The organism is Rathayibacter sp. AY1A2 (assembly GCF_002930935.1).
In the GTDB taxonomy this organism is placed as follows: domain Bacteria; phylum Actinomycetota; class Actinomycetes; order Actinomycetales; family Microbacteriaceae; genus Rathayibacter.
Window position 1 is genome coordinate 113,224 of the sequence record NZ_PSTP01000001.1, and the last position, 115,343, is coordinate 228,566.

A 115,343-nucleotide genomic window follows, 5' to 3' on the forward strand; every position below is an offset into this window, starting at 1 on the left:
CCTGTCCAGCTCGACGAGGTGTCGAAGGCGATCATCGAGCAGCTGCAGGCGGACGGTCGGCGCTCGTACGCCGAGATCGGCAAGGCCGTGGGCCTGAGCGAGGCGGCCGTCCGGCAGCGGGTGCAGAAGCTCACGGAGTCGGGCGTCATGCAGATCGTCGCGGTGACGGATCCGATGCAGCTCGGCTTCTACCGCCAGGCGATGATCGGTGTGCGCGTCACCGGCGACACCCGCGACGTCGCGGACCGGCTCGCCTCCATCCCCGCCGTCGACTACGTCGTGCTGACAGCCGGCTCCTTCGACATCCTCGCCGAGGTCGTGTGCGAGAACGACGACGATCTGATCGCCCTGCTCAACCAGGAGATCCGGTCGCTTCCCGGCGTGCTCTCGACCGAGACCTTCGTCTATCTGAAGCTCCACAAGCAGTTCTACAACTGGGGAACGCGGTAAAAGATGACCACCGAGACAGCCTTCTCGACCTCCGGCCTCGAGTCGGGCGATCCCGTCCGCGGGACCGACGCGCCAGGGGGGATCGACGACGCCTCCCTGCAGAAGAAGGCGAAGGACCACCTCTGGATGCACTTCACCCGTCAGTCGACGATGGACTCGGGCGCGGGCGTGCCGATCATCACTCGCGGCGAGGGACACCACATCTGGGACAGCACCGGGCGCAAGTACTTCGACGGCCTGTCCGGCCTCTTCGTCGTCAATGCGGGACACGGGCGGCGCCGACTGGCGGAGGCCGCGGCGAAGCAGGCGTCCGAGCTCTCCTTCTTCCCGCTCTGGTCCTACGCGACCCCCTCGGCGATCGAGCTGGCCGACCGGCTCGCCGACCACGCGCCGGGCGACCTGAACCGGGTCTTCTTCTCGACCGGCGGCGGCGAGGCTGTGGAGACGGCTTTCAAGCTCGCCAAGCACTACTGGAAGCTGCAGGGCAAGCCGGGCAAGCACAAGGTCGTCTCGCGCTCGGTCGCGTATCACGGCACTCCCCAGGGAGCGCTCGCGATCACGGGCATCCCCGGGATGAAGTCGATGTTCGAACCGCTGGTGCCGGGCGGCTTCCGTGTCCCCAACACCAACTTCTACCGGGCTCCCGAGCACGGCGACGACCTGGAGGCGTTCGGCCTGTGGGCGGCGAACCGCATCGAGGAGATGATCGAGTTCGAGGGGCCGGACACGGTGGCCGCCGTGTTCCTGGAGCCCGTGCAGAACTCGGGCGGCTGCTTCCCGCCCCCTCCCGGGTACTTCCAGAGGGTCCGCGAGATCTGCGACAAGCACGACGTGCTGCTGGTGTCCGATGAGGTGATCTGCGCGTTCGGCCGCATCGGGCACATGTTCGCCTGCGACGAGTACGGCTACGTGCCGGACATGATCACCTGCGCGAAGGGGATGACCAGCGGCTACTCCCCCATCGGCGCGACGATCGTCAGCGATCGGATCTACGAGCCCTTCCGCCACGGTCAGGTCGTCTTCCCGCACGGCTACACCTTCGGCGGCCACCCCGTCTCGGCCGCGGTCGCGCTCGAGAACCTCGACATCTTCGAGGAGGAGGGCTTGAACGAGCGCGTGCGAGAGAACTCGCCCGTCTTCCGGTCCACGCTCGAGAAGCTGCTCGACCTGCCGATCGTCGGCGACGTCCGGGGCGACGGCTACTTCTTCGGCATCGAGCTGGTGAAGGACAAGGCGACGAAGGAGACGTTCGACGAGGACGAGTCGGAGCGGCTGCTGCGCGGATTCCTCTCGAAGGGGCTCTTCGACGCGGGGCTGTACTGCCGGGCGGACGACCGCGGCGATCCCGTCGTCCAGCTCGCGCCGCCGCTCACCATCGGCCCGCGCGAGTTCGACGAGATCGAGCAGATCCTCCGGAGCGTGCTCACCGAGGCCTGGTCGCGGCTCTAGCGCCCTCACGCGGCGCGCTCCCGACGATCGGCGGCGAGTGCGGCCGCGACTCGGCGCGCACCTGCGTGGTGCGGATCGAGAGCGACGGCCTCGTCGGCGAGCCGTCCGGCCTCGTCGGCACGGCCCTCACCGGCCAGGATCCGGGCGAGGAGGACGAGCACTCCGGCTCGCTCACTCGCGGGTGCGACGACGGCGGCACGGCGGAGCAGCGGGGCGAGCGCTCCCGACGCGCCGGGGTCACCGCTCCGCGCCGACCGCAGCACGCGGTCCGCACCGCGGCTGCGCTGCACGGCCACGACGAGCGCAGCCAGGCCCGCCGGCCGGACCTCGGGATCGGGACCGGCGAGAGCTCGCCGGACGAGGTCGTCGACACCGTGCAACAGCACGTCGGGCAGTTCGGCCCGCGGGTGGCGGTCGAGGAGACGGTCGACCGCGGCGGCCGCCGCTCGCGGGTCGTCCCGGTCGCCGGCCTCGAGCCCGTCGTCGCGGCCGGACGACGGGAGCACGGCGACGCGGAGGGCGAGGCCGGGGAGCCGGCGCGCACGCTCCTCGAGGGCGGCGACGAGTCCCTCGCACGACTCCGGACCCGCCTCGCCGGGATGCACCAGCGCGAGTGCTCGCTGCACCCGCCCGAACCGGCCGAGCGCACCGAGGCTGGCCCGCGCGATCAGGGACGGATCCGCCCCCGACAGCTCGAAGCGGAGCGAGCCGCTCGGCGCTCCGGCCCGGAACGGGACGAGCACGAGGCTCGCCTCGGCCGCACCCCGCTGGGATCCGTGAGCGGCGTGGAACAGGGCGGCGTCGTCGGGTGAGGCCGGGACACGCGAGGCGGGAGCGGGGTGGAGGAAGATCGCTGAGGAGGTCATGCTGCGATCCTGCCGACCCTCGCACCCGCCGGGAGCGACGGCCCTCGGGATCATCGGAAGGATCTCGAGATCGCCGCCTGTGGAGGGAGAGGTCCCATCGACACCGAATCGCCGGCGCACGGATGGCGCCCTCCGGCCCCCAGGAATCCCTCCACAGGGACCGATCGGCCGAGTTCTGCACCGGTGTCCGATTCCCGCCGGTCGGTGGGGAGTCCCGCGGATACTCTCGACGCATGAGAACGACTCCCCTTCACGTCCGACGGACGACGAGCCCCCTCGGCCGCATCGAGGTGGGCAGCGACGGCGATGCGATCGTCTCGCTCGCCATCGAGCAGGCCGGTCTGCTCCCGCACGAGCACCTCCCGGAGTCGGACCTCCCGGTGCTCCTGCGGGCCGTCGAGCAGCTGGACGAGTACTTCGACGGGACCCGCCGCTCTTTCGATCTGCCGGTCGCTCTGCGCGGCACGCCCTTCCAGCTCGAGATCTGGCAGCGGCTCCAGGCTCTGGGCTTCGGGGAGATCACCTCCTACGGCGCACTGGGCACGGCCGCCGGTCGCCCCCGAGCGGGCCGGCCCATCGGCGGAGCGGTCGGTGCGAACCCGGTGCCGATCATCGTGGGCTGCCACCGCGTCCTCGCGAGCGACGGACGGATCACCGGCTTCAGCGCGGGCGAGGGCGTCGCCACGAAAGCCTGGCTTCTCGATCACGAGGGGATCGCCCACCGATGAGCACGGCCGACGGACTCATCGAGGGAGAGGACGGCCTGGTCCGCTGCGCCTGGAGCGGCACGGATCCGGAGTACCGCCGCTACCACGACGAGGAATGGGGCACCCCGCTGCACGGAGATCGCCCGCTGTTCGAGAAGATCTCCCTCGAGGCGTTCCAGTCCGGCCTCTCCTGGATCACGATCCTCCGCAAGCGGCCGAGGTTCCGCGAGGCCTTCGACGGCTTCGATCCGGCCCGGGTCGCCCGGTACGACGACACCGATGTCGAGCGGCTGATGGAGGACAGCGGCATCATCCGGAACCGCGCGAAGATCATCGCCACCCGGGACAACGCCCGGGCCGTGCTCGCGCTCCTCGAGCAGAGAGGCGAGGGCGCGCTCGACGAGCTCGTGTGGTCCTTCCATGATCCGGACGTCGAGGACCGGGTGGTTCGAGCCGCCGACGTCCCTGCGACGACGCCCGGGTCGACGGCGCTCGCGCGAGCGCTGAAGGCCGCCGGGCTCCGCTTCGTCGGACCGACCACCGCGTACGCGCTGATGCAGTCGGCGGGAGTCGTCGACGACCACCTCACCGGCTGCTGGCGCCGACGCTGACGCCTACGACTCCGGCACGACGAGGTCGAGCTCTCCCGTGTGCCGGTTCTCGGCGAGCAGGAACCCGCGCCCGGCCGCCCACGCCGAGAGCTCGCCGAGCGACTCCGTCGCCACCCGGTCCTCCGCCAGCGCCCTGACGAAGCGCCCCTTGCCCTGCTTGTTGAAGTGGTTCAGCGACCGGAGGGCGCCGTCGGCCCCGCGCGAGCGGACGCGGACGAAGAACCGCCCCTCGCCCGCAGGAACCGGTCCGAGCGCCGCGTACGCCTCGCTCCGCAGATCGAGGACGAGCCCGTCGAGCGCGCTCAGCACCCGCCCGGCCTCCGGCGCCCACCAGCGTTTGAGCGGCCTCCCCGGCACACGGGAGTCGTGGGACAGACGGTATGCAGGGATCAGGTCGAGGGCGCGGATCGGCCCCCAGAGCGCGGACTGCACGATCGCCGTCCGACCGAGCACCTCCCGTGCACCGGGATCGAGGCTGCGCGCGTCGAGCGCATCGAAGAGCACCCCGTCGAAGCGGTCGACCGCGGGGAGGCCTGCCGCGGTCGCGAGCGCCGCGTTGCGATCGATCTCGCCGAGCTGACGCGGACCGAGCTTCAGCGCCCGGGCCGAGAGCTCGCGGTCCCCGGCCAGCGCGATCAGCGCCTCCGCCAGCTCGCGCCGCTTCGCGTGGAGCTCGGGGAAGGCGAGCGACTCGAGCACGAACGGCTCGTCGCCGCCGTCGCGCTTCGTCTCGGACGGTGGCAGCAGGACGTGCACAGGACTCCTTCGGAGAAGAGGGACGGGCGGCACGACGAAGGGGCCGGACGATCGCGATGATCGTCCGGCCCCTCCGTGCCGCGGTGAGCGGCGGTGTACTAGACCAGCGATGCCTGACGGGCGACCACGGTCACCACGTCGTTCTCGACGGACAGGAAGCCGTCGTCGGCCTGCGCGGTGAGACGCGTGCCGTCCAGGGCCGTGACGCGCACCTCGCCGGTGGCGAGGATCGCGAGCATCGGCTCGTGGCCGGCGAGGATGCCGATCTCGCCCTCGACGGTGCGAGCCGTGAGCTGCTTCGCCTCTCCGGACCACACCTCGGCGTTCGCGGACACGACGCTGACCTTCAGGGTCCCGGCCATGATCAGCCGTTCTCCTTCTGGATCTGGGTCCACTTCTCCTCGACGTCCGAGATCGAGCCGACGTTGAAGAACGCCTGCTCGGCCACGTGGTCGAACTCGCCCTTGGTGATCGCGTCGAACGACTCGATCGTGTCCTTCAGCGGGACGGTCGAGCCCTCGACACCCGTGAACTTCTTCGCCATGTAGGTGTTCTGCGAGAGGAACTGCTGGATCCGGCGCGCACGCGACACCGTGATCTTGTCCTCCTCCGACAGCTCGTCGACACCGAGGATCGCGATGATCTCCTGCAGCTCCTTGTTCTTCTGCAGGATCTGCTTCACGTTCGTCGCCACGCGGTAGTGGTCGGCGCCCAGGTAGCGGGGGTCGAGGATGCGCGAGGTGGACGTGAGCGGGTCGACGGCCGGGTAGAGGCCCTTCGACGCGATCTCACGGGAGAGCTCGGTGGTCGCGTCGAGGTGGGCGAAGGTGGTCGCCGGCGCCGGGTCGGTGTAGTCGTCGGCGGGGACGTAGATCGCCTGCAGCGAGGTGATCGAGTGTCCGCGCGTCGAGGTGATGCGCTCCTGGAGCACACCCATCTCGTCGGCGAGGTTCGGCTGGTAGCCCACCGCGGAGGGCATGCGGCCCAGGAGGGTCGACACCTCCGAGCCGGCCTGCGTGAAGCGGAAGATGTTGTCGATGAAGAGCAGCACGTCCTGCTTCTGCACATCGCGGAAGTACTCCGCCATGGTCAGTGCCGACAGGGCGACGCGCAGACGCGTTCCCGGCGGCTCGTCCATCTGGCCGAAGACGAGCGCGGTCTTGTCGAAGACGCCCGCCTCCTCCATCTCGGCGATGAGGTCGTTGCCCTCACGGGTGCGCTCGCCGACGCCGGCGAACACGGACACTCCACCGTGGTCCTGCGCGACGCGCTGGATCATCTCCTGGATGAGGACGGTCTTGCCGACGCCCGCGCCGCCGAACAGGCCGATCTTACCGCCCTGCACGTACGGAGTGAGCAGGTCGATGACCTTGATGCCGGTCTCGAACAGCTCGGTCTTGGACTCGAGCTGGTCGAACTGCGGGGGCTTGCGGTGGATCGGCCAGCGCTCGGTGATCTCGAACGACTCGCCGTTGATCTTCCCGTCGGCGTCGGCGTTGAGCACCTCGCCGATCACGTTGAAGACCTTGCCCTTGGTCACGTCGCCGACCGGGACCGAGATCGGCAGGCCGGTGTCGTGGACCTCCTGGCCGCGGACGAGTCCGTCGGTGGGGTTCAGGGAGATGGCCCGGACGAGGTCGTCGCCCAGGTGCTGCGCGACCTCGAAGGTCAGCTTGCTCGAGACGCCCTCGACCTCGACGTGCGTGTAGAGCGCGTTGTAGACCTCGGGGATCGCGTCGTGGGGGAACTCGATGTCAACGACGGGGCCGGTGACGCGGGCGATGCGGCCGATGGCCCCGCCCGACGTCCCGGTCGCCGCCTCAGGTGCGGTCAGTGTCATTGCTACTTCCTTCTGTGGTCTCACCGCTCCCGGAGGGCGGAGTCGAAACTGTGTGGAGCGGAGCCCTCTTACTTGGAGGAGGACAGGGCGTCGGCGCCGCCGACGATCTCGGCGATCTGCTGCGTGATCTCGGTCTGGCGGGCGTTGTTGGCGAGACGCGTGTAGGTCTTGATCAGCGTGTCCGCGTTGTCGCTCGCCGACTTCATGGCCTTCTGACGTGCCGCGTGCTCCGAGGCCGCCGACTGCAGCATCGCGTTGAAGATGCGGCTCTCGACGTACACGGGCAGGAGGCGGTCGAGGACCGTCTCGGGGTCGGGCTCGAACTCGTAGAGCGGGTACAGCTCGCTGTTCTGCTCCTCGGCGCCCTCGACGACCTCGAGCGGCAGCAGCCGGACGACGGTCGGCTGCTGGGTGACCATGCTGACGAAGCGGTTGTAGACGAGGTGGATCTCGTCCACGCCGCCCTCCTCGTCATCGAGGTTGTACGACTCGACGACCGCGTCCGCGATCTCCTTCGCCGTCTCGAACACGGGCTGGTCGGTGCCGCCCGTCCAGACGCGGACGCTGGCCCGCTTCCGGAACGAGAAGTACGCGTTCGCCTTGCGGCCGACCAGGTAGAAGACGACCTCCTTGCCCTCGCTGCGCAGCAGCGCGGCCAGCTCCTCGGCCTCCTTGAGCACGCTCGAGGAGAACGCGCCGGCGAGGCCGCGGTCGGAGGTGAAGATCACGATCGCGGCCGTGTCCAGCTTCTCGCGCTCGGTCGTGAGCGGGTGCTCCACGTTCGAGTAGGTCGCGACAGCGGACACGGCGCGCGTGATCGCGTTCGAGTACGGCGCCGCGGCAGCGACGCGGTTCTGCGCCTTCTGGATGCGCGAGGCCGAGATCAGCTCCATGGCCCGAGTGATCTTCTTGGTCGTCTGGGCCGAGCGGATCTTCGACCGGTAGACCCGGAGTTGCGCTCCCATGTGTCTCCTGTTGTCCTAAAAGTGGCGAATCGTCGGGGTGCCGCTGGTCAGCGACGGCCCTTGACGATCTTCTCCTGGCCGACCTCGTCGGCCGCGATGGCCTGGTGCTCCTCGCGCCCGACCGAGGCGAGCGGCTTGCCCTCACCGGTCTGGAACTCCAGCTTGAAGCCGTCGACGGCACGGTTGAGCTCGGCGACGGTGTCGTCGGAGAGCACGTTGGTGTCGCGGAGGGTGTTCAGCACCTGGGTGTTGCGGCCCAGGTAGTCCAGGAGCTCGCGCTCGAAGCGCAGCACGTCGGGGACCGGGACCTCGTCGAGCTTGCCGTTCGTTCCGGCCCAGATCGAGACGACCTGCTCCTCGACGGGGTACGGCGAGTACTGCGGCTGCTTGAGCAGCTCGGTGAGGCGGGCGCCGCGGGCGAGCTGACGGCGCGAGGCGGCGTCGAGGTCGGAGGCGAACATCGCGAAGGCCTCGAGCGAGCGGTACTGCGCCAGCTCGAGCTTCAGCGTGCCGGAGACCTTCTTGATCGACTTGACCTGCGCGTCGCCGCCGACCCGCGAGACCGAGATGCCCACGTCGACCGCGGGACGCTGGTTGGCGTTGAAGAGGTCGGACTGGAGGAAGATCTGGCCGTCGGTGATCGAGATCACGTTGGTCGGGATGTAGGCCGAGACATCGTTCGCCTTGGTCTCGATGATCGGGAGACCGGTCATCGAGCCGGCGCCGAGCTCGTCGGACAGCTTCGCGCAGCGCTCCAGCAGACGGGAGTGCAGGTAGAAGACGTCACCCGGGTACGCCTCGCGTCCCGGCGGGCGGCGCAGGAGGAGCGACACGGCGCGGTAGGCCTCGGCCTGCTTCGACAGGTCGTCGAAGATGATCAGGACGTGCTTGCCGCCGTACATCCAGTGCTGGCCGATGGCCGAGCCCGTGTAGGGGGCGAGGTACTTGAAGCCGGCGGGGTCGGAGGCCGGGGACGCGACGATGGTCGTGTACTCCATCGCTCCGGCGTCCTCGAGCGCGCCCTTCACCGAGGCGATGGTCGAGCCCTTCTGGCCGATGGCGACGTAGATGCAGCGGACCTGCTTGTTCGTGTCGCCCGACTCCCAGTTGGCCTTCTGGTTGATGATCGTGTCGATCGCGATGGCCGTCTTGCCGGTCTGGCGGTCCCCGATGATGAGCTGGCGCTGGCCACGGCCGACCGGGATCATCGCGTCGATGGCCTTGATGCCGGTCTGCAGCGGCTCGTGGACCGACTTGCGCGACATGACACCGGGAGCCTGGAGCTCGAGGGCGCGGCGGCCCTCGGAGGCGATCTCGCCGAGTCCGTCGATCGGGTTGCCGAGCGGGTCGACGACGCGGCCGAGGTAGCCGTCGCCGACGGGGACCGAGAGGACCTCGCCGGTGCGGGTGACCTCCATGCCCTCCTCGATGCCGGAGAACTCGCCGAGGACGACGACGCCGATCTCGTTCTCGTCGAGGTTCTGGGCCAGGCCCAGGACGCCGTTGGAGAAGCGGATGAGCTCGTTGGCCATGACGCCGGGGAGGCCCTCGACGTGGGCGATGCCGTCGGCGGCGTCGATGACGTAGCCGACCTCGGTGGTGGAGGCCTTGCCCGGCTCGTACGACGAGACGAAGTCCTTCAGCGCGTCGCGGATCTCATCCGGGCTGATGGTGATATCTGCCATGGGAATTCCTATTCGTTGGGTCCGTGCGAGCCGAAGAGGTCGTCGGGGCCTGACCTGGATGGTGCGGGGGTCGAGGGCAGTGCCCTCTGAGGATACGTGCGCCCGTCAGGACGCGAGCTGGAGCTTCAGGTCGGACAGCCGTGCGGAGACGGTTCCGTCGATGACCTCGTCGCCGACGTGCAGGCGCATCCCGCCCAGGAGGGAGGGATCGACCACGACGTTGACGGAGACCGGTCGGCTGTACTGGCGCGTGAGCGCCGAGCGGAGCCGGTCGAGCTGCTCGGGGGCGATCGGTGCGGCGACCGAGACCGTGGCGAGGATGAACCCGCCCTGGTCGGCGACCACGCCGGCTGCGAAGCGGACGAGCTCCGGGATGCGTCGACCGCGCGGGTGCGCGATCAGCTGTCGGAGGATCGCCAGCGTCTCGGCCGCGGCCTTGCCCTCGAGGAGGCGCTGCACGAGCGCGACCTTCGAGTCGGCGGCGGCGAGCTTGCTGCCGAGCGCGAGCTCGAGCTGGGCGTCGGAGGCGACGACCTCGCCGAAGGAGTGGAGCTCCTTCTCGAGGTTGACGCCCTCCGGAGCGGAGGACGCGATCGCGCGGACCCCGACCTCCTCGACCCCGGCGACCATGTCGCTCGGGCTCGACCAGCGGTGGCCGACGATCACGGTGAGCAGGCGCTTGGCCGGCTCGCCGAAGGGACCGAACACGCGGGCGACGAGAGCCTGCTTGCTGCTCGAGTCGGCGCTCGGGTCGGCGAGGGCCGCGCGCAGCTGCGCCTGGCCGTCGATGACCCGTGCGGCCTCGAAGAGCTGCTGGGCCGTGTCGAGGGACGCCTGACCGGCGAGGGCGGAGAGCTCCGCCTTCGCCGATGCGAGTGCCTGCCTGGACGCGCTGCCCATCAGTTGTTCGCCTTCTCCGAGGCCTCGAGGTCGGCGAGGAAGCGGTCCACGATCGCGGACGCCTTCGCGTCGTCGTTGAGGCTCTCGCCGATCACGCCGGAGGCGAGGTCGATGGCGAGGGTTCCGACTTCGGAGCGGAGCGAGACCACGGCGGCCTGACGGTCCGCCTCGATCTGGGCGTGCGCGTTGTGGAGGATGCGCTCGGCCTCGACCTGCGCCTGCTCCTTCTTCGCCGCCACGATCGCGTTGCCGTCGGCGTTCGCCTTCTCGCGGATCACTCCGGCCTCGGCGCGGGCCTCGGCCAGCTGGGCGGTGTACTTCTCGAGGGCGGCCTCGGCCTGTCGCTGGGCCTCGTCGGCCTTCGCGATGTTCCCCTCGATCGCGGCGGAGCGCGCGTCGAGCATCTTCTGCAGGCGCGGCAGGACCAGCCTCCAGAAGAAGAACAGCAGGATGAGGAAGATCACCCCCGACCAGAAGAAGTCGTAGAACTCCGGGATCAGAATGACCGCGGGGACGTCACCTTCTTCCGCAGCGATGTTCACAGCGGTGCTGAACACGACTACGCCGCGAAGATGAAGTAGGTGGCGAGGCCGATGAGCGCGAGCACCTCGGTGAACGCGATGCCGAGGAACATCGTGGTCTGGAGGCGGCCGGCCATCTCGGGCTGGCGCGCCATGGCCTCGACGGTCTTGCCCGCGACGATGCCGACACCGATGCCGGGGCCGATCGCTGCGAGGCCGTAACCGACCGTCGCGATGTTGCCGGTGAGTTCGGCGAGAACGGTGACTGAGTCCACGAGTGGGTCCTTTCAGTGGGGTGATCGTGAGAACGGGCGGGAGCCCGTGAGTAGTGGGGTCAGTGCTCCTCGGCGACGGCCAACTGGATGTAGACCGCAGCGAGGAGGGTGAAGATGTAGGCCTGCAGCACGGCGACGAGGAGCTCGAAGAGCGTGAACGCACCGCCGAAGGCGAAGGTCACGACGCCGAAGAGCTTGAAGCCCGGGTCGATCTGGGAGCTGAAGAGGAAGAACTGCGTGGCCGAGAAGCACAGCACCAGCAGGAGGTGGCCGACGATCATGTTCATCACGAGCCGCAGTGCGAGCGAGAGCGGACGGATGATGAACGTCTGCAGCAGCTCGATCGGCGTGAGGATGAAGTAGATCAGGAACGGCGCTCCGGGCGGGAACAGGGCGTTCTTGAAGAAGCCCATCCCCCGGTCCTTGATGCCCGCGTAGATGAACGTCACGTAGGCGACCAGGCCGAGGAAGAGCGGCATGCCCACCACGGAGGTCCCCGCGATGTTCAGGAACGGGACGATGCCGGTCAGGTTCATCGAGATGATCGCGAAGAAGATCGTCACGAGGATCGGGAGGAACCGGCGCGCGTCCTTCTCGCCGAGGATGTCCTTGGCGATGGTGACGCGGACGAAGTCGAACGCGAGCTCGACGACGTTCTGGAAGCGGCCGGGGACGAGGCGCAGCTTGCGCGTCCCGAGCCAGAAGAACAGCATCAGTGCGATGACCGCGATGAAGCGGACCAGCATGACGCGGTTGATCTCGAAAGGGGTTCCCTCGAAGAGGAAACCGGGCGGGAAGAACTCGGAGATCGACGGGGTGTGGAAGTCACTCTCACCGGTCGAGGACGAGACCAACAGGGTCACAGCGTTAGCAAACAGCGCTAGCTCCTGGAATTCGGGGCGTGGCACGTTGCAGCCGACCGAATCGAATCATTCGGACGCAACGCTCTCGCGACGACGAAAGGTGGGGTTTTCCGCTCGGACGGCGATCGTGCTCGACGACCGCCATCAACGATGAGACGATCTGAGGACACGTTCGCCTGCGGGATTCGTCCCTACTGTAGCAACAGAACGGCCTGAGAGCCGAATCGTGGTCCTCTCAGGAACCGTTCGGCTCGTCCTCATCGAGCGATGTCGCTGACGTTCGGCATGCGCGAGCGCGAGACGACGAGGACGTCGATCACCAGGGACCCCAGGACGGCGACGATGATCGTGACGAACATCGCGGTGCTGTTCAGCCACGGCTGATCGCGCAGGACCAGGGCGGCGATCACGAACAGCACGAACTTGGCGAGCCACGTGCCGAGGACGACGGCGAAGAACCCGCCGATGTCGAGGCGGTTGGCGACGAGGATGCTCGCGGCGGTGAGGAGCACCATCACGCCGCCGACGATCGCGCCGAGGAGGGCTCCGATCGCGCCCTCTCCCCCGGCGGCGATCCCGCCGACGACGGTGCCGAGAACGGCCAGGGCGAGCACGAAGAGGCCGCCCACGACCAGCGCACGGCGCAGGACGGGGACGGACGCGGGCTGCGGACGGGGGGTGGCCGGGGAGGCTCCGGTCATGATGCTTCCTTCCGCGCCGTGGTCGGCGCTGTCGTGTCCCGGTCGATCGGGAGTCCGGCCGGCGGACGGATCAGCTCCGTCGAGGACGCGCGGTCGAGGGGGTCGAGGACGGGTGAGGCCTCCGCGGACTGCGCCGCCGCCTCGAGCCGCTTGCGGCGGCTGAGCGGGGCGAGCGTGACGACGGTGCAGACCAGCAGACCGACTCCGAGGAAGACGAGCGGGACCCACAGCACGTCGACCACGAACATCAGCAGGCAGCTGACGGCGACGACGGCGGTCCACGCGTAGAAGATCAGCACGGCGTGCAGGTGGGAGTGCCCCATGTCGAGCAGGCGGTGGTGCAGGTGCTTCCGGTCGGCGCTGAACGGCGATTTGCCCGCGCGCAGGCGCCGGATCACGGCGAGGCCGAAGTCCATCAGCGGCACCACGAGGATCGCGAACGGCAGGATGATCGGGATGAACGCGGGCAGGAGCTCCTTCGCCGCGAGCTGGGCCGGGTCGATCTGGCCGGTGACCGCGATCGCGGAGGTGGCCATCAGCATCCCGATCAGCAGTGCGCCGCTGTCGCCCATGAACATCCGCGCCGGACGCCAGTTGATGGGGAGGAATCCGGCGCAGGCGCCGACCAGCAGGACCGCGATGAGCGAGGCCAGGTTGAAGTAGTCGGTGGGCGAGGTCTGCTGCACCAGCAGGTAGCTGTAGAGGAAGAAGACGCCGTTGGCGATCAGGGCGACGCCCGCCACGAGGCCGTCGAGGCCGTCGATGAAGTTGAGAGCGTTGGTGACCAGGACGATCGCGAGCACGGTGATGATCAGCGACATCCACGGCGAGCCGACGGTCAGGCCGCCGATCGGCAGGGAGACGATCTGCACGCCCTTCCAGGCGATCAGGCCCGCGGCGATCAGCTGACCGGCCAGCTTCGTGGTCCAGTCCAGGTCCCAGATGTCGTCGGCGACGCCGATGAGGACGATGAGCAGGCTCGCGCCGAGGATCGCGAGGATCGGCTCGGGATTGGCGAACACCAGCCGGAAGTAGGGCAGCTGGGAGGCGATGCCGAAGCCGACGAGGATCCCGAGGAACATCGCGATGCCGCCCAGGCGGGGGGTCGGCCGCGTGTGCATGTCCCTGACGCGGATCTTCGGGTAGAGCCGGTACTTCAGGCTCAGCTTCCAGATGACCCACGACAGCGCTCCGGTCACGAGCGCAACCGCGAGCGAGACGAGGGCGAAGGTGATCACCGGTTACTCACCCGGAGCGGAGTCGGTGCGGGCGGCGCCGGTGCCGGGCGTCGGCGCGTTCGTGCTCGACGAGCCCGTGTCCGGCGCATCGGCGGAATCGACGGGCGCGGAGTCGCCGGGCGCGGAGTCGTCCTGCAGGCGGGCGCCGGAGGCCCAGTCGGGGCGCGCGGTCGGGGTCCGCTCGAAGGCGTACGGGTCGCTGCCGGTCGCGGTCTCGGCGGGCTCCTGCTGGTACCCGGCCTGCGCCGCGCCGGCCGTGGAGGCGTCGGGCTCCGACGTCTCGGCACGAGGCGCGTCCGGATCCGGCAGCAGGTCTCCGACGACCTCGCGGATCCGCTCGGCCGACACGACGCCCTGGCGCAGGATGCGCAGGGTGCCGCCCTCGAAGCTCAGCGCTGTCGCGTCGACGATCGTCGAGGACTCGCTGGCGCCCGCGGGGCGGTCGCTGTAGCGCGATCCGGCGGCGCCGGCGTCGAGATAGACGTCGACGGAGTCGCCGAGCTGGTCGAACGCCTCCTGTGCGGTCGTGGCCGAGGGCTGCCCCGTGCGATTGGCGGAGGAGACCGCCAGCGGGCCGGTCTCGGCGAGGAGCTCGATCGTCACCGGGTTGTCCGGCATGCGCAGCGCCACGGTCCCGCGCGTCTCGCCCAGGTCCCAGACGAGTGAGGGCTGGGCGTGCAGGACGACGGTGAGCCCGCCGGGCCAGAACTCGCGCGCGAGGTCGCGCACCGCCTCCGGCACGTTCTCGGCGAGGGCGTCGAGGGCGGCCACGTCCCCGATCAGGACGGGCGGCGGCGACTGCCTCGTCCGTCCCTTCGCGTCGAGCAGGCGCTGGACCGCGGCGGCGTCGAACGCGTTGGCCGCGACGCCGTAGACGGTGTCGGTGGGGATCACCACGAGCTCGCCGCGGCCGATGGCCGTCCGCGCGAGACGGGTGCCGGTAAGGAGGTCCGTGTCGACGGAGCAGTCGTAGATGCGTGCCATAACGGGTCGATGATACCGGCGCGGTCCGTGTCCGGACCGGCTGCGGCGCGGCGGTCGCGTCAGCGCCGCCCGAGGCCGGGGCTCGGCGGCCGTCGCAGCGGCGCCCGACCCGCGCCGGCCGAGGCCGCCGGAGCGCTTCCGTGAGGCACTCGGCCCGGCGTGGCGGGCGCCTCCGCCGACAGGACGCCCACGAGCGCCACGGAGACGGCGAGCGTCGCGAGCGAGTGCTGATCGCCGAACCAGGTGGTGTTGTCGGCCATCCCGTGCAGGAACGTCCAGAGGACGGCGACGGCGAGCGCCCCGACGGCGACGGCCTCGTTCCGGGCGACCCGGAGGAGCAGGCGCACGACGGCGACGGTGGCGAGGAGGAGGAACGCGAGGACGGGGAGCGCGATCAGGAGCCCGCCGTTGGTCCACGCGGTGACGAGGAGGTTGTGAGGCGGGCGCGGCTCGCTGTGCTGGGTGAACTGCGACCCGCGCGCCAGCCACAGCTCCTGCCATCCGCCGTACCCCAGCCCCAGCAGCCAGTTGTCGGGGAACGCACTCGCAGCCAGGCGCAGGAAGTCGCCGCGGGCCCCGAGCGTGAGCAGGCCCGCCTCCGCCAGCTGAGGGAAGGACACGGCGACGGCGTACACGGCCGTGATCCCGGAGGGGATGGTGATCATCCAGGCGACCGGACCGAGGCTGCGTCCCTTGAGTCCGCGGATCGCGGCGACCAGCAGGGGCAGGACGATCGCGAGGACGATCGCGGTCTTGGACAGCGTGAAGAGGGCGCCGACCAGCCCGGCGACGGCGACGAGCAGGAGGAGCCTCCCCCGCTGCCGTCTCCAGACGGCGAAGGCCAGCGCGCCGGTCGTGGCCATGTACATCGAGGCGATGTTGCCGTTGAGGAAGAACCCTCCCGACTTCTCCTGCAGGACGTTGTTGAAGGACGTCGTGAAGATGTCCCGCACGTAGATGTCGGAGAACAGCACCGCGTCCGGCCACCGGAGGTAGGCGGTCTCCTGCACGGGATCGAGCTGGAAGAGGATCGTGAGCGTCACCTGGAGGAGGAACACGGGCGCCGCCCAGTTGAGGGCGCGGCCGACGACACGCCAGGCGCCGTCGCCGAGCCCGCGGACGGCCAGGTACGGAGTGAGGAAGGAGACGACGGAGACCACGTCGCGCAGCGCGGCCGCGCGTGCTCCGGAGTAGGTGAGCGCGAAGAGGGTGCCGGCGATCACGAGGAGGACCACGACCACGAACCGGTCGATCCGCCCGCCGCGCAGCCGAGCCACGGAGTACGGGAGGAAGAGCAGGCTCCAGGCGACCGGAGCGGTGACGGGGCCCAGGGTGTAGAGCTGCACGACGCTCAGCGCCAGGAGCACCGCGAGGAAGACGAGGACGATCCGCTCGTGCCGCCGCTGAGCGGGATCCGCCGTCGCGCGCGACGGCCGCCCGCGGGTCTCCGGAGCGTCGGTGACGCGGGTCGCGGCGATGACGGAGGGACGAGAGGCGGTCGGGCGGCGGAGGAGGGCGTCGTCGGCGTGGCGGCCCATGTCAGAGCCGTTCCGCGGAGGTGCCGGTGGCGGCCTCCGTCTGGCGGAGCGGAGGAGCGGCGCGCCGATTCCGGGACGACGGGCCGACCTCTCGCGGCGGGAGGGTCGTCCGCGGGCGCCGGTCCGGGGCGGGAGGCGGATCGAGCAGCACGGGAGAGGCGGTGGCGTCGGCGGACGCGGGCGGGAGAAGGGATGCAGGTGGCATGTCGCGCCGACACTAATCGCGCGGCACGAGCCTCGACGGGCTTGGCGCGGAACGTCGATCCGTGTGCGCGCGGCGGTCCCGCCTCAGTCGCGGGGGTGTGCCAGCAGCTCGTCCGCGCGGCGGGCGATGCCCGGCCAGCCGAAGTCCGCCGCTCGGCGCCGCGACGCCGCAGCGACCTCCGCGCGTCGCCGGGGATCGCGCAGCGAGGCGATGAGGGCGGGGAGCTCCGCGAGGACGGCGTCCGCGACCTCCTCCTCCGTGCCCGGCGGGACGAGGACGGATCCGTCGACCACTCCGTCGGAGGTGCGCAGGATCTCGGGGAGGCCTCCGCGCTCGACCGTCACGACGGGGATCCCCCGCGAGAGCGCCTCCACCACCACCATCCCGAACGGCTCGTCCCAGCGGCAGGGGTAGAGCAGGAGCGCCGAGGAGCCGAACAGCTCCAGCAGGTCCTCGTGCCGGAGGAACGGGAGCCGGCGCACGACGCCGGGCAGGGTGGCGACCGCCTCGTCGAGCGCTCGGACGTACGGGGTGGGCGTCGCGTCGTCCCCGAGGCCCGATGCGCCGGCGATGACCAGCCGCAGATCGGCGCCGTGCTCGGTCCGCATCCGCTTCACGATCTCGACGGCCTCGCGGGCTCCCTTCTCGGCCACCAGCCTCCCGGCGAAGACCGCCTCCGCAGTACCGCCGAGCGGCGCCGGCGGGACCTCGGGCGGAGGGACGACCCCGTTGTACAGGACGGCTGTGGCGATCAGGCCGTACCGGTCGACCGCCCGGGCGCGCAGGAACTCGCTGCAGAAGATCCACTCGTCGACCGCGTCGAGGTAGCGCCGGGACGCGGCGGGATCGGGCGGCAGGTGATCGAGCAGGTCGTTGTGAAGGTGTGCGACGATCCGCCCCCGGTAGCCCAGGCGGCGCAGGCGCACGGCGTAGCGGGGGCGGTTGTGGATCCAGACCGTCGGGACACGGCGCAGCGACGGAGCGAGCACCAGCAGCCAGAAGCGGCCACCGAAGGACAGCCGACGCAGCTCGGCGCCCGGGTCGCTGTCGCGCCGACGCGCCAGGAGGAGTGCCGCGCGCCGCTGGACCGCGTAGATCCGCCGGTACAGGCGGTGCGGCCGGACGTCCACACCCGGTGACGCCGACGACCACGGCGCGTGCACGGCGATCCGGAGCGAGGACCGGGACACCGTCTCGCGGACCCAGGTCGCCACGGCTCCCCCGCTGCCGTCGAAGCGCTCCTCGGCGGCCAGCACCACGGCGACCTCGACCGGGGCGGCGGAGCCGAGCCGGAGCCGGGCGGGCAGTCGCGACAGGACGAGCGATCGCGCCTCGGCGATGTCGCGCCCCGGCGCCAGGAGGGCGGTCGCTCCCAGCACGAGGACCGCGAGCGCCAGCTCCACCGGGAGCAGCCGCAGGGGCGCGCCCTCGGGGAGCAGGCGGAGCAGGAGCAGCACGATCGCCATCGGTGCGGCGAGCAGCGGCCCCGCGGCGCACGCGCGCAGGAACGCGCCGAGGCGCACTCCGAGCACCACCCGCAGCACGGCGCAGGTGACGGCGAAGCCGAGAGCGCTCGAGAGCAGCAGCCCGCCGATCAAGCCGTCGAGTCCGAACAGCACTCCCCCGCCGACGATCATCGGGACCGTGATCGCGGTCTTCACGATGTTCACGACCAGCCCGAACCGCACCCGGTCCATCGCCATCAGGATGAAGCCGACCGGATTGCCGATCGCCCGCACCGCGCCCACCACCGTCAGTGCGCTCGTCATGCCCGCGATCCAGCCCCAGCCGGGTCCGTAGAACAGTCGCACGATCTCCTCGGAGCGCAGCGCCACCAGCATCAGCGGCGGGATGCTCGCCATGCTGAGCACCGCGGTGACGCGGAGGTGGTTCCGCGCGACGCGCTCACGGTCGTGCTGGATCGAGGAGAACACCGGGAACATCACCCGCGTCACGATCGGGTTGACCCTCGCGGGGAGGTTCACGGCGAGGTTGTATCCCAGGGTGTACCCGCCCAGCTGGGCCGGTCCGAGCAGGCGGCCGATCGCGAGCGAGCCGGCGTTCGAGCCCAGGTAGTTGACGATGCCGTCGAGGGTCTGGAAGACGCCGAAGGAGAGGAAGCGGGCGGTCTCGCGGATCCGGAACCGGAACCGCAGTCGGAACCAGCGCCGAGCCTGCAGGAGGGCGAGCACGGAGCGCAGAGCCGCGGTCGCGACGAGCCCCCACGCGTAGGAGAGCGCCCCTGCGCCCGAGACCGCGAGGCAGACCGTCACGGCGAAGCCGCCGACGAGAGCGATCGTCTCGGACACGGCGACCGCTCGGAACCGGATCCCCTTCTCGAGCACCGCTCTCGGCACCTGCCCGGCTGCGCTGCCCACGAACACGAGCGAGGCGACGGTGAGGACCGGCGCCGCGGCGGCGGACCCGAGCAGGGAGGCGATCGGTGCGGCGCCCAGGAGGACGGCGACGGTGACCAGGAGCCCGACGGAGAGGTTGAGCCAGAAGACCGACGAGAGCTCGAAGCTGGTCGCCCGCCGGCGCTGGATGATCGCCTGGGCGACCCCCATGCCGAGGAAGATGTCGACGAACGCGTTGAGCAGGGCGACGATCGCGATGATCCCCATCTCGGAGGGGTCCAGCAGTCTCGCCAGGAGCGCGAACTGCCCGAGCTGCACGACGAGCGCGACGGCGAACGAGACCGCCGTCCAGGCGGTCGCGTCGACGGTGCTCCGGCGCAGGCTCACCTTTCCCGCCCGGCGGAGGCCGGACGGAGGCCAGGTCGCGGATCGTCGGCGCGGTGCTCGGCGCGGCTCATCCGCGATCTCCGTCCGTCGTCGACGCTGACCGCCCGGCCGTCCGGTCGTAGAGGTCCTCTAGGTCGCGGATCCGCTCGGCGAGGTCGAACGAGGCGAGCACGCGCTCCCGCCCGGCCGCGCCCATCCGCGTCGCGCGGTCCGGGTCCCGGAGCAGGGCGGCGAGCGCCCCGGTCAGGCCGGGCACGTCCCCCTCCGGGACGAGCAGCCCGGTGACGCCGTCCTGGACCGCCTCCGGGACGCCGCCGTGGCGGTACGAGACGACGGGGACGCCTGCGAGCGCGGCCTCGAGGAAGACCATGCCGAAGCCCTCGGAGTCGCCTGTCGCCGCGGTCCGCGACGGTGCGCAGAAGACCGCGGCGCCGGCGAGGATGCGGGCGACCTCGGCGGGGGGCAGGGAGCCGGTGAAGGTCACCTGCAGGCCCAGCCGCGCCGCCTGCTCGACGAGCGCCTCCCGCAGGTGGCCGTCGCCGACGACGGTCAGGGGGACGTCCCGGATCGGTCCGGGGAGGGCGGCGACCGCCTCGAGCAGATCCGGAACGCCCTTCTTGTCGGTGAGGCGTCCGACGAAGACGATTCCCGCGCGCTCCGCAGCCGGTGCGGCCTCGGGGCGGGAGGTCGGGACGCCGATGTAGCCCACTCCGGTGCGCCGCGGGTCCGCCCCCAGGCGCAGGAGCCCGTCGGTGATGAAGCGGGACACGCCGATCACCGCGTGCGCGGTACGGAAGACGGTGCGGGCCTCGAGGGCGCGGTGAGCTCGGGCGAGGGGTCGGAGCAGGCGCGGAGCTCCGGTCGCGAGCGGCCAGCTGGTCACGTCGTAGCCGTGCCCCGTCACGACGAGCGGAAGGCGCCTCCTCCGTGCGTACCGGGCGATGGAGACGGCGTCGATGAGGAAGTGTGCATGGATGAGGGCGGGCCGGTGCTCATCGACGATCGCGTCGAGCCGTCGTGACACTCCGAGCCATCGCAGGAGGAGGGACCGCCGCCCGCGAGGGGTGATCGGATCGTGCAGGACGATGTCCGTGCGGTCGTGGAGGACGCCCGAGCCGGTGCGCTCGAGGCCCACTCCGAGGGCGCGCCAGCGCTCGAGTCCGTGCATCTGATTGCGGACGAACGTCTCGGAGTCCTGCAGCCACGCGCGCTTCCAGACCAGGACCAGCGGCCTCTCGCCGGCGACGCCGCCCGCGTGCTCAGCGGACGGCACGGCGCACCCGGTAGCGGAGGGCCGCGACCACGCTCGGCAGCACCCGCACGGCGTCGCCCAGATAGCGCCGCCAGAGCCTGCCGGGCTCCCGGCTGAGCCGGTGCGCCCACTCGAGGCCGAGGCGCTGCACCACGAGCGGCGCCCGCGGGATCTCGCCGGCGAGGAAGTCCACGGCGGCGCCGACGCCGAGGCACACCGCTCCCGTGCCGCCGACGACGAGCAGGCGCTCGCGAACCTCCTCCTGCTTGGGGGAGCCGAGGCAGAGCGCGACGATGCGGACGTCGGCCGTGCGCAGAGTCGAGGAGAGGCGGGCGAGGTAGGCGTCGTCCGCGAGCTCGGCCGGCTCCGGCGAGACGACGACCGGAACCTGGAGCCCGGCGAAGCGCTGCTGCAGCTCGGCGGCTGCGCGATCGCCGACTCCGGGGCGTCCGCCGATGAGAGCGACCGGCGCACCCTCGAGCGCCGCGCGGCGGCAGACCTCGGTGAAGAGGTCGATGCCCGTCACGCGGCTCGCCGTGCGGTGGCCGTACGAGCGGGCCAGCCAGACCAGAGGCGCCCCGTCGAGCACCACGAGGGACGCCCGGCCGTAGTACCGCCGGAACTCGCCGGAGTGCTTCCAGCGCACGAAGTGGTCGGTGTTCGGCGTGACGACCAGCTCGTCGCGGCCGCTCCGGGACAGCTCGAGCACGGCCTCCGCCGCCTCGTCGAGCGTGGTGATGCTGGCCGGCATCCGCTCGATGCGGCCGGTGATGTAGGAGGTCATGCCGGTGCTCCTCGGGGGTCGGTGCGGGAGGGAGGGAACGGAGCTGGTGTGCGGAAGGGGCCGGTCGCGGCCGCCTGCACGGGGACGGTCACGTCGTCCACCGGGTGCTCCTCCGATCGGAGAGCCGGCGGCGGGTGTCGTGCACGGCGTAGAGGATCCGGCTGAGCGCCGTGAAGGCGGCGGGGACGTGCTTGAGCACCAGCCCCAGGACGAGCAGCCGCGGCGACCGCGCGGAGCGGAGCACGCGGACGTCGCGCAGCGCCTCGGACCCGAGCCGGACGCCGGTCTCGACGAGCGCCGCGTCGGAGTTCTGGCGGATCGGGGTGAGTGCGACGGGGACGGCGTAGAACCAGGTCGTGAACCAGTCCGACAGCGGGCGCGGCACCTCCTCGAACGTACGGGCGAGCGCCGCGCGCATCTCCTCGGCGCAGACCAGGAGGTTCCGGAGGTCCGGGTCGCGCCGACGGGTGATCGAGGACGCCGTGTGGATGTAGGAGTAGAGGATCTCCGGCACGAAGAGCACCCGTTCCGACGCCTGGACCGCCCGCAGCACACCGACGAAGTCGGACTGGGAGCTCAAGCGCGGGAAGAGCTCCTCCTGTAGGACGGCGCGGCGGAAGAGCTTGTTCCAGAGGAAGCCGTGCAGGCGCCCGGACGCCATCCGCTCGAGAGCGAGTTCGGACGAGACCAGTTCGCGCCGGTCGAGACCGTCGATCACGCGTCCGGAGGTCGACTGCCGGGTGCGGTAGAGCGCCCGGCAGACGACGACGTCGGCCGCCGTCCGCTCGGCCTCGGCGGTGAGGGTCCGGAGGATCTCCGTGTCCCATTCGTCGTCGACGTCCACGAACCAGACGAACTCGGAGTCGATGCCGTCGAGGGCGCGGTTCCGGGCGGCAGCGACGCCGCCGTTCTGCTCGAGGAGCAGGACCCGGGCGTCCTCGCGTCCCTCGGCCCACTTCTCGAGCACCTCCGCCGTGCCGTCCGAGGACGCGTCGTCGACGAGGACGACCCGCATCCCCGGTCCGAGAGTGAGTGCGAGCCGCGCGAGGAAGCCGTCGAGCCGGGCGATCGCGTTGTAGCAGGGAGCCACGACGGTCACCGAGTGCACGCGCCCGCTCACCGTCGGCCCCCGAGCTCGCGGTAGGCGGCGACGACGGGGCCGAAGACGGAGTCGGGCGAGGCGGCCTCGTCCACCCACGCCTTCGCGCGGTCGGCCTGCATCAGGAGCCCCTCGGGTCGCTCCAGAGCGGCGGCCAGGAGCTCGGCGATCCGCTCCCCGTCGGCGTCGGCGGGGAGCAGGAGGCCCCGGCCGTCGGCGAGCAGCTCGCCCACACCGCCGACGTCGGTCGCCACGACCGGGCGACGGCGGGCCATCGCCTCCAGCATCACGAGCGGAGTCCCCTCCCACCGCGAGGTGGACAGGAGGAGGTGCGCCGCGTCCAGCGCTCCGGTCACGTCCGCCGACGGACCGGCGAAGTCGACCACTCCGGCCCCCCGGGCTCGCTCGCGCAGCACCGGCAGCATCGGACCGTCGCCGAGCCAGGTGCCGGTGACGGGCCGGACCCGGGCGAGGGCCTCGACTGCCGCGAGGAAGCGGATTGGGTCCTTCTGCTCCGCGAGCCGCCCGATGCCGAGGACGCGGACGACCGGCTCGGCGAGTTCCGGCGCGAGCGCGGGCTCCGCGGTGACGTTCGCCGGGGCGTTGCCGGTGACCACGACGCGCTCCTGCGGGCGGCCGTAGCCCTCGACGACCATCCGCCCCACGGAGGCGGAGACGGCGAACACCCGCCGGGAGCGGAAGGAGAGCGCTCGACGATCGATCCCGGGCAGCTCGGTGTGCGCGTGCTCGACCACGGGGACACCGAGCGCGGCGCCGACGAGGAGGGCCAGCAGAGCCTCGCGGCGCTGGTGGGCGTGCAGGACGTGCGGGCGGAACCGGCGGACGGCGAGTGCGATCTCGCGCAGATCGGCCGCGAAGCCCTGTCCGGGTCTCGGCACCACGAAGACGGGCGACTCCTGCGCGGCGCGGTCGCTGAGCGGCCCGGGACGCCCCCAGTAGGCGGTCTCGCAGCCGTGCTCGCGGCTCCACGCACCCAGGGAGAGGGCCACACGCTGCGCGCCCCCGTCCTCGAAGGAGTCGAGGACGTGCAGGATCCGCAGGGATCGGGAACGGGCGGCCCTCATGAGAGTGCCCCGTCGGGAACCGCGCCCGGGAAGCGGACGTCGAGTTCGGCCAGGACGGCGTCGACGTCGCGGCCCATCGTCCCGGGGTCGACGTCGTAGTGATCGGCGAGGAGGTCGACGACCTCGTCCCGGGGCCGGCGCTGCCGGATCGCGGCCTCGAAGACCGAGGCGGCGCTCAGCGAGAGCACGATCGGGGGCACCGACGGGCGGGACAGGTCGAGCACGTAGACCTGACGGTCCGTGCGCTCGACGGCGAAGCGCTGGGCCGGCGGCGCGCTGTCCCCCTGCGCCTCCGCGGAGGCCTCCACCGGATGCACGGTGCTCGCCGCGGGGTCGGACGAGGCCGGGAGGTCGCTCACCGGCGCCGTGGCCTCCGCGATCGCCTCGAACGAGGACGCCGGGCCCTGCTTCTCGCTGCGGCCGCTCAGCGCCACCCGGGCGAAACCGGTGAGGGCGGAGGGGAGGCCTCGGAGCGCCCGCAGGGTCCGCTCCCCCCGGAGCCGGAGCCGACGTCGGACCGTCGTCGCCTCGGGATGGCTCGCCTCGAGATCCGCGCGGGTGGGGAAGGCGGCTCTCAGCAGCAGGCCTCCCTTCAGGCGCCAGGGAGCGGACACCACGGCGTGCAGCCAGTTGAAGGTGTGCCGGTCGGAGCTTCGGCGCACGTCCCAGAGAGTCTGTGCCTGCCGGTAGCGCTCCTCGGGCGCGGCGGGAACTCCCCAGGAGGTGAGGAGCTCCGTCATCGGCGTCTGCGCGCCGAGCTCGACGGCCGCGTCGCGGATCGCCTCGCGCTCCTCGCTCGGAAGGCCGGCGCCGTGCGCCTTCAGAACCGTCAGCGCCGTGGTCGCCGAGGCGGAGCGCGCGCTGCGCAGCTGGTGCAGGGCGTGCAGCACGAGGTGGTGCGCGCGCCCGGGGATCCGCAGGGTCTCGTCGCTCAGCGGCAGATCCTCGGCGGCCGCCCAGAGGCGGTCGAAGACGATCCGCTCCTCCTCGAAGGCACCCGGGAAGGAGCGGTGGACGTCGACGTCGCACGGCCACGAGGGGTGGACGAGCGTGATCGAGTGGTCGACGAAGAGGGTCCAGCTGAGAGCCTCGGCGCGGCGGCGCCAGCCCATCGAGGCGAGCAGCCCGAGAGCCTCGTCGAAGCGCTCGGGGTCGACCCAGATGTCGACGTCGGCCGACGTCATCGGCGCGCGGATCCCCTGGCGGTGCAGACCCTCGCCCTTCACCACGAGGCTGCGGACGCCGTGCGTCCGCAGGGTGTACTGCACCAGCACGGCGGCCAGGCGCAGGGCGACGGCGTTCGGCAGCATCGCGTCGGCGGAGGCGCCGACAGCAGGAACCGGTTCAGGCGACACGGACGCGTCCCTCCGCGAGGGCGAGGATCTCCTCGGCCGCGACGGACCACGGGCGCTCCCGCGCGAGCTCGGCGGCCCCCCGGGAGAGAGCCGTCCACTCGCGCCGGAGCCGATGGAGGGCGTCCTCGTACTCCTCGCGCGTCGCGTCGTCGGAGAGGACCACGCCCGCCCCCGCCGCGCAGAGATCGGCCAGGACGCTCGACTCGATCGCGAGGACCGGCAGCCCGCTCGCCAGCGCGTCGAGTCCGGCGGCCGCGCCGGTCGTCGACGGCGTCAGGTGGGCGTACACGTGGGAGTGGCGGAGCACCTCGACGACGCCGTCGCGGTCCTGCTCGCCGACGGAGCGCAGCCCCGACGCGAGGTCGTCGGCGATGCCGCCGCCGTCGTCGATCACGGTGACGTACTCGGTGCCGTCCAGCCGGGCGAGGAGATCGAGCCGCTCGGCGCCCCGGTCGAGACCGGAGGCTCCCACGGCGGCGAAGCGGAGGGGCCCGTCGGGGGCGGACGGTGTCGGGAACGACGCGTCCGGCAGGCCCAGGGGCACGACCGTTCCCGCGAGGGCTGACGCGAGCCGCTCCGTCGGGGCGACGACGACAGCACCGCGGCGCTCCTCCTCGAACCGGAGGCGCGGGAGTGCCGGGAGGTCGTCGGCCAGGAGGACGGTCATCGGAGCGAGCCCGGCGAGCTCCACGGCCGTCCCCGGGAGAGCCACCACGAGGTCGGGCCGCTCCGGAGCGAGCAGTCGGCGGGCCCGGCGCGTGACGACGGCGAGCCCGACGGACCCGGCGCCCCTCCGGCGGGCGGGCTCGAGGAAGCGGGCGAGCACGCTGGGGCGGAGCTCCGCCCCGCTGAACCCCTCCGGGTCACCGGTCACCACGACCACGCGGTGCCCCTGGCGGCGCCAGGCGCGCTCGAGCGGAGCCGCGTGCCAGGCGTCGAGGGCGACGATCCCGATGGTCAGCACGGGCGGACTCCCCCCGTCAGGGGGGATCGGCGGCAGGGACCGGGAGACGGGAGGAGCGCGGAGTCCCGCTGGTCGATGACCTCGTGCACAGGGCGGTACCTCTCTCCGTCGCGGCAGGCGGAGCCGCGGACGTCGGAGAAGTTATCCCCGTGCCCGGCGGCCTCCGAGTGGGAGGCGCGATACGGACGCGGAGGCGGCGTGCGCGCCGCTCACGGAGTCGGATCGCGTCGGCAGCGATCGCTCGACCGTCAGTCCCCGCCACGGGTTCCGCGCCCGCCGCACCGGCATGCGGAGGCACCGAGGCGCCGCCGATAGAGTCGGCTCCGTGACCCTCTCCCCGCAGATCTTCACGCTCCCCTCGGCGGTGCAGCGGACCCCCGCCGCCACTCCTCACCCGGGGCTGCTCCGATGAGGGGCATCGTCCTCGCGGGTGGTTCGGGGTCGCGGTTGTGGCCGATCACCAAGGGCATCTCGAAGCAGCTGATGCCGATCTACGACAAGCCGATGATCTACTACCCGCTGTCGACGCTGATGATGGCCGGGATCGACGAGGTCCTCGTGATCACGACCCCCGAGTACAACGACCAGTTCCGCGCACTGCTGGGCGACGGGTCGAGCCTGGGCATGCGGATCGAGTACGCCGTGCAGCCCTCCCCCGACGGGCTCGCGCAGGCGTTCCTGATCGGCGAGGAGTTCATCGGCGACGAGTCGGTCGCCCTGGTCCTGGGCGACAACATCTTCCACGGCACCGCCCTGGGCACCGCCCTCGCGGCGAACACCACGATCGAGGGCGCCGTCATCTTCGCCTACCAGGTCGCCGACCCGCGCGCCTACGGAGTCGTCGAGTTCGACGAGCACTTCCGAGCCGTCTCCATCGAGGAGAAGCCCGAGCAGCCGCGGAGCAACTACGCCGTGCCCGGCCTCTACTTCTACGACAACGACGTCGTGGCGATCGCGAAGACGATCACGCCCTCGGCCCGCGGCGAGCTCGAGATCTCGACGATCAACGAGCGCTACCTCGAGGCGGGGCGGCTGAACGTTCAGGTCCTCGACCGGGGAACGGCCTGGCTCGACACCGGGACCTTCGATTCCATGATCGAGGCGACCGAGTTCGTGCGCGTGATCGAGCAGAGGCAGGGATTCAAGATCGGCTGCATCGAGGAGATCGCCTGGCGCAACTCCTGGATCGACGACGCCCGCCTCGCCGAGCTCGCCGCACCGCTGGTCAAGAGCGGATACGGCGCCTACCTCCACCGCCTGCTCAGCCTCGAAGGCGTGAACGCGGGCCGCTGAGCCCGGCCTCCCCCGACCTTCCCGACCTCCAGGAGAACCCGTGCGGATCCTCGTCACCGGCGGTGCCGGCTTCATCGGCAGCAACTTCGTCCACCTCACCCTGCGCGAGCGTCCCGACGCGCGGATCACCGTGCTCGACAAGCTCACCTACGCGGGCAGCCGCGACTCCCTCGCCCCCGTCGCCGACCGAGTGCGGCTGGTCGAGGGCGACGTCGCCGACGCCGAGCTGGTGGACCGGCTGGTCGCCGACGCGGATCTGGTGGTCCATTTCGCCGCGGAGTCGCACAACGACAACTCCCTGCACGACCCGACGCCCTTCCTCGCGACGAACGTCATCGGCACCTTCGCGCTCCTGCAGGCGGTGCGCGCTCACGACGTGCGGTACCACCACATCTCGACGGACGAGGTGTACGGCGACCTCGAGCTCGAGGACCTCGCGCGCTTCACCGAGCACACCCCCTACAACCCCTCCAGCCCCTACTCCTCGACCAAGGCCGCCAGCGACCTCCTCGTGCGCGCCTGGGTGCGCTCCTTCGGCGTGCGCGCCACGATCTCCAACTGCTCCAACAACTACGGCCCCTACCAGCACGTCGAGAAGTTCATCCCCCGCCAGATCACCAACGCCATCGACGGCATCCGCCCCAAGCTCTACGGCACCGGCGCCAACGTCCGCGACTGGATCCACGTCGACGACCACAACACCGGCGTCTGGGCCATCATCGACCGCGGCGAGATCGGCGAGACCTACCTCATCGGCGCCGACGGCGAGAAGAGCAACCTCGACGTCGTCACCCGCATCCTCACCGCCTTCGGACAACCCGAGGACGCCTTCGACCACGTCACCGACCGCGCCGGACACGACCTCCGCTACGCCATCGACTCCACCCGCCTGCGCACCGAGCTCGACTGGCGCCCCCGCTACACCGACTTCGACGCCGGACTCGCCGCCACCATCGACTGGTACCGCGCCAACGAGGACTGGTGGCGCCCCGCAAAGGCCGCCACCGAGGAGAAGTACGCGGTGCGGACAGCGTGACCGGACCGTACTCGAGGTCGGCCGCTGCGCGGAACCGGGGACCAGTGGCCTCGGCCGGATCGCCCTGCCTCCGTCACCGGAATCCGCGCGCCGCCGGACTCCGGGGGACGGGGCGTGCCGCATGCTGATCGTCGCCGCCGCCCTCGCTCTGCTGTTCCTGGTCGTCACCTTCCCGCGGCGCGCCGTCGGCCTCCGCGGCTACGCCGTCGGCCTCTCGATCTTCGTCCTCGGCATCGGCGCGAGCACCTCCGCTCCGGACGCCGTCCGCTACGCCTCGACGGGCGTCGCTGCGGTGTTCCTGATCCTGGCCTGGGCGTTCGGCGAGCGGACGCGGCCGAGGAAGCGCACGCGGCTCCTCCTGCTCGCCTGGTTCGTCTGGACGACCGGGGTGAGCCTCCTGATCTCCTCGAGCTCCCCGGCGACCGTCCTCGCCCTCATCGCGGTGCCGCTGCTGCTGTTCCCCGTCGTGTCCCGCCTCGGCGAGCAGGACCTGGTGCCGCTGCTGCGCTGGACGGCGCTCACCGTCCTCGTGCAGGTCGCCGTCGGCATCGCCGAGCTCACCGTCCTGCCCGAGCCGGTCTGGGGCTACCGCAACCTCACCACGGCGGGTCTTCCCGTCATCCGGTACAACCCGTTCCTCCCCGGCCTGATCCGGATCCAGGGCACGACCGGCCACCCGATCATCTTCTCGCTCATCGTGATGTTCGGCTTCTTCCTGATCCTCGCTCTCGGGTCGAAGCTGTCCCGAACGGTCCGGCTCGTCTCGCTCGCTGCTGCGGTCGCCGGCCTCGTCCTCTCGGGGACGCGCAGTGCGTTCGTCGCAGCGGCCATCGGCTTCGTCGTCTACCTCTTCTTCGCTCCCAACACCCGGACGCGGGTGAAGAACGTCCTGATCGTCATCGGGGCGGGAGTCGCGATCTTCCTCGGCGACTTCGGGCTCTCGGCCGTCGCGACTCAGGCGGCCACCTCGGACTCCTTCGGCCACCGCCTCGAAGGATGGGCGAGCGCGGATCAGCTCCTGCACCGCGGCTCTCCCACCGGAGCGATCGGCAGCGGCTTCTTCTCGGAGCTGAGCATCTTCGCGCAGGGCCTGCTGCAGCAGGACGGCTTCCTGGTCATCGACAACCACTTCATCTGGACGCTCGCGATCAGCGGTGGCATCGGGCTCGCCCTCATGGTGCTGGCGATGGGGGGCGCGTGGATCGGCTCCGACCGCCTCGGCCGGGCCCAGGTCGCCGTGATGCTCGCGATGGCCTTCTCCTTCGACCTGATGACGTGGGTCGTCTCAGTGAGCGTCTTCGTGATCTCGCTGACGCTGCCGCCGGACCTGATCGCGCTCGCCCGCCCGGCTCCGCCCCGCGAAGCGGAACCGCCTCCGACGCGGCGGGGGACGCCGAGTCCTCAGCGCGGAGGGGACCGCACCCGCGTGAGGACCTTCCCCCGCTCCTCGCGGTGACAGCACGCTCCCCCTTGCCCGACCAGACCGCACCAGACCAGCCGATCGGAGCTCACATGCCTGAGATCATCGACACCGAGACCTTCGTCATCGGCGATTCGACGAAGACGAACTCCCTGGGCCGTGCGCTGAGCATGGCGCTCACCGCGGCTGAGCTCGGACGCGTGCGGGTTCTCGCCTTCGAGGACGGGGAGCTCTGGGCCGGAGCGAGACAGTTCCCTGCGGAGGTCGTTCCTTTCGGTCGGAGGGATCTGGCGCGCATCGAGCGGGACGTCCGCGCGTCAGCGTCGGAGCGGAGGACCATCGTCTGGTTCTCGAAGGGGACGGACCCCCTGCCGCGTCTGGCTCGGCGCCTCTCCCGCATCCCGAACACAGTCGTGGTCGCGGATTTCGACGACGACGACGTCTCGATCATGGAGGCCTTCCGATCCGAGTCCCTCCTCAACCGGGCGAAGGCGAATCCGCTGCGCCGGAAGGCTCCGTCCCGGCTCCGCCGGAGCCAGGCCAGGATCGCGCGCGACGCCGGCCTCGTCACCTTCTCGAGCGCGGGACTCCGCGGGGTGTACGCCGAGCGCTTCGATCTCGGTGACGCGTCCGCGGTCATCCCCCACACCCGGGTGTCGACGACGCGTGATCGGCCGCGCGGGCCCTCCACCGACGGCCGTCTGACTCTGGGCTTCATCGGGACCGTCCGCAGCTACAAGGGCGCGGACACTCTGAACGCCCTGCTGCGGGCCGATCCGGACGTCGGCATCGTCACCTTCGCCCAGTCATGGACGCCGCCCTCCGATGTGGCGGCGCAGTGGGTCATGCGGCCTCCAACGACACCGCTGTCCGAGATCTACGCGGACGTGGACGTGCTCGTCCTCCCCATGGACGACCGCAGCCCGGCAGCGCTCTACCAGCTCCCCGCGAAGCTCGTGGACGCGGCCGTGTTCGGGACTGCCGTGGCGGCGACGCCGACCCCGCCGATCGAGGAGTTCGCGGCCGGAGCCTTCCTGCCGGTCACCGACTGGTCGGATCCCGTCGGCGTCCTCGCAGCGATCAGAACCGCCGACAAGGAGCAGCTGGGAGCAGCGCTCCAGGCGAGGTTCACCACTCTTCTCTCCCCCGAAGCAACAGCCGACACTCTCGACACCGCTGTCCAGAAGGCACTGATCAGAAAGAGCACCCACCGTGCATGAACGACCGGCAGCCGTCCAGGTCCCCCTTCTCTCCGTGAAGGTCACTCCGATGACCGCTGCGGGAGTCGCCGACCTCGTGTCGAGCGAGCCCTCCGGGCCGACGCTGATCCTCAACCACAATCTGCACAGCAGCTACCTCCACCTCAAGCACGCCTGGTTCCGCAGGTTCTACGAGCGCAGCGACATCGCGGTGATCGACGGGTGGCCCGTCCTGGCCCTGGCCTCCCTGAAGCGCCGGGTCACGACCGAGGAGCGCATCGGGTCGACCGATTGGATCCACGCGCTCTGGTCCGACACGCGCTCGCCCGGCCGCCGGGTCTTCATCCTCGGCGGCACCGAGGAGATCAACGCCGCGGCCGTCAGCGCCTGGAGCAGGGCGCGTGCCGTCGACGACGTCGCCGGGATGTCCGGGTACTTCGCACGGGAGGACGAGGAGTCGGTGGTCGACGCGATCCGCAGCCACGCGCCGACCCTCCTCATCGTCGGCCTCGGGATGCCGAAGCAGGAGCGATTCCTGGACGAGCACTGGGACGACCTCCCCGACGCGTACATCGCCACCGTGGGCGGGGCCGTCGACTACATCGCAGGCGCTGTCGAGCTGAGTCCGCGCTGGCTCGGCTCGGTCGGCCTGGAGTGGGCGTGGAGGTTCCTGCACGATCCGCGGCGCCTCTGCACCCGGTACTTCGTGGAGCCGTTCGCGCTGGCCGGACTGATCCTCCGCAACACGCTCCGCGGAGCGGGGACCCGATGAGCCTCACCACCCGCGACGTGACCACCGTCGTCCCGACCCTCGGCAGGCCTGCGCTCGCCCGCGCTCTGCAGTCGGTGCGCGGACAGACGGGCGCTGGAGGCCGGACGGTCGTCGTCCTCGACGACCCCTCCCGCGAGAACCACGTACGGAGTCTTCTCGAGGACGAGGTCCTCCTGGTGACGGCGGGCAGAACCGGCGGGGCGAACGCCCGCAGCACCGGAGCCCGAGCGGCCGAGACCTCGCACGTCGCGTTCCTCGACGACGACGACTGGTGGGAGCCGGAGAAGCTCGCTCGCCAGGTGAAGGCGCTCTCCGAGTCCTCGGCCGATCTCTGCTACACCGCCACCTACTTCCACGAGTCGGGCGACGGCGTGCGCCGACTGCCGACGCGCGAGCTCGCGGCGGGTCAGTCCGTCGCGTCCTATCTCGTCGCCCGTCCGAGCCTCAAGCACGGCACGGGGTACATCCAGACGAGCTCCCTGCTCGCGAGCAGGCGCCTCCTGGACGAGCACCCGTGGGACCCCTCGATGAAGAAGCACCAGGACTGGGACCTCGTCGCGCGGTGGGCTGCGGCCGACGCGCGGATGACCTACGTCCCCCTCGCTCTCGTGCACGTCCAGCAGGGTTCCGCCGCCTCGATCTCGAAGACGGCGGACTGGCGCGCGAGTGCCGCCTGGCTCGCCCGCCACGGCGACGCCCTGGACTCCCGCGCCTACGGAGACTTCGTCGCCACGCAGATGCTGCGGGGCGCCCTCAGCGCCCGCGATCCGCGCGGAGTCGCCGCCTCGGTCGCGGAGCTGTCCCGCCGCCGACCCCACGTCGCCGCGATGATCGTGGGTCTCCACGGTCTCGTGGAGAAGTAGATGCGGGGAGCCGCTCCGAACGGTCCGCGGCGCTCGAAGCCGATCCTTCGCCTCCTCGGTTTCGTCCTGATCCCTCTGATCAGCGCCCTGAGCCCGCTGATCGTCATCCCCTCCATCACCAGCTCCTTCGGAGCGACGGCGTGGGCGTCCGTCGCCGTCGCCCAGTCCATCGGGTCCGCCGCAGCGGTCGTCGTCGAACTCGGCTGGGGCCTGAACGGCCCCCAGCGGATCGCCCGGATGGGGCGGCGGGCTCGATCGCAGACCTATGCTCTGGCCACGGCGACGAAAGTCCTCGTCTTCCTGCCGCTGGTCGTCCCCGTAGTGATCGTCACCGGCCTGCTCGCGCCGGCGGATCCGGTCGCGGCCGCGTGGATCGCCGTCGCAATCGCACTGAGCACGCTGTCGCCGGCGTGGTTCTTCATCGGCGCAGGCCAGCCGCGGAACATCCTGCTTTTCGACGCTCTGCCCAGACTGGCCGCCAACGGGCTCACCGTGCTCCTGATCAGTGCCGCGGGAGCGCCGCTGGCGGTCTACCCGCTGCTACTCGCCGTCGGTACGATCGTGCCTCCGGTCCTCGGCTGGTCCGCTGCAGGGAGCCGACTCGGGTTCCTGCGCTCTCTGGGCCCGCGCCGGATCCTCCGTGCTGTCCGCGCGCAGAACGTCGCCCTCCAGGGACGACTGGCCAGCGCGGCCTACATCGCCCTGCCGGTGGCGATCGTCGGAGCGGCCTCGCCGGGAGCTCTCGTCGTCTTCTCCGCCGCGGAGCGGCTCCAGCGCCTGGTGCTGGCGCTGCTCGCCGCCTTTCCCAACGCGCTGCAGGCATGGGTCGGGGCGCCCGGATCCGATGCCGACCGCTTCCGCCGCATCGCGCGCGCCGTCGGCGCCAACGCCGTCCTCGGGCTCGTCGCCGGAACCGGCTTCGCCTTCTTCGGGGGCTTCGCGGCTCAGATCCTGTTCAGCGGGGAGATCACCCTCCCGCTCCCCATCACCGCTCTCTGCGGAGGGGTCATCGCCATCACCTGCGTGTCGCGGGCTACCGGCGGTCTCGGCCTGGTCGCTCTCCGTCGCCTGAAGGCGCTGCGCAACAGCGCGCTCGTCGGAGCGGCGACGGGGCCGGTGCTCATCTGGCTGCTGTCCCGGACCTTCGGCGCGCCCGGAGGTCTGGCCGCCGAGGTCGTCACCGAGCTCACCGTCCTCATCGTCCAGATCGTCTTCCTGCTCCGCGCTCGGAAGCGCTGAGCCCGTACCCGGAGCGGACGACCCGCGTCTCCTCCTACCCTTTCGAGGGTCACCGGCCTCGAGGCTTCGTCAGTCCGGCCCGATCGCTCCTCACCGTGGATACCGTCGCAAGCGCACCGCATCGGCAATCCCGGGAGGACGCGCCATCATGCTCGACGCCCCTGAAGCGACTCCCCTGCACGACCGCTCTCACCGACGGCCGGACCGGTCCTCCTCCTCGCGCCGGCGGTTCCTCCGCTTCGGCAAGGCGTTCGCGGTGTCCTCGGTCATCGCTCTGCTGGCCGTTCTCGGCGCGGTGTCACCGGCCGGCAGCGCAGCCGCAGCGGGCACGGGCCCCACGGCCGCCGACGTCACGACGGCGCACCCGAGGCTCGAGCTCGACCAGCAGTCGGTCGTCGATCTGCGAGCGTCGGTGTCGTCCGATCCCGCCGTCACCGCCGTATGGAACCGCGTCCGCGCGGAGGCCGACCGGATGCTCACTGAACCGGTTCTGAAGCGGAGCTCTCCGGACGGCATCCGCATCCTGGAGACGTCGCAGACCCTCGTCCAGCGCGCCCGGACTCTGGGCATCAGCTATTTGGTGACCGGGTCCCCCGCCTACGCGGACCGGCTCTGGCTCGATCTCGACGCGGCATCGAAGTTCGCCGATTGGAATCCGGATCACTTCCTCGACACCGCCGAGATGACGCAGGGGATGGCCATCGGCTACGACTGGCTCTACGCCCGCTGGACACCCTCCCAGCGGAGCACACTGAGCTCCGCCATCCAACGGCTCGGCCTCCAGCCGTCCGTGCCCGTCTATTCCGCGCCGGCGAACACCTCCGGCCCCTATGCGCACGGCGGCAATTGGGCCGTCGTCACCAACAACTGGAACATCGTGGCGAACGGAGGGATGATCGCCGGTGCAGTCGCGACGGCGCAGGACAATGCGGGCCTCTCCGATCGGATCCTCGGCTACGCGACCCCCAGTCTCCGCCGGGGCCTCGCGCAGTTCGGGCCCGACGGCGGGTACGCCGAGGGGCCGACGTACTGGGAGTACGCGACGCGGTATCTCGCCTCTGCGTTGAGCACACTCGATGTCGCAACCGGGACGGACTGGGGCCTGGCAGCCTCGCCCGGCGTCAGCACGACGGGCTACTTCCCCGTGCAGATGCTCGGGGCGTCGAAGGAGATGTACGACTTCGGCGACAGCGACTCGACGCAGCTCAACCCGCCGTCGCAGCTGTACCTGGCGAAGAAGTTCGACAACGCCGACTTCCTCTCCGTCGGCGGCAAGCAGACCGGCAGCGATGCGCAGCGGCTCATCTGGTACCAAGCCGCCACGACCGCCGCGGCCGGCCCCGGGGCGTCGAGGGACTCCTTCTCCGCAGCCGCCGGCGTGAGCACGATGAGATCGTCCTGGGACGCGGACGGCACCTCCGTCGGCTTCCGCTCGGCCAGCAGCCCCACGAGCGGGCACCAGCACCAGGACTCCGGCTCCTTCATCCTCGACGCTCTGGGCGAGAGGTGGTCCTCCGACCTCGGACGGGACGACTACAGCCTCGCCGGCTACTTCGAGGGCGAGTCCCGGTGGACCTACTACCGGAACAGGCAGGAGGCGCACAGCACCCTCCTCGTCGACCCCTTCAGAAGCTCGACCGCCTACGCGACCGGGCGGTCGACGATGGTCCGCTCGGACGCCAACGCCTCCTCGTCGCTGGCGGTCAGCGACCTGTCCGCCCTTCTCCCGGGCGGCACCACCTGGCAGCGGGGCGTGAAGCTCTTCGACGGACGCGACCAGTTCCTCGTTCAGGACGAGGTCGAGCGGTACGGCCCCGTCGAGGCGCTCTGGTCCATGAACACCGAGGCCCTGATCGACGTCTCGGACGACGGCCGCAGCGCCACCCTCTACCGCGACGGCCAACGGATGCTGGCCCGCATCGTCACCGACGACTCCTTCCGGTTCTCCGTCATGGACGCCGCTCCCCTGGCCACCTCACCGCGACCGGCCGGTCAGAGCTCGAACCTCGCCGACAGAAAGCTGACCATCGCGGCCTCCGGGACCGACAGCGTCCAGATCGCCGTGCAGTTCTCCCCGCTCCACGGCGACGCCCCCGTGGCAGCGGCAGCCCCGGTCGTCGGCCTGTCATCGTGGTCACTGGATGCGGTCGGGACGAGCCGGGCCACCGGCGTGACGGTGGGCGGCACCCCCCTCCCGTCCTTCGCGGGCGACGACGTCGCCTACACAGCAGCAGTCGACCCGACCGGCCCGGTGCCCGTGGTCGCCGCGCAGGCCGCGGCCGGATCGGTCGTCACCTCGACCTCGCCCGCCGCCGTTCCCGGCTGGGCCTCGACCACCATCACAGAGCCCGGCAGGACTCCGACCACCTACCGCGTCCTCCTCACACCGGGGCCGATCCGGATCGAGAGCGCGGTCGCCTCCCGGACGACGGCGGGGTCACCGGAGGTGACTTTCGACGGGACCGAGGGAACGTACTGGTCCACGTGGGGCGACAACTCGATCACGTGGCAGCTCGCGCGCGCCACGGCGGTCGAGCGCCTCGATCTCTCCTGGGTCGCCAACTCCAGTCGACTGTCGAAGTTCGATCTCCTCAGCTCCCCCGACGGCCGGACGTGGACCGCTCGTACCTCCGGGTCCTACCTCGGGACCGGCGGATGGGCCTCCGTCGCTGCGGCGATGCCCTCCGATTCCCGGTTCGTCCGCCTGGTCGGTCACGGGGACGGCACGAAGGACGTCTGGACGGCGCTGCGGGAGGTCAGGATCTACAGTTTCACCGAGGACGCGCACGTGCACGTGCCGGACAAGAGCCTCTCGTTCGCGACGGCCGCGATCTCCGCGTCCGAGGTGCAGGCCGGCGCAACGGCCGCGGCCTCGGCGACGGGTACCGGGCCGGACGGGCGGACGCTCCCCGCGTCCTCGGTGAGGCTCACGTGGGGCTCCTCCGATCCCGCCGTCGCCTCGGTCGACCGGTCGGGTTCGGTCACCGGGCGCACCGCGGGGACCGCCATGATCGGCGTGCTCGTCGAATCGGGCGGCGTCATCCGCTCGGCGAGCGTTCCGGTGACGGTGGTCGACAGGACGAAGGTCCGTCTCTACCCGACCGCCGACTCCTACGTCCAGGGCGGAGCATCAGCGGGCACCAACTACGGCGCCATCACCGGAATGCTCGTCAAGACCAGCGCCTCCACCACCACCGACCAGAGCTACACCCGCGTCGGCTACCTCCGCTTCGACCTCAGCGCCCTCCAGGGCCGCACCGTCACCGGCGCCACCCTCACCACCACCGCCGCCATCACCGACAACGGATCCCCCGTCCTCCTCGACTTCCACGACACCCCCACCACCTGGACCGAGAAGGGACTCACCTTCACCAACCGCCCCGCCCTCGGCCCCATCCTCGGCAGCACCCTCGTCGACACCACCAAGACCACCCGCACCACCGACCTCACCGACGCCCTCGCCGCCAAAGCCGCAGCCTCCACCCCCACCCTCTCCCTCGGCATCGACCAAGCCCACCTCCCCCCGGGAACAGCAGGCAGCGTCGTCCGAATCGAGACCCGCGAATCCACCACCACCCCCTACCTCGACATCACCTTCGACGACTGAGATCGGACGGCTCGGGCGGCCAGGCCGGAGCTCCGCGACGCGTCAGCGCACCGCCACCGTCGCGCGGTCGCGGCCGGTGAGGTCGCGCTGCGTGGTCGCTCCGCGCCAGCCGTCGGCGGTGAGCAGGGCGCGGATCTCGGCGCCCTGCAGCTCGCCGTGCTCCATCACCAGCACTCCCCCGGAGCGGAGCAGGCGGAGGGCGGTCGCCGAGAGCGAGCGGACGACGTCCAGGCCGTCCTCGCCGCCGTAGAGCGCCGAGGGCGGGTCGAACAGGCGCACCTCCGGGTCGCGCGGGACGGCGGCGGCCGGGATGTAGGGCGGGTTGGAGACGACGACGGAGACGGTGCCGTCCAGCTCGGGAAGCGCCCGGGCGAGGTCGTCGAAGACGATGCGGGCGTTCTCGAGCCCGAGCCGCTCGCGGTTGCCGCGGGCCCAGATGAACGCCTCGGGAGCGTTCTCCACGCCGATCACTCGCGCGTGCGGCACCTCGTGCGCGAGCGCGAGCGCCAGGGCTCCGCTGCCCGTGCCGAGGTCGACGGCGATCGGCTCCGGGTCGACGACCGCACGGAGCGCGTCGATCGCGATCTGCGCGACGCCCTCGGTCTCGGGTCGCGGGACGAACACGCCGGGTCCGACCGCGAGCTCGAGCGAGCGGAACGGCGCGATCCCGGTGATGTGCTGCAGCGGCTCGCGAGCCGACCGGCGCTCGATCGCGCTCGCGAACGCCGCGGCGTGCTCCTCGTCGACAGTCAGCCCCGTGATGAGGCGCGCCTGCAGCCGGCCGCGGCCGAGCCCGAGCAGGTGCCCGAGAAGCAGCTCCGCATCGACGTCCGGCGTGGGGACGCGGGCGGCGGCGAGGCGGGCGACCGCGTCCGCGAGGAGGGTGCGCGCGTCGACGCCGGTGGTCACGAGGGTCACGCCTCCTCGGAGCCGATGTCGGCCAGGCGGGCCTCCTCGTCGGCCTGGATGGCGCTCTCCACCACCGGGTCGAGCGCGCCGTTCATCACGCCGTCGAGGTTGTACGCCTTGTAGCCGGTGCGGTGGTCGGCGATGCGGTTCTCGGGGAAGTTGTAGGTCCGGATGCGCTCGGAGCGGTCCATCGTGCGGATCTGCGTCTTGCGCGCGTCCGAGGCCGCCGCGGCGATCTCCTCCTGCTGGCGGGCCAGGATGCGAGCGCGCAGCACGCGCATGCCCGCTTCACGGTTCTGCAGCTGGCTCTTCTCGTTCTGCATCGACACGACGATGCCGGTCGGGAGGTGGGTGATCCGCACGGCGGAGTCGGTCGTGTTGACGGACTGCCCGCCGGGACCGGAGGAGCGGTAGACGTCGATCTTCAGGTCGTTCTGATTGATCGCGACCTCCTCGGGCGCGTCCACCTCGGGGAACACGAGCACGCCCGTGGTCGAGGTGTGGATCCGCCCCTGCGACTCGGTCACGGGGACGCGCTGCACCCGGTGCACGCCGCCCTCGTACTTGAGGTGCGCCCACACGCCCTGCGAGGGATCGGTGGCGTTGCTCTTGATCGCGACCTGCACGTTCTTGTAGCCGCCGAGGTCGGACTCGTCGCGGTCGAGGATCTCCGTCTTCCAGCCCTTCGCCTCGGCGTAGTGCAGGTACATCCGGAGGAGGTCGGCCGCGAACAGCGCGCTCTCGGCTCCGCCCTCGCCGCCCTTGATCTCCATGATGACGTCGCGGCCGTCGTCGGGGTCGCGCGGGATGAGCAGGCGCCGCAGCTTCTCCTGCGCCACCCGCAGCGACTCCTCCAGCTCGGGGACCTCCTCCGCGAAGGCCTCGTCCTCGCGGGCGAGCTCGCGCGCGGCCTCGAGGTCCTCGCCGGCCTGGATCCAGGCGGAGTGGGCCGCCTTGATCTGGCTCAGCTCCGCGTAGCGCCGGTTGACCTTCTTCGCGCGGGCGGCATCGGCGTGGAGGGCCGGGTCGGAGAGCTGCGTCTGCAGGTCCTCGTGCTCGGCGAGGAGGACGCTGACGGATTCGAACATGGGGTCCTGGCTTCCGGAGGTGGTCGGGGTCGGGCTCATCGCCCGGGGACGCGAAAACGTCCGCGGCCGCCCCCCGTGACAGGGGCGACCGCGGACGTCGGGGCGCTAGTGGTGGCCGTTGCCGTGGCCTGCGGTGGCCGGGCCGACGGCCGACTTCGAGACCTGCATGAGGAACTCGACGTTGGACGAGGTCTCCTTCAGGCGCGACAGGATGATCTCCAGCGCCTGCTGCTGGTCGAGCCCGGCGAGGGCGCGGCGCAGCTTCCAGGTGATCTTGACCTCGTCGGCGCTGAGCAGCATCTCCTCGCGGCGCGTGCCGGAGGCGTTCACGTCGACGGCGGGGAAGATCCGCTTGTCGGCGAGGTGGCGGGAGAGGCGGAGCTCCATGTTGCCGGTGCCCTTGAACTCCTCGAAGATCACCTCGTCCATCTTCGAGCCGGTCTCGATGAGCGCCGTCGCGAGGATGGTGAGCGAGCCGCCGTTCTCGATGTTGCGCGCCGCGCCGAAGAACTTCTTCGGCGGGTACAGCGCCGAGGCGTCCACACCGCCCGAGAGCACGCGGCCCGAGGGAGGAGCGGTCACGTTGTAGGCGCGGCCGAGACGGGTGATGGAGTCGAGCAGCACGACCACGTCGTGGCCCAGCTCGACCAGGCGCTTGGCGCGCTCGATCGCGAGCTCGGCGACGGTCGTGTGGTCCTCGGCCGGGCGGTCGAAGGTGGAGGCGACGACCTCGCCGCGCACGGTGCGCTGCATGTCGGTGACCTCCTCCGGACGCTCGTCGACCAGGACGACCATCAGGTGGACCTCGGGGTTGTTCTGCACGATCGCGTTGGCGATCTGCTGCAGGACGATGGTCTTGCCGGCCTTGGGCGGCGCGACGATCAGGCCGCGCTGTCCCTTGCCGATCGGGGCGACCAGGTCGATGATCCGCTGGGTCAGCTTGCCGGGCTCCGTCTCGAGGCGCAGGCGCTCGGTCGGGTAGAGCGGCGTGAGCTTCTGGAACTCGACGCGCGCAGCGGCCTCCTCGACGGTCTGGCCGTTGATCGAGTCGACGCGGACGATCGCGTTGTACTTCTGGCGGCCGCCGCCCTCGCCCTCGCGGGGCTGGCGGATGGCGCCGACGACCGCGTCGCCCTTGCGCAGGTTGTACTTCTTGACCTGTCCGAGGGAGACGTAGACGTCGCTGACGCCGGGCAGGTACCCGGTGGTGCGCACGAAGGCGTAGTTGTCGAGGACGTCGAGGATGCCGGCGACCGGGATGAGGACGTCGTCCTCGCCGATCTCGGGCTCGAAGTCGTCGCCGATCGCTCCGCCGCGGCGCTTGCGGTCGCGGTAGCGGCTGCGGCGGCCGTCCTCGCCCTCGGCCTGCTGGCCGTTCTGGGGCTGTCCGGAGCCGTTCTGCTGAGGAGCCTGCTGGCCCTCGGACTGCGCGGCGCGCGCGCCCTGACCGTTCTGCGGCTGGGACTGCGCGGCGGGGCTCTGCTGAGCATCGTTCTGGCGGTCGTCCCCGCGGTTGCGGTTCCGGTTGCGGCGGTTGCGACCGCGGCCGGTGCTCTGCTGGTCGCCGTTCTGCTGCTGGTCGCCGCCCTGCTGCTCCTGCTGGTCGCCGGAGTCGGAGGAGTCGGCGTCGTTCTCGGCGGGCGCCTGCTCGGCCTGCTCGCTCTGCTCGGAGGCGCCCCCGCGGCTGCGGCGGCGTCCGCGGCGCTCGCGCTGGCCGCCCTCGCGGGAGGAGTCGTCCGACTCCGGCCCGTTGGGCAGCTCGATGTCGATGACGGGCTTCGCGGCCTGGTCGGCGTCGCGGTCCTGCTCGATGACGGGGAGGTCGGGGATCAGCGACTCGACGCCGGTCCCGCCGGGGATGTTGAGGTGCTCGCCGGCGGCGACGGTGCCGCTGGAGGCGCGGCGCGAGCTGCGTCGGCGGGGCGCGCGCTCGGCGGGCTCGGCGACCGGCTCGGCCGCCGCGGGGAGCTCGAGCTCGACGGGGGCCGACTCGGCGGCCGTCGCGGAGGGCTCGTCGACGGTGGGCGCGGCCTGCTCGAGGACGTCGGCCGTGTCGGCCTCGGTGCTCTCGACGGGCGTCGGCAGCTCCGCCGGCGCCTCGGGCTGCGGAGCGGACTGCTCGGCCACATCGGCCGGCTCGGCCTCGACGCCGGTGGCGTCGACGTCCGGGGCGACCGCTGCGTCGTCCGGAGCGACCGCGTCGGCGATAGCGGCGGGCGCGTCCTCGGCGGAGGCGGCGCGCAGGTCCGAGATGGCCTGGACCAGCTCGCCCTTGCGGAGCTTGGAGGCGCCGCCGAGGCCGAGCCGCGTCGCGAGAGCCTGGAGCTCGGCGACGCGCAGACCGGAGAGGTCGGCGGTGAGGTCCACGGTCGAGCCGTAGGTGTTGACGTCTGTCACTGGAGAGGGTTCCTTCCCCCCGGGAACGAGTGCTCACCGGGAGAGCTCATCGACCGTGCGGTGCCATCGCGTGTTCTGATCCACGCGATGCTCTCGGCCGCCGGGACCGACTGCCGCAGAGAGCGAGGAGAGGGCCCGGAGACCAGGCGCCGGTCTGCAAGAGGAGCAGGGGCGCCCTTCACACGATGTGATGGCCGTGGTTGTCGGGACGATCCGTCGGACAGATTCCGCTCGTTACGCGGTTCCTCGGGATGCGGTCCCCACTGTAGCACCCTTGAAGTCGACGGCCAGCATGTGCGCGCGCCACGGCGTGGGGGCCTCCCGCTCCACCAGATCCGCGGCGGCGAGGCGCTGGGCGGGGTCGCTGCAGAGCACCAGGACGCTCGGTCCGGCACCCGAGACGACGGCGGCGTAGCCGTTCGAGCGCAGCAGCGCGATCAGCGCTGAGGTCTCGGGCATGGCGGCCGCGCGGTAGTTCTGGTGCAGCTTGTCCTCGGTCGCCGCGAACAGCAGCTCCGGGCTCTGGATGAGGGCGGCGATCAGGAGCGAGGAGCGCGAGACGTTGAACACCGCGTCCTCGTGCGGCACGCTCTGCGGCTGCAGCGAGCGGGCCAGCCGCGTCGACATGGTGTGCTCGGGCACGAAGACGACCGGGGACACGCCGCGGTGGACCATGAGCTTCTTCGAGCGCGGGCGCAGCGGCGAGTCGTCGGCGCCGGAGGCGTGCGGCTCGACCCAGGCGATGGTGAGGCCGCCGAACAGCGCGGGCGCCACGTTGTCGGGGTGCCCCTCCATCTCGGTGGCGATGCGGAGGAGGTCGTCCGAGTCGAGCTCGACGACGCCCTCGAGCAGGCCCTTCGCGGCCATGATGCCGGAGACGATCGCGGCGCCGGACGAGCCCATCCCGCGGCCGTGCGGGATGATGTTGCGCGCGATCACCTCGATGCCGGGCATCTCCTGCCGCTGGTCGGCGAACGTGTACGCGATGGCCTGCACGACGAGGTTCGTCTCGTCGGTCGCCACCTCGCCCTCGCCGACTCCGTGCACGGTGACCCGCGCACCCGTGGCCGCGACGGCCGTCACGTCGAGCTCGTCGTAGAACGAGAGCGCCAGGCCGAGCGTGTCGAAGCCGGGGCCCAGGTTCGCCGAGGTGGCGGGGACCTTGACGTGGACGGTGCGGCCGACGGGAACCGCCGAGGTCATGCGCCGGCCAGCCCCAGCACGTCCGCGATCGCGGCGGTGTCGACCGGGACGACGGTCGGCGTGATGTCCGCGCCGTCGGCCGTGCGGAGCGCCCACTGCGGGTCCTTGAGCCCGTGGCCGGTGACCGTCAGGACGACGGTCGCGTCCTTCGGGATCGCTCCGGCCTCGGCGCGCTCGAGGAGCCCCGCGACGCTGATCGCCGACGCCGGCTCGACGAAGACGCCGACCTCGCCCGCGAGGATGCGGTACGCCTCGAGGATCTTCTCGTCGCTGATCGCGCCGAAGTAGCCGTCGCTGACGGTGCGCGCGTTGAGGGCGAGCTCCCACGAGGCCGGGTTGCCGATCCGGATCGCGCTGGCGATCGTCTCGGGGTGGCGGACCGGGGCGCCGTGCACGATCGGAGCGGAGCCCTCGGCCTGGAAGCCGAACATGCGCGGGAGGCGGGTCGACTCGCCGCGCTCCAGCTCCTCCGAGTAGCCGCGGAAGTAGGCGGTGTAGTTGCCCGCGTTGCCGACCGGGACGATGTGGAAGTCCGGAGCATCGCCCAGCACCTCGACGACCTCGAAGGCCGCGGTCTTCTGGCCGGCGATGCGGTCCGGGTTCACCGAGTTGACCAGGTGGACCGGGTAGTTCTTCGCGAGGTCGCGGGCGATGTCGAGGCAGTCGTCGAAGTTGCCCTGCACCTGCAGCAGCTGCGCGTTGTGCGCGATTGCCTGGCTGAGCTTGCCCAGGGCGATCTTGCCCTCCGGCACCAGGACGGCCGCGGTGATGCCGGCGTGCGTCGCGTAGGCGGCGGCCGACGCGGAGGTGTTGCCGGTCGAAGCGCAGATGACGGCCTTCGCGCCGTGCTCGACGGCCTTCGAGATCGCCATGGTCATGCCGCGGTCCTTGAAGGAGCCGGTCGGGTTCATGCCCTCGTACTTGACCCACACCTTCGCGCCCGTGCGTGCCGAGAGGGCCGCCGCGGGGATGAGCGGCGTGCCGCCCTCGCCGAGAGTGATGACCGGGGTCGCCTCGGTGACATCGAGGCGGTCCGCGTACTCGTGCAGGACTCCGCGCCACTGCTTGGCCATCTCAGGCTCCTTCAACTCGTAGAACGGACGTCACGGCGCCGACGAAACCATGCGAATGGAGGGCGGTGACGGTGGCCGCCAGATCGGATTCCGCCGCGGCGTGCGTGCCGATGACCAGGGTAGCGGTCGGCTCGCGCCCCTCCGCACCGCCCTGCTCCTCCAGCGGGTCGGCGCCGGGCGGGGTCTGCACCAGGGTCTCGACCGAGACGCCGTGATCGGCGAAGACGCCCGCGATCTGCGCGAGCACGCCGGGGCGGTCGAGCACCTCGAGGGTGACCTGGTACCGGGTCGTGACGTGGCCGATCGGGAGGACCGCGAGCCCGGAGCTCGCGCTGGTCACCAGGCCGGGGCCGCCGACGACGTGGCGGCGGGCGGCCGAGACGACGTCGCCGAGGACGGCGGAGGCCGTCTCGATCCCGCCGGCGCCGGCGCCGTAGAACATCAGGTCGCCGGCCGCCTCCGCCTCGACGAAGACCGCGTTGTTGGCCCCGTGCACGGCCGCGAGCGGGTGGGAGCGGTGCACGAGCGCGGGGTAGACCCGCGCGGACACGCCCTCCACGCCGGTCTTGGCGTCGGTCAGCCGCTCGCAGATCGCGAGCAGCTTGATCACGTAGCCGGAGTCGCGGGCCTGGTCGACCTGCGCCTTCGTGATGCCGGTGATGCCCTCGCGGTGCACCAGGGCGACCGGGACGTCGGTGTGGAACGCGAGGCGGGCGAGGATCGCCGCCTTCTGCGCCGCGTCGTAGCCCTCGATGTCGGCGGTCGGGTCGGACTCGGCGTAGCCGAGCTCGGTCGCGCGGGCGAGCGCGTCCTCGAGGCTCGCGTGCTCGGTGTCCATCCGGTCGAGGATGTAGTTGGTCGTGCCGTTGACGATGCCGAGGATGCGGTGGACCCGGTCGCCGGCGAGGCTGTCGCGCAGCGGCCGGATGATCGGGATCGCGCCGGCGACGGCCGCCTCGTAGTTGAGCTGGGCGCCCACCTGGTCGGCGGCCTCGAAGAGCTCGTTGCCGTGGGCGGCGAGCAGCGCCTTGTTGGCCGTGATCACGTCCGCGCCCGACGAGATCGCCGTGAGGATGTGGCTGCGGGCGGGCTCGAGCCCGCCGATCAGCTCGACCACGATGTCGGCGCCCAGGATCAGCGACTCGGCGTCGGTGGTCAGGAGGTGCTTCGGGATGTCGGCGGTGCGGGGCGCGTCCACGTCCCTGACGGCCACGCCCACGAGCTCCAGCGGCGCCCCCACGCGCTGGGCGAGCTCGTCGCCGTGGTCGAGCAGGAGGCGCGCCACCTGGGCACCGACGGACCCGGCACCCAGCAGGGCGACGCGGAGGCTGCGGTACTCGATCATCGGGAGGTGGCCTTTCGTTCGATGCCGGCGTCGCGGCGGAGGAGGTCCTCCTCGGTCTCGCCGCGCACGAGGACGCGCGAGCGCCCGTCGCGGACGGCGACCACCGGGGGGCGCCCGAGGTAGTTGTAGTTGCTGGCGAGCGACCAGCAGTAGGCGCCGGTCGCGGCGACGGCGAGCAGGTCGCCCGGCCGCACGTCCGCGGGCAGGAAGTCGTCGTGGACGACGATGTCGCCCGACTCGCAGTGCTTCCCGGCCACCCGCACGAGGGCGGGCTCGGCCGAGGAGGAGCGGTCGGCGATCCGCGCCGTGTAGTCGGCGCCGTAGAGCGCCGGACGGGCGTTGTCGCTCATGCCGCCGTCGACGCTGACGTAGCGGCGGACCGCGGTCGAGCTCTCGGAGCCGACCGTCACGTCCTTCACGGTGCCCACCTCGTAGAGGGTGACGCCGGCGGGCCCGATCAGCGAGCGGCCGGGCTCGATCGCGATGTGCGGCACCGGGACGCCGCGGGCGGCGCACTGCTCGGCCACCGCGTCGGCGACGGCGGCCGCGATCTCGGCGATCGGCGTCGGGTCATCGGCGCTGGTGTAGGCGATGCCGAAGCCGCCGCCGAGGTTGAGCTCCGGCACGGGGCCGTCCGCGAGCAGAGCCGCGTGGACGTCGAGCAGGCGCGACGCCGACTCCGCGAACCCGGCGGAGCCGAAGATCTGGGATCCGATGTGGCAGTGCAGCCCGAGGAACCGCAGGGAGGAGAAGGAGCGGATGCGGGCGACCGCGGCCGGGCAGTCGGCGAGTGCGAGGCCGAACTTCTGGTCCTCATGCGCCGTGGCGAGGAACTCGTGGGTGTGCGCGTGCACTCCGCTGTTGACCCGGAGGCGCACCGCCTGCACGCGGCCGTGCCGCTCGGCCGCGGCTGCGACGCGCTCGATCTCGACGAGGCTGTCGAGCACGATCGTGCCCGCGCCCACCTCGACGGCCCGGTCGATCTCGCGGAGCGACTTGTTGTTGCCGTGGAGGCCGAAGCGCTCGGGCTCGATCCCGGCGGCGAGCGCCACCGCCATTTCGCCGCCGCTGGAGAGGTCGAGGTTCAGGCCCTCGTCGCGCATCCAGCGGGCGACCTCGGTCGAGAGGAACGCCTTGCCCGCGTAGTAGACCGTGACGCCGGTGCCGATGCGGCCGAGCTCGCGAGCGAAGACCTCGCGCATCTCCACGGCTCGGCGGCGGGCGTCGGCCTCGTCCACCACGTAGAGAGGAGTGCCGTGCTCGCGCACCAGCTCGGCGACGGGCACTCCGGCGATCCGGATCCCGCCGTCCTCGCCGCGCTCGGCGCTGTCCGGCCACACGCCGTCGGCCAGGGCGTTCGGGTCGGCGGGCGTGTGCAGCCACTCAGGCGCGAGCGGATGCCGGGGGGCGCGGGCGCGGGCGTCGACGGTGTCCACGGGTGAGACCTCACAGGAGAGAGTGGGAGCGTCACTGCGGGGCGAGCGGGTCCGGATTGACCCCTGAAGCCAGCGATGTCAGTGTTCGGCCCGCGGAAGACGCCGGCACAGGGCTCCGATCCTACCGGTCCGGGGCGGCGGCGCCGCGCGGGCTCAGGCGCAGGTGCCCGGTTCCTGCTCCGCGGGGTCGCTGAGGAACGTCGGAGAGAGCGCGAAGCTCGCGTTCAGCGACTCGTCGGCGACCTCGACCCCGGTCAGCGTCAGTCCGCGCGGTACCGAGTCCGCGATGCACACGGACGACGGAGCGAGCAGGTCGCCGGAGACGGCGCCGAAGCGGTCGCGGAAGTCGGTCGCCGAGAAGGTCGCACCGGCGGCGGAGACCTCGGCCGGGGTCAGCCGGATGGCGCCGTCCACGGCGGCGAGCTCCATCCCCACGCCCGCGCCGAGCCGGAGGCCCAGCACCTCGACGGAAGCGGTCACGCGCACGAGCGGAGCGTCCAGCGTCACCTCGTCGACAGGAACGGTGCTGCGCTCGGTGACGAGCCGCGAGACCGAGGCCGCGTCGATCGCGACCGTCGTGCTGCCCGACTCGACAGCTCCGACGCCGCTCACCGGCACCCCGATCAGGGTCGCGGCGACGTCGCCGTCGAGCTCGCCGAACGTCACGTCCGAGCTGCGCAGGTCGAGCCGGTCCAGCCGCCCCGAGACGAGCTGCGGGAGAACGGCCCAGCCGGCGACGTCGACGTCCACCGCCCGGTCCGCGGGCAGTGCGAGCGCCTCGCGGAGGCTCGCGGCGGCGCGGTCCGCGACGGCGCGGCGGGCGAGCGAGTCGCCCACCACTGCCGCGACCACGAGCAGCACCAGCACCACGACGACCACCACGGCCGCGCGTCCCCCGCGCCGGCGCCGCGGCGCCGCCCCCGACGCGCTCACATCCGGTCCGGGGCCGTGACGCCCAGCAGGGAGAGCCCGTTGCGGAGCACCTGCCCGGTCGCCTCGTTCAGGCGCAGCCGGGTCGAGTGCACGGCCTCGACCGGGTCCTCGCCCTGCGGCACGACCCGGCAGTTGTCGTACCAGCGGTGGTAGAGGCCGGCGACCTCCTCGAGGTACCGCGCGACGCGGTGCGGCTCGCGCAGCTCCGCGGCGTGCGCCACGATGCGCGGGAACTCCTGCAGGCCGCCGAGCAGCGCCGACTCGGTCGGATGCACCAGCGTCTCGGGCGCGAACGGCTCGACGGGGACGCCCGACGCCGCGGCCTTCGCCGCGACCTGGCGGGTGCGCGCGTGGGCGTACTGCACGTAGTAGACGGGGTTGTCGTTGCTCCGCTTGGTCAGCAGGTCGAGGTCGATGTCGAGGGTCGAGTCGGCCGAGGAGCGCACCAGCGAGTAGCGCGCGGCGTCCACGCCGACGGCCTCCGTGAGGTCCTCCATCGTGACGACGGTCCCCGCCCGCTTGGACATCCGGACCGCCTCCCCGTCGCGGAGCAGGTTGACCAGCTGGCCGATCAGGATCTCGAGGTTCACGCCCGGGGTGTCGCCGAACGCCGCGCACATCGCCATCATCCGGCCGATGTAGCCGTGGTGGTCGGCGCCGAGCATGATGATCGCCCGATCGAAGCCGCGCTCGCGCTTGTCGAGGTAGTAGGCGAGGTCGCCCGCGATGTAGGCCGCCTCCCCGTCGCTCTTGATGATGACGCGGTCGCGGTCATCGCCGAACGACGTGGTCCGCAGCCAGGTGGCGCCGTCGGCCTCGAAGATGTGCCCGAGCTCGCGGAGGCGCTCGATCGCGCGGTCGACGGCGCGCGACTCGTGCAGGGAGTTCTCGTGGAAGTACACGTCGAAGTCGACGCCGAACTCGTGCAGGCTCTGCTTGATCTCGCCGAACATCAGCTCGACGCCGATCGAGCGGAAGGTCTCGGCGAGCTCCTCCTCGGGCAGGACGGCGAGGTCGCCCGGGTAGGCGGCCGCGACGCGCTCGGCGATGTCGCCGATGTAGGCGCCGCCGTAGCCGTCCTCCGGGGTCGGCTCGCCGCGGTGGGCGGCGAGGAGGCTCCGCGTGAAGCGGTCGATCTGCGCGCCGTGGTCGTTGAAGTAGTACTCGCGGGTCACCTCGGCGCCCTGCGAGAGGAGCATCCGGGCCAGGCTGTCGCCGACCGCCGCCCAGCGCGTCCCGCCGATGTGGATGGGGCCGGTGGGGTTGGCGGAGACGAACTCGAGGTTCATCCGGACGCCGGCGTAGGCGGACCCGGTGCCGTAGGCCTCGCCCGCCTCGACGATCGCGCCGGCAAGTGCGCCCGCGGCCGCGGCCTCGAGCCGGACGTTGAGGAAGCCGGGACCGGCGACCTCGACGGTGGCGACGCCCTCGACCGCGCCCAGCCCCTCGGCCAGCTCGGCGGCGAGTTCGCGCGGGTTCGCGCCGACCCGCTTCGCGAGCTTCATCGCGATGTTCGAGGCCCAGTCGCCGTGGTCGCGGTTCTTCGGGCGCTCCAGCACGACGTCCGAGAGCTCGACGCCCGCATCGCTCCCCCGTCGCTGCACGGCGTCGAGGACGAGGGCGTGCAGGGAGGCGGCGAGCTGTTCGGGAGTCACGGGGAGCGATTCTACCGGCCGCCGCGCCCGCGCCCCCCGTCCCTCCTGCACCGCGGGGCCGCTCGGCAGGGCGGCGTTGCTAGGGTGCGACGCATGCGCCGTCCCGCCGCCCTCCTCCTCGTCGCCCTCGCCGCGGCGGCCCTCTCCGGCTGCTCCCCCGCGGCCGACCCGGAGCCGAGCGCGAGCGGCGCCGTCAGCGGCACGCCGATCCCCCTCGCCTGCGAGCAGCTGGTCCCGGCCTCGGCGCTCGCGGGCCTGTGGGGCGGATTCTCCCCGGACGACGGCATCGGGACCACCGCCGTCTCCGAGGAGATCGCCCAGTACGACGGCCTGGTCTGCGGATGGTCCGACGATTCGGGCGCCGAGCTGCAGCTGGCCGTGGCCCACCTCGACCCCGCGGTGATCGAGGCGCTCAAGAACGAGTTCTTCACCACCAGCAAGGCCGTCCCCACCTACGGCAAGCCGCCGGAGATCGAGGGCTACTACCAGGTGGCCGAGGGGCGGGGCGTCGCGGACGCCTTCGTCGGCGAGTACTGGATCGAGGCGTCCAGCGCCTCCTTCGTCGAGCCGGGCGACCCCGAGCCGCTCGTGCGGTCGGCGATCGGCGTCCTCGCCGGCTGAGCCCCGGCGTCAGCCCAGGCGCACCGGCGAGACGTGGTCGTCGACGAGCGCCGCGTCGCAGTCGGCCTCCACGCTCATCCCGGTCAGGCGCAGGTCCGTCAGGTAGCTGCTGAGGAACGCGGTGTCCGCCGTGTCCCGGCCGGACGAGATGCGCAGCATCGACCCGCGCGGAGCCAGCCGGGTCGCGTCCACGACGTGCCAGGCGCCGCCCACCCAGGCCTCCGTGACCGCGTGGAAGTCCCGCGGCTCGAGGCCCGGCGCGTAGACCGCCGTCACCCGGGCGGGGATGTCGAGGGCGCGGAGCAGCCCGGCGACCGTGTGCGCGAAGTCCCGGCACACGCCCTGGCCGCTCTCGATGACCTGCGCCGCTCCCCCGGTGCCGACCGTCGACCCGTAGACGTACGACAGGTGGCCGTGCACCCATTCCTCGACGGCCGCCAGCGCCTCGAAGCCCCGGGCCCGCCCGAACTCGCGCCGGGCGATCCCGCCGAGCACGTCCGCCTCGGCGTACCGGCTCGGCCGCAGGTACTCGACGAGCTCGAGCTCGCTCGGCTCGTCCGGAGCGCCGCGCCCGGCGACCCGCGCCCGGTACTCGACCCGCAGGTCGCCCTCGTTCCCCGCGACGCGGTGCACGCGGGCGCCGTGCCGCGCAGGGAACTCCCGCACCGGCACGTCCTGCCCGTCGAGCCGGACGGTGAAGGAGTCCTCGAACGAGTCGCCCGTGGGCGTCGCCGCCACCAGGAAGATCAGGTCGGTCGGGCCGTTCAGACGCAGATCCAGCGAGGCGGAGACAGTGCGCAGCATGGCTCCATCGTGGCATGCGCGAGGACCGCTCCCGGCGTCGGGGCCCGCCCCGCCCGGGTGCTAATGTGGTCAGGCACTCCTGGCCCCCATAGCTCAGGGGATAGAGCACTGCCCTCCGGAGGCAGGGGCGTAGGTTCGAATCCTACTGGGGGCACATCCGCGGTTTTCCGCTCTCCTTCCTCGCACATGGGCGCTCAGCTCCGGTGCTCGACGCCCCTCGAGGCGCACCCCTCCATCACGGACCGAGCGGCGTCACCCGGTGGGCGACCGAGTCCGACCGTGGCGCTCCTCACCCGGCGCTCCGACACTCCCGAGACAGCACGAAGGCCCGCGATCGTCGATCACGGGCCTTCGGAACGTTCACCACCGGCACTCGGCCGGTCGGGCTCACTCGTAGAGGTGGAAGGTGCCGGCGCAGTCGGCCGAGCAGAAGCCGTCGCGGCGACGGGCCGAGGCCGCTCCGCATGCTTCGCAGCGGCGGCGTCCGAGCATCCGCGAGATCAGGCTCTGAGGCGCCGACGCGACCACCGAGACCGGGGTGTCGGGGCGCACGGGGGCTCCCGTGGTCGAATCGAGCTGGATCCCAGCGGTGTCGAGCGTGGCGCGGAGCATCCGTGTTCCTTCCGATCGGTGAACCATGTGCGAGCACTGTATTGCCAGTCCCTGAGATTCTGCGAAGGGCTTGACGCGGCTCGTGATCGAGATTAGTCGAAATCGACACCTGTCGGTCAGTCCGGATCGACCCGGGGAACGACGAACAGCCGTGCCCCTTCCTGGCGGAGAGGGGCACGGCTGTTCGGGTGTCGGGGATCGGTGGGCGGACGACGCCGGAGCTCATGGGAGCGGGGCGTCGGGCCCGGAACGACCGGGAAGTGGGCCTAGTACGCGCCGCTGGTGCTCCGGGTGTCGATCACCACCGTCGATGCGGGAACCGGGACCGGTCGCAGGGCGGGGAGCGAGGCGCTCCTGCCCGTGCGGAACGGCAGCAGGACGAGCATGACGGGGAGAAGGACGATCCACAGGAGGACCGACAGCGCGAGACGCGCCCAGATGGAAAGAATATTGAGCATGTTTGTGCCGCCTTCGGGTGACGGTAGAGGTGAACTTCGCGAATAGTATCATCGGGCCGACGGGGGGAGAAGAGTAGAATTGCGCCATTGATCGAGCCTCTCCCGCCACGCCCCCCAGCGGTCTGTCATTCCTCATTCGTCGCCCAGCGCCGATCGGATGGGTCGATCCCGCATCCGATCGACACACGGCCCGCGCAGTGCGTCCTCCTGGGAGCCGGGCCGTAGGGTGAGCGCGTGAAGATCCTTGTCGTCGAAGACGATCCAGCCATGGGTGAGGCCCTCGTCGGCGGCCTCGAAGACGCCGGCTACGAGGCCGTGCTCACCACGAACGGCATCGACGCGCTCGTCGCGTTCAGCAACGCCGAGTTCTCGGCCGCCATCGTGGACGTCATGCTCCCGGCGATGTCGGGCTTCGAGATCTGCCGCCGGATCCGCGAGCTCGGCCGGCCCACGCCGATCATGCTGCTGACCGCGCGGGACGCGATCGAGGACCGCGTCTTCGGGCTCGACGCCGGAGCGGACGACTACCTGACCAAGCCGTTCGCGTTCACCGAGCTCAACGCGCGCCTCCGGGCCCTCCTGCGCCGCAGCCCGTCGCTGATGTCCACCTCGATCGACGTCGGACGCATCACCGTGGACGGATCGAGCATCCGGCGCACCGCCGACGGCTCGCGCATCCACGTCAGCCCGAAGGAGCTCGAGCTCCTCAAGCTCCTCATCACTCCCGTCGGCTCCGTCGTGACCCGCCAGCGGATCCTCTCCGAGATCTGGGGCGGCGGCGAGATCGTCGACAACAACATCGTCGACCAGTACGTCAGCTACCTGCGCAAGAAGCTCCCGACCGAGGACACGGGCGTCAGCATCGTGACCGTCCGCGGCAAGGGCTACTTCCTCCGCCCGGTCGAGTAGCCCGTGTCGCGGATGAGCACGGCACGCCGCAGGGTCGGCGCGCTCTCGATCCGCGCGAGGATCACCGTGGGAACGGTCGCTGTGGCGACCGCCCTCTTCGCGCTCGCGGCGCTGCTCTTCTACCAGGTGGTCACCGGCATCGTCGACCGCAGCGAGCGGACGATCCTGATGTCGATCGAGGACGAGGTGCGCCGCGACATCTCGGCGGGCAACGTCCCGCGCACGCAGGGCTCGTCGACGGGCCAGCTGTTCCTCGCCCTCGCTCCCGACGGGAGCGTCAGCACCTCGACCATGCCCTCGCGCCTGAGCGGCGAGGTGCTCAGCGCTCTGGCGGAGGAGCCCGCCGACACCTCGCCCCGGTACGCCGACGTGACGACGGCGAACGGCAGCTACCTGGTCCGCTTCACGGCCATCGAGAGCGATCGCGGCGTCTGGCAGGTCGCCTCCGCCCGCGATCAGGCCGCGTCGCAGCTCGTCCTCGACGACTTCGCCCACGTGCTCGTCTACGCCGCGATCTTCCTCGTCGTCACGTTCGGGCTCGCCTCGTGGATCCTGACGGGCGCGGCCCTCGCCCCGGTGCGCCGGATGCGGGCGCGCGCGGATCAGATCGCCGCCGAACCCGGGCAGGGCGACCAGCTCCCGGTCGTCGGCACGCGCGACGAGATCGACGAGCTCGCGGTGACGCTGAACGCGTTCCTGACCAAGCAGACCGCGTCGCTGGCCCGGGAGAAGCAGATGGTGTCGGATGCGAGCCACGAGCTCCGCACTCCCCTCGCCGCGCTCTCCGCCCAGCTCGAGATCGCCCACCACCGCGTCGATGACCCGGTCGCGGTCGACCGGGTCATCCTCGACGCGCAGAAGAGCGTCGACCGGCTCGTGCGCCTCGCATCCGCCCTCCTCGACATCTCGCGCATCGAGAGCCGCACCGTCCGCCCGACCGCTCCCTTCGCCGAGCTCGTCGACGAGCTGGTGGGCGCCGTCGACCGCACCCGCCTGCTCGCCTCGGAGTCGGGGGTGGAGATCGACTACGAGATCGACGAGCGCGAGCCGGCGCGGCTCTACGCGGTCGCGTCCCAGGACTTCGGCCGGGTGATCGACAACCTCGTGAGGAACGCGATCCAGGCGATGAACGGCGGCGGCATGATCGTCGCCTCCCTCTCGCAGTCGGACGGGCGCCTGATGCTCAGCGTCTCGGACGACGGACCGGGGATGCCCGACGCCTTCATCCCGGTCGCCTTCGACCGCTTCTCCCGCCCGGACGACTCCCGCACCCTCGCCTCCGGCGGCAGCGGTCTGGGGCTGGCCCTGGTGCACACCACCGTGCTCTCGGCCGGCGGGACGGTCGCCCTGGTCAACCGCTCCCCCCGGGGTCTCGCGGTCGACATCGTCCTCCCGCCCGTCGGCTCCGCCTGAGCCGCCCCGCCCCCGGAACGACGAAGGCCCCCGGCGGACCGGGGGCCTTCGTGGAGGATCGTCAACGCGGGTCGTCCTCGGGGCGGACGGGCTGCGGCTGCGGGTCGCCGACCGCGGCGGGCGGCGGAGCCCAGGCCGTCTGCGGCGCCTCCGCCGGGGAGGTGCCGCCGTCGAGCAGGTTGCGCGCGCGGTTGACCACCTCGGGGTCCACGAGCACGGAGTAGCTGGTCGCGATCACCTGCATGGTCGAGGTGAAGTCGCGACGGCGGCGGTTCACGGCGTAGGAGGCGAGCCCGAAGAGCATCCCGAAGCCGGCGCCGAGGAGGACCGCCGCGATGAGGAAGGAGAGCTCCGTCGTCGGCGAGAAGATGATGAGCAGGAGGCCCAGGAAGACGCCGAGCCAGGCGCCGGAGGCCGCTCCGGCGAGAGCGACGCGGCCCCAGGTGAGCTTGCCGGTCACCCGCTCGACGCTCTTGAGCTCATTGCCGATGATGGCGAGCTGGCGCACCGGGAAGTCGGCGCGGGCGAGCACGTCGACGGCGGCCTGCGCCTCCTGGTACGTGTCGAACGTGGCGAGGATCTCCCCGCGCGGGATCGTGGGGAAGGCCGGCCCTCGGCCGCTGAACGGCGTCTGCTGAGTCACCCGGACAGAATCGCACAGGCCACTTGAAGGTCTCTGAACGGATTCGGAGAACCGGCCGAGGGCGAGCCGGGAACGCTCGGCGTCCGCCCGGCTGCACGGGACTAGGTTTGTAGCCGTGAGTTCCGCCAGAGTCTTCGTCGCGCGCTTGGCCGGATGCAGTGTCTTCGACCCGGCCGGCGATCGCGTCGGCAAGGTCCGTGACGTGCTCCTGGTCTACCGGCAGAACGACGCCCCGCGGGTGGTCGGCCTGGTGGTCGAGATCCCCGGGCGCCGTCGCGTCTTCGTGTCGATCGGCCGGGTCACCAGCATCGGCAGCGGCCAGATCATCACCACCGGGCTGATCAACGTGCGCCGCTTCGAGCAGCGGGGCGGCGAGGTCCGCGTCATCGCCGAGCTCCTCGGCCGCCGGGTGAGCTTCGTGGACGGCTCCGGTGACGCGGTCGTCGAGGACGTCGCGATCGAGGAGGCCGCTCCCGGCGAGTGGGAGCTCGCGCAGCTCTTCGTCCGCCGGCCCAAGACCAGCCCCTCCCCCTTCGCCAAGGGCGCGACCGCCTTCGCCGGCTGGCGCGAGGTCCGCGAGAGCGTCTCGACCGAGGCGCAGTCCGCCGAGCAGTACGTCGCCAGCCTCTCCGAGCTCAAGCCCGCCGACCTCGCCAGCACGCTCCTCGACCTGCCGCAGCAGCGGATGCTCGAGGTCGCCGGCGAGCTCTCGGACGACCGCCTCGCGGACGTGCTCGAGGAGATGCCCGAGAGCGAGCAGGTCGAGATCCTCGGCCGGCTCGACGACGACCGCGCCGCCGACGTCCTCGACCAGATGCAGCCGGACGACGCGGCCGACCTGATCGCCCAGCTCTCGGAGGAGCGCGGCGAGGCGCTCCTGGAGCTGATGGAGCCCGAGGAGGCGGACGACGTCCGCATGCTCCTCACCTACGCTCCGGAGTCCGCCGGCGGTCTGATGACCACGGAGCCGATCATCGTCTCCTCCGAGGCGACCGTCGCCGAGGGTCTCGCCCTCATCCGCCGCCACGAGCTCGCCCCGGCCCTCGGCGCCGCCGTCTGCGTCACGCTGCCGCCCTACGAGCCGCCGACCGGCCGCTTCCTCGGCATGGTGCACTTCCAGCGAATGCTCCGCTACCCGCCGCACGAGCGCCTCGGCACCCTGCTCGACCAGAGCATGGACCCGATCACGCCCGAGACCTCGGCGGCCGAGGTCGCCCGGATCCTGGCCAGCTACAACCTCGTCTCGGTGCCCGTCGTCGACGCGTCCCACCGCCTCGTCGGCGTCGTGACCATCGACGACGTCCTCGACTACCTCCTCCCCGACGACTGGCGCAGCCACGGCGACGACGACGAACCGAGGAAGCCGGTGACGACGGCGACGCAGGGCGTCCCGCTCGTGCCGCCGGCACCCGCGGCGACAGGCAGGACACGACGGGGACGGAGGGGCGCGCGTGGCTAGGGACACCAAGCAGGACCGGCGCCTGGACGCTCCCAAGGGCTTGCGCACCCGCGTCCTCTCGCGGCGGAACCGCCCGAGCAGCGACCGCTTCGGCCGCCTGACCGAGTCGTTCGCCCGCGGCATGGGCACGCCGTGGTTCCTGGTCGGCATGACGATCTTCTGCGTCTTCTGGCTGATGTTCAACACCTACGGGCCCGCGGACGCGCGCTTCGACTCGCAGGCTCTCGGCTTCACGGTGCTGACGCTGATCCTCTCGCTGCAGGCCTCCTACGCCGCGCCGCTGCTGCTGCTCGCGCAGAACCGCCAGGACGACCGCGACCGCGTCCAGATCGAGCAGGACCGGCAGCGGGCCGAGCGCAACCTCGCGGACACCGAGTACCTCGCGCGCGAGGTCGTGGCCCTGCGCCTGGCGATCCGCGACATGGCGAGCAAGGACTTCATCCGCTCGGAGCTGCGCGGACTGCTCGAGGAGCTCGAGAAGGATCGGGCGCAGGAGCCCGAGCGGCGCGATGCCTGACGTCGCCGCCATCGAGACCGCCGTCAGGACGGCGCTGGCCCGCGTCGTCGATCCGGAGATCCGGAAGCCCATCACCGAGCTCGACATGCTCGAGTCGGTCGAGGCGGCCGTCGACGGAGCGGTCCGCGTCACGATCCGACTGACCATCGTCGGCTGCCCGGCCGCCTCCGCGATCGAGCGTGACGTGCGCGAGGCCGCGGCCTCGGCTCCCGGAGTCACGGCGGTCGACGTCGTGGTCGGAGTCATGACGTCGGCGCAGCGCACCGCCCTCACCGAGCGCCTCCAGGGCGGCCGCCGGAGCATGCCCTTCGGCCCGGACTCGCTCACCCGCGTGTACGCGGTCACCAGCGGCAAGGGCGGCGTCGGCAAGTCGACCGTCACCGCCAACCTCGCGGTCGCCCTCGCTCAGCGGGGTCTCGCGGTCGGCCTCGTGGACGCCGACGTGCACGGCTTCTCCATCCCCGGCCTGCTCGGCCTGATGCACGACGGGCGCGTCGCGGGGCCCACCCGCGTCGGCGAGCTGATGCTGCCGCCGGTGGCGTACGGCGTGAAGGTCATCTCGATCGGGATGTTCCTCGAGGGCGACACCCGCGGGGCGGCCGTCTCCTGGCGCGGGCCCATGCTGCACCGCACGATCTCCCAGTTCCTCACCGACGTGTACTTCGGCGACCTCGACGTGCTCCTGCTCGACCTGCCTCCCGGCACGGGGGACGTGGCGATCTCCATCGGGCAGCTGCTCCCGCATGCGGAGGTCCTCATCGTCACCACACCGCAGCCGGCGGCCGCCGACGTGGCCGAGCGCAGCGGCGCGCTCGCCCGCCAGTCGGGTCAGCGCATCGTCGGAGTGGTCGAGAACATGTCCGGACTCCCCCAGCCCGACGGCTCGGTGCTGGAGCTCTTCGGCAGCGGAGGCGGCGCCGAGGTCGCGCGTCGGCTTACCGCGGCGGGCGACGAGGTGCCGCTGCTCGCGTCGCTGCCGATCTCCGTCGCGCTGCGGGCGGGGGGCGATGAGGGCGTGCCCGTCGTCGTCGGCGATCCGGAGGATCCTGCTGCCCGGGCGATCGACGCCCTGGCGGCGACGCTCGCCGCGCGGCCGCGGGGACTGATCGGCCGTCGGCTTCCGCTCGCCGTCGGCTGACGCCTCCGCGCGGCTTGGTGCGGACGGCGTCGGTCGGGACGCCCGCCCGGCGCTCCTCGCGGAGCAGGGCTCAGGTGGCCTCGGAGTCGATCGGCGGCGGCGCGACGCTCGAGAGCGTGCCGGACGAGACGGAGCGCTGCATCGTCGTGTAGTAGCTGTCCTGCGCGGAGCCGGTGCCGCCCGGCACGACCGGAGCGGCGACAGCGGTGGGCGGCTTCACGGTGGGGGCCGGATCGTCCTCGAGCAGGGCGTCGCGGATGATGCGGCGGGGATCATACTGGCGCGGGTCGAGCTTCTTCCAGTCGACGTCGTTGAACTCGTCGCCCATCTCGTCCTTGACGCGCTCCCGGGCCTGCGTGGCGAATCCGCGCACCTTGCGCACGAGCTGCCCGAGCTGGGCGGCGTAGTGCGGGAGGCGGTCGGGACCCAGCACGAAGACGGCGATGACCCCGATGATGAGGAGCTTGTCGAACGTCAGACCGAACACGAGGACAACACTAACCCGCCGCGCCTCCCTCGCGGAGCCCGCGCGCCACCGTACCCTGACGATGCCCGGGCGCGATCCGCCCGGTGCACCGATCAGAGGAGCGCCCCCGTGTCCGACAAGGATGCCAACTGGAAGTACGCCGAGGACGCGGTCGTCGAGTCGGAGGCCATCGCCTCGGCCCGCCGGCTCTCGGTCGAGCTGGGCATCGACGCCGTCTCCCCCTCGATCGGCGCGCAGGCCGCGCTGGTCGCCGCCGCGGCGCGCGCGACCTCCATCATCGAGATCGGCACCGGCACCGGAGTGAGCGGCCTGTGGCTGCTCGACGGCGCCCCCGAGGCCATGCTCACCTCGATCGACTCCGAGGCGGTGCACCAGCAGCACGCGCGCGCCCAGTTCCACGAGGCGGGCATCTCGCCCAACCGGCTCCGGCTCATCCCGGGCCGCGCCCTCGAGGTGCTGCCCCGCATGAACGAGAACTCCTACGACATCGTCTTCGTCGACGGCGATCCGCTGCAGGTCATCGAGAACGTCGAGCACGCGCTGCGGCTCGTCCGTCCGGGCGGGACGGTCCTCGTCCCCCACGCGCTCTGGCGCGGACGCGTGGCCAACCCCGCGCAGCGCGATGAGATCGCGACGGCGTTCCGCACGCTGGTGGCCGAGGTCTGCGCCTCCCCCGCCGTGGTCAGCGTGCTCTCGCCGATCGGCGACGGCCTGCTGCAGGCCAACAAGCGCCGCGCCTGACGAGCGCGGCCGACCGGGGACAGACGGAACGCCCGCCGCACGGTGTGCGACGGGCGTTCACGACGGTGCGGATCAGGCGGGAGACACCACAGACGCGAGCGCGTCGTGCAGCTCTTTCGCCTCTGCATCGTTGACCGAGACGACGAGGCGTCCGCCTCCTTCGAGCGGAACGCGCACGACGATGAGTCGGCCCTCCTTAACAGCCTCCATCGGTCCGTCTCCGGTCCTCGGCTTCATGGCCGCCATAGAGTTCCCCTTTCGTGACGTATCCCCCTATTATCGTGCATCCGCGGGGGTGTTCCGAACCGCGCCCGGAAGTCGGGCGTCAGCCGATCACGGCGGGGACCAGTCGCCGGGGGTGAACACCCAGCACAGCAGCACCCAGACGATCTGCCCGACGATCGATGCGGCCACCACGAACACCCTCAGGAGAGTCGACCGCGGCACCGCGAGCGCCCCGGCCAGCGGGAACATCGGCATCAGGATGCGGAACGTGCTCGACTGCGGGTAGAAGAACGCGAAGAGGTAGATCGCGTAGCCGCCGACCCAGAGCCGCGAGAAGACGTCGAGGCTGCGCGTGGCCCGCGAGAACAGGATCGCCAGGAATCCGAGCACCACCACGACGGTGATGCCCATGCCCGTGATCGGCGAGCCGAACCAGAGGCCTCCCCACCAGCCTCCACCGGCGAACCAGGAGGTGAAGGGGATGAGCTCGCCCTCGCCGATGAAGACGCTGCGCCAGGCGAGCTCGGTGTCGGTGTAGGCGGTGAAGGAGCCGGTGACCGCCCAGGCGATGAGCAGCCAGGCGAAGCCCACCGCGAGGGACCAGACCGTGAGGGAGACCGTGAAGGCGAACTCCCGGCGGGCGAACGGCTCGGTGCCGCGCACGTGGCGCCAGACGCGGTAGAGGAAGTAGAGGCCCGTCATCGCCGCGATCGCGAGGCCGCTCGGGCGCAGGAGCCCCACGACCAGCACGACGGGGAACGTCCAGATCCATTTGCGGCGCACCAGAAGGAGGAGCAGCACGGCCGTCAGGAGGATGCCGCCGGACTCCGCGTAGCCGATCTGCAGGATCGGGGACGTCGGAGCGACGCAGAAGAAGACGATCCCCATCAGCGCCTGGCCCTCGCTGAGCGAGACGCGGAACAGCCGGTAGATCACCAGGCACGCCGCTGCACTGCAGACCAGGGCGACGAGCACCGCCGCGTTCGCCCAGTCGAGCCCGGTGATGTTCATCAGGCCGCGGACGGTGAACGGGTAGACGGGCATGAACGCCCAGGGGTTCTGCTCCACGGCTCCGGACGGCGAGAGCGGCAGGACCGACGGGTACCCCGTCATCCCGATCCGCTCGTACCAGCCGCCATCCCACGTCGTCGCGAATCGGACGTAGGTGTCGCGGAGTCCCGTCCACTCGACGCCCTGACGCACGGCGCCGACACGGAGCATGATCACGGTCGTGACGACCCGGGACACGGCGAAGACCAGGAGCACCTGGATCCACCACGGGATCCTCCGGAGCAGACCCCAGCGGGAGCGGGACGGAGAGGCGTCCTCCGTCTCCGGCGCGATCGCGGTGGCGCTCACGCGAGCGGCCCGCGGTCCGTCGCGGAGGGGGTCGTCAGCGGGGAGCGGGCGGGTGTCGCCGCGGCTCGCCGGCGGGTCGGCCGGAGGAGGGGCGACGCGTGTCGCGGCTCACCGGCTGGCGTGAGGGGAGACATTCCGACGAGCATACCCGTGCGGGAGTCGGGAGTCCCCGGAGGAGCACCGCGCCGGGCGGGCGCACGGCACGATCACGGCGGGGTCCAGTCCGATCCGGCGACGGCCCAGCAGATCGAGATCCAGACGATCTGGCCGCCGATCCCGAGCAGGACCAGCGCGACCCGGAAGACCGGCGAGCGCGGCACCGCCAGCGCTCCGACGAGCGGGAACATCGGGCCCAGCAGCCGGAAGGTGCTCGACTGCGGGAAGAAGAACGCCAGCAGGTAGACGCCGTACCCGGCGACCCAGGCCCGGCTGAAGAGATCGAGCCGCCGTGTCCACGGTGCGGCGAGGATCCCGACGAACGCCGCCAGGAGGAGCACCACCAGCACGACGCCGACGGCCGGAGCACCGAACCACCACGAGCCCCACCAGGCGCCGCCCTGGAACCACGGGGTCAGCGGGAGCAGCTCCTGGTAGCCGATGTAGACCGCACGCCACGCCAGCTCGGTGTCGGTGTACGCGGTCATCGACCCGGTGACGGCCCACGCCACGGCGGGCCAGAGGAAGCCGACCACGAGCCCCCACGCCGTCAGGCCCACGGCCGGCAGCCACTCCGACCGCGGGAACGGCTCCGTGCGGCGCCGGACGAACCGGTAGACGACGTACAGGCCGAGCGCGGCGGCGAAGGCGAGCCCGCTCGGCCGCGTCAGGCCCAGCAGCAGCACGACGGGCACGACAGCGAGCCAGCGCCGCCGCACCAGGAGGAGGAGCGTGACCGCGGTCAGCAGCATCGCCATCGACTCCGCGTAGGCGAGCTGCATCAGCGGCGAGGTCGGCGCCACGCAGAACAGCAGCACCGCCGTCAGCGACTGCGACTCGCCGAGGGAGTGCCGGAAGAGGCGGTACAGGACGAGGCAGGCTCCGGCTCCGCACAGGACGGAGACGGTCACGGCGGCCGGAGCCCAGGTGAAGCCGGTGAGCGCCATCAGCGCCTTCACGACGCTCGGGTAGAGCGGCATGAAGGCCCAGGCGTTCTCTCCCACGTGGCCGTCCTGCGTGATCGGCAGGAAGCCGGGGTATCCGGTGGCCGCGATGATCTCGTACCAGCGGCCGTCCCACATCGACGCGAAGGCCGAGTAGGACGGGGAGGGTCCGGTCCACGGGTTCGCGAGCTGGTGCGCGGCGAACTGCAGCAGAATCACCGTCGTGACCACGCGGGTCGCGATGTACACCAGGAGGACCCGCGCCCACCACGGGACCAGGCGCAGGCGGAGTCGGACGGGGACGGCCGTGGCGCTCGCGCTCACGAGGACGCGGTCAGCCAGCGGCGGAGGCCCTCGGCGCACTCGGTGATCTCGTGCACCGCCACGCGCTCGTCGTCGGCGTGGGCCCGGAGCGGGTCGCCCGGTCCGTAGTTGACAGCCGGGATGCCCATGGCGGAGAACCGCGCGACGTCGGTCCAGCCGTACTTGGGCTTCGCCTCGGCTCCGACGGCCGCGAGGAAGGCCTGGGCCAGAGGTGCGTCCAGCCCCGGGCGGGCGCCCTCGGCCAGATCGTCCACCGTCACCTCGAACCCCTCGAAGAGCTCCTCGAGGTGGGCGAGCGCCTCCTCCCCGGACCGGTCGGGGGCGAAGCGGTAGTTGACCTGCACCGTGCAGAGGTCCGGGATCACGTTGCCCGCGACCCCGCCGGTGACGCGCACGGCGTTGACGCCCTCGCGGTACACGAGGCCCTCGACCTCGACCTCGCGCGGTACGTAGGCGGCGAGGCGGTCGAGGATCGGCGCCGCCGCGTGGATCGCGTTCTCGCCGACCCAGCTGCGGGCGGAGTGGGCGCGGACGCCGCGGGTGACCACGTCGACCCGGAGCGTCCCGTTGCAGCCGCCCTCCACTGCTCCGCTCGTCGGCTCGCCGAGCACCGCGAAGTCGGCGGAGAAGAGGTCGGGGCGGTGCCGGGAGAGGCGGCCGAGGCCGTTGAGGTCCGCTGCGACCTCCTCGTTGTCGTACCACATCCAGGTGATGTCGACGGCCGGATCGGAGAGCTCGGCGGCGAGGACGAGCTGCACCGCCACTCCGGCCTTCATGTCGACGGTCCCGCGGCCGACCAGGTGCTCGACGCCGTCGATCGTCTCGGCGACGACGGGCAGGTTGCCGTTGACCGGCACCGTGTCGAGGTGCCCGGCGATCACGACGCGCTGGGCGAGGCCGAGGTTCGTCCGCGCCACGACGGTGTGGCCGTCGCGGATGACCTCGAGGTGGTCGTACTGCTCGAGCGCCCACTGCACCGCGTCCGCGATCTCGAGCTCGTCGCCCGAGACGGACGGGATGTCGCAGAGGATCCGCGTCAGGGCGACCGGATCGGTGCGCAGATCGAGCGGAGGGGCGGTGGTCGGATCGGCCATGCGCCCCAGGGTAGCGGCCGGACGCTCCGCGCTACCCTGATCGGCATGACCCTCGAGCACTCCGCAGACTCCTCCGCGCCCGCCTCCGCCTGGGGATACGGGCTCGCCACCGTGGCCGACGACGGCACCGTCCTCGACACCTGGTTCCCGGAGCCCCGCCTCGGCACCATCCCGGCCGGCCGCGACCCCTGGATCGTGCCGGCGGAGTTCGAGGAGCAGGCCGGCGAGGATCCGCGCCGCGAGGTCCGCATCGACGTGGTCACGCTGCAGATCGACGTGCAGGCGCCGCCCGCCTCCACGTCCGACGCCTACCTGCGGCTGCACCTGCTCTCGCACCTCCTGGTCCGCCCGAACGAGGTGAACCTCGACGGCGTCTTCGCCCACCTGCCGAACGTGGTGTGGACGAACGCCGGTCCGGTCTCGCCGAAGTCGTTCACCCGCCTGCGCCCCTCGCTCCGGCGCCACGGCATCCAGGCCACCGGCATCGACAAGTTCCCGCGTCTGACCGACTACGTCACCCCGGCGAAGGTGCGCATCGCGGACACCTCGCGCGTCCGCCTCGGGGCGCATCTGGCACCCGGCACGACGGTGATGCACGAGGGCTTCGTCAACTTCAACGCCGGGACCCTCGGCAGCTCGATGGTCGAGGGGCGCATCTCGCAGGGCGTCGTGGTCGGCGACGGCTCGGACATCGGCGGCGGCGCCTCCATCATGGGCACCCTCTCGGGCGGAGGAGTGCAGCGCGTCTCGATCGGCGCGCGGGCCCTGCTGGGTGCGAACTCGGGCATCGGCATCTCCCTCGGCGACGACACCGTCGTCGAGGCCGGCCTCTACGTGACCGCCGGCACCAAGGTCGTCGTGGTCGGCGGAGCGCCGCGCGCCGACGGCGCCCCGCAGACCGTGAAGGCCGTGCAGCTCTCGGGCGTGCCGAACCTGCTCTTCCGCCGCAACTCCCTCACCGGGGCCGTCGAGGTCCTCCCCCGCACCGGCGCCGGCATCGAGCTGAACGCCGCCCTGCACGCCTGAGGACGGGCGTCCGGCGCCGCCGGGCCCAGCAGGCGGCACCCCGGGACGAACCGTGCTGATCGAGTCCGCGGCGACCACGCCGCTCTGCGTCCCGCCTCGAAGAAGCGGTTCGAGCCTCGGACGGCCGACGAGAGGCGGATGCGCCGCACGGCGAGAGCCCGCCCCCGGCGGGGACGGGCTCTCGGGGACCGGTCAGCGGTCGTTCGGCCAGTGGCGCTCGGGCGAGCCCATGTAGAGCTGCTGCGGGCGGCCGATCTTGGTCTGCTTGTCGGTGTTCATCTCGCGCCAGTGGGCGATCCAGCCGGGCAGGCGGCCGATCGCGAAGAGGACGGTGAACATCCGGGTCGGGAAGCCCATCGCCTTGTAGATGACGCCCGTGTAGAAGTCGACGTTCGGGTAGAGGCGCCGCTCCTTGAAGTAGTCGTCCTCGAGCGCGAGGGCCTCGAGCTCCATCGCGATGTCGAGCAGCGGGTCCTTCACGCCGAGGGCCTGCAGGACCTCGGAGGCGCTCTCCTTGACCAGCTTCGCGCGCGGGTCGTAGTTCTTGTACACCCGGTGGCCGAAGCCCATCAGGCGCACGCCCTCCTCCTTGTTCTTCACCCGCTCGACGAACGTCGACACGCTCTCGCCCGACTCGCGGATCCGGCCGAGCATGGTGAGCACCGCCTCGTTCGCTCCGCCGTGCAGAGGGCCGAACAGGGCGTTGATGCCGGCAGACACCGAGGCGTAGAGGTTCGCCTCGGTCGAGCCGACGAGGCGGACGGTCGACGTCGACGCGTTCTGCTCGTGGTCCTCGTGGAGGATCAGGAGGCGGTCGAGCGCCTTCGAGAGCACCGGGTCGACCTGGTACTGCTCGGCCATCGTGCCGAAGTTGAGGCGGAGGAAGTTGTCGACGAAGCTCAGCGAGTTGTCCGGGTAGAGGAACGCCTGGCCGATCGCCTTCTTGTGGGCGTACGCCGCCATCACGGGCAGCTTCGCCAGGAGGCGGATCGTGGTGAGCTCCACAGCTTCCGGATCCTTCGGGTTGGAGCTGTCCTCGTAGTACGTCGACAGGGCCGAGACTCCGGCCGAGAGCACCGACATGGGGTGCGCGCTGTGGGGAAGCGCGTCGAAGAAGCGCTTGAGGTCCTCGTGGAGGAGCGTGTGGCGGCGGATGCGCTCGTCGAAGCCCGCGAGCTCGTCGGCCGTCGGCAGCTCGCCGTAGATGAGGAGCCAGGCCACCTCGAGGTAGGTCGCGTTGGTGGCCACCTCCTCGATCGGGTAGCCGCGGTAGCGGAGGATCCCCTGGTCGCCGTCGATGTAGGTGATCTGCGACTTGGTCGCCGCCGTGTTCACGAAGCCGTAGTCGAGCGACATGAAGCCGGTCTGCTTCGACAGGGTCGAGAAGTCGATGCTCGAGGAGCCGTCGACGCTGCGCAGGACCGGGAAGTCCGCGGTGCGGTCGCCGAAGGTGAGCGTGACCTTCTCGGGGAGCTCCTGCTCCGCCGGCGCGGGAGGCGGCGTCGTGGCGCTCCCGGTCGCGGGCTCCGTGGAGCCCACCGTCGCGGTTCCGTCGCTCTGCGTGCCGGATTCGGTCACAACGCCTCCCAGGTCGTCGCGGTCGCACCCCGGAAGCGCTCGCGCGGAGCGGGCGGCGCCGGGTCTGGATCGTGGTGCAGCCGGGGCCTCGCGAGGCGCCGTCGACCGAACCACATACAGCCTATGGGCAAAGCGGGGGCACTGTGACATCGCCCAGCGCTGGGGCCGGGGCCTTGTCGGAACCCGCCAGGATCGGCCGGGTCGAACGCTTCAGAGGCCGCCGGACAGGCGCTCCACGGCCGCGTCGATCCGCTCGTCGGAGGCCGTCAGCGAGAGGCGCACGTGCTCGGGGAAGCCCTCCCCGTAGAAGACGCCGGGGCCCGCGAGGACGCCGAGGCGGGCGAGGCGGTCGATGGACTCCCAGGCCGGGCGGCCCTCGGTCGCCCACAGGTAGAGGCCGGCCTCGCTGCGGTCGATCCGGAAGCCCGCGGACTCGAGGGCGGGCCGGAGGCGGTCGCGGCGGGAGCGGTAGCGCTCCTTCTGCGCGGCGACGTGCTCGTCGTCGGCGAGGGCGACGATCATCGCCTCCTGCAGCGGTCCGGGCACGATCATGCCCGCGTGCTTGCGGACGGTCACCAGGCGCGCGATCAGGGCCGCGTCCCCGGCGACGAAGGCGGCGCGGTAGCCGGCGAGGTTCGACTGCTTGCTCAGCGAGTAGACGCCGAGGACCCCGGTGCGGTCCTCCCCCACCACGCGCGTGTCGAGGACGCTCGGGATCGGCTCGTCGGCCCAGCGGCCGTCCCAGCCGAGCTCGGCGTAGCACTCGTCCCCCGCGATCACGGCGCCCAGCTCACGGGCACGGGCGACGGCGCGCCGCAGGGCGGGCACATCGAGCACGGCGCCATCGGGATTGCCGGGAGAGTTGAGCCAGACCAGGCGGGTCGTCGCGGGCCACTCGGCGGGGTCGTCGGAGGCGAGCGCCTCGGCCCCGGCGATCGCCGCGCCCATCGCGTACGTCGGGTACGCGGCGCTCGGATGCACGACCACGTCCCCCTCCCCGAGTCCGAGGAGGAAGGGCAGCCAGGCGACGAGCTCCTTGGAGCCGATCGTCGGCAGGACCTCGTCGACTCCGAGGCCCTCGACTCCGCGCCGCCGCGCGTACCAGGCGGCGATCGCCTCGCGGAGAGCGGGCGTGCCCACGGTCGTGGGGTACGCGTGCGAGTCCGTCGCGCGGGCGAGCGCGTCGCGGATCGGGGCGGGCGTCGGGTCCACCGGCGAGCCGATCGACAGGTCGACGATCCCGCCGGGGTGCTCCGCCGCCGTGCGGGCGAAGGGCGCCATCAGGTCCCAGGGGTAGTCGGGCAGCGCGCCGAGGGCCACGGGAGCGGCCTCAGTGGCTCTGCGGAGGCAGCGCCGCGATGACCGGGTGGTCCTTCGCGATCACGCCGACCTTGGCGGCTCCGCCCGGGGAGCCGATCTCGTCGAAGAACTCGACGTTGGCCTTGTAGTAGTCGGACCACTCCTCGGGGAGGTCGTCCTCGTAGTAGATCGCCTCGACGGGGCAGACCGGCTCGCAGGCACCGCAGTCCACGCACTCGTCCGGGTGGATGTAGAGCGAGCGCTCGCCTTCGTAGATGCAGTCGACCGGGCACTCGTCGATGCAGGCGCGGTCTTTGACATCGACGCACGGAAGTGCGATCACGTAGGTCACGGTGCTCCAGGTCCCTTCGAACAGTGTCTCTATCGTACGGGGGCCGACGGGGCGTCGGCGTCCGCGGGCCGCGGGGCGGCGGCGGGAGCGGCCGCCCGCAGCCGCGGCCAGGCGATCACGACGAGGGCGATGAGGGCGGGGAGGAAGGTCCAGGCCACGCCGAGGCCGTTCGCCGGGACGAGGACGGATCCGCCGGTGCTTCGCAGGGCGAGCAGCCCGATCATCCCGAGCAGGCCCATCGCGGTGCAGAACGCGACGAACCGGTCGATGAGCACGAGGCGCAGCCCGAGCAGGAGCAGCAGCACGCCGGCGAGGGAGGCGGCGAGGCCGACCGGGAGGACGACTCCGCCGACCGACACGGTGCTCTGATGGGCGACGGTCGTGATCGCTCCGACCACCGCGCCGACCAGGACTCCGGCGACGCCCGAGAGCACGCGCGATCCCAGCGTCGGACGCTCCTCCGGCAGCGGCGCCGGACGCCCCGCCTGCGCGACCGGGCGGAAGCGCTCGATGCGGCCGATGGGGAACGGCGGACCGCTCGAGAGGCGGGCCTCGTCGCCCTCGACCACCAGCTGCGTCGCGTGCGCCTCGAGGGCCGCGCGCTTGCGAGCATGGTCCTCGGCGGACAGCTCGATCACGACGTCCCCGGGGAGGGGCGGGGCCGCGTCGGGGAGGACGGCGAGGAAGCGCAGGCCCAGCAGCTCGGCGGCGCGCTCGGCGACCCGGGCGGTGCGGACGTGGTCCGGGTGGCCGTAGCCGCCGCCCGCGTCGTAGGACAGCACGACGCCCGCGTCGACCTGCCGGAGGACGGCGACGAGATCCGCCACCTCCTCGTCCTCGGGCGCGGCGGTGAAGGACGCGGGATGCACCGGCTCGAGCGGCGCCGGGACGCGGCCGGGCCCCCACTGCATGCCGGAGTCCCGGTAGACGCGCGGACCGAGCCCGGGTGCGCGGGCGCCCGCCTCGCCGAGGAAGCGGTGGTCGGCGACGCCGAGGGCCGTCAGGGCGACGACGAGCTCGGTCGTCCGGTGCGCGGCCAGCTCGGCCGAGCCCTCGAGCGGAGCGAGGTCCTCGGGGATGACCTCGCCGCACTCGCCCCGCGTGGCGGTGACGACGGTGACGGAGGCGCCCTGCGCCACCAGCCGCGCCAGGGTCCCACCCATGGTGATCGTCTCGTCGTCGGGGTGGGCGTGCACCGCCACCACCCGCTCCGCTGCTGCGTCCCGGCCCGCGTCCACTCTCCGCCTCTCGTCCTGCGCGGCCTCCGCTGCGGGCGCTTCTGGACAGCGACCGGGCAGCGGACTACAGTCGACCCGGGTTAGGCAAGGCTTACCGAACAACGGAGCCCCGCCGACCGGATCGACTCGGGGCGGGAGTCGCCCCCTCCTCGTCCACCATCGACCAAGAGAACACGCGTGCTCGCAAACTACCTCATCGGCCTCCGCGAAGGCCTCGAAGCCGGCCTCGTGGTCGGCATCCTCGTGGCCTACCTGACCAAGCTCGGCCGGCGCGACGTGCTGCCGCGGCTCTGGACCGGTATCGCCGCCGCGATCGCGATCTCGCTCGTCACCGGTGCGATCCTCACCTGGGGCCCCTCGACCCTGTCGTTCCAGGCTCAGGAGCTCATCGGCGGCGGCCTCTCGATCCTCGCGGTCGGCCTGGTCACCTGGATGATCTTCTGGATGGGCGCGAACGCCCGCAGCATGAAGGGCGACCTCGAGTCCCGGCTCGACGGCGCCGTCGCAGGTTCGGCCCTCGGCATCGTGGTCCTCGGCTTCATCAGCGTCGGCCGCGAGGGCATCGAGACGGCGCTCTTCGTCTGGGCGAGCGTGTCCTCGAGCACTGCGGGGTCGGGATCCAGCGCGTGGGTCGGCACGGTCGGCGCGATGCTGGGCATCCTCAGCTCGGTCGTCATCGCGTACCTGATCTTCCGGGGCTTCGTCCGGATCGACCTCGGGCGCTTCTTCACCTGGACGGGCGGCTTCCTCATCCTCGTCGCGGCCGGCGTCCTCTCCTACGGTGTCGGCGACCTGCAGGAGGCGTCGCTCCTGCCCGGCTGGGGCACCCCGCTGTTCTCGCTCGGCCCGATCCTCCCGCCGCCCGTGACCGCCGTGGTCGGCGGCCTCTTCAACTACACGCCCGAGCCGACCGCTCTGCAGTTCGCCGCCTGGCTGCTCTACCTCGTCGTCGTCGGCGCCCTGTTCGTCCGCCAGGTCCGCCTGCGCGGTCCGCGACGGGGCAGCGCGGCCCCGGTCGCCGCTCCCGCTCCCACCTCCGTCTGACCCGCTCCGGCACCGCCGGCGCACTCGCCCCGATCCAGGAGAAGCATGTCCTCGCGCGCTCGTCCCACCCTCCCCCGCGTCACCCTCGGCCTCGCCGGCGCCGGCGCCCTGGCGCTGATCCTCACGGGCTGCGTGCCGAACACTCCCGCGTCCTCCTCCTCCGCCGCGCTCGACGTCGCGATCAGGGACGACGCCTGCGAGGTGTCGACGGCGACCGCCGAGGCGGGAGCGGTGACGTTCTCACTGACCAACGGCGGCTCGGACGTCAACGAGTTCGAGATCCTGGCCGAGGACAAGCTGCGGATCGTGGGCGAGAAGGAGAACGTGACCCCGGGCCAGAGCGTCTCCTACGTCGCTCAGCTCGAGCCGGGCACCTACTACACCGCCTGCAAGTTCCAGCAGGTCGGCGCCCCGGTCGGGCTGAGCGAGTTCACCGTGACCGGTGAGGCCACCGCGCAGTCGGCGGATGAGAAGGCGGCGACGGAGGCGGCGGTCACCAACTACGTGGCGTACGTGAAGTCGCAGGTGGGCGAGCTGCTCCCCGCGGTGGCCGAGTTCGCGCAGGCCTACGAGGCCGGCGACGACGAGAAGGCGCGCGGCCTCTTCGCGTCGACCCGCGTCTTCTACGAGCGGATCGAGCCGACCGCGGAGGCGTTCGGCGACCTCGACCCGCGCATCGACTACCGCGAGGTCGACGCCGTCGCCGAGGGCCTGGACTGGACCGGCTTCCACCGCATCGAGAAGGACCTGTGGGCCCCCGCGGAGGGTGCGCTCAACTCCGACGGCACGAGCGCGCTCCTCGACTGGGCGCCCTCCACCCCCGAGCAGCGCGCGCAGTTCGGCCAGGGCCTCGTCGACGACGTGCAGAGCCTGGCCGACCTCGTGAACGCGCCCGGCTTCACCGTCTCGGTGGGCGACATCTCCAACGGCGCCATCGGCCTGCTCGACGAGGTCGCAGCCGGCAAGATCACGGGCGAGGAGGACTGGTGGTCGAGCACTGACCTCACCGACTTCGCCGCGAACGTCCAGGGCGCGGAGGTGGCGTTCGGCAACGTCGAGCCGATCGCGACCGCCAGCGGCGACGAGGGCGCCGACCTCACCGGACGGATCACGCAGCGGTTCTCCGAGCTCGACGCCCTGCTCGCGCAGTACGGCTCGATCGACTCCGGCTTCGCCGCGTACTCCACCGTCACCGCGGAGCAGAAGAAGGAGCTCTCGGACGCGGTCAACGCTCTCTCCGAGCCGCTCTCGCAGCTGACCCACACGGTGCTGGGCGTCGAGGAGCCGGCCGCGTAGTGGGCGCCGAGCAGCACGAGGGAGCCCGGCCGACGGATTCCGAGCAGCCCGCCGACGAGCCCCGCCGCCTCTCGCGGCGCGGGCTGCTCGGCCTCGTCTCGGCGGGGACGGCCGGGCTGGCCGCCGGAGTGGGCGGCACGGTGGCCGTCACATCGTCCGCGAGCGCGACGGCCTCCTCCGCCCCGCGCACCGTGCCGTTCTTCGGCGCGAACCAGGCGGGCATCACCACCGCCGCGCAGGACCGGCTGCACTTCGCCGCGTTCGACCTCGCCGCGGGCACCACGCGCGAGGACCTCGTCGAGCTCCTGAAGGACTGGACGCTCGCCGCCTCCCGGATGACCCAGGGCCTCGAGGTCGGCGAGAACGGCGCGGTGGACGGGCCGGACACGGCTCCCCCGGAGGACACCGGAGAGGCGCTCGGGCTCGACGCCGCGTCCCTCACCGTCACGGTCGGCTTCGGACCCACCCTCTTCACGGACGAGTCCGGCGCCGACCGCTTCGGCCTCGCCGACCGCCGGCCTCCGCAGCTGCAGGCCCTGCCCCGCTTCCGCGGCGACGCGCTCGTCCCCTCGGCCGGCGGCGGCGACTTGTGCATCCAGGCCTGCGCCGACGATCCGCAGGTCGCCGTGCACGCCATCCGCAACCTGAGCCGGATCGCGTTCGGCCGGGCCTCGCTCCGCTGGTCTCAGCTCGGCTTCGGCCGCACCTCCTCGACGTCCACCGCCCAGGCGACTCCGCGCAACCTCTTCGGCTTCAAGGACGGCACGGCGAACGTGAAGTCCGAGGAGGCCGACGCCGTCCAGGAGCACGTCTGGGTCCCCTCCTCCGACGGCCCCGCGTGGATGGTCGGCGGCAGCTACCTGGTCGCGCGGAAGATCCGGATGATCATCGAGACGTGGGACCGCAGCCAGCTGGGCGAGCAGGAGCGGGTCATCGGCCGCAGCAAGGGGTCCGGAGCGCCGCTCTCGGGCGGCACGGAGTCCACCGAGCCGGACTTCGCAGCGGCCGGCGCCACCGGTGCCCCGCTGATCGATCAGGAGTCGCACGTGCGCCTCGCGCATCCGAGCGTGAACAACGGAGTGCGGCTCCTGCGCCGCGGCTACAACTTCGTCGACGGCAACGACGAGCTCGGACGCCTGAACGCGGGGCTGTTCTTCCTCTCGTTCCAGCGCTCCCCGGAGCAGTTCGTCACCGTGCAGCGGAACCTCGCGACGGACGCACTGAACGAGTACGTGAAGCACGTCGGCTCGGCCGTGTTCGCGGTGCCGCCCGGTGCCCGCGACGAGACCGACTTCCTCGGCTCCGGCCTCTTCGCCTGATCCCTGAGAGGACCCGCACTCCGTCCCAGGATCCGGCGGGCTCACTCCACGGCGCGCCGAAGCCTCCGACCGTAGCGTCGTCGGCGATGTCCGGGAACAGTGCGAGAAGCGGCCTGACCAAGCGCGAGCGCCAGGAGCTCGCCCGAGCGCAGGCGCGGGAGCGCCGCGAAGCCGAGAGGCGCCGGCGGCGCCGGAACCGGCTGCTCGGGCAGGGCGGAGCGGTCGTCGGGCTCCTCGCGGTCGTGGCCCTGGTCTGCTGGAACGTCTGGTCGCAGCAGGAGGTCGCGAGCGCCGGCCCGGCGAACATGCTCAGCGACGGCATCGTCCTCGCGGGCGACGGCTCGGCCGTGACGGCGACGACGAGCGCGGCGATCGCTCCGGGAGCATCCCCCGTCCCGACCGATGAGAGCGCCACGCGGGCGGGCGGAGTCGTCGCCGTCGACCTCTACGTCGACTACCTCTGCCCGTACTGCGGGCAGTTCGAGAAGGCGAACGCCGAGCAGCTGCAGTCGTGGCTGACGAAGGGGGCGATCACGCTCGAGATCCACCCGGTGGCGATCCTCGACTCCTCCTCGGCCGGCTCCGAGTACTCCAGCCGGGCCGCGAACGCCGCGGCGTGCGTCGCCGACGAGGATCCAAACCGCTTCCTCGCCGTGAACGCGGCGCTCTTCGCGCAGCAGCCGGCGGAGGGGACGACGGGCCTCGACGACGACGCTCTGCGGGCGCTGGTGACCGGAGCGGGCGTCACCGACGACGACGTCCTCGCCTGCATGACCGGGGGCGAGTTCCGGCCCTGGGTGAAGGCCGCGACCGAGCGGGCCACCTCGCTCCCCCTCGCGAACTCCTCGCTGCCGAAGCTGGAGTCGACGCCCACCGTGCTGGTGAACGGCGAGCAGTACACGGGGAAGCCGGACGACGCGGCGGCGTTCGTCTCCTTCGTCACCTCGACGCTCGAGGCGGAGTCCTCGACCCCCTCTCCCTCTCCGAGTCCGGCGGGCTGATCCGGACCGCGAGGGACGGGATCGGCGCTGCACGCTGCAGCACCGGGGCGGAGACGACGAGACCGGCCGGAGCATCGCTCCGGCCGGTCTCGTCGTGGGCGGGCGCCGAGGCGCCCGGGGCTCAGCCCTGCTTCTTGAGGCGGCTCGTCATGCGCGCGCGGGCGTTCGCATCGAGCTCCACCTTGCGGATGCGGACGACCTCGGGGGTGACCTCGACGCACTCGTCCTCGCGGGCGAACTCGAGGCACTCCTCGAGCGTCAGCTGACGCGACGGCGTCATCGACTCGAAGGTGTCGGAGGTGGACTGACGCATGTTGGTCAGCTTCTTCTCCTTGGTGATGTTGACGTCCATGTCGTCGTTGCGCGAGTTCTCGCCGATCACCATGCCCTCGTAGACCTCCTCGGTGGGGTTCACGAAGAAGGTCATCCGCTCCTGGAGCGCGATGATGGCGAACGGGGTCACGACTCCGTTGCGGTCCGCGACGATCGACCCGTTGTTGCGGGTGACGATCGCGCCGGCCCACGGCTCGTAGCCGTGCAGGATCGCGTTCGCGATGCCGGTGCCGCGGGTGGTGGTGAGGAACTCGGTGCGGAAGCCGATCAGGCCGCGCGACGGGACGATGAACTCCATGCGGACCCAGCCGGTGCCGTGGTTCGACATGCCGTCCATGCGGCCCTTGCGGGCGGCGAGGAGCTGCGTGATCGCGCCGAGGTACTCCTCCGGAGCGTCGATCGTCAGGTGCTCGAAGGGCTCGTGCGTCTTGCCGTCGACCTGGCGGGTGACCACCTGGGGCTTGCCGACGGTCAGCTCGTAGCCCTCGCGGCGCATCTGCTCGACGAGGATGGCCAGCGCGAGCTCGCCGCGGCCCTGGACCTCCCACGAGTCGGGGCGTCCGATGTCGACGATCTTGAGCGACACGTTTCCGATGAGCTCGCGGTCGAGGCGGTCCTTGACCATGCGCGCCGTGAGCTTGTGGCCCTTCACCTTGCCGACGAGCGGCGAGGTGTTGGTGCCGATCGTCATCGAGATCGCCGGGTCGTCGACCGTGATGGCCGGCAGCGGGCGGATGTCCTCGGGGTCGGCGATGGTCTCGCCGATGGTGATCTCGGGGAAGCCCGCGATCGCGACGATGTCGCCGGGGCCCGCGGACTCGGCCGGGTAGCGGTCGAGCGCCTTGGTGATCAGCAGCTCGGTGATGCGCGCGTTGGTGTGGGTGCCGTCGTGGTGGACCCAGGCGACCGTCTGCCCCTTCTTGATCGTGCCGTTGAAGACGCGGAGGAGGGCGAGGCGGCCGAGGAACGGCGACGCGTCGAGGTTGGTGACGTGGGCCTGGAGGGGCGCGTCGTCGTCGTAGGTCGGCGCGGGGATGTGCTTGAGGATCGCCTCGAACAGCGGCTCCAGGTCCTCGGCGTCCGGCAGCGTGCCGTCCTCGGGCTTGTTCGCCGAGGCGCGGCCGGCCTTGCCGGAGGCGTAGACCACGGGGACGTCGAGGATCGCGTCGAGGTCGAGGTCCGGCACGTCGTCGGCCATGTCGGAGGCGAGGCCGAGGAGCAGGTCCTGGCTCTCGGCGACGACCTCGTCGATGCGCGCGTCGGGGCGGTCGGTCTTGTTGACCAGGAGGATGACGGGGAGCTTCGCCTCGAGCGCCTTGCGCAGCACGAAGCGGGTCTGGGGCAGCGGGCCCTCGGACGCGTCGACGAGGAGGCAGACGCCGTCGACCATCGACAGGCCGCGCTCGACCTCGCCGCCGAAGTCGGCGTGGCCCGGGGTGTCGATGACGTTGATGGTGATGGGACCGTCGCTCGCGTGCTTGCCGCTGTACGAGACAGCGGTGTTCTTCGCGAGGATCGTGATGCCCTTCTCGCGCTCGAGCTCGTTGGAGTCCATCGCGCGCTCGTCCACGTGGGCGTGCGCGTCGAAGGAGTTCGTCTGCTTGAGCATGGCGTCGACCAGCGTGGTCTTGCCATGGTCGACGTGGGCGACGATCGCGACGTTGCGCAGGTCGGAGCGGGTGGCACTTGCCATGGATACGGACTCGTCTCGTGTTCTCGTGCAAAAGGGGGACCATCCATCGTACCGCAGCGAGGCGTCCGCACGGCGAAGGGCCCCGGATCCCCGCTCCGGAGGGCTCCGAGGAGCGCTCCAGGCGGGGCCGGGGCCCTGGTGACGGTCGGTCAGACCGCGAACTCGATGCCGGCGCCGGGGATGGCGTCGAGCAGCTCGCGGGTGTACTCCTGCTGCGGCGAGTCGAACACGGTGTCCGTCGGGGCGTGCTCGACGATCCTGCCCTTCTGCATCACGCAGACGTCGTCGGCGATCACGCGGACCACCGCCAGGTCGTGCGTGATGAACAGGTAGGTCAGCCCGAGCTCGGCCTGCAGGTCGGCGAGGAGGCGGAGGATCTGCGCCTGGACGAGGACGTCCAGAGCCGACACGGCCTCGTCGAGCACCACGATCTCCGGCTTCAGCGCGAGCGCGCGGGCGATCGCCACGCGCTGGCGCTGGCCGCCGGAGAGCTCGTTCGGGTACCGGCTCGCGATCACGCGCGGGAGGGACACCTGGTCGAGCAGCTCGAGGACGCGCTCGCGCTGCGACGTCCGGTCGCCGACCTTGTGCACTCGCAGCGGCTCCGAGATGGTGTTGCCGATGTTGTGCAGCGGGTCGAGCGAGCCGTACGGGTCCTGGAACACCGGCTGCATGGAGCGCCGGAGCGCCAGCATGTCGCGGCCCTTGAGCTTCTCGGTCCGGCGACCGGCGATCGAGATCGCTCCGGACGTCGCCGTCTCGAGGCCCAGCACCAGGCGGGCGATCGTCGACTTGCCCGATCCGGACTCGCCCACGAGCGCCGTGGTGGTGCCCTTCGGGATCGAGAACGACACGTTGTCGACGGCGGTGAAGTCCTCGGCCTTCAGGCCGCCGCGGCGGATCTTGAAGACCTTCGTGAGGCCGTCGACCTCGATCATCGGGGCGCCCGAGGCGACCGCGCCGGCGTGGTGCGCGGCGCCCGCGCCGACCAGGTCGACCTCGCGCACGGCCTCCGACTCGCCGGAGACCGACTCCACGGCCCGGCCGGCCGTCGACTGGATGCGGCGCGACGCGAGGCTGGGCGCCGCCGCGATCAGGCGCTGCGTGTAGGGGTGCTGCGGGTTCTGCAGCACCTCCACCGAGGCGCCGGACTCGACGATGCGGCCCTTGTACATGACGATGAGCTTCTCGGCGCGCTCGGCGGCGAGGCCCAGGTCGTGCGTGATGAAGAGCAGCGCGGTGCCGTCGGTCTTCGTCAGCGTCTCGAGGTGGTCGAGGATCCGGCGCTGGACCGTGACGTCGAGCGCCGAGGTGGGCTCGTCGGCGATCAGCAGCTGGGGAGCCGCGGCCAGGCCGATGCCGATCAGCACGCGCTGGCGCATGCCGCCCGAGAACTGGTGCGGGAACTGCTTGAGGCGCTTCTCCGCGTCGGCGAGGCCCGCGTTCTGCAGGACCTCGATCGCCTTGGCGCGCACCTCCTTGCGACCGGTCGCGAGGCCGTTGGCCTTGATGGTCTCCTCGACCTGGAAGCCGACCGACCACACGGGGTTCAGGTTCGACATCGGGTCCTGCGGGACGTAGCCGATCCGGCGGCCGCGGATGTCCTCGAGCTCGGTCCTCGTCGCCTTCGCGAGGTCCTTGCCGTCGAACAGCACGGAGCCGGCGGTGACCTGGCCGGTGCCGGGGAGCAGGCCGATGATCGCGGCGGCGGTCGTCGACTTGCCGGAGCCCGACTCCCCCACGATCGCGACGGTCTGGCCGTGCTCGATCGTGAGGCTCACGCCGCGGAGGGCGGGGACCAGTCCGCTGCCGGTCTGGAAGCCGACCTCGAGGTCGGTGACCTCGAGCAGCGGCCCGTGCGGTGCGTTCGGTGTCGTGGCGGTCATCGGAGGGCCCTCGCCTTCGGGTCGAGCGCGTCGCGGAGCGATTCGCCGAGGAGGATGAAGCTCAGCACCGTGACCGTCAGGGCGATCGACGGGTAGATCAGCGTCTGCGGGTTGGTGCGCAGATCGCGCTGGGCCTGGCTGATGTCGTTGCCCCACGACATGACCGAGCCGGGAAGGCCGACGCCGAGGAACGACAGCGTCGCCTCCGCGGTGATGGCCGCGCCGAGCGAGATCGTCGTGACGACGATGACGGGAGCGATCGAGTTCGGCAGCACGTGCCGGAACAGGATCGCCATGCGGGAGAGGCCGGTCGCGGTGGCGGCGCCGACGAAGTCGGCCTGCTTCACGCGGAGGACCTCGGAGCGCAGGACGCGCGCCGTCGTCGGCCAGGCGAACGCGCCGATCGCCAGGGCGATGACGAACACGTTCCGGTAGGCCGAGAAGACGGACATGATGACGACCGCGGCGAGGATGTAGGGGATCGAGAAGAAGATGTCGCCGAGGCGCATGATCACGGTGTCGACCCAGCCGCCGAAGAAGCCGGCCAGAGCGCCGCCGATGACGCCGGAGACCGTCGTGATCACGATCACGATGAGGCCGACGGTCAGCGACGTGGACGTGCCGTGGATGATCCGCGAGAAGACGTCGCACCCCTGCTTGGTGTAGCCGAGCAGGCTGCCGTCGCCGGGGCCCTGGTTGCTGAACGAGAGCGCGCACTGGCGGGGGTCCACCGAGGTGAACAGGCCCGGGAACAGCGCGACGGCGATGATGACGAGGATCAGGACGCCCGAGATCCAGAACATGGGCCGCTTGCGCAGGTCGCGCCACGCGTCGGTCCAGAGGTTGCTGGGCTTCTCGTCGAGGCTGACGGCGTCGACCGACGCGATCGGCGTCTCCTCGAGCGGGGCCACGAAGTGGTCGATGCGGCGGGCCTTCTGCGCGCCGCCGGTGGACTCATTTGGCATAGCGGATCCTCGGGTCGAGTACGGCGTAGAGCAGGTCGACGAGGATGTTCACCACGAGGTAGAACAGCACCATGACCGTGACGAAGGAGACGACGGTCGGCCGCTCACCTCGGATGATCGCCTGATAGAGCGTGTTCCCGACTCCGGGAACGTTGAAGATGCCCTCGGTCACGGTCGCGCCGACGATCAGGAGGCCGAAGTCGGCTCCGAACTGCGTCGTGACCGGGATGAGCGAGTTGCGCAGGACGTGCACGGGGATGACGCGGCGTCGCGAGAGCCCCTTGCTGTACGCGGTGCGGACGAAGTCCGAGCCGGCCGTCTCGATGACCGAGCCGCGCGTGAGGCGGATGGCCGACGCGACCACGAACAGGGCGAGCACGATCGCGGGCAGCAGCAGCCTCTGGAACGACGCGTCGGCTCCGACGGTCGGAGGGAACCATCCCAGCTGGATCGCGAAGAAGGACTGCGCGATGAAGCAGAGCACGAAGATCGGCACCGACACGAGCAGGAGGCTGACGACCAGGGCGCTCGCGTCGAAGAAGCTGCCCTTGCGCAGACCGCTGATGAGGCCGATGGTCAGCGCGACGACGATCTCGATGACGATCGCCATCATGGCGAGCGTCAGGGTGACCGGGAAGGTGCGGGCGAGGATCTCGTTGACGGACTGGCCGGAGAACGAGATGCCGAAGTCGCCGCGGACGACGCCTCCCAGGTAGTACAGGTACTGGACGAAGAAGGGCTCGTTCAGGTGGTACTGCTCCTCGAGGCGGGCGAGGAGTGCGGGGCTCGGCGTCTTGTCGCCGAAGAGCGACAGGAGCGGGTTCCCCGGCATGGAGAAGACCATGAAGTAGATGAGGAACGTGGTGCCGATGAGCACGGGGACGGCTTGCAGGATGCGTCGGACGATGTAGGCGAGCATGTCAGCCCAGCCGGTTCCGGAGTCGCATGGATGGGGACCTCATTCGATTGTGACCGAAACAGGGCGCTCCGCCCGTGCCGTGACCTGGTGGCCGACGGCACGGGCGAAGCGCCCCAGTGGTTCGAGCTTAGTTCTTGGTGATCTCGTAGTAGAGCGGCACCGAGTTCCAGCCGAACTCGACGTTCGACACGCCCTCGCCGTAGCCGCCGGTCACGTTCGCGTACCACAGGGGCAGCGACGGGAGGTCCTTCAGGAGGATCTCCTGGGCCTGCTGGAACGTCTTGTTCGCAGCGTCGGCGTCGGCGTCCGACAGGCCCTGCTGGAGCAGGGTGTCGAACTCGGGGTTCGAGTAGTCGCCGTCGTTGGACGAGGCGCCGGTCACGTAGAGCGGTCCGAGGAAGTTGTAGAGGCTCGGGTAGTCGGCCTGCCATCCGGTCCGGAACGCGGTCTCGATCGAGCGGTCGACGATCTTGGTGCGCGCCTCGGCGAAGGTCGGGTACGCGTCGCCCTCGGCGTCGATGCCCAGCGTGTTCTTGATCGAGTTGGTCACCGCGTCGACCCAGCCCTGGTGGCCGCCGTCGGCGTTGTAGGCGATCTTGAAGGTGCCGTCCCAGGGGCTGATCGCGTCGGCCTGAGCCCACAGCGCCTTGGCCTCGTCGGGGTTGTACTCGAGCACGTCGGCGCCGGAGAGGGCGTCGCTGTAGCCGTCGATCACCGGGGAGGTGAAGTCGGAGGCCGGGGTGCGGGTGCCCTCGAAGATCACGTCGGTGATCTCCTTGCGGTCGAAGGACATCGAGATCGCCTGGCGGCGGAGCTGGCCCTCCTCGCCGTCGAAGTGCGGGAGACGGCCCGGGATGGTGAAGGACTGGAACACGGCCGAGGGCTGGTTCACGGCGCGGTCGCCGAGGTCGCTCTCGAAGGTGCCGAAGGCGGAGTCCGGGATCTGGTCGATCACGTCGACGTTGCCGCCGAGGAGGTCGGCGTAGGAGGCGTCCTGGGTGGCGTAGAAGACGATCTTCAGGCCGCCGTTCTGGGCCTCGCGGGGGCCGGTGTACTCGTCGTTCTTGACGAGCTCGATCTGGACGTCGTGCTGCCACGCGTCGTCGCCGTCGAGCTTGTACGGGCCGTTGCCGATCGGGTTCTCACCGAAGGCGGCCATGTCGTCGAACGCGGCGGCGGGCAGCGGGTAGTACGCCGAGTAGCCGAGGCTGATCGGGAAGTCCGACTGCGGGGACTTGAGCGCGACGGTGAAGGTGGTGTCGTCCACGGCCTTGAGGCCGGTGAGCTCGCTGTCCTCGGTGTCGCTGAAGCCCTCGAAGTTCGAGAAGAACGACGCGCTGAGCTGGTTGTTCGACAGCTTGGCGCCGTAGTTCCAGGCGTCGATGAACGAGCTGGAGGTGACCGGGTCGCCGTTCGTGAAGGTCAGGCCCGACTTGATCTTGATCGTGTAGTTCTGCGCGTCGTCCGACTCGATGGACTCGGCGACGTCGTTCTCGGGGGCGCCCTTGGCGTCGTAGTAGACCAGGCCCGCGAAGATCTCGTCGAGGATCTTGCCGCCGCCCACCTCGTTGGTGTTCGTCGGGATCAGCGGGTTCTGCGGCTCGGAGCCGTTGGTGGAGATGATCGCGGCGGCGTCGCCTCCCGATGCACCTCCGCCCGAGTCGTTCGAGCTGCTGCAGCCGGCCAGGACCAGCGTGCTCGCGGCGACGAGCGCCAGAGCCCCGAATCCGTAACGTCTGATGTTCACTATTCCTCCAGTGATGTGGGGGCGCGCGAGAAGTGGTTTCCCTGACGCGTGGAGTGCCGTGCGCGTGGCGACGGCGGCGGCGCACGAGACTGGTGGCCGTCGCGCGGATGCCTTCAACGAGACTATGTATTCGCCCGCTATCTGCACAAAAGCATGTGGCAACCGTTACACAGCGGTAACCGGGAGGTGGAATCCTTGCGCTGTTCTGCATGAAACGTGCGTACCGGGCGGCCGTCGCGCAACACATCGACTTCAGAGGAGACGCACGGAGTGTCCACCGACCTGTCAGGATCCGCGCCCGGACGGCGCCGGATCCGCATCGAGATCCTGCTGGTCCTCGGGCTCTCGCTGGGCGCCTCCGCGGTCTACTCGGTGGTCTCCATCGCCAACCGGCTCACCCGCTCGACCGCACTGGCCGACCAGACCGCGACGATCAACGGCGCCCTCAGCGACCGCCCGGGCTTCGACCTCGTCTACCAGCTGCTCGCGCTCTTCTTCGACCTGGTGCCGGTGGCCCTCTGCGCGTTCCTGCTCTGGCAGAGCTCGGGCCGTCCGCTCGGGCGCCTGGGGCTCGACCTGCGCCGGCCGTTCGCGGACCTGAGGACCGGGACCGTCCTCGCGGTGGCGATCGGCGCGCCGGGCATCGCGCTGTACGCCGTCGGACGCGCGCTGGGCATCACCGTGGCGGTGGTGGCCTCGCCGCTGGACGCGTACTGGTGGACGGTGCCGGTGCTCGTGCTCTCCGCGATCCGGGCGGGAGTGCAGGAGGAGGTCGTCGTGATCGGGTACCTCTTCGCCCGCCTGGGCGATCTGGGCTGGGGGCGGTGGCGGATCCTGGTGACCAGTGCGCTGCTCCGGGGCAGCTACCACCTGTACCAGGGCATCGGGCCCTTCATCGGGAACGTGGTCATGGGCCTGGTGTTCGGACTGTTCTACCAGCGCTTCGGCCGCACCCTGCCCCTGGTGATCGCCCACTCGATCATCGACATCGTCTCGTTCGTCGGGTACCCGCTGGCCGTCGCCCTCTGGCCCGAGCTGTTCGCGCCGCCGGCTCCGCGGACGTGACGTCGGACCGATCGCATCCGAGGAGCCGCAGGACCGCGCCGCGGCTCTCCACTGCCGCGGCGTGACGCCCGCACGGTGGAGCTGCTCGCTCGTCGCGACTCCGTCGAGCCCTGCCGGCACCTCCACCACGCGTTCCACACGGTCGGGCTCCCTCGTGCATCGGAGTCGCCGTGCGCCGTTCCCCCCGGATCGGGAGGACTGCGCCCCACTCCGCGCCTGTGCGGGACCGCCGGTATCCGCAGCCGAGGGTGGGAGATGACAGGACGGGCTCGAGGCTCCGTTCCTGCTCTCTCACCCTCGGTTGCGGACGAGCGCGTGCGGGCGGATCAGGCGAAGGCCTCGATGGGCGGGCAGGCGCAGACGAGGTTGCGGTCGCCGTAGGCCTGGTCGATCCGGCGGACCGGCGGCCAGTACTTGCCGCGCACCAGCGAGCGGACCGGGTAGACGGCCTGCTCGCGGCTGTAGGGGTGCGTCCACTCCTCGGCCGTCAGGCACTCGGCGGTGTGCGGGGCGCCGCGCAGCGGGTTGTCGTCCACCGGCCACTCCCCCGCGCCGACGCGGTCGGCCTCCGCCCGGATCCCGATCATCGCGTCGATGAAGCGGTCGATCTCGGCGAGGTCCTCGCTCTCCGTCGGCTCGACCATCAGGGTCCCGGCGACGGGGAAGCTCATGGTCGGGGCGTGGAAGCCGTAGTCGACGAGGCGCTTGGCGACGTCGTCCACGGTCACTCCGGTCGCCGCCGTCAGCGGACGGATGTCGAGGATGCACTCGTGGGCGACGAGCCCGTTGTCCCCCGTGTAGAGCACCGGGTAGTGCTCGCGGAGGCGCGCGGCGACGTAGTTGGCCGAGAGGACGGCCGCCCCGGTCGCGGCCCGCAGGCCCTCCTCGCCCATCATCCGGGCGTACGCCCACGAGATCGGCAGGATGCCGGGGCTGCCGTAGGGCGCTGCCGACACCGGTGCGCCGCCGTGGACGATCCGCTCGCCCTGCGTGCCCACGCCGTGCTCGAGCCGCTGCGCGAGCGGGTGACCGGGCAGGAACGGCGCGAGGTGCGCCTTCGCGGCGACGGGACCGACGCCGGGACCGCCTCCGCCGTGCGGGATGCAGAACGTCTTGTGCAGGTTGAGGTGCGAGACGTCGCCGCCGAAGTCTCCGAAGCGGGCGAAGCCCAGAAGCGCGTTGAGGTTCGCGCCGTCCACGTACACCTGTCCGCCGGCCTCGTGGACGAGGCGGCAGATCTCGGCGACCTCGTGCTCGTAGACGCCGTGGGTCGACGGGTAGGTGATCATCAGCGCGGCGAGGGAGCCCGCGTGCTCGGCGATCTTCGCCCGGAGGTCGTCCAGGTCGACGTTGCCGAGCTCGTCGCAGGCCACGACGACGACGCGCATGCCGGCGAGGACCGCGCTCGCGGCGTTGGTGCCGTGGGCGCTCGAGGGGATCAGGCAGACCGTGCGGTCCTCGTCGCCGTTCGACCGGTGCCAGCCGCGGATCGCCAGCAGGCCCGCGAGCTCGCCCTGCGAGCCGGCGTTGGGCTGGAGCGACACGGAGTCGTAGCCGGTGAGGTGGGCGAGCCACCCCTCCAGCTGGTCGATCAGCGCCAGCGAGCCCTGCACGTCCGCCTCGGGGGCGAACGGGTGCAGGTCCGCGAACTCGGGCCAGCTGACCGCCTCCATCTCGGTGGCGGCGTTGAGCTTCATGGTGCAGGAGCCGAGCGGGATCATGCCGCGGTCCAGCGCGTAGTCCGAGTCGGCGAGGCGCTTGAGGTAGCGCATCATCGAGGTCTCGCTGTGGTGGCTGCTGAAGACCGGGTGCACGAGGAAGGGCGTGCGGCGGTCGAGCTCGGCGGGGATGCTCCGCGCGGAGCCGCCGAGGAAGCCGAACGACGAGTCCAGCTGCCCGACGGCGGACGCGACGGCGATCACCTCGAGGTCGGTGACCGTCTCGTCGATCGACACCGAGACCGTGTCGGCGTCGACCAGGCGCACGTCGAAGCCGGCCTCGCGGGCGCGGGCGACCGCCGCCTCCGCACCGCCGGGCACGACGACCGAGACGGTGTCGAAGAAGTCGGCGTGCCGGAGGGAGTGGCCCCGGTCGAGGAGGAGGCGCGCGAGGAGCGCGGCCCGGCCGTGCACGCGCTCGGCGATCGCGGCGAGCCCGTCCGGCCCGTGGTAGACCGCGTACATCGCCGCCATGACGGCCAGGAGGACCTGCGCGGTGCAGATGTTCGAGGTCGCCTTCTCGCGGCGGATGTGCTGCTCGCGGGCCTGGAGGGACAGGCGGTAGGCGGGGTGGCCGTCCGCGTCCTGGCTGACGCCGACGAGGCGGCCGGGCAGCTGGCGCTCGAGTCCCTTGCGGACGGCGAGGTAGCCGGCGTGCGGTCCTCCGAAGCCCAGCGGGACGCCGAAGCGCTGCGTGGTGCCGACCGCGACGTCCGCGCCGAGCTCGCCCGGCGAGCGCACCAGGGTCAGCGCGAGCAGGTCGGCGGCGACGACGGCCAGGCCGCCGTGGGCCTTCACCGCGGCGAGCACCGCCGACGGGTCCCAGAGGTGCCCGGACGCGCCGGGGTACTGCACGAGGGCGCCGAAGCACTCCGGCACCTCCTCCGCGGCGGTGCGCGAGAGAGGGAGCTCGACGATGCGGATGCCGACGGCCTCCGCGCGGCCGCGCAGCAGCGCGAGGGTCTGCGGGAGAGCGTCGGAGTCGACGACGAAGACGTCGGTGCGCGCCTTCGAGGCGCGGCGCGCGAGCAGCATCGCCTCGACGACGGCGGTGCCCTCGTCGAGCATCGACGCGCCGGCCGTGTCGAGGCCGGTGAGGTCGGAGACCATCGTCTGGAAGTTGATCAGCGCCTCCAGGCGCCCCTGCGAGATCTCGGGCTGGTACGGCGTGTAGGCCGTGTACCAGCTGGGGTTCTCGAGCACGTTGCGCTTGATCACGGCGGGGGTGTGCGTGCCGTAGTAGCCGAGGCCGATCATCGGCCGACGCACCGTGTTCTTCGCGGCGAGGGCGCGCAGCTCGGCGAGCGCCTCCGTCTCGGTGGCCGGAGCGGGCAGCACCCGCGGGAGGTCGCGGACCTGGATCGACTCGGGGACGGCGGCGGTGACGAGCTCCTCCACGGAGTCGTAGCCGAGAGCCGCGAGCATGGTGCGCTGCGCGTCGGCGTCGGTCCCGATGTGGCGGGACTCGAAGGCGCCGGGGGTCCTGGTGGCCGCCATCTACTCGCCGACCAGCTCGGTGTAGGCGGCGGAGTCGAGGAGGCCGTCGGGCAGGGCGTCGAAGCGGACCCGGATCAGCCACCCCTCGCCGAACGGATCGGAGTTGACGAGCTCGGGGCTGTCGACGACGGCCGTGTTGGCCTCGAGGACCTCGCCGTCGACGGGGGCGAACAGCTCGCCCACCGACTTGGTCGACTCGATCTCGCCGACGACGCTGCCGCCCTCGACGCGGGCTCCCGCCTCGGGGAGCTCGACGAAGACGACGTCGCCCAGCTTGTCGGCGGCGTAGGCGGTGATGCCGACGGTCGCGACCTCTCCGTCGACCCGGATCCACTCGTGGTCGGAGGTGTACTGCAGCTCGGTGGGCACGGCCATGTCAGTTCTTCTTTCTCGAGTAGAAGGGGAGCTCGGTGACGGTCATCGGGAGGCGCGTGCCGCGGATGTCGACGGCGAGCGCCGTCCCGGGCTGCGCGGAGGCGGGGGCGACGTAGGCCATCGCGATCGGGACGCCCAGGGTCGGCGAGAGGACGCCGCTGGTGACCACTCCGACCTCGTCGTCGCCGGAGAGGACGGTGTAGTCGGCGCGGGCGGCGCGGCGGCCCTCGCCGACGAGCCCGACGAGCACAGGAGCTTCTCCGGAGGGACCCTCCTCGCTGGCCGCGCGGCCGACGAAGTCGATCGGCTTCCCGAAGGCGACGACGCGGCCGAGGCCGGCCTGTGCGGGGAAGACGTCGCGGGAGAGCTCGTGGCCGTAGAGCGGCATGCCCGCCTCGAGGCGGAGGGTGTCGCGGGCGGCGAGGCCGGCGGGGACGAGGCCCGCTCCGGCGCCGGTCTCGGCGAGAGCCTGCCAGAGCGCGGGAGCGGAGTCGGGCGAGACGTAGATCTCGAAGCCGTCCTCGCCTGTGTACCCGGTGCGCGCGATCAGGATCGGGTGCGCCTCGAAGGTCGCGGGCACGGCGCGGTAGTAGCGCAGCTCCGCGAGCAGGCGGGCGGCGTCGTCCGTGTCGAGCACCGACTCCGCTCCCCGCTCGGTCTCGACGGCGAGGCCCTGGACGTTCTGCAGGATCTCGAGCGAGCGCGGGCCCTGCAGCGCGATGAGGGCGACGTCGTCGCTCTCGTCGAACAGCTCGCACTCGAACATCGCGGTGCGGTCGCGGAGCGTCTCGACGACGATGTGCCGGTTGGCCGCGTTCGCGACGACCATGAAGCGGTCCTCGCCCGTTCGGTAGACGACGAGGTCGTCGATCACGCCGCCCGTGCGCTCCAGGAGGAGGGTGTACTTCGCGCGGCCGGCGGCGACGGCCGAGATGTCGCTCGCCAGCGCGTAGTCGAGGGCGTCGACCGCCTCGGGGCCGACGACGAGGATCTCGGCCATGTGCGAGAGGTCGAAGAGGCCGGCGGCGGTGCGCACGGCGTGGTGCTCGGCGAGATCGCCGGAGTAGCGGACCGGCGTCTGCCACCCGGCGAAGTCGGTGAAGGACGCGCCGGCGGCGACGTGCACCTCGTGCAGGGGCGAGTAGCGGGCTTCGGGGCTGGTCGTCGGGGTCTCGGACATGAGTTCTCCATTTCGTCGCAGTGCTGGACTCGCGCCGCGTTCGCGGCAGAGCACAGCAGTGCCGTGGGAACTCCCCCTCTGTCGTGGAGCCTGAGAGATTCGCGCCGCCCCGAGGGGTCGAGCGCTTTCACCATGGGCGGATCCGAGCGGATCGCTTTCCAGAGTGGCCAGTTCGACGCGGTACAAGACCTGAGAGATTGGCGGGGAGGCTTGCTCCTTCGGTGCCGACCGGAGTCGGCTCTCCCGCGTCGCGTATTGCGGCCCGGTATTCGGTTGTGCGGTCAGCCTAGCGGGCGGGGCGGGCCCTTAGCGGCGTGTCGCTTCTCCCGCTAGGTGTTCAGGTGTTGGTGACACTAAGGTGATCCCAGCACTTACAGTCGGTGCGACTCTTAGTAGGGGGCATCGGATGCCGGACGTGCAGCTCGCCGTGTCGACGGTGATCTTCGCCCTGCGGCCGCACCCGGAGACCGGAGCGAGCACCGTCTGGATCCCCGTCGTCCGGCGCATCCGCGAGCCGTTCGAGGGACTCTGGGCACTGCCCGGCGGACCGCTGCATCCGGACGAGGATCTCGCCGAGTCGGCCCGCCGCACTCTCCGCGAGACCACGGGCCTGGCTCCGCGCTACCTCGAGCAGCTCTACGCCGTCGGCGGCACCGACCGCTCCCCCGGCGAGGACCGCGTCGTGTCGATCGTCTACTGGGCGCTCGTGCGCTCCGCCGAGGCCGACGAGGCCATCGTGGGAGAGAACGTCGCCTGGCTCTGCACCGATCTGCCGCTCGAGCTCGCCTTCGACCACGGACTGATCGTCGACTACGCCCTCTGGCGCCTGCGCAACAAGATGGAGTACTCCCGCATCGCGCAGGCCTTCCTCGGCGGCGCCTTCACCCTGTCCCAGCTGCGGGAGGTCCACGAGGCCGTCCTGCAGAAGCCCCTCGACCCGGCCAACTTCCGCCGGACGATCGAGAGCTCCGGCACCGTGGTGCCCACCGGGGAGCGCCTGACGGGCACCCGCCACCGTCCCCCGCGCCTCTACCGCTACGACGAGTCGGCGGCGCTCGCCGACAACGGCCCGCTGCCCGTCTGAGCGCGCCGCCCGACTCCCCCACCCGCCTCACGAGGAGAACACCGTGACATCCGTCGACAGCACCATCCGGCTCATCGAGGGCGGCTCCGCGCCCGGCGCCACCTGCGCGCCCGAGCTCGCGGAGGCCCCCTGGTCGTTCGACCTCGGCCTGCCCGCCTACGGGCCCGGCGCCTCCCAGGCCGACCCGATCCCGGCCGACGCCCCGGTCCAGGGACGTCTGCCGGAGGAGTACACGACGGCGAGCGCCGACGAGCTGCACCACCGCATCCTCGCGGCGAAGGAGACGCTCGGCGAGCGGGTCGTCGTGCTCGGGCACTTCTACCAGCGGGACGAGGTGGTGCAGTACGCCGACTACGTGGGCGACTCGTTCCAGCTGGCGAAGGCGGCGACGAGCCGGCCCGACGCCGAGGCCATCGTCTTCTGCGGCGTGCACTTCATGGCGGAGACGGCCGACATCCTCTCCGGACCGGAGCAGGCCGTGATCCTCCCGAACCTGGCGGCCGGCTGCTCGATGGCGGACATGGCCGACATCGACTCCGTCGAGGACGCCTGGGCCGAGCTCACCGAGCTCTATGGCACCGAGCCGGACGCCGACGGCCGCGTGCCGCTCGTCCCGGTCACGTACATGAACTCCTCGGCCGCGCTGAAGGCGTTCTGCGGCCGCAACGGAGGCGTGGTCTGCACCTCCTCGAACGCGGCGACCGTTCTCGAGGACGCGTTCGCGCGCGGGCAGCGGGTGCTGTTCTTCCCCGACCAGCACCTCGGCCGCAACACCGCCAAGGCGATGGGCGTGCCGCTGGAGCGGATGCCGATGTGGAACCCGCGCAAGCCGCAGGGCGGCTCCGACACTGCGACGCTCCTGGACGCACAGGTGATCCTCTGGCACGGCTTCTGCTCGGTGCACAAGCGCTTCACGACGGCCCAGATCGCGAAGGCGCGCGCCGAGCACCCGGGCGTGCGCGTGATCGTGCACCCGGAGTGCCCGATGGCGGTCGTCGACGCGGCCGACGAGTACGGCTCGACCGACTACATCGTGAAGGCGATCCAGGCCGCACCCGCGGGATCGACCTTCGCGATCGGCACCGAGATCAACCTGGTGCAGCGCCTCGCCGTCCAGTACCCGCAGCACACGATCTTCTGCCTCGACGACGTGGTCTGCCCCTGCTCGACCATGTACCGCATCCACCCCGGCTACCTCGCCTGGGTGCTCGAGGGACTGGTCGCGGGGACGGTGCTCAACCGGATCGAGGTCGCGGAGTCGGTGCAGGCCGAGGCGCGCATCGCCCTCGAGCGGATGCTCGCGGCCGTTCCGCCCGCCGGGCCGGCGGCGGTCTGACATGGCGCGGGTCGTCGTCGTCGGCAGCGGCATCGCCGGGCTGGTCGCCGCGCTGACGGCGCAGCGCCGCCACGAGGTGCTGCTCGTCACCAAGGGCACGCTGGCGGAGTCGTCGACGCGCGCCGCGCAGGGCGGGATCGCCGCGGTCACGGCGCCGGGCGACTCCGTGGCGCTGCACGTGGAGGACACGCTCACCGCCGGTGCGGGCCTCGCCGTGCGCTCGGCGGTCGAGGTGCTCTGCGCCGAGGGGCCGGAGGCGGTCGCGGTGCTGCAGGAGTGGGGCGTCGGCTTCGACCGCGAGGGCGGCGAGCTGGCGCGGGGACTCGAGGGCGCCCACTCGCGTCCGCGGATCCTGCACGCCGGCGGCGACGCGACGGGCGCCGCGATCGAGGCCGCGCTCGTGGCGGCGGTGCGGGCCTCGTCCGTCGAGGTGCGCGAGCACGCCGCCCTGGTCGACCTCGTGCGGGAGGGCGGCTCGGTCACGGGCGCCGACGTCCTGCACGACGGCGTGCTCGAGCGCCTGACGGCCGACGCGGTCGTGCTGGCCACCGGAGGCGCCGGGCAGCTCTACCGGCACACCACCAATCCGTCCGTCGCGACCGGGGACGGGCTCGCCGCCGCCCTGCGGGCGGGAGCGGAGACGGCGGACCTGGAGTTCTACCAGTTCCACCCGACCACGCTCGCGCTGCCGGGCGGTTTCCTCGTCTCGGAGGCGGTGCGCGGCGAGGGCGCGGTGCTGCGCGACGCCGCGGGCGAGCGGTTCCTGGTCGGGGTGCACCCCGAGGCCGAGCTGGCGCCGCGCGACGTCGTGGCGCGCGCGATCGCGGAGCGGATGCGGCTGCAGGGCGGACTGCCCGTGCACCTGGACGCCCGGGCGATCGACTCCGAGGTGCTGGCGAAGAGGTTCCCGACGATCTCGGCGGCCTGCCGCGAGAACGGGCTCTCGCTCGCCGACGACCTGCTGCCCGTGACTCCGGCCGCGCACTACTGGATGGGCGGGATCGCGACCGACCTGGACGGGCGCACCAGCCTCCCCGGGCTGCTCGCGGTCGGCGAGGTCGCCCGCACCGGCGTCCACGGCGCGAACCGCCTCGCCTCCAACAGCCTGCTCGAGGGCGTCGTGTTCGCGCGCCGCGCGGCGCTCGCCCTCGACTCCCTCTCCTGGAGCGGCGGCCCGGTCGCCCCTCCCCGCGCCGTCGTCCCGATGACGCTCGACCGCACCGCTCTCCAGGACGCGATGTGGGCGGGAGCCGGCCTCTCCCGGGACGCGGCGGGGCTCACAGCGGCGCGCGGCACGCTCGTCGCCTCCGCCTCGCCCGCTCCGCTCGGACTGAGGACGCTCGAGGACGCGAACCTGCTGACCTGCGCCCTCGCTCTCATCGACGCCGCGCTCGCGCGCACGCACTCCGTCGGCGCCCACCACCGCATCGACTCCCCCGACCCCGCGACGGCGAGCGCCGCCGCCCCCACCAGAGAGGCGGCCCTTCCGTGCTGACCCGCCAGAGCATCGACCGCGTCGTCACCCTCGCCCTCGAGGAGGACGCGCCCTGGGGCGACCTGACCTCCGACACCCTCCTCCCCGCGGACGCCACCGCGAGCGCCGCCCTCGTGGCCCGCGAGCCCGGCGTCCTCAGCGGCGGCGCCGTCCTCGTCGGCACGATGCGGCAGGTCGACTCCCGGATCCGCTGCTCGGTGCTCGTGGAGGACGGCGCGGTCTTCGAGGCCGGGCAGACCCTCGCCCGGATCGAGGGCCCCGCGGGCGGCGTGCTCCGCGGCGAGCGGGTCGCGCTCAACCTCGTGCAGCGGATGAGCGGCATCGCCACCCTGACGGCGCAGTACGTCGCCGCGGTGGAGGGGACGCGCGCCCGCATCGTCGACACCCGCAAGACCACGCCGGGCCTGCGCGCGCTCGAGAGGCACGCCGTCCGCAGCGGCGGCGGCCGCAACCACCGCTTCTCGCTCTCGGACGCGGTGCTGGCGAAGGACAACCACCTCGCGGTGCTCGCCGCGCGCGGGATCGACCTGACCGCGGCCCTGCGGGCGGCGCGCGCCTCGATCCCGCACACGGCGCACCTCGAGGTCGAGGTCGACCGGCTCGACCAGATCGAGCCCGCGCTGGCGGGAGGCGCGGACACGATCATGCTCGACAACTTCACCCCCGAGCTGCTCCGCCAGGGCGTCGCCCTCATCGGCGGGCGGGCCGTGGTCGAGGCGAGCGGCGGCGTCGACCTCTCGACCGTGCGCGCGATCGCGGAGGCGGGGGTCGACGTGATCTCCGTCGGCGCGCTCACCCACAGCGTCCGCTCGCTCGACCTCGGCCTGGACATCGCGGTCGAGTGATCTACCTCGACCACGCCGCGACCTCGCCCGTGCGCCGCGAGGTGCTGGAGGCCATGTGGCCCTTCCTCACCGCCGAGTACGGCAATCCGTCGAGCAGCCACTCGCTCGGCGACGCCGCGGCGCGCGCGCTGGAGGCGGCGCGCGCTCACGTGGCCCGCTTCCTCGGCGGCCGCTCCTCCGAGACGCTCTTCACCTCCGGCGGCACGGAGTCGATCAACACGGCGGTCAAGGGCCTCGCGCTGGGATCGCCGCGCGGACGGCACCTGGTGATCTCGGCGCTCGAGCACGAGGCGACCGTCGAGTCGGCCGACCACCTCCGGCGCCTGCACGGCTTCGAGGTGTCGACGGCCCCCGTCGACGCGACCGGCCTGCTCGACCTCGACGCGCTCGCCGCGCTGGTCCGGCCGGACACCGCACTGGTCTCGGTGCTCGCGGCGAGCAACGAGATCGGGACGGTGCAGGACGTTCCGGCGATAGCGGCGCTCTGCCGATCGCGGGGCGTGCCGCTGCACGTGGACGCCGTCCAGGCCGCCGGCTGGCTGGACGTCGCGGGCTGGGGCGCCGACGCGGTCTCGGTCTCGGGGCACAAGCTCGGGGCGCCGAAGGGCGTGGGGGCGCTGCTGCTGCGCAGCCGGCTCCCGTTCGAGCCCCTGCTGCACGGCGGCGGCCAGGAGCGGGAGCGGCGCTCGGGCACCGAGAACGTGGCCTTCGCGGTCGCGCTCGGCACCGCGGTGCGCCTGCTCGATCCGGACCGCGCGGCGCGGGTCGGAGCGGTCCGCGACGCGTTCGCCGAGCGGGTCGCGGCCCTGGCGCCCCGGGCCGTGCCGCTGGGATCCGCGGCGCACCGGCTCCCCTCGATCGCCGCGTACGCCGTCCCCGGGCGCAGCGGCGAGTCGACGCTCCTCGAGCTCGAGGAGCGCGGCGTCGTCGTCTCGAGCGGCTCGGCGTGCGCCGCCGGGCGCGACGAGCCCTCGCCCGCGCTGCTGGCCCTCGGCCTCGATTCCGACGTCGCCCGGACCGCCGTGCGGTTCAGCTTCGGCGAGGGCGCCACGCTCGAGGAGGCCGAGGCCGCGTCCTCCGCGCTCTCCGCGGTCCTCACCTGAGACCTCTCGCAGCGGATCCCCGTCGATCGGGAATGTCCGGGGCGTCCGCCGCTGTTCTCCCTCCGTACCCCGCATCCGCGCCCGCGAGTCGAGCCGTCGATGCGCCCCTCACACCGATCCCCTCACGACCGGAGAACACCTGTGACCGAGCGCAGCACCCTTCCCGCCGCGCGGCCCGCCGCACCCGCCGCCGCCACGACCCTCGAGCCGCGCAGCCGCCTGGTCATCAGCCTCCTGCTGGTGTCAGCGTTCGTCGTGATCCTCAACGAGACGATCATGAGCGTGGCGCTGCCCGACCTCATGCGCGACTTCGACGTCGAGGCGCACGTGGGCCAGTGGCTCTCGACCGCCTTCATGCTCACGATGGCCGTCGTCATCCCGATCACGGGCTACCTGATCCAGCGGCTGCACACCCGCACGCTCTTCGCCGCCGCGATGATCCTCTTCAGCCTCGGCACGCTCACCGCCGCGCTCGCCCCGACCTTCGCGGTCCTCCTGGCGGCCCGCGTGGTGCAGGCCGGCGGCACGGCCATCATGATGCCGCTGCTGATGACGACCGTGATGACGCTGGTGCCCCCGGCGATCCGCGGCCGGATGATGGGCAACATCTCGATCGTCATCTCGGTGGCTCCGGCCGTCGGACCGACGATCTCGGGCTTCATCCTCAACTTCCTCGGCTGGCGCTGGATGTTCTGGATCGTGCTGCCGATCGCGATCGGCGCGCTGCTCCTGGGCCTGCGCAAGGTCGAGAACGTCACCGAGCCCCGCTCCATCCCGATCGACTCGCTCTCGGTCGTCCTCTCGGTCTTCGGCTTCGGCGGCCTCGTCTACGGCCTGTCGAGCCTCGGCGAGGGCGGAGCCGCGGTCGTCGCGCCGTGGATCCCGTTCGTCGTCGCGGGCCTCGGCCTCGCGGGCTTCATCGCGCGCCAGCTCCTGCTGCAGCGCACCGACCGGGCCCTGCTGGACCTCCGGACCTTCTCCTCCGCGAACTTCACCATCGTCATCGCGATGATGGCGGTCAGCATGTCGGCGCTCTTCGGCACGCTGATCCTGCTGCCCCTCTACACGCAGAACGTGCTGGGCCTGACTCCGCTGGAGACCGGGCTGCTCCTGCTCCCCGGCGGCCTGCTGATGGGCCTGCTCGCGCCGTTCGTCGGCCGCGGCTACGACCGCTTCGGCCCGCGCGTACTGCTCGTGCCCGGCTCGATCGTCGTCGCCGGTGCACTGTGGGGGTACACCCTGCTCGCGGCGGACTCGTCGCCCTGGTTCGTCCTCTCGCTGCACGTCACCCTCAGCCTGGGCCTCGCCTTCGTCTTCACGCCGCTGTTCACCGCCGGCCTCGGCTCGGTGCGCCCCTCGCTCTACTCGCACGGCAGCGCGATCATCGGCACCGTGCAGCAGCTGGGTGGCGCGGCGGGCACGGCGCTGTTCGTCACCGTCCTCTCGATCCGGTCGGCGGAGCTCGCGCAGGGCGGAGCCGACGAGGTCGCCTCCTACGCCGGCGGCATCCACTCCGCGTTCCTGTGGGGCGCGTCGATCGCGACGGTCGCGATCGTGGCCGCGTTCTTCGTCCGCCGCCCGGCGGAGTCGGACGCGCCGCTCCCGATGGCGCACTGAGCCGGGCGGGCCGACCCCGCCTGTTCACCTCCGCGTCACCCCGCCTCCCTACGGTGTCGCCCCGGCCGCCGCGCTCCCGATCGCGCGGCCGGGACGGAGACGAGACGTGACCGAGACGGCCGGCCCCCAGGACGTGCTCGACGCCGGAGCGGCCACCCCGCCTCCCCGCACGCTGGTCGACGTCCTCCGCGACACCGCGGAGCGCCACCCGGACGCCTCCGCGCTGGAGGACCCGGCCGGAGCGCTCAGCTACCGGGAGCTGCTGGCCCGCACGGTGCAGCTCGCCGGCGAGCTCACCACCGCAGGGGTCCGACGCGGCGACCGCGTCGGGATCCGCATGCCCAGCGGCTCCCGCGAGATCTACCTCGCGATCCTGGCCGTCCTCGCCGCGGGAGCCGCGTACGTCCCGGTGGACGCGGACGACCCCGAGGAGCGGGCGCGCCTCGTCTTCGGCGAGGCCGCCGTCCGCGGCGTGATCACCGGCTCCGGCCGCTTCGAGCGCACCGGCGCCGACGAGCCGGCCGCGCGCCTGTTCACCGCGAGCGCGCCGCACCCGAGCACGGCGTCGATCCCGCTGCTGCAGCCGCCCTCGCTCGAGGACGACGCCTGGATCATCTTCACCTCCGGCTCCACCGGAACCCCCAAGGGAGTGGCGGTCAGCCACCGCTCCGCCGCCGCCTTCGTCGACGCCGAGGCGCGCCTGTTCCTCCAGGCGGAGCCGCTCGGCCCCGGGGACCGGGTGCTGGCCGGTCTCTCGGTCGCGTTCGACGCGTCCTGCGAGGAGATGTGGCTCGCCTGGCGGCACGGCGCCTGCCTCGTCCCCGCTCCCCGCTCGCTGGTCCGCAGCGGCATGGACCTCGGCCCCTGGCTGACCACGCACGGCATCACCGTGGTCTCGACCGTGCCGACCCTCGCGGCGCTCTGGCCCGCGGAGTCGCTCGAGAACGTCCGCCTGCTGATCTTCGGTGGCGAGGCGTGCCCGCCGGAGCTCGGCGAGCGCCTGGCCGTCGAGGGCCGCGAGGTCTGGAACACCTACGGGCCGACCGAGGCCACCGTCGTCGCCTGCGCCGCGCCCCTCGGCGGGCCTCCCCCGGTGCGCATCGGGCTGCCGCTGGACGGCTGGCGGCTCGCCGTCGTGGACGCGGACGGGCAGCGGGTCGGCGAGGGCGAGGTCGGCGAGCTGGTCATCGGCGGGGTCGGGCTCGCGCGCTACCTCGACCCGGTCAAGGACGCCGAGAAGTACGCGCCGGCACCGCTCCTGGGCTGGGAGCGGGCCTACCGCTCCGGCGACCTGGTGCGCTTCGAGAGCGCCGGCCTGATCTTCCAGGGGCGCGCGGACGACCAGGTGAAGCTCGGCGGTCGGCGGATCGAGCTCGGCGAGGTCGAGGCGGCGCTGCAGGCGCTCCCCGGAGTCTCGGGGGCGGCGGCCGCGGTCCGCACCACGGCGGCCGGCAACCAGGTCCTCGTCGGCTACCTGGCCCTCGCCGGCGGCCGGGAGCTCGACCGCGACGCGGCGCTCGCCCGCCTGCGTGAGGCGCTGCCCGCATCCCTCGTGCCGCTGCTGGCCGTGGTCGAGGAGCTGCCGACCCGCGTCTCCGGCAAGGTCGACCGCGCCGCACTCCCCTGGCCGCTCGCCGTGGGCACGACCGAGGACGCCTCCCTCGACCCCGAGGAGGCGTGGCTCGCCGCCCTCTGGCGCGACGTGCTCGGCGTGCCGGTCGACGAGCGGGCGAACTTCTTCGACCTCGGCGGCGGCTCCCTCGCCGCCGCCCAGCTGGTCGCGCGGATCCGCGAGCGCGACCCCGAGTTCACGGTCGCCGACGTCTACGCCCACCCGCGTCTCGCGGCGATGGCCGCCGAGATCCAGAGCCGCTCGACCGGCACTGCGGAGGTGTCCGCTCACCGCATCGCGCCGGTCCCCCTCAGGATGCGCGTGCTGCAGACCCTCCTCGGCGCACCGCTGCTCGTGCTCGGCAGCGCCCGCTGGGTCACTGCGATCCTCACCGTCACCGCGGTGCTCGACCTGGTGCCGGGGTTCGGCTGGCTGCCCACCGCTCCGCTCGCCGCGCTGATCCCCGCGTTCGCGCTCTTCCTCACGCCGTTCGGGCGGATGGGGCTCACCGTCCTCGCCGCGCGCACCCTGCTGCGCGGGATCCGAGCCGGAGACCACCCGCGCGGCGGGAGCGTGCACCTCCGGCTCTGGCTGGCCGAGCAGATCGCGTTCCAGCTCAAGGCCGTGAGCCTCGCGGGCGCGCCCTGGGTCGCCTATTACGCCCGCGCGCTCGGCGCCCGCATCGCCGACGACGTCGACCTGCACTCCCTCCCTCCGCTGACCGGGATGCTCACGCTCGGGCGCGGCGCCGCGATCGAGCCCGAGGTCGACCTCTCCGGCTACTGGATCGACGGCGACGTCCTGCGCGTCGGTGCCGTCCGGGTCGGCGCCGGCAGCACGGTGGGCGCGCGCAGCACGCTCCTCCCCGGCGCCCGGATCGGCAAGCACGCGCAGATCGAGCCGGGATCGGCCGTCTTCGGGCGGGTGCCGGCCGGGCAGCGCTGGGGAGGATCCCCCGCCCAGCGGCTCGGCAGGGCGAACGCCGGGTTCCCCTCGGAGCGCCCGGCGCGCCGCCCGGGCTGGGTCTGGGCGTACGGAGCGTCCGCGGTCGGCCTCGCGGCGGTCCCGGTCCTCGCCCTCGCGGCCGGGCTCGCCGTCGTGGCCGCCGCCGTGCGCGGCTCGGCCGGCCTCGGCGCCGCGCTCGGGCCCGCTCTCGCCGCCCTCGTGCCCGCCGTCGCAGTCTCCGGAGTCGTCCTCGCCGCTCTCGTCGTCGTCCTGGTGCGCCTGCTCGGGCGGGGCGTCGAGCCCGGCACCCACCCCGTGCGCGGTCGGACCGGCTGGCAGGTCTGGTCGACGGAGCGGCTGCTCGACTCCGCGCGGGTCCTGCTCTTCCCGCTCTACTCGGGCCTGTTCACCCCGGTCTGGCTGCGGCTCCTCGGCGCGAAGGTCGGACGCGACGTCGAGGCCTCGACAGTGCTGCTCCTGCCCGCGATGACGACCATCCGCGACGGCGCGTTCCTCGCCGACGACACGCTCGTCGCCTCCTACGCGCTCGGCGGCGGCTGGATGCGGCTCGCCCGCGCGGAGATCGGCGAGCGCGCGTTCCTCGGCAACTCCGGCATGGCCGCTCCCGGTCACACCGTGCCCGCCGGCGGACTCGTCGCCGTCCTCTCCTCCGCGCCCCGGAAGTCGAAGGCGGGCTCGTCGTGGCTCGGCTCACCGCCCGTGCGGCTGCGGCGCACCGTCGTCGAGGCGGAGTCGGCGCGCACCTTCCGCCCCGCCCGCCGACTCCGCGCGGCCCGCATCGCGTGGGAGCTCGGCCGCTTCGTCCCGGTGGTCGTCTCGGTCGCGATCGGCCTCGGCGTGGTAGCCGGACTGCTCGCGCTGATCCAGACGCTCGGGGCGGTGCTCGCCGCGCTCGTGGGAGGCGTCGTGCTGCTGGCCGCCGGAGCGGTCGCCGCGGCCGTCTCCACCGCCGCGAAGTGGATCCTGATCCAGCGGGTCGAGCCGAGCGAGCAGCCGCTGTGGTCCTCGTTCGTCTGGCGGAGCGAGCTGGCCGACGCCTTCACCGAGATGGTCGCCGCGCCCTGGTTCGCCCACGCCGCCGCGGGCACTCCGGCGCTGGTCTGGTGGCTGCGGAGCCTCGGCGCCCGGATCGGACGCGGCGTCTGGTGCGAGAGCTACTGGCTCCCCGAGGCCGATCTGATCTCGCTCGGCGACGGAGCGACCGTGAACCGGGGCTGCGTCGTGCAGACGCACCTGTTCCATGATCGAATCATGAGCATGGATCTCGTGAGCCTCGACGCCGGCGCCACCCTGGGCCCGCACAGCGTGATCCTCCCCGCCGCGCGGATCGCCGAGCACGGCACGGTCGGCCCGGCCTCGCTCGTCATGCGGGGGGAGCTCGTGCCCGCGGGCAGCCGCTGGAGCGGCAACCCGATCGGCCCGTGGCGCGAGGTGCGCGTCGCCGACTACCACGCGCCCGTCGCGTGAGCCCCGCGCTGACCGGGCTCGAGACCGCCGGCGACCCCTACGTCCCCGGCATCGGGAACACCGGCTACCGCGTCGAGTCCTACGACCTCGACCTCGACTACCGCGTCGCCTCGAACCGCCTGGCCGGCCGGGCCGTGCTGCGGATCGTCGCGCTGCAGCCGCTCCGGCGGTTCTCCCTCGACCTCTCCCGGCTCCGCGTGGCCCGCGTCCGGATCGACGGACGCCGCGCCCGCCACGAGCAGGCGCCGCACAAGCTGCGGGTGTCCCCCGCCGAGCCGCTGGCCGCCGGCGAGAGCGTCGACGTCGAGATCGAGTACAGCGGCCACCCCGCCCCCCGCGCCAGCCACTGGGGCGAGCTCGGCTGGGAGGAGCTGGAGGACGGGGTGCTCGTCGCCTCGCAGCCCTCCGGCTCCTCCACCTGGTTCCCCTGCAACGACGACGTCGCCGAGAAGGCTCCCTACCGCCTGCGCGTCACCGCCGAGGAGGGCTACGCCGTGCTCGCGAACGGGGTGCTCATCGACTCGAGCGCCCGCTCCGGCCGCCGCACCTGGCTCTACGAGCAGCGCGAGCCCAGCGCCGCGTACCTCGCCTCGGTGCAGATCGGCCGCTACGCGATCGAGGAGCGCGTGCTCGCCGGCGTCGCGGTGACCCTCGCCCGCCCCGCCGCCCTGGCCGCTCGGGTCGCGCACGACTTCGCTCCGCTCGAGCGCATGCTCGCCCTGTTCACGCGGCTGTTCGGGCCCTACCCCTTCGCCCGCTACTGCGTCGTCGTCACGGCGGACGAGCTGGAGATCCCGCTCGAGGCGCAGGCGATGGCGGTGTTCGGCGCCAACCACGCCGACGGCCGCGGCGGCTCGGAGCGCCTCATCGCGCACGAGCTCGCGCACCAGTGGTTCGGCAACAGCGTGGGCATCGCCCGGTGGCGCCACATCTGGCTCAACGAGGGGTTCGCCTGCTACGCGGAGTGGCTGTGGTCGGAGGAGTCGGGCCGCGCCACCGCCGACGCCTGCGCCCGCCGCCACCACGCGGTGCTGCGGGCTGCGGCGCAGGATCTCGTGCTCGCCGATCCGGGGCCGGTCGCACTCTTCGACGACCGCGTCTACAAGCGCGGCGCGCTCACCCTGCACGCGCTGCGGCTCACCGTCGGCGACGAGCCCTTCCTCCGGCTGCTGCGGGAGTGGACGTCCCGCTACGCCTCCGCCGCCGTCACCGACGAGGAGTTCCGCGAGCTCTGCACGGAAGTCCTCGGCGAGGGCGTCGACGACCTGCTCGACGCCTGGCTCCTCGACGAGGAGCTGCCGCCGCTACCGTCCCGGCGCTGACACCAGCGAGTCCGCGAGCGCGTCGCCGTGCTCGCGCCGCCAGCCGATGATGGGCCCGGCGCCCGCGTCCCCCATCGGCCCGAGGGCGACGCTGACCCGCAGCGCGGGGTCCAGCTGCGGCTCGGCCAGCCGGAAGCGGACGCCGTCGATCCGCGCCTCCGCCGCGTGATGCGACTCGTGCACGTGCACCCGGCGCGGGTCGAGCTCGAGCCCGCGGCCGTCCGCCTTCAGTGCGGCCTCGATCCGGGTCCAGTGCAGGACGGGGTCGGCGGGGCGCATCCCGCCCGTGGCGAAGGGCGCCCCGGCGATGCGCGTGATCCGCTCCCCGCGCTCGGGCGTGCCCAGCGTCGGCTCCACATCGATGCCGACCGCACCGGCGCTGCTCGCCGCGACCACGACGGCGCCCGCGCAGTGCGCGATGCTCACCGACAGCAGCTCGAGCGCGATCCCGCGTCCCTCCAGCCGCGGCCGCCCGTGAGCGCCCCCGCAGCGCGGGCAGCAGGCGACGACCCGGACCTCCGACGCGCGGGTCCCCGTGAGCTCGGCCGCGAGCATCCGCAGGAGCACCCGCCCGAAGACGAAGCGCTCGGCCGCCGACGCGGCGACCGTGCCGGCGTAGCGCTCGCGCTCCTCGTCGCTCAGCAGCGGCAGCAGCCGCTCGGCGTCCAGCGTCTGCTCGTCGAGCGCCAGCCAGCGCAGGTGCACCCCCGGCAGCTCCGCGCCGATCCCCGACTCCCCCATGTCCGTCCCCCCGGTCAGCTCGTCGCGGCGTGCTCGCCGCGCTCGTACACGTCCGCGGCCGATCCGACGATCAGCGGGTCCGGACCCAGCGGGCCCACGACCTCCTCGTCGCGTCCGTCGTAGTCGTAGAGGCTCAGGACGTAGCGCATGGCCTCGAGCCGGGCGCGCTTCTTGTCGTTGCTCTTCACGATGGTCCAGGGAGCGTCGGCGGTGTCGGTCGCCGCCATCATCGCCTCCTTGGCCGCGGTGTAGTCGCCCCACTTGTCGAGCGAGGCGAGGTCCATCGGCGAGAGCTTCCACTGGCGCACGGGGTCGATCATGCGGATCGTGAACCGGGTGCGCTGCTCCTCCGCCGAGACCGAGAACCACAGCTTCACCAGGTCGATGCCGTCGCCGACGAGCATCCGCTCGAACAGCGGCGTCTGGCGGATGAACTCGTCGTACTGCGCCGGCGTGCAGAAGCCCATCACGCGCTCCACGCCGGCCCGGTTGTACCAGGAGCGGTCGAAGAGGACGATCTCGCCGGCGGCCGGCAGGTGCGAGACGTAGCGCTGGAAGTACCACTGACCGGCCTCGCGCTCGGTCGGCTTCTCGAGCGCGACCACGCGGGCTCCGCGCGGGTTGAGGTGCTCGGTGAAGCGCTTGATGGTGCCGCCCTTGCCCGCGGCGTCGCGCCCCTCGAACACGACCACGAGTCGGCGCCCGTGCTTCTTGATCCAGTTCTGCAGCTTCAGCAGTTCGATCTGGAGGAGGCGCTTGCCCGCCTCGTACTCCTCGCGCGACATCCGCTCGTCGTAGGGGTAGCCCTCGCGCCAGGTGTCGATCTGCGTGCCGTCGCGGCGCAGGAGCACCGGATCGTCGTCGTCCTCGTCCAGCACGACGAGGTCCCGCGCGTCGGCGGGCGTGAGCGTGCGGAGCAGCTCGGGAGTGGGACGGAGGGCGTCATCGGCGGTGTCGGGCACGGAGGGACGCTAGTGCGCCCGTGCGACGCTCCGGTGAACGGCGGGTATCCCCGCGTCTGCGGGGAGGACGGTCGGACGGGCTGCCGCGCCGATCGCGGTCCCGGCCGCCGGATGCGCAGGCTGATCACGGCGGCTGTACGCAGCCGAGCCTGCAGTGCTCGATCCGGGGCGCTCCCGCGAGGATCGACCGGCTCCGCCTCGTCTCGGGACGGCGTCAGCCGGTGAACGCCGCAGGAGGCAGGTCGGTCTCGCCGCCCTCGACCGCGTCGAGCAGCCGGTCGACCACGTCCTGCGGCGCCAGACCCGCGCCGAAGCGGGGCGCGACTCCCGCGAGAGGGTGCCGGGACAGCTCGGTCTCGGTGTGGCCGGGGCGCGCGTCGAGCAGGAGGACGCCCGCCCGCTTGTACTCACGGGCCGAGGCCTTCACGAAGGAGTGCAGTGCCGCCTTCGAGGCGGAGTACGCGGCGAGTCCCGCGGTCGGAGCCTCCGCCACCACGCCGCTGATGGTCAGCGCGAACGGCTCGCGCCCCTCGCCCGCCGACGCGACGAGCGACGGCAGCGCGGCGGTCAGCACCCGGATCGGCGCCAGCGCGTTCACCTCGACGAGCTCCTCCAGAACGGCCGGATCGAGCTCGGCGGAGGGCCCGAAGGCCACGACGCCCGCGGCCACGACGACGCCGTCGAGGCGCCCGTGCCGCTCGAGCACCTCGGCGACGACGCGCCGGGGCTCGTCCTCCCCGCGCAGGTCGGCGACCAGGGGTGCCTCGCCGAGCGCCGCGGAGTCGCGCCCCGAGCGCACCGCGACGGCACCGCGCGCCTCCAGCGAATCGGCCAGGAGGCGGCCGAGGCCGCCCGAGGCTCCGAGGACGAGGACGACGGCACCGTCGAGACGAGTCATGTGGCGAGCCTAGACGGGTGCGCTGTCGCGGATCGGCACTACCGTCCGAGCGACCGGGCCCCTACCGTGAGGCCCATGACACGACTGCAGAGCCGTGCCGTGCTGCACCGCCTGCTCGAGGTCCTCGAGGATCCCGCCCCCGTCACCATCGGCCACGCGCGTCACGTCCGGATGCTCGTCCGCGAGGCTCTGGAGTGGATCGCCGGCCCTCGGGCGCACGAGTCCGGTGCGTGGAGCGGCCCCGCTTCGGGAGAGCCCGCGGCCGCGCTCGCCCCCCAGGATCCCGCCGCCACGGACCCGGGTCTCTGACGCTCCCGCCCTCCTCGTAGACTCGTTCGCCGGAGGAACGGGGGGGGTCGATGGACGAGGGTGCGCCGGCGGGCTGGTACCGCGACGAGGCCGATGCGGCCGAGATGCGCTGGTGGGACTGCAGGCGGTTCACCGGGGCGCGCCGCTCCGCGCAGGACAGTGCCGCGGTGGTGCGGGACGCACCCGTCACCCCCGTCACGGAGCGCGTCGACTACCGGCTCCCGAACGCCGACGGCGCCCCGAGCGTCGACGCCCTCGCCGAGGCCGAGCGGATCGAGGAGATCGCCGATCTGATCGGCCGCACGCTCGAGCAGGGCGAGATCGACGAGCGGACCCTCGAGGTCGACCTGATCCCCGAGCCCGACCACCCCACCGGCCTCGACGCCGTCTCGGTCCGGGCCGGCGGCCGCGTCCTCGGCTACCTGCCGAACGCCCCCGCCCACCGGGCCGCTCTCGACCGGGTCGTGGCGAGCGGAGCCGTCCCGGTCACGACCGCGCGCCTCCGGGTCGAGCGCGGCGAGGAGGGCCTGCGGGCCGTCCTCCGCGTCGCCCTGGTCGCCCCCGAGCTGCTCGTGCCGCTCAACGAGCCGCCCGTCGAGCGCCACTCGATCCTCCCCTGGTCGCGGGGCCTGCCGGTCCTGCGCGAGGACGAGCACTTCGCCCGCCTCTCGACGGTCGTTCCGTTGAGCGGCCGCGGCATGCTGCTGGTGACCCTGCACCCGGCCGGCGACCTCGTCGAGCTCCGTCTCGACGGCGAGCGGGTGGGCGAGCTCTCCCCGACCCTCTCGGCGGATTTCACCCCGACCCTCCGCCACCTCGCGAGCCTCGGCCTCACCGCCGCCGCCTACGCTTCCCTCCGCGGATCCCCACTCAAGGTCGAGCTCACGCTGCAGGCCGCGAAGGCCGCGGAGCTGCCCGCCGAGTGGGTCGACGGCCGTCCGGTCACTCTCCCCCGACTCCTCCCGCCGGCCCGGACCTACACCGTCCCGCCCTCGTACACGGCGCCGCTGCGTCCCACTCCCCGCAGCTCGGAGGCGGTCTCCCGCTCGGTCCGCCGGACCGTCGCCTGGGTGGTCGTCGGCGTCTGCACCCTCGTCGGGCTGTCGAGCTGGCTGATCGGGGACGTGCTGAACTGACGGGCGGAGCGGACGTCCGCGGACGTGACCGGCCTCGTGTCGGACTCCCGGGGTCGGCGATCCCGCACCTCCGTGCAGAAGCGCCCGGCTCGCGGATCCGGGGTTCCGAGCGCACCGGGCGCCTCGAGCCGAGCGCGGCCGTCCTACACGTTGAAGCGGAACTCCACGACGTCGCCGTCCTGCATCACGTAGTCCTTGCCCTCGATGCGGGCCTTGCCCTTCGCGCGGGCCTCGGCGATCGAGCCGGTCTCGACGAGGTCGTCGAACGAGATGATCTCGGCCTTGATGAAGCCCTTCTGGAAGTCGGTGTGGATGACACCGGCGGCCTGGGGCGCGGTCCAGCCCTTCCCGATGGTCCAGGCGCGCGTCTCCTTCGGGCCGGCCGTGAGGTACGTCTGGAGGCCCAGGGTGTCGAAGCCGATGGTCGCGAGCTGGTTGAGGCCCGACTCCGTCTGGCCGGTCGACTCGAGCATCTCGGCGGCGTCGGCCTCGTCGAGGTCGATCAGCTCGGACTCGATCTTCGCGTCGAGGAAGATCGCCTTCGCCGGCGCGACGAGGGCCGCGAGCTCGGCCTTCCGGGCGTCGTCGGTCAGCACGGCCTCGTCGACGTTGAAGACGTAGATGAACGGCTTGGCGGTCAGCAGGCCCAGCTCGCGGATCGGCTCCAGATCGATCGAGGAGGCCGACAGCGGCTTGCCCTGGTCGAGGAACTCGCGCGCCTTCTTCGCGGTCTCGACCACGATCGGCTCGATCTTCCTGCCCTTGAGCTCCTTCTCGTAGCGGGCCTCGGCCTTCTCGAGGGTCTGGAGATCGGCGAGGACCAGCTCGGTGTTGATCGTCTCCATGTCGCTGGCGGCGTCGACCTTGCCGTCGACGTGGACGACGTCGGAGTCCTCGAAGCCGCGGATGACCTGCGCGATGGCGTCGGCCTCGCGGATGTTCGCGAGGAACTTGTTGCCCAGGCCCTCGCCCTCGGACGCGCCGCGCACGATGCCGGCGATGTCGACGAAGGAGACGGGCGCCGGGAGGATGCGCTCGGAGCCGAAGATCCCGGCGAGCACCTCGAGGCGGGAGTCGGGCAGGTTCACCACACCCACGTTCGGCTCGATCGTCGCGAACGGGTAGTTCGCCGCGAGCACCGTGTTCTTGGTCAGTGCGTTGAAGAGCGTCGACTTGCCGACGTTGGGGAGACCGACGATTGCGATAGTGAGAGCCACGGGCATCCATCCTACGGCGTGGCGGCGGAAGGGCCGGGCGGGCGGGGCGCGGAGGAACGGGAGGCGCCCGCCCGCGGCCGGCGGGTGCTCCCGCCCGCTCGTGGCGACGCGCGCGCGACGCTCCCTGCGGCGTCGGAGGTGCGTGAGAGGCTGGAGTGTGCCCATCGACTTCACCGCCATCGACTTCGAGACCGCCAACTCGCACGGGGCCTCCGCCTGCTCCGTCGGGCTCGTGAAGGTCCGCGACGGCCGCGTCGTCGACCGCGCCGGCTGGCTCATCCGCCCGCCGCTGGGGTACGACGACTTCCTCGAGTGGAACACGCGGATCCACGGCATCCGCAAGCACGACGTGCACGCCGCCGCCTCCTGGGTCGACCAGTTCGCCGACCTGGCGGCCTTCGCCGGCGAGGACGTGTTCGTCGCGCACAACGCCGGCTTCGACATGGGCGTCATCCGCGCAGCCTGCGCGGCGACCTCCCTCGAGCACCCCGAGTACGACTACCTCTGCTCGCTGCAGCTCGCCCGCAAGACGTACGAGCTCGACTCCTACCGCCTCCCCGTCGTCGCCATGGCCGCGGGCTTCGAGGACTTCCGCCACCACGACGCGTCGGCCGACGCCGAGGCGTGCGCCGCGATCGTCGTGCACGCGGCCCGGCGGCACGGCGCCGCGAGCATGGCCGAGCTCGGCGAGCTGGCCGGCGTCTCCGTGAAGCGCCTGCGCCCGAAGGCCCCCGTCGCCGCCTGACGTCCGTCATGCCGAGCCGGCTCGAGACGATCGGCTCAGCCGCGGGGGTCGCCGAACCAGGTGCTGAAGATGCGCCAGAAGTTCCGGTTCCCGTAGGCCGAGCAGTCGTCGCCCTCGCCGTAGAGGTTCGCGAGCGCCGCCGCATTCGGCTGGTACGGCGTGTAGTAGTAGAGACCCGCCGTGGCCGCGTTGGCGATCGTCACCGGGGCGGTGCCGCAGGACTCGTCCGGGGAGTAGCGGACGTCGCTGGCCGCGCCGACCGGGTACCAGTCGAAGCTCGAGTCCGGATTCCGGTAGCGCTGGAACTGCCACGCCGCTCCGTACACCTGCGCCGCGAAGCCGTAGGAGTCCGTGTCGCAGTCGGCGGTGTCCGGGCAGCCGTAGCCCGTGGCGCTGCGGAACTGCCGCTCGCTCGGCTCCGGATCGGTCACGAGCGACTGCTCCTTCTGCAGCAGCACCAGGAGGACGGCCGGATTCACGCCGCACGCGCCGGCGACCGAGGTGATGATCTCCGCTGCCGGGACGTCGCGTCCGGCGGGCAGCGCATCGCACTGCTCGTCGGCCGTGATCGCCGCGGTGTCCTCGGCGTAGTCGCGCAGGCACGGCACCGGCCCGCCCGCGCAGTCGGGGACGCGGGCGTCGAGGAACGCCTGCACCGTGAGCGGTCCGAGCGCGTCGCCGGCGAAGAAGACCTCGTCGGAGATCAGGTCGCCCGGGTCGAAGTCGGCCGCGACGGGGCCCGGCTGGAGGAAGGTCCACAGCCGGACGGTCTGCGGCTCGGACGGCACCGCTGCGAGGCGCGTGCCGTCGACGGAGCCTCCCAGCAGAAGTGCCACCAGCGCCGCGACGACGACGACCGCACCGCCCCGCCGGCGTCGGAGGCCGGTCGGGGACGGTGCGGTCGGGGTCATCCCTCCACGCTAGTGGCGGGGTCGCGGGCGATCAGCCGCAGGGGGTGAGCCGCGCGACGTCCTCCGAGAGGGTGGTGGGACCGCCGAGGAGGACGACCCGCTGAGCTCCCGACTTCGCGATGTCGGTCAGGACGGCGCGGGGCACGCAGTTCGTCGGCACGGCGAACAGCGGGCTGTTCGAGTAGCCCGCCGCCGTGGCTCCGGCGAGGGCGTCGGGGAAATTCTCGCCCGTCGCCAGGAACACGGTCTTGGCCCTCGAGAAGGCTGCCCGGTTCAGCTGCTCCGAGGTGTCGTAGCGGTCGACTCCGCCGATGCGGGTGATCGTCGGCACCGGAAGCGAGTTCTTGATCCCCTCGCTCACCGACAGGGGGCTGCCCGCGATGGTGAGGTTCTGCACCTTGAGCTTCGAGAGGATGCCCTTCGTCACGGCGTCGGCCGTGCTGCCGGTGCCGTTCACGAGGACGACGGGCGCGTCGACGGAGCCGGCCGCGGCGCTCGCGCCGAGCGCGTCGGGGAACTTCTCGCCCGTGGCGAGCCAGGCCCGCGTCGAGCCGCCCGAGAACGCGCTCTGGATGATGAGCCTGGACGTGTCGTAGCGGTCCTTCCCTCCGATGCGGTCCACCGTCGGCGAGTAGGACCTCAGCTGGTTCAGCAGGCCGTCGCCGACGCTCAGTGCGGAGCCGACCACGACGATCCTCGCCGGCTTGAGCCGGCTGAGCTCGTCGCGAACGGGCTGCGACATCGAGTCCCGGTCGACCAGGAGCAGCGGACCGCCCTGCTTGGCCGCGGCAGGGGCGGCGCTCAGGGCGTCGGGGAAGTTGGCGCCGGTCGCGATGTAGACGACCGGGACGTTCGTGCGGAAGACGGCCTTCGAGATCGCGACGGCGGTGCCCTGGCGGTCCGTGCCGGCCAGGCGCGAGACGTCGATCCCGGCCGACGTGCTCACGGACGAGCAGCCGAGATCCTTCCGGCCGGGGCCCCGGGAGTCGCCCGTGCCGACCCAGCGGTTCCAGTCGACGGAGTCGGCGGAGACGCAGACCTGGTAGGTGCCGGGTGCCGAGACGGGCGTGGTGGCGCCGAAGCCGTGGGCGCGGCCGGCGACGGAGTACTCGCCCGGGATGTCACCGCGGTCGCCGTTCGCGGTCTGCGTGCGGACCGTGCGGGTGCCGTCGGGGCCGGTCACCGTGACCGTCGTGGTCAGCGCGGCCTGCTGCGTCGTCGGATCGACGGCCCAGCCGGACACGCTCAGGGTGCTGCCCGAGATGCGCGGGGCGTCGACGCGTCCCGCGGGGGCGATCCCGGCGTTGGCCAGGGTGCCGTTCGGGTTCCAGTCGCTGAAGAGGTACCAGAAGTTGATGTTGCCGTAGGTCGCGCAGGCCGCGTTGCCGGAGCCGGTGAGCGCGTAGTCGTTGGGCTGGTACGGCGTGTAGTAGTAGAGGTCGGCCGTGGCCTGGTTGCGGATGGTGACCGGCGAGGAGCCGCACGCGGTGCTCGGGTAGTAGGCGACGTTCGGCGTCGTGCCCGGAGCGTAGGTGGTGAAGTTCGAGCCGGAGCCGGGCGGGTTGGCGTAGCGCTTGAACTGGCGGGCCGCGCTGTAGACCTGCGTGAAGAAGCCCGCCGAGCCGGGGTCGCACGCCGCGGTGTCCGGGCAGTTGTAGCCGGTCGCCTTGGCGTAGTCCTCGGGGCTGGGCGTCGCGTCGGTGACGAGGCTCCGCTCCTTCTGCACGAGCACGACCAGGGCGAGCGGGTTGATGCCGCAGGCCAGGCCGACGCGCGTGAAGATCGAGGCCGACGACTCGCTGCCGGAGCCCTGGTAGGCGCTGCACATCGCGTCCGCCGCCTTGGACGGCGTCGCCTGCGAGAAGTTCTTGAGGCAGGGGGCGGTGCCGGCGGTGGAGCACGGGCTGCCCTTCTCGTTCAGGAGCGACTGCACCTGACCGGTGCTCAGCGCGTCCCCGTCGAAGAACTGGGCGTCGCTGACGATGAAGCCGGCGCGAAAGCTCTTCGTCTCCTCGGCGCTGTACTGCGTCGACTGGTCCGGGACGCCGAGGTCGGCGCGGTCGAGGGACGCGTCGAGAGCGCCGGTCTCGACCGAGACGGTCGACGGCGCGTCCTCGGCGGCGGAGGCGGAGGTGATCGGGACGAGGGCGGTGCCGAGCCCGACGGCGAGAGCGAGCGCGGCCGTGAGCAGGCGCGATGAGCGGTGGTGATTCCCCATGATCGCGAAGTCTACGAGGCGGTCGCAGGGCGTCCTGGCCCTCGTTCGGTGGGCGTGGCGCGTCGATCGCTCGATGTCGGAGGTGCGTGGTGTCATCGGCGGCATGGATCTCTCCTTCGTCCTCGGCCTGGTGGTCGGCGCGCTCCTCGCGGGAGTCGTCGCCGTCCTCCTCGCCCGCTCCCGCACGCCCGACGCCGCCCTCGCCCTCGACCTCGCGACGGCCCGCGCACGCGCGGAGGGCCTGGAGGAGCGCCACGAGGCCGTCGTCGAGCAGCACCGCGAGCACCTCGGCTCCGCCCGCGACCAGATCCGCGAGCTCCAGGAGCAGCTGCGCGTCGTCGCCGAGCGCGAGCGGCACGACGCGCGCATCCTGCAGACCCTCTCCCCCGTCGCCGAGAGCCTGCGCGGCATGCAGGAGGCGGTCGGCCGGCTCGAGCGCGAGCGCGCCGCCCAGTTCGGGGCGATCACCGAGCAGCTCGAGGGACAGCGGGCGGCGGGCGAGCAGCTGCGCTCGACGACCGAGACCCTCGCGTCCGCGCTCCGCTCCACCACGAGCCGCGGCGCCTGGGGCGAGACGCAGCTGCGGAACGTCGTCGAGGCCGCCGGGCTCACCCAGCGGGTCGACTTCGACGTGCAGTTCGGGCTCGAGGGCGAGGCGGGCCGCGGCCGCGCCGACATGGTGGTCCGCCTGCCCGGCGGCAAGGCGATCGCGGTGGACGCCAAGGTGCCGTTCGACGCGTACCTGGAGGCGAGCGCGATCCCCGCGGGCGCCGGCGGAGAGGAGGAGGCGCGGCGCGCGGGGCTCCTGCGCGCGCACGTCCGCGCCCTCCGCGGCCATGTGGACGCGCTGGCCGCCCGCTCCTACTGGACCGGTCTCCCGGCGAGCCCCGAGTTCGTCATCGCGTTCGTGCCGAGCGAGCCGCTGCTCGCGAGCGCGCTCGACGCCGACCCGAGCCTGCTCGAGTACGCGTTCCGCAAGCGCGTCGCCCTCGCCTCGCCCGTGACCCTGTGGTCGGTGCTGAAGACCGTCGCCTACACCTGGCAGCAGGACGTGCTCACCGACGACGCCAAGCGCCTGCTCGACCTCGGCAAGACGCTCTACGCCCGTCTCGGCACCCTCGCCGACCACGCCGAGGGCCTGCGCCGCTCGCTCGAGAAGACGGTCGACTCCTACAACGCCTTCGCCGGCTCGCTCGAGAGCCGCGTGCTGGTCACCGCGCGCCAGTTCGACTCCCTCGACGAGTCGCGCGTCATCGCCCCGGTCGGAGGAGTCGCCTCCTCGCCGCGCCGCCTCACCGCCGTCGAGCTGCTCGCCGCGGACGACGAGTCCGAGCGGAGCGCGTAGGGTCCCGGGTTCTCGCTGAGCGAGCACCGGGCGTGCAGGCCGGGCGCGAGCGGCGCCGTCCATCCGGCTCGACACCCGGACGACCGCAGCTCACGACGGCACTCCGCCTCCGCGGCTCGCCGGAGGAGCGCCCGCGACGCGCATCGAGACCCGCCGCGGCTCCGCCCGCTCACCTGGTGATGATCGAGGCCGACGTTCTATCGCGCATCACACGCCGAGACGCCACCGCTCTCGCCGAGGCGCCGTCAGCGGGGCGGCGCCTCAGCGGCGGGGCGGCGTCTCGGACAGACGGTGACGGCCTAGACCCACTTCTCCGCGAGGTGCTGGGCGGTCACGCGGCGGATGGTGCCCGAGCGGGAGCGCAGCACGATGGACTCCGTCGTGATGACGTGGCCCTCCTTGCGCACGCCCTTCACGAGCCCGCCGTTCGTCACTCCGGTCGCGACGAAGTAGGTGTTGTCGCTGCGGACGAGGTCGTTGGCGTGGAGCACGCGGTCGAGGTCGTGCCCGGCGTCGATGGCGCGCTGGCGCTCGTCGTCGTCCTTCGGGCGGAGGATGCCCTGGATCACTCCCCCGAGCGCGCGGATGGCGCAGGCCGTGATGATGCCCTCGGGCGTGCCTCCGGTGCCGACGCACATGTCGAGTCGGGAGTCGTGGCGAGCGGCGTTGATGCCGCCCGCGACGTCGCCGTCGAGCAGGAGGCGCGTGCCGGCTCCGGCCGCGCGGATGTCCTCGATCAGCTGAGCGTGGCGCGGGCGGTCCAGCACCGCGATGCGCATCTCCTCGACGGGCTTGCGCTTGGCGCGGGCCAGGGCGCGGATGTTCTCGCCGATCGGGCGCTGGATGTCGATGATCCCGACGCCCTCGGGCCCGGTGACGATCTTCTCCATGTAGAACACGGCGGAGGGGTCGAACATCGCGCCGCGGTCGGCGACGGCGATCATCGAGAGCGCGTTCTGGCGCCCGGCGGCGGTCAGCGAGGTGCCGTCGATCGGGTCGACGGCGATGTCGGCGGCGGGCCCCGAGCCGTTGCCGACGTGCTCGCCGTTGAAGAGCATGGGCGCGTTGTCCTTCTCGCCCTCGCCGATCACGACGACTCCGTCGAAGTTCACGGTCCCGAGGAAGGTGCGCATGGCGTCGACCGCTGCGCCGTCGGCGGCGTTCTTGTCGCCCTTGCCGATGAAGGGCACGGCGCGGATCGCGGCGGCCTCGGTGGCGCGGACGAGCTCCATGCCGAGGTTGCGGTCGGGGTGGAGGTAGAGCGAAACGTTGTCGATCACAGAGCGGAGTCCTTCGTCGTCGAGTTCGTGCACGTCGTCGCAGGACCCGCGGAGCGGATCCCCATCCCTGCCCGAAGCCTAGTCCAGGGCCCTCCACGGGCGGAGGGACCGCGGAGGGGCGCCTCGCTAGACTCGTCCGCGACGCGGGCCTCGCCCGACCCCCCTTCGTTCATCCGTCAAAGGAGATGCCATGCCCGTCGCTACCCCGGACCAGTACGCAGAGATGCTCGACAAGGCGAAGGCGGGCGGCTTCGCCTACCCGGCGTTCAACGTCTCGTCGTCGCAGACGATCAACGCGGTCCTCCAGGGCCTCACCGAGGCGGGCTCGGACGGCATCATCCAGGTCACCACCGGAGGCGCGGACTACTTCGCCGGCCACACCGTGAAGAACCGCGCGGCAGGCGCGATCGCCTTCGCGAGGTTCGCGACCGAGGTCGCCAAGAACTACCCGGTCACGGTCGCGCTCCACACCGACCACTGCCCGCAGAACGCGCTCGAGGGCTTCGTCTACCCGCTGATCGCCGCCTCCGAGGAGGAGGTCAAGGCCGGTCGCGAGCCGCTCTTCCAGTCGCACATGTGGGACGGCTCCGCGATCCCGCTCGACGAGAACCTCGCCATCGCGAAGGAGATCCTCCCGCGCGTCAAGAACATCAACGCCATCCTCGAGGTCGAGATCGGCGTCGTCGGCGGCGAGGAGGACGGCGTCTCGCACGACATCAACGAGCACCTCTACACCACGCTCGACGACGCGATCGCGACCGTCGAGGCCCTCGGCTTCGACGAGCAGGGCCGCTACATGGCCGCCCTGACCTTCGGCAACGTCCACGGCGTCTACAAGCCGGGCAACGTCCGACTGCGCCCGGAGCTGCTCCGCGAGATCCAGGACGGCCTGCAGGCGAAGTACGGCACCGGTGCGCTCCCCCTCGACCTCGTCTTCCACGGCGGCTCGGGCTCGACCGACGAGGAGATCGCCGAGGCGGTCCGCAACGGCGTCGTCAAGATGAACATCGACACCGACACGCAATACGCGTTCAGCCGCTCCGTCGCGGACACCGTGCTGAAGAACTACGACGGCTTCCTCAAGGTCGACGGCGAGGTCGGCAACAAGAAGGTCTACGACCCGCGCTCGTGGGGCAAGATCGCCGAGACCGCGATGGCCGCGCGCGTCGCCGAGGCGACCCGTCAGCTCGGCTCGGCCGGGAACTCCGGGAAGTAGGGCACCGCTCCGTGACGAACGCACACGATCAGCCGGGCGACAGGCGTCCGGAGCCGCAGTACGGCGAGTACGCGCCGCCCGGCTGGTCGTGGCAGCCGCCGGAGGACGCCGTGGTCGTCCCCGACCCGCGGGGGTCGGAGACCGATCCGAGGCCCGCGACCGCTCCGGCCGCGAAGCCGGTCGCGCATCCCGTCGACCGCCTGCTCACGATCGTGCTGCTCGCGCTCGGCGTGTTCTTCGCCGTGCCGACGCTGCTCGATCCCTCGAGCTTCGCGACGACCCTCCAGGAGCTCTACCGCTCCCAGGGCATCGGCACCTACGCGTCGCCGGAGCTCGCACGGATCCTCGGCGTCGTGGTGGCGCTCGCGCAGTCGCTGATCGTCGCCTTCGCGGTGTGGATCTCGATCCGGCGGCTCCGCGCCGGCAAGCGCGCCGTGCTCGTCCCGATCCTCGGGATCGCGGCGACCGTGCTGCTCTCCCTGATCGTCGCGGCGATCGCCATCCTGGGCGACCCGACGTTCGCGGAGTACGTCACGCGCATGTCGGGCTCGCAGGGCGGCGCCGGCACCGACGTCTAGCGTCGATCCCCGTTCCACCGCACACGGAAGAGGCCGCCGCTCCCGAGGGAGGGCGGCCTCTTCCGTGTCCGGGCCGGAACGCTCTAGGCGCCCGCTCCCGCGCTGATGCGTCCACCGACGCCGCGGGCGTCGCGCTTGCCGGCGACGTCCTTGCGCAGCTCCTTGGGGAGCGAGAACATCAGGTCCTCCTCCGCGGTCTTGACCTCCTCGACGTCGCCGTACCCGGCGGCGGCGAGGTCGTCGAGGACCTCCTGGACGAGCACCTCGGGCACCGAGGCGCCGCTGGTGACGCCGACGGTGCGGATGCCCTCGAGCCACTCCTGCTTGATCTCGCTCGCGTAGTCGACCCGGTAGGCGGCCTTCGCGCCGTACTCGAGGGCGACCTCGACGAGGCGCACGGAGTTGGAGGAGTTCGCGGAGCCGACGACGATGACCAGCTCGGCGCCCGCGGCGACCTTCTTGATCGCGACCTGGCGGTTCTGCGTGGCGTAGCAGATGTCGTCGCTCGGCGGGTCCTGCAGGTTGGGGAAGCGCTCGCGGAGACGGCGCACCGTCTCCATCGTCTCGTCGACCGAGAGCGTCGTCTGCGAGAGCCAGACGACCTTGTCCGGGTCCTTCACGACGATGTTCGGCACGTCGTCGGGGCTGCCGACGAGGGTGACGTGATCGGGAGCCTCGCCCGCGGTGCCCTCGACCTCTTCGTGGCCCTCGTGGCCGATGAGGAGGATCTCGAAGTCGTCGCGCGCGAAGCGGACGGCCTCGCGGTGCACCTTCGTCACCAGGGGGCAGGTCGCGTCGATCGCCTGGAGATTGCGGTCTGCCGCGCCCTGGACGACCGCCGGTGAAACGCCGTGCGCGCTGAAGACGATGTGCGATCCCTCGGGCACCTCGTCGACCTCGTCGACGAAGATGGCGCCCTGGCTCTCGAGCGTGGAGACGACGTGCACGTTGTGCACGATCTGCTTGCGCACGTAGACCGGGGCACCGTAGTGCTCGATGGCCTTCTCGACGGCGACGACCGCGCGGTCGACTCCGGCGCAGTAGCCGCGGGGCGCGGCGAGGAGGACGCGCTTGCGGCCCTCGACGGGGACGTCGCGCAGACGCCCTGTGGCGCGGGGCATGCGCGGCATGGGCAGGCTGATCGGGACTTGGCTCACCCCCTGATTCTACGTGGTGCATCCTGTGCCCGGGCCGTCCCGGTGTCGGACCCGTCCCGTACCGTTGTCGTCGCGGGAGGGCACTCCCGCTCCCCCCCGTCCCTCCGAGCAGAGGCAGCGATGACCGACGCCCCACCCACCGCCGACGCACCCTGGCCGGTCGGCCTGCTCGCCAGCAAGATCAAGGGCTGGATCGAGCGCCTCGGGACCGCGTGGGTCGAGGGCGAGATCACCCAGTGGGGCGAGTCCGGCGGCAACGTCTACGGGAAGCTGAAGGACCTGTCCGGAGACGCGACGGTCGGCTTCACCGTCTGGTCGTCGGTGCGGAGCCGCCTCCCGGCCGACCTCAAGCAGGGCGATCGGGTCATCGCGCTGGTGAAGCCCAACTACTGGGTCAAGGGCGGCACGCTCTCGATGCAGGTCTTCGAGATGCGCCACGTCGGCCTGGGCGATCTGCTCGAGAAGCTCGAGCGGCTCCGCCGGCAGCTGGCGTCGGAGGGGCTGTTCGACGCCTCCCGCAAGAAGCCGCTGCCGTTCCTCCCGCACGGCGTGGGCCTCATCACCGGCAAGGACTCGGACGCCGAGAAGGACGTGCTGCGGAACGCGCAGCTGCGCTGGCCGGCGGTGCGCTTCCGGGTGGTCCACTCGGCCGTGCAGGGCGACCGGACGGTCCCGGAGGTGCTCTCGGCCCTGCGGACCCTCGAGGCCGACGACAGCATCGACGTGATCGTGATCGCCCGCGGAGGCGGCGACTTCCAGAACCTGCTCGGCTTCAGCGACGAGGCGCTCGTGCGCGCCGTCGCCGCCTGCTCCACTCCGGTCGTCAGCGCGATCGGCCACGAGGCCGACCGCCCGCTGCTCGACGACGTCGCCGACCTGCGCGCCTCCACTCCCACCGACGCCGCGAAGAGGGTCGTGCCCGACGTCTCCGACGAGCTGCTGCGCGTGCAGCAGGCCCGGCTGCGGATGACCGGCCGCGTGAGCGGGCTCGTCTCGCACGAGATCGACCGGCTCTCGCAGCTGCGCTCGCGGCCGGTGCTCGC

The 115,343-nt window shown here is 72.0% G+C and carries 99 protein-coding genes, 1 tRNA gene and 1 riboswitch (2 of these 101 only partly in view); of the genes, 41 read left to right on the plus strand and 59 right to left on the minus strand.

What is annotated here, in order from left to right; all coding sequences use genetic code 11:
• On the plus strand, window positions 1–450 hold the 3' portion of the coding sequence (locus tag C5B93_RS00515) for an Lrp/AsnC family transcriptional regulator (protein WP_104223032.1). It extends 30 nt beyond the left edge of the window; only the last 450 of its 480 coding nucleotides appear in the window; the start codon falls outside the window, past its left edge; the stop codon is at window positions 448–450.
• A 3-nt stretch (window positions 451–453) separates the two neighbouring features.
• Window positions 454–1,899 (plus strand): aspartate aminotransferase family protein, encoded by a 1,446-nt coding sequence (locus C5B93_RS00520; RefSeq protein ID WP_104223031.1) that lies wholly within the window; start codon window positions 454–456, stop codon window positions 1,897–1,899.
• 5 nt (window positions 1,900–1,904) lie between these two features.
• Here the strand turns inward: C5B93_RS00520 and C5B93_RS00525 are convergent, their stop codons facing one another.
• Window positions 1,905–2,765, minus strand: coding sequence for a hypothetical protein (locus C5B93_RS00525; protein WP_104291517.1), 861 nt, complete (start codon window positions 2,763–2,765; stop codon window positions 1,905–1,907).
• A gap of 233 nt (window positions 2,766–2,998) precedes the next feature.
• Between C5B93_RS00525 and C5B93_RS00530 the strand changes: the two genes are divergently transcribed.
• Complete coding sequence (locus C5B93_RS00530; protein WP_104291518.1) at window positions 2,999–3,493, plus strand: methylated-DNA--[protein]-cysteine S-methyltransferase; 495 nt, start codon at window positions 2,999–3,001, stop codon at window positions 3,491–3,493.
• On the plus strand, window positions 3,490–4,083 hold the full coding sequence (locus C5B93_RS00535) for a DNA-3-methyladenine glycosylase I (protein WP_104291519.1): 594 nt from the start codon (window positions 3,490–3,492) through the stop codon (window positions 4,081–4,083). The genes C5B93_RS00530 and C5B93_RS00535 overlap by 4 nt, the downstream gene beginning before the upstream one ends.
• A 3-nt stretch (window positions 4,084–4,086) precedes the next feature.
• Here C5B93_RS00535 and C5B93_RS00540 read toward each other — a convergent pair whose 3' ends face one another.
• The 20 genes from C5B93_RS00540 to C5B93_RS00635 all read right to left on the minus strand — a co-directional run bounded on the left by C5B93_RS00540 (window position 4,087) and on the right by C5B93_RS00635 (window position 25,837).
• A complete protein-coding gene (locus tag C5B93_RS00540) occupies window positions 4,087–4,839 on the minus strand; it encodes a YaaA family protein (protein WP_104291520.1) in 753 nt (250 codons plus the stop codon).
• Window positions 4,840–4,937: 98 nt separating this feature from the next.
• On the minus strand, window positions 4,938–5,201 hold the full coding sequence (locus tag C5B93_RS00545) for a F0F1 ATP synthase subunit epsilon (protein WP_104223026.1): 264 nt from the start codon (window positions 5,199–5,201) through the stop codon (window positions 4,938–4,940).
• 2 nt (window positions 5,202–5,203) lie between these two features.
• Window positions 5,204–6,679 carry a F0F1 ATP synthase subunit beta gene (gene atpD, locus C5B93_RS00550; protein ID WP_104223025.1) on the minus strand — a complete coding sequence of 492 codons (1,476 nt, stop codon included), beginning with the start codon at window positions 6,677–6,679 and terminating at the stop codon, window positions 5,204–5,206.
• Window positions 6,680–6,747: 68 nt separating this feature from the next.
• Window positions 6,748–7,644, minus strand: coding sequence for a F0F1 ATP synthase subunit gamma (locus C5B93_RS00555; RefSeq protein WP_104223024.1), 897 nt, complete (start codon window positions 7,642–7,644; stop codon window positions 6,748–6,750).
• Between the two features lie 47 nt (window positions 7,645–7,691).
• Entirely contained in the window at window positions 7,692–9,329 is a 1,638-nt protein-coding gene (gene atpA / locus C5B93_RS00560) for a F0F1 ATP synthase subunit alpha (protein ID WP_104223023.1), read from the minus strand.
• Window positions 9,330–9,434: 105 nt separating this feature from the next.
• Window positions 9,435–10,229 (minus strand): F0F1 ATP synthase subunit delta, encoded by a 795-nt coding sequence (locus C5B93_RS00565; protein ID WP_104232703.1) that lies wholly within the window; start codon window positions 10,227–10,229, stop codon window positions 9,435–9,437.
• Window positions 10,229–10,786, minus strand: coding sequence for a F0F1 ATP synthase subunit B (locus tag C5B93_RS00570; protein WP_244229449.1), 558 nt, complete (start codon window positions 10,784–10,786; stop codon window positions 10,229–10,231). Before C5B93_RS00570 ends, C5B93_RS00565 begins: the two co-directional genes overlap by 1 nt.
• A gap of 2 nt (window positions 10,787–10,788) precedes the next feature.
• The gene (locus C5B93_RS00575; protein ID WP_055794702.1) at window positions 10,789–11,025 is read right to left on the minus strand and encodes an ATP synthase F0 subunit C; all 237 of its coding nucleotides are present in this window, start codon (window positions 11,023–11,025) and stop codon (window positions 10,789–10,791) included.
• Window positions 11,026–11,084: 59 nt separating this feature from the next.
• Entirely contained in the window at window positions 11,085–11,888 is an 804-nt protein-coding gene (gene atpB / locus C5B93_RS00580; RefSeq protein WP_068254016.1) for a F0F1 ATP synthase subunit A, read from the minus strand.
• 257 nt (window positions 11,889–12,145) lie between these two features.
• On the minus strand, window positions 12,146–12,589 hold the full coding sequence (locus C5B93_RS00585) for a hypothetical protein (protein WP_104223021.1): 444 nt from the start codon (window positions 12,587–12,589) through the stop codon (window positions 12,146–12,148).
• Window positions 12,586–13,827: an MraY family glycosyltransferase gene (locus tag C5B93_RS00590; RefSeq protein ID WP_181068286.1), complete on the minus strand. Its 1,242-nt coding sequence runs from the start codon at window positions 13,825–13,827 to the stop codon at window positions 12,586–12,588. Before C5B93_RS00590 ends, C5B93_RS00585 begins: the two co-directional genes overlap by 4 nt.
• A 3-nt stretch (window positions 13,828–13,830) precedes the next feature.
• Window positions 13,831–14,811, minus strand: a complete 981-nt coding sequence (locus C5B93_RS00595) for an L-threonylcarbamoyladenylate synthase (protein ID WP_146078398.1) — start codon at window positions 14,809–14,811, stop codon at window positions 13,831–13,833.
• 59 nt (window positions 14,812–14,870) lie between these two features.
• A complete protein-coding gene (locus C5B93_RS00600; protein WP_104291521.1) occupies window positions 14,871–16,349 on the minus strand; it encodes an O-antigen ligase in 1,479 nt (492 codons plus the stop codon).
• 288 nt (window positions 16,350–16,637) lie between these two features.
• Window positions 16,638–19,298, minus strand: coding sequence for an MOP flippase family protein (locus C5B93_RS00605; RefSeq protein ID WP_104291522.1), 2,661 nt, complete (start codon window positions 19,296–19,298; stop codon window positions 16,638–16,640).
• A 67-nt stretch (window positions 19,299–19,365) separates the two neighbouring features.
• The gene (locus tag C5B93_RS00610) at window positions 19,366–20,571 is read right to left on the minus strand and encodes a glycosyltransferase (RefSeq protein WP_104291523.1); all 1,206 of its coding nucleotides are present in this window, start codon (window positions 20,569–20,571) and stop codon (window positions 19,366–19,368) included.
• The gene (locus C5B93_RS00615) at window positions 20,558–21,334 is read right to left on the minus strand and encodes a WecB/TagA/CpsF family glycosyltransferase (protein ID WP_104291524.1); all 777 of its coding nucleotides are present in this window, start codon (window positions 21,332–21,334) and stop codon (window positions 20,558–20,560) included. Before C5B93_RS00615 ends, C5B93_RS00610 begins: the two co-directional genes overlap by 14 nt.
• Window positions 21,335–21,422: 88 nt before the next feature.
• Window positions 21,423–22,442, minus strand: coding sequence for a glycosyltransferase family 2 protein (locus tag C5B93_RS00620; RefSeq protein WP_181068287.1), 1,020 nt, complete (start codon window positions 22,440–22,442; stop codon window positions 21,423–21,425).
• A gap of 8 nt (window positions 22,443–22,450) precedes the next feature.
• Window positions 22,451–23,518, minus strand: a complete 1,068-nt coding sequence (locus C5B93_RS00625; protein ID WP_104291526.1) for a glycosyltransferase family 4 protein — start codon at window positions 23,516–23,518, stop codon at window positions 22,451–22,453.
• On the minus strand, window positions 23,515–24,873 hold the full coding sequence (locus C5B93_RS00630) for a PqqD family peptide modification chaperone (protein ID WP_146078399.1): 1,359 nt from the start codon (window positions 24,871–24,873) through the stop codon (window positions 23,515–23,517). The genes C5B93_RS00625 and C5B93_RS00630 overlap by 4 nt, the downstream gene beginning before the upstream one ends.
• Window positions 24,863–25,837 carry a hypothetical protein gene (locus C5B93_RS00635; protein WP_104291528.1) on the minus strand — a complete coding sequence of 325 codons (975 nt, stop codon included), beginning with the start codon at window positions 25,835–25,837 and terminating at the stop codon, window positions 24,863–24,865. Before C5B93_RS00635 ends, C5B93_RS00630 begins: the two co-directional genes overlap by 11 nt.
• 408 nt (window positions 25,838–26,245) lie before the next feature.
• On the opposite strand from C5B93_RS00635, the gene rfbA reads away from it, so the two are divergent.
• The 8 genes from rfbA (at window position 26,246) to C5B93_RS00675 (ending at window position 37,266) form a co-directional block, all read left to right on the plus strand.
• Window positions 26,246–27,130 (plus strand): glucose-1-phosphate thymidylyltransferase RfbA, encoded by an 885-nt coding sequence (gene rfbA, locus C5B93_RS00640; protein WP_104223010.1) that lies wholly within the window; start codon window positions 26,246–26,248, stop codon window positions 27,128–27,130.
• A 40-nt stretch (window positions 27,131–27,170) separates the two neighbouring features.
• Window positions 27,171–28,166, plus strand: a complete 996-nt coding sequence (gene rfbB, locus C5B93_RS00645) for a dTDP-glucose 4,6-dehydratase (protein WP_104291529.1) — start codon at window positions 27,171–27,173, stop codon at window positions 28,164–28,166.
• A 121-nt stretch (window positions 28,167–28,287) separates the two neighbouring features.
• Window positions 28,288–29,622: an O-antigen ligase gene (locus C5B93_RS00650; RefSeq protein ID WP_104232717.1), complete on the plus strand. Its 1,335-nt coding sequence runs from the start codon at window positions 28,288–28,290 to the stop codon at window positions 29,620–29,622.
• A gap of 56 nt (window positions 29,623–29,678) precedes the next feature.
• Window positions 29,679–30,806 carry a hypothetical protein gene (locus C5B93_RS00655; RefSeq protein WP_104291530.1) on the plus strand — a complete coding sequence of 376 codons (1,128 nt, stop codon included), beginning with the start codon at window positions 29,679–29,681 and terminating at the stop codon, window positions 30,804–30,806.
• A complete protein-coding gene (locus C5B93_RS00660) occupies window positions 30,799–31,557 on the plus strand; it encodes a WecB/TagA/CpsF family glycosyltransferase (RefSeq protein WP_146078400.1) in 759 nt (252 codons plus the stop codon). Before C5B93_RS00655 ends, C5B93_RS00660 begins: the two co-directional genes overlap by 8 nt.
• Entirely contained in the window at window positions 31,554–32,420 is an 867-nt protein-coding gene (locus C5B93_RS00665) for a glycosyltransferase family 2 protein (protein ID WP_104232720.1), read from the plus strand. The genes C5B93_RS00660 and C5B93_RS00665 overlap by 4 nt, the downstream gene beginning before the upstream one ends.
• Window positions 32,421–33,659 (plus strand): hypothetical protein, encoded by a 1,239-nt coding sequence (locus C5B93_RS00670; protein WP_104232721.1) that lies wholly within the window; start codon window positions 32,421–32,423, stop codon window positions 33,657–33,659.
• A gap of 148 nt (window positions 33,660–33,807) precedes the next feature.
• Window positions 33,808–37,266, plus strand: a complete 3,459-nt coding sequence (locus C5B93_RS00675) for a DNRLRE domain-containing protein (RefSeq protein WP_104232722.1) — start codon at window positions 33,808–33,810, stop codon at window positions 37,264–37,266.
• Window positions 37,267–37,308: 42 nt separating this feature from the next.
• Here C5B93_RS00675 and prmC read toward each other — a convergent pair whose 3' ends face one another.
• From prmC to argS, 9 genes are all read right to left on the minus strand, one after another.
• Window positions 37,309–38,184, minus strand: a complete 876-nt coding sequence (gene prmC / locus C5B93_RS00680; protein ID WP_104266954.1) for a peptide chain release factor N(5)-glutamine methyltransferase — start codon at window positions 38,182–38,184, stop codon at window positions 37,309–37,311.
• A complete protein-coding gene (gene prfA / locus C5B93_RS00685; RefSeq protein ID WP_104232724.1) occupies window positions 38,181–39,263 on the minus strand; it encodes a peptide chain release factor 1 in 1,083 nt (360 codons plus the stop codon). Before prfA ends, prmC begins: the two co-directional genes overlap by 4 nt.
• 105 nt (window positions 39,264–39,368) lie before the next feature.
• On the minus strand, window positions 39,369–41,660 hold the full coding sequence (rho, locus tag C5B93_RS00690; RefSeq protein WP_104291531.1) for a transcription termination factor Rho: 2,292 nt from the start codon (window positions 41,658–41,660) through the stop codon (window positions 39,369–39,371).
• Between the two features lie 234 nt (window positions 41,661–41,894).
• Window positions 41,895–42,863 (minus strand): homoserine kinase, encoded by a 969-nt coding sequence (gene thrB, locus C5B93_RS00695; protein ID WP_104225562.1) that lies wholly within the window; start codon window positions 42,861–42,863, stop codon window positions 41,895–41,897.
• A complete protein-coding gene (gene thrC / locus C5B93_RS00700; RefSeq protein WP_104223003.1) occupies window positions 42,860–43,936 on the minus strand; it encodes a threonine synthase in 1,077 nt (358 codons plus the stop codon). The genes thrB and thrC overlap by 4 nt, the downstream gene beginning before the upstream one ends.
• A gap of 1 nt (window position 43,937) precedes the next feature.
• On the minus strand, window positions 43,938–45,281 hold the full coding sequence (locus C5B93_RS00705) for a homoserine dehydrogenase (protein ID WP_104232726.1): 1,344 nt from the start codon (window positions 45,279–45,281) through the stop codon (window positions 43,938–43,940).
• Window positions 45,278–46,717 carry a diaminopimelate decarboxylase gene (gene lysA / locus C5B93_RS00710; protein WP_104291532.1) on the minus strand — a complete coding sequence of 480 codons (1,440 nt, stop codon included), beginning with the start codon at window positions 46,715–46,717 and terminating at the stop codon, window positions 45,278–45,280. Before lysA ends, C5B93_RS00705 begins: the two co-directional genes overlap by 4 nt.
• A gap of 153 nt (window positions 46,718–46,870) precedes the next feature.
• Entirely contained in the window at window positions 46,871–47,599 is a 729-nt protein-coding gene (locus C5B93_RS00715) for an LmeA family phospholipid-binding protein (protein ID WP_104262485.1), read from the minus strand.
• Window positions 47,600–47,646: 47 nt separating this feature from the next.
• Window positions 47,647–49,305 (minus strand): arginine--tRNA ligase, encoded by a 1,659-nt coding sequence (argS, locus tag C5B93_RS00720; protein WP_104222999.1) that lies wholly within the window; start codon window positions 49,303–49,305, stop codon window positions 47,647–47,649.
• 93 nt (window positions 49,306–49,398) lie between these two features.
• Between argS and C5B93_RS00725 the strand changes: the two genes are divergently transcribed.
• Window positions 49,399–49,926, plus strand: coding sequence for a hypothetical protein (locus C5B93_RS00725; protein WP_104237561.1), 528 nt, complete (start codon window positions 49,399–49,401; stop codon window positions 49,924–49,926).
• 9 nt (window positions 49,927–49,935) lie between these two features.
• Here the strand turns inward: C5B93_RS00725 and C5B93_RS00730 are convergent, their stop codons facing one another.
• Window positions 49,936–50,730: a transglutaminase family protein gene (locus tag C5B93_RS00730; RefSeq protein ID WP_104291533.1), complete on the minus strand. Its 795-nt coding sequence runs from the start codon at window positions 50,728–50,730 to the stop codon at window positions 49,936–49,938.
• Between the two features lie 82 nt (window positions 50,731–50,812).
• On the opposite strand from C5B93_RS00730, the gene C5B93_RS00735 reads away from it, so the two are divergent.
• Window positions 50,813–50,884, plus strand: a tRNA-Arg gene (locus tag C5B93_RS00735).
• A gap of 233 nt (window positions 50,885–51,117) precedes the next feature.
• Here C5B93_RS00735 and C5B93_RS00740 read toward each other — a convergent pair.
• Together C5B93_RS00740 and C5B93_RS00745 are read right to left on the minus strand one after the other, a co-directional pair.
• Window positions 51,118–51,342, minus strand: a complete 225-nt coding sequence (locus tag C5B93_RS00740; protein ID WP_104249561.1) for a hypothetical protein — start codon at window positions 51,340–51,342, stop codon at window positions 51,118–51,120.
• 266 nt (window positions 51,343–51,608) lie between these two features.
• A complete protein-coding gene (locus tag C5B93_RS00745; RefSeq protein WP_104291534.1) occupies window positions 51,609–51,800 on the minus strand; it encodes a hypothetical protein in 192 nt (63 codons plus the stop codon).
• Window positions 51,801–52,034: 234 nt separating this feature from the next.
• On the opposite strand from C5B93_RS00745, the gene C5B93_RS00750 reads away from it, so the two are divergent.
• Together C5B93_RS00750 and C5B93_RS00755 are read left to right on the plus strand one after the other, a co-directional pair.
• A complete protein-coding gene (locus tag C5B93_RS00750) occupies window positions 52,035–52,709 on the plus strand; it encodes a response regulator transcription factor (protein WP_258059273.1) in 675 nt (224 codons plus the stop codon).
• Window positions 52,710–52,775: 66 nt separating this feature from the next.
• Window positions 52,776–54,122, plus strand: coding sequence for a cell wall metabolism sensor histidine kinase WalK (locus tag C5B93_RS00755; RefSeq protein ID WP_181068288.1), 1,347 nt, complete (start codon window positions 52,776–52,778; stop codon window positions 54,120–54,122).
• Between the two features lie 61 nt (window positions 54,123–54,183).
• Here C5B93_RS00755 and C5B93_RS00760 read toward each other — a convergent pair whose 3' ends face one another.
• The gene (locus C5B93_RS00760) at window positions 54,184–54,765 is read right to left on the minus strand and encodes a general stress protein (RefSeq protein WP_258059272.1); all 582 of its coding nucleotides are present in this window, start codon (window positions 54,763–54,765) and stop codon (window positions 54,184–54,186) included.
• Between the two features lie 115 nt (window positions 54,766–54,880).
• On the opposite strand from C5B93_RS00760, the gene C5B93_RS00765 reads away from it, so the two are divergent.
• Genes C5B93_RS00765 through C5B93_RS00775 form a run of 3 tightly spaced genes read left to right on the plus strand, consistent with a single transcriptional unit; the run spans window position 54,881 to window position 57,879 of the window.
• A complete protein-coding gene (locus tag C5B93_RS00765; protein ID WP_104225554.1) occupies window positions 54,881–56,224 on the plus strand; it encodes a magnesium transporter MgtE N-terminal domain-containing protein in 1,344 nt (447 codons plus the stop codon).
• Window positions 56,217–56,741: a DUF1003 domain-containing protein gene (locus C5B93_RS00770; RefSeq protein ID WP_104222991.1), complete on the plus strand. Its 525-nt coding sequence runs from the start codon at window positions 56,217–56,219 to the stop codon at window positions 56,739–56,741. Before C5B93_RS00765 ends, C5B93_RS00770 begins: the two co-directional genes overlap by 8 nt.
• Window positions 56,734–57,879 carry an Mrp/NBP35 family ATP-binding protein gene (locus C5B93_RS00775; protein ID WP_104291535.1) on the plus strand — a complete coding sequence of 382 codons (1,146 nt, stop codon included), beginning with the start codon at window positions 56,734–56,736 and terminating at the stop codon, window positions 57,877–57,879. The genes C5B93_RS00770 and C5B93_RS00775 overlap by 8 nt, the downstream gene beginning before the upstream one ends.
• A 70-nt stretch (window positions 57,880–57,949) precedes the next feature.
• On the opposite strand, the gene C5B93_RS00780 is transcribed toward C5B93_RS00775, so the two are convergent.
• Window positions 57,950–58,366 (minus strand): twin-arginine translocase TatA/TatE family subunit, encoded by a 417-nt coding sequence (locus C5B93_RS00780; protein WP_146076468.1) that lies wholly within the window; start codon window positions 58,364–58,366, stop codon window positions 57,950–57,952.
• 108 nt (window positions 58,367–58,474) lie between these two features.
• Here C5B93_RS00780 and C5B93_RS00785 point away from each other — a divergent pair, with 108 nt between their 5' ends.
• Window positions 58,475–59,107 carry an O-methyltransferase gene (locus C5B93_RS00785; RefSeq protein ID WP_104222989.1) on the plus strand — a complete coding sequence of 211 codons (633 nt, stop codon included), beginning with the start codon at window positions 58,475–58,477 and terminating at the stop codon, window positions 59,105–59,107.
• A gap of 72 nt (window positions 59,108–59,179) precedes the next feature.
• Here the strand turns inward: C5B93_RS00785 and C5B93_RS00790 are convergent, their stop codons facing one another.
• From C5B93_RS00790 to dapE, 4 genes are all read right to left on the minus strand, one after another.
• The gene (locus C5B93_RS00790; protein WP_068208299.1) at window positions 59,180–59,353 is read right to left on the minus strand and encodes a DUF3117 domain-containing protein; all 174 of its coding nucleotides are present in this window, start codon (window positions 59,351–59,353) and stop codon (window positions 59,180–59,182) included.
• Between the two features lie 87 nt (window positions 59,354–59,440).
• Window positions 59,441–60,691 (minus strand): hypothetical protein, encoded by a 1,251-nt coding sequence (locus tag C5B93_RS00795; RefSeq protein ID WP_104222988.1) that lies wholly within the window; start codon window positions 60,689–60,691, stop codon window positions 59,441–59,443.
• Window positions 60,692–60,897: 206 nt separating this feature from the next.
• Window positions 60,898–62,115 carry a hypothetical protein gene (locus tag C5B93_RS00800; RefSeq protein WP_258068092.1) on the minus strand — a complete coding sequence of 406 codons (1,218 nt, stop codon included), beginning with the start codon at window positions 62,113–62,115 and terminating at the stop codon, window positions 60,898–60,900.
• Window positions 62,112–63,209, minus strand: coding sequence for a succinyl-diaminopimelate desuccinylase (gene dapE / locus C5B93_RS00805; RefSeq protein ID WP_104246604.1), 1,098 nt, complete (start codon window positions 63,207–63,209; stop codon window positions 62,112–62,114). Before dapE ends, C5B93_RS00800 begins: the two co-directional genes overlap by 4 nt.
• Before the next feature lie 45 nt (window positions 63,210–63,254).
• On the opposite strand from dapE, the gene dapD reads away from it, so the two are divergent.
• Entirely contained in the window at window positions 63,255–64,235 is a 981-nt protein-coding gene (dapD, locus tag C5B93_RS00810) for a 2,3,4,5-tetrahydropyridine-2,6-dicarboxylate N-succinyltransferase (RefSeq protein ID WP_104291536.1), read from the plus strand.
• Window positions 64,236–64,427: 192 nt separating this feature from the next.
• On the opposite strand, the gene C5B93_RS00815 is transcribed toward dapD, so the two are convergent.
• From C5B93_RS00815 to C5B93_RS00830, 4 genes are all read right to left on the minus strand, one after another.
• Window positions 64,428–65,813: a citrate synthase gene (locus C5B93_RS00815; protein WP_258062828.1), complete on the minus strand. Its 1,386-nt coding sequence runs from the start codon at window positions 65,811–65,813 to the stop codon at window positions 64,428–64,430.
• A 210-nt stretch (window positions 65,814–66,023) separates the two neighbouring features.
• Window positions 66,024–67,133, minus strand: coding sequence for a succinyldiaminopimelate transaminase (gene dapC, locus C5B93_RS00820; protein ID WP_104291537.1), 1,110 nt, complete (start codon window positions 67,131–67,133; stop codon window positions 66,024–66,026).
• Between the two features lie 10 nt (window positions 67,134–67,143).
• The gene (gene fdxA, locus C5B93_RS00825) at window positions 67,144–67,464 is read right to left on the minus strand and encodes a ferredoxin (RefSeq protein WP_104222984.1); all 321 of its coding nucleotides are present in this window, start codon (window positions 67,462–67,464) and stop codon (window positions 67,144–67,146) included.
• A 29-nt stretch (window positions 67,465–67,493) separates the two neighbouring features.
• Complete coding sequence (locus C5B93_RS00830; RefSeq protein ID WP_146078401.1) at window positions 67,494–68,702, minus strand: PIG-L family deacetylase; 1,209 nt, start codon at window positions 68,700–68,702, stop codon at window positions 67,494–67,496.
• Window positions 68,703–68,879: 177 nt separating this feature from the next.
• Between C5B93_RS00830 and efeU the strand changes: the two genes are divergently transcribed.
• The 4 genes from efeU (at window position 68,880) to C5B93_RS00850 (ending at window position 73,362) form a co-directional block, all read left to right on the plus strand.
• On the plus strand, window positions 68,880–69,746 hold the full coding sequence (gene efeU / locus C5B93_RS00835; RefSeq protein ID WP_104225548.1) for an iron uptake transporter permease EfeU: 867 nt from the start codon (window positions 68,880–68,882) through the stop codon (window positions 69,744–69,746).
• A gap of 45 nt (window positions 69,747–69,791) precedes the next feature.
• Window positions 69,792–71,042, plus strand: coding sequence for an iron uptake system protein EfeO (efeO, locus tag C5B93_RS00840; protein WP_104237549.1), 1,251 nt, complete (start codon window positions 69,792–69,794; stop codon window positions 71,040–71,042).
• On the plus strand, window positions 71,042–72,361 hold the full coding sequence (gene efeB, locus C5B93_RS00845) for an iron uptake transporter deferrochelatase/peroxidase subunit (RefSeq protein ID WP_104291539.1): 1,320 nt from the start codon (window positions 71,042–71,044) through the stop codon (window positions 72,359–72,361). The genes efeO and efeB overlap by 1 nt, the downstream gene beginning before the upstream one ends.
• Before the next feature lie 86 nt (window positions 72,362–72,447).
• Window positions 72,448–73,362: a thioredoxin domain-containing protein gene (locus C5B93_RS00850; protein ID WP_104291540.1), complete on the plus strand. Its 915-nt coding sequence runs from the start codon at window positions 72,448–72,450 to the stop codon at window positions 73,360–73,362.
• A gap of 121 nt (window positions 73,363–73,483) precedes the next feature.
• Here C5B93_RS00850 and typA read toward each other — a convergent pair whose 3' ends face one another.
• From typA to C5B93_RS00875, 5 genes are all read right to left on the minus strand, one after another.
• Window positions 73,484–75,388 carry a translational GTPase TypA gene (typA, locus tag C5B93_RS00855; protein ID WP_104222978.1) on the minus strand — a complete coding sequence of 635 codons (1,905 nt, stop codon included), beginning with the start codon at window positions 75,386–75,388 and terminating at the stop codon, window positions 73,484–73,486.
• Window positions 75,389–75,537: 149 nt separating this feature from the next.
• Window positions 75,538–77,274, minus strand: coding sequence for an ABC transporter ATP-binding protein (locus C5B93_RS00860; protein ID WP_104260189.1), 1,737 nt, complete (start codon window positions 77,272–77,274; stop codon window positions 75,538–75,540).
• On the minus strand, window positions 77,271–78,239 hold the full coding sequence (locus C5B93_RS00865) for an ABC transporter permease (protein ID WP_104222976.1): 969 nt from the start codon (window positions 78,237–78,239) through the stop codon (window positions 77,271–77,273). Before C5B93_RS00865 ends, C5B93_RS00860 begins: the two co-directional genes overlap by 4 nt.
• Complete coding sequence (locus C5B93_RS00870; protein WP_104222975.1) at window positions 78,229–79,158, minus strand: ABC transporter permease; 930 nt, start codon at window positions 79,156–79,158, stop codon at window positions 78,229–78,231. Before C5B93_RS00870 ends, C5B93_RS00865 begins: the two co-directional genes overlap by 11 nt.
• A gap of 127 nt (window positions 79,159–79,285) precedes the next feature.
• Window positions 79,286–80,905: an ABC transporter substrate-binding protein gene (locus C5B93_RS00875; RefSeq protein WP_104232745.1), complete on the minus strand. Its 1,620-nt coding sequence runs from the start codon at window positions 80,903–80,905 to the stop codon at window positions 79,286–79,288.
• Between the two features lie 270 nt (window positions 80,906–81,175).
• On the opposite strand from C5B93_RS00875, the gene C5B93_RS00880 reads away from it, so the two are divergent.
• Complete coding sequence (locus C5B93_RS00880; RefSeq protein ID WP_258068093.1) at window positions 81,176–81,970, plus strand: CPBP family intramembrane glutamic endopeptidase; 795 nt, start codon at window positions 81,176–81,178, stop codon at window positions 81,968–81,970.
• Between the two features lie 326 nt (window positions 81,971–82,296).
• On the opposite strand, the gene gcvP is transcribed toward C5B93_RS00880, so the two are convergent.
• Genes gcvP through gcvT form a run of 3 tightly spaced genes read right to left on the minus strand, consistent with a single transcriptional unit; the run spans window position 82,297 to window position 86,740 of the window.
• Window positions 82,297–85,185: an aminomethyl-transferring glycine dehydrogenase gene (gene gcvP, locus C5B93_RS00885; RefSeq protein WP_104291541.1), complete on the minus strand. Its 2,889-nt coding sequence runs from the start codon at window positions 85,183–85,185 to the stop codon at window positions 82,297–82,299.
• Window positions 85,186–85,560, minus strand: coding sequence for a glycine cleavage system protein GcvH (gene gcvH, locus C5B93_RS00890; protein WP_104237541.1), 375 nt, complete (start codon window positions 85,558–85,560; stop codon window positions 85,186–85,188). It lies immediately after the preceding gene.
• 1 nt (window position 85,561) lies between these two features.
• Window positions 85,562–86,740, minus strand: a complete 1,179-nt coding sequence (gcvT, locus tag C5B93_RS00895) for a glycine cleavage system aminomethyltransferase GcvT (protein ID WP_104291542.1) — start codon at window positions 86,738–86,740, stop codon at window positions 85,562–85,564.
• Window positions 86,741–86,908: 168 nt separating this feature from the next.
• Window positions 86,909–86,996, minus strand: a riboswitch (glycine riboswitch).
• A 150-nt stretch (window positions 86,997–87,146) separates the two neighbouring features.
• Between gcvT and C5B93_RS00900 the strand changes: the two genes are divergently transcribed.
• From C5B93_RS00900 to C5B93_RS00935, 8 genes are all read left to right on the plus strand, one after another.
• On the plus strand, window positions 87,147–87,824 hold the full coding sequence (locus C5B93_RS00900) for an NUDIX domain-containing protein (protein ID WP_104291543.1): 678 nt from the start codon (window positions 87,147–87,149) through the stop codon (window positions 87,822–87,824).
• A gap of 43 nt (window positions 87,825–87,867) precedes the next feature.
• A complete protein-coding gene (gene nadA / locus C5B93_RS00905; RefSeq protein WP_104222968.1) occupies window positions 87,868–89,160 on the plus strand; it encodes a quinolinate synthase NadA in 1,293 nt (430 codons plus the stop codon).
• A 1-nt stretch (window position 89,161) separates the two neighbouring features.
• Window positions 89,162–90,655 (plus strand): L-aspartate oxidase, encoded by a 1,494-nt coding sequence (gene nadB, locus C5B93_RS00910; protein ID WP_104291544.1) that lies wholly within the window; start codon window positions 89,162–89,164, stop codon window positions 90,653–90,655.
• On the plus strand, window positions 90,649–91,500 hold the full coding sequence (gene nadC, locus C5B93_RS00915; protein WP_104249544.1) for a carboxylating nicotinate-nucleotide diphosphorylase: 852 nt from the start codon (window positions 90,649–90,651) through the stop codon (window positions 91,498–91,500). Before nadB ends, nadC begins: the two co-directional genes overlap by 7 nt.
• Window positions 91,497–92,603, plus strand: a complete 1,107-nt coding sequence (locus C5B93_RS00920; protein WP_104291545.1) for a cysteine desulfurase family protein — start codon at window positions 91,497–91,499, stop codon at window positions 92,601–92,603. The genes nadC and C5B93_RS00920 overlap by 4 nt, the downstream gene beginning before the upstream one ends.
• 99 nt (window positions 92,604–92,702) lie before the next feature.
• Window positions 92,703–94,220 carry a DHA2 family efflux MFS transporter permease subunit gene (locus tag C5B93_RS00925; protein ID WP_104291546.1) on the plus strand — a complete coding sequence of 506 codons (1,518 nt, stop codon included), beginning with the start codon at window positions 92,703–92,705 and terminating at the stop codon, window positions 94,218–94,220.
• Between the two features lie 106 nt (window positions 94,221–94,326).
• The gene (locus tag C5B93_RS00930; RefSeq protein WP_181068289.1) at window positions 94,327–98,265 is read left to right on the plus strand and encodes a Pls/PosA family non-ribosomal peptide synthetase; all 3,939 of its coding nucleotides are present in this window, start codon (window positions 94,327–94,329) and stop codon (window positions 98,263–98,265) included.
• Complete coding sequence (locus C5B93_RS00935) at window positions 98,262–99,587, plus strand: M1 family metallopeptidase (protein WP_258068095.1); 1,326 nt, start codon at window positions 98,262–98,264, stop codon at window positions 99,585–99,587. The genes C5B93_RS00930 and C5B93_RS00935 overlap by 4 nt, the downstream gene beginning before the upstream one ends.
• Here the strand turns inward: C5B93_RS00935 and C5B93_RS00940 are convergent.
• From C5B93_RS00940 to C5B93_RS00950, 3 genes are all read right to left on the minus strand, one after another.
• Window positions 99,570–100,328: a 4'-phosphopantetheinyl transferase superfamily protein gene (locus C5B93_RS00940; protein ID WP_104291547.1), complete on the minus strand. Its 759-nt coding sequence runs from the start codon at window positions 100,326–100,328 to the stop codon at window positions 99,570–99,572. The two genes, C5B93_RS00935 and C5B93_RS00940, sit on opposite strands and share 18 nt — an antisense overlap.
• A 14-nt stretch (window positions 100,329–100,342) precedes the next feature.
• Window positions 100,343–101,203 (minus strand): polyphosphate kinase 2, encoded by an 861-nt coding sequence (gene ppk2, locus C5B93_RS00945; protein ID WP_244229668.1) that lies wholly within the window; start codon window positions 101,201–101,203, stop codon window positions 100,343–100,345.
• Between the two features lie 301 nt (window positions 101,204–101,504).
• Window positions 101,505–102,188 (minus strand): SDR family oxidoreductase, encoded by a 684-nt coding sequence (locus C5B93_RS00950; RefSeq protein WP_104291548.1) that lies wholly within the window; start codon window positions 102,186–102,188, stop codon window positions 101,505–101,507.
• A 75-nt stretch (window positions 102,189–102,263) separates the two neighbouring features.
• On the opposite strand from C5B93_RS00950, the gene C5B93_RS00955 reads away from it, so the two are divergent.
• A complete protein-coding gene (locus C5B93_RS00955) occupies window positions 102,264–102,497 on the plus strand; it encodes a hypothetical protein (RefSeq protein ID WP_146078402.1) in 234 nt (77 codons plus the stop codon).
• Between the two features lie 50 nt (window positions 102,498–102,547).
• Window positions 102,548–103,633, plus strand: coding sequence for a hypothetical protein (locus tag C5B93_RS00960; protein ID WP_104291549.1), 1,086 nt, complete (start codon window positions 102,548–102,550; stop codon window positions 103,631–103,633).
• Between the two features lie 143 nt (window positions 103,634–103,776).
• Here the strand turns inward: C5B93_RS00960 and ychF are convergent, their stop codons facing one another.
• Complete coding sequence (gene ychF / locus C5B93_RS00965; protein WP_104222958.1) at window positions 103,777–104,850, minus strand: redox-regulated ATPase YchF; 1,074 nt, start codon at window positions 104,848–104,850, stop codon at window positions 103,777–103,779.
• Window positions 104,851–105,007: 157 nt separating this feature from the next.
• Here ychF and C5B93_RS00970 point away from each other — a divergent pair, with 157 nt between their 5' ends.
• Complete coding sequence (locus tag C5B93_RS00970) at window positions 105,008–105,595, plus strand: exonuclease domain-containing protein (protein ID WP_104224410.1); 588 nt, start codon at window positions 105,008–105,010, stop codon at window positions 105,593–105,595.
• Between the two features lie 35 nt (window positions 105,596–105,630).
• Here C5B93_RS00970 and C5B93_RS00975 read toward each other — a convergent pair whose 3' ends face one another.
• Window positions 105,631–106,506 (minus strand): hemagglutinin, encoded by an 876-nt coding sequence (locus C5B93_RS00975; protein ID WP_104262474.1) that lies wholly within the window; start codon window positions 106,504–106,506, stop codon window positions 105,631–105,633.
• Window positions 106,507–106,537: 31 nt separating this feature from the next.
• Window positions 106,538–108,724 (minus strand): cell wall-binding repeat-containing protein, encoded by a 2,187-nt coding sequence (locus C5B93_RS00980; RefSeq protein ID WP_104291550.1) that lies wholly within the window; start codon window positions 108,722–108,724, stop codon window positions 106,538–106,540.
• Window positions 108,725–108,827: 103 nt separating this feature from the next.
• On the opposite strand from C5B93_RS00980, the gene C5B93_RS00985 reads away from it, so the two are divergent.
• A complete protein-coding gene (locus C5B93_RS00985; protein WP_219812324.1) occupies window positions 108,828–110,069 on the plus strand; it encodes a DNA recombination protein RmuC in 1,242 nt (413 codons plus the stop codon).
• Window positions 110,070–110,368: 299 nt separating this feature from the next.
• Here C5B93_RS00985 and glpX read toward each other — a convergent pair whose 3' ends face one another.
• Complete coding sequence (gene glpX, locus C5B93_RS00990) at window positions 110,369–111,301, minus strand: class II fructose-bisphosphatase (protein WP_097165697.1); 933 nt, start codon at window positions 111,299–111,301, stop codon at window positions 110,369–110,371.
• A gap of 238 nt (window positions 111,302–111,539) precedes the next feature.
• Here glpX and fbaA point away from each other — a divergent pair, with 238 nt between their 5' ends.
• Entirely contained in the window at window positions 111,540–112,565 is a 1,026-nt protein-coding gene (gene fbaA, locus C5B93_RS00995) for a class II fructose-bisphosphate aldolase (protein ID WP_104291551.1), read from the plus strand.
• Between the two features lie 11 nt (window positions 112,566–112,576).
• Window positions 112,577–113,143 carry a DUF6264 family protein gene (locus C5B93_RS01000; RefSeq protein ID WP_104224415.1) on the plus strand — a complete coding sequence of 189 codons (567 nt, stop codon included), beginning with the start codon at window positions 112,577–112,579 and terminating at the stop codon, window positions 113,141–113,143.
• 83 nt (window positions 113,144–113,226) lie between these two features.
• Here C5B93_RS01000 and C5B93_RS01005 read toward each other — a convergent pair whose 3' ends face one another.
• A complete protein-coding gene (locus C5B93_RS01005; protein ID WP_104224416.1) occupies window positions 113,227–114,273 on the minus strand; it encodes a 4-hydroxy-3-methylbut-2-enyl diphosphate reductase in 1,047 nt (348 codons plus the stop codon).
• A gap of 147 nt (window positions 114,274–114,420) precedes the next feature.
• Here C5B93_RS01005 and xseA point away from each other — a divergent pair, with 147 nt between their 5' ends.
• Window positions 114,421–115,343, plus strand: partial view of an exodeoxyribonuclease VII large subunit gene (xseA, locus tag C5B93_RS01010; RefSeq protein WP_104291552.1) — the 5' portion only. The gene runs 310 nt beyond the window's last position; 923 of the gene's 1,233 nt are visible here — the first part of the coding sequence; the start codon lies at window positions 114,421–114,423; its stop codon lies beyond the right edge, outside the window.

What these genes read in the sequence shown, in the direction of transcription:
- rfbA (WP_104223010.1), top strand. Translation starts at nt 26,246, where the DNA reads ATGAGGGGCATCGTCCTCGCGGGTGGTTCGGGGTCGCGGTTGTGGCCG.
- C5B93_RS00650 (WP_104232717.1), top strand. Translation starts at nt 28,288, where the DNA reads ATGCTGATCGTCGCCGCCGCCCTCGCTCTGCTGTTCCTGGTCGTCACC.
- C5B93_RS00950 (WP_104291548.1), bottom strand. Translation starts at nt 102,188, where the DNA reads ATGACTCGTCTCGACGGTGCCGTCGTCCTCGTCCTCGGAGCCTCGGGC.
- C5B93_RS00745 (WP_104291534.1), bottom strand. Translation starts at nt 51,800, where the DNA reads ATGCTCAATATTCTTTCCATCTGGGCGCGTCTCGCGCTGTCGGTCCTC.
- C5B93_RS00675 (WP_104232722.1), top strand. Translation starts at nt 33,808, where the DNA reads ATGCTCGACGCCCCTGAAGCGACTCCCCTGCACGACCGCTCTCACCGA.
- C5B93_RS01005 (WP_104224416.1), bottom strand. Translation starts at nt 114,273, where the DNA reads ATGCCGCGCATGCCCCGCGCCACAGGGCGTCTGCGCGACGTCCCCGTC.
- typA (WP_104222978.1), bottom strand. Translation starts at nt 75,388, where the DNA reads ATGGCAAGTGCCACCCGCTCCGACCTGCGCAACGTCGCGATCGTCGCC.
- C5B93_RS00705 (WP_104232726.1), bottom strand. Translation starts at nt 45,281, where the DNA reads ATGATCGAGTACCGCAGCCTCCGCGTCGCCCTGCTGGGTGCCGGGTCC.
- C5B93_RS00625 (WP_104291526.1), bottom strand. Translation starts at nt 23,518, where the DNA reads ATGAGGGCCGCCCGTTCCCGATCCCTGCGGATCCTGCACGTCCTCGAC.
- fbaA (WP_104291551.1), top strand. Translation starts at nt 111,540, where the DNA reads ATGCCCGTCGCTACCCCGGACCAGTACGCAGAGATGCTCGACAAGGCG.
- C5B93_RS00975 (WP_104262474.1), bottom strand. Translation starts at nt 106,506, where the DNA reads ATGACCCCGACCGCACCGTCCCCGACCGGCCTCCGACGCCGGCGGGGC.
- gcvP (WP_104291541.1), bottom strand. Translation starts at nt 85,185, where the DNA reads ATGGCGGCCACCAGGACCCCCGGCGCCTTCGAGTCCCGCCACATCGGG.
- C5B93_RS00535 (WP_104291519.1), top strand. Translation starts at nt 3,490, where the DNA reads ATGAGCACGGCCGACGGACTCATCGAGGGAGAGGACGGCCTGGTCCGC.
- C5B93_RS00530 (WP_104291518.1), top strand. Translation starts at nt 2,999, where the DNA reads ATGAGAACGACTCCCCTTCACGTCCGACGGACGACGAGCCCCCTCGGC.
- C5B93_RS00870 (WP_104222975.1), bottom strand. Translation starts at nt 79,158, where the DNA reads ATGCTCGCCTACATCGTCCGACGCATCCTGCAAGCCGTCCCCGTGCTC.
- C5B93_RS00525 (WP_104291517.1), bottom strand. Translation starts at nt 2,765, where the DNA reads ATGACCTCCTCAGCGATCTTCCTCCACCCCGCTCCCGCCTCGCGTGTC.
- C5B93_RS00600 (WP_104291521.1), bottom strand. Translation starts at nt 16,349, where the DNA reads ATGGGCCGCCACGCCGACGACGCCCTCCTCCGCCGCCCGACCGCCTCT.
- C5B93_RS00925 (WP_104291546.1), top strand. Translation starts at nt 92,703, where the DNA reads ATGCGCCCCTCACACCGATCCCCTCACGACCGGAGAACACCTGTGACC.
- C5B93_RS00545 (WP_104223026.1), bottom strand. Translation starts at nt 5,201, where the DNA reads ATGGCCGGGACCCTGAAGGTCAGCGTCGTGTCCGCGAACGCCGAGGTG.
- dapE (WP_104246604.1), bottom strand. Translation starts at nt 63,209, where the DNA reads ATGGCCGATCCGACCACCGCCCCTCCGCTCGATCTGCGCACCGATCCG.
- C5B93_RS00520 (WP_104223031.1), top strand. Translation starts at nt 454, where the DNA reads ATGACCACCGAGACAGCCTTCTCGACCTCCGGCCTCGAGTCGGGCGAT.
- nadB (WP_104291544.1), top strand. Translation starts at nt 89,162, where the DNA reads ATGGCGCGGGTCGTCGTCGTCGGCAGCGGCATCGCCGGGCTGGTCGCC.
- efeO (WP_104237549.1), top strand. Translation starts at nt 69,792, where the DNA reads ATGTCCTCGCGCGCTCGTCCCACCCTCCCCCGCGTCACCCTCGGCCTC.
- C5B93_RS00595 (WP_146078398.1), bottom strand. Translation starts at nt 14,811, where the DNA reads ATGGCACGCATCTACGACTGCTCCGTCGACACGGACCTCCTTACCGGC.
- C5B93_RS00665 (WP_104232720.1), top strand. Translation starts at nt 31,554, where the DNA reads ATGAGCCTCACCACCCGCGACGTGACCACCGTCGTCCCGACCCTCGGC.
- C5B93_RS00655 (WP_104291530.1), top strand. Translation starts at nt 29,679, where the DNA reads ATGCCTGAGATCATCGACACCGAGACCTTCGTCATCGGCGATTCGACG.
- C5B93_RS00775 (WP_104291535.1), top strand. Translation starts at nt 56,734, where the DNA reads ATGCCTGACGTCGCCGCCATCGAGACCGCCGTCAGGACGGCGCTGGCC.
- glpX (WP_097165697.1), bottom strand. Translation starts at nt 111,301, where the DNA reads ATGGAGCTCGTCCGCGCCACCGAGGCCGCCGCGATCCGCGCCGTGCCC.
- atpD (WP_104223025.1), bottom strand. Translation starts at nt 6,679, where the DNA reads ATGACACTGACCGCACCTGAGGCGGCGACCGGGACGTCGGGCGGGGCC.
- C5B93_RS00940 (WP_104291547.1), bottom strand. Translation starts at nt 100,328, where the DNA reads ATGGGGGAGTCGGGGATCGGCGCGGAGCTGCCGGGGGTGCACCTGCGC.
- C5B93_RS00615 (WP_104291524.1), bottom strand. Translation starts at nt 21,334, where the DNA reads ATGACCTCCTACATCACCGGCCGCATCGAGCGGATGCCGGCCAGCATC.
- C5B93_RS00790 (WP_068208299.1), bottom strand. Translation starts at nt 59,353, where the DNA reads ATGGCGGCCATGAAGCCGAGGACCGGAGACGGACCGATGGAGGCTGTT.
- C5B93_RS00585 (WP_104223021.1), bottom strand. Translation starts at nt 12,589, where the DNA reads ATGACCGGAGCCTCCCCGGCCACCCCCCGTCCGCAGCCCGCGTCCGTC.
- prfA (WP_104232724.1), bottom strand. Translation starts at nt 39,263, where the DNA reads ATGTTCGAATCCGTCAGCGTCCTCCTCGCCGAGCACGAGGACCTGCAG.
- C5B93_RS00960 (WP_104291549.1), top strand. Translation starts at nt 102,548, where the DNA reads ATGGACGAGGGTGCGCCGGCGGGCTGGTACCGCGACGAGGCCGATGCG.
- C5B93_RS00670 (WP_104232721.1), top strand. Translation starts at nt 32,421, where the DNA reads ATGCGGGGAGCCGCTCCGAACGGTCCGCGGCGCTCGAAGCCGATCCTT.
- C5B93_RS00900 (WP_104291543.1), top strand. Translation starts at nt 87,147, where the DNA reads ATGCCGGACGTGCAGCTCGCCGTGTCGACGGTGATCTTCGCCCTGCGG.
- C5B93_RS00860 (WP_104260189.1), bottom strand. Translation starts at nt 77,274, where the DNA reads ATGACCGCCACGACACCGAACGCACCGCACGGGCCGCTGCTCGAGGTC.
- thrB (WP_104225562.1), bottom strand. Translation starts at nt 42,863, where the DNA reads ATGACCTCGGCGGTTCCCGTCGGCCGCACCGTCCACGTCAAGGTCCCC.
- C5B93_RS00730 (WP_104291533.1), bottom strand. Translation starts at nt 50,730, where the DNA reads ATGCTGCGCACTGTCTCCGCCTCGCTGGATCTGCGTCTGAACGGCCCG.
- C5B93_RS00725 (WP_104237561.1), top strand. Translation starts at nt 49,399, where the DNA reads ATGCGCCGTCCCGCCGCCCTCCTCCTCGTCGCCCTCGCCGCGGCGGCC.
- dapD (WP_104291536.1), top strand. Translation starts at nt 63,255, where the DNA reads ATGACCCTCGAGCACTCCGCAGACTCCTCCGCGCCCGCCTCCGCCTGG.
- C5B93_RS00850 (WP_104291540.1), top strand. Translation starts at nt 72,448, where the DNA reads ATGTCCGGGAACAGTGCGAGAAGCGGCCTGACCAAGCGCGAGCGCCAG.
- C5B93_RS00555 (WP_104223024.1), bottom strand. Translation starts at nt 7,644, where the DNA reads ATGGGAGCGCAACTCCGGGTCTACCGGTCGAAGATCCGCTCGGCCCAG.
- atpA (WP_104223023.1), bottom strand. Translation starts at nt 9,329, where the DNA reads ATGGCAGATATCACCATCAGCCCGGATGAGATCCGCGACGCGCTGAAG.
- C5B93_RS00980 (WP_104291550.1), bottom strand. Translation starts at nt 108,724, where the DNA reads ATGGGGAATCACCACCGCTCATCGCGCCTGCTCACGGCCGCGCTCGCT.
- C5B93_RS00565 (WP_104232703.1), bottom strand. Translation starts at nt 10,229, where the DNA reads ATGGGCAGCGCGTCCAGGCAGGCACTCGCATCGGCGAAGGCGGAGCTC.
- gcvH (WP_104237541.1), bottom strand. Translation starts at nt 85,560, where the DNA reads ATGGCCGTGCCCACCGAGCTGCAGTACACCTCCGACCACGAGTGGATC.
- thrC (WP_104223003.1), bottom strand. Translation starts at nt 43,936, where the DNA reads ATGGCCAAGCAGTGGCGCGGAGTCCTGCACGAGTACGCGGACCGCCTC.
- gcvT (WP_104291542.1), bottom strand. Translation starts at nt 86,740, where the DNA reads ATGTCCGAGACCCCGACGACCAGCCCCGAAGCCCGCTACTCGCCCCTG.
- C5B93_RS00955 (WP_146078402.1), top strand. Translation starts at nt 102,264, where the DNA reads ATGACACGACTGCAGAGCCGTGCCGTGCTGCACCGCCTGCTCGAGGTC.
- C5B93_RS00740 (WP_104249561.1), bottom strand. Translation starts at nt 51,342, where the DNA reads ATGCTCCGCGCCACGCTCGACACCGCTGGGATCCAGCTCGATTCGACC.
- C5B93_RS00985 (WP_219812324.1), top strand. Translation starts at nt 108,828, where the DNA reads ATGGATCTCTCCTTCGTCCTCGGCCTGGTGGTCGGCGCGCTCCTCGCG.
- C5B93_RS00865 (WP_104222976.1), bottom strand. Translation starts at nt 78,239, where the DNA reads ATGCCAAATGAGTCCACCGGCGGCGCGCAGAAGGCCCGCCGCATCGAC.